The following is a 115,343-nucleotide window of genomic DNA, read 5'->3' on the forward strand; positions in this document are numbered from 1 at the left end:
TGGCGTCGGCGAGGTTGGCACCACGGCCTATTCGGTGCCGGCGGGCACCCTTGGCTATTGGGAAAAGCGCTTTGCCGATGAAGGCGTTTCCGGCCTCTCGCGCGAAGATACGTTCGGCGAGAAGCGGCTGGCCTTTGCCGGTCCCGACGGCGACGGTTTCGCGCTGGTCGAAGACAAGGCTGACAGCCGCGCGCCGTGGTTGAAGGGCGGTATTCCCGCCGACGAAGCGATCCGTGGCTTCCACTCGGTGTCGCTGCGGCTCAAGGATGGCGGCGCCACCGAGGAGCTGTTGAAGTTCATGGGGTATGAGGAAGTCGACAAATCAGGCAATGTCAGCCGGCTCGCCATCAAGAACGGCAATGGCGCCGATGTCGTCGACATCGAATCGCTGCCGACGGCTGGCTTTGCCAATCTCGGCGCCGGCTCGGTCCACCATGTCGCCTTCGCGGTGGAGAACCGCGCCAAGCAGCTCGAAGTGCGCAAGGCGCTGATCGATACGGGCTATGGCGTGACGCCGGTGATCGACCGCGACTACTTCTGGGCGATCTACTTCCGCACGCCGGGCGGCGTATTGTTCGAAGTCGCCACCACCGAACCGGGCTTCGACCGTGACGAGGACACCGCGCATCTCGGCGAGGCGCTGAAACTGCCGACGCAGCATCAGCATCTCAGACCCTATCTCGAACAGCATCTGCAGAAGCTGGAAGGCTGAAGACGATGAGCAAGGACTCTTACATCCACAAGGCGCTGCCGGGTTCGCCCGGCGGCCCGCTGCTTTTCGTCTTCCACGGCACCGGGGCCGACGAGAGCCAGTTGCTGTCGCTGGGGCGCGACCTCGCGCCCCAGGCGACCATCATCTCACCGCGCGGCGATGTTTCCGAATACGGTGCGGCGCGCTTCTTCCGCCGCACCGGCGAGGGTGTCTACGACATGGACGACCTCGGCCGGGCGACCGGCAAGATGGCCGGTTTCATCAAGGCGCAGATTGCGGCGGCAAAGCCGTCTTCGGTGCTGGGCCTCGGCTATTCCAACGGTGCCAACATCCTGGCTTCGGTGGTGTTTGCCGCGCCCGATCTGTTCGATGCGGCGGTGCTGATGCACCCGTTGATCCCGTTCGAACCTGAGGTGAAGGGCAGCCTTGCCGGCCGCCGCATCCTGGTCACCGCGGGCAAGCGCGACCCGATCTGCCCGCCCAATCTGACCTCGCGGCTGGAGGCTTATTTGCGTGCCGATGGCGCCGATGTCACAGTGGAATGGCACGATGGCGGCCACGAGGTGCGGCCAAACGAGATCGAAGCGGCAAGGCGGCTTTTCGCCGCTGCGCCGGTTGAAGGAGCAAGCAATGGCTGACCAATTGCCGGAGATCGAACTCGAGGACCGCGGCTCGAAGGGCCGCTATGTCCTGCGAGGGGCGGGCGGCGCCGAGGCGGAGATGACCTTCACCAAGATCGGCGAGCACCAGATCATCATCGATCACACCGAAGTGCCGGACGCGTTTCGCGGCCAAGGCGCCGGGCTTCGGCTCGTCACCCGCGCTGTCGAGGATGCGCGGGTGTCGGGCAAGAAGATCATCCCGCTCTGCCCGTTCGCCAACGCCCAGTTCCGCCGCCATCCGGAATGGGCCGATGTGCTGAAGCAATAGGCCTCTTTGCCTTCTCCCCTTGTGGGAGAAGGTGGATCGGCGCGCAGCGCCGAGACGGTTGAGGGGTGCGTGAAAGATCACGGTTCTTGCCAAGCTGGAACACCCCTCATCCGACTTCGCTTCGCGAGGCCACCTTCTCCCACAAGGGGAGAAGGGATAAGCCAGCCGCTCAGCCACAAGAGCGAACACGTCTCTGGCATTTGCGCAGTTCGGCCTTCTTGCCTAAGTACACAGTTCGCTGCGGTTCGTCCGCTCCTGCCAACTGACCGAATGGCTTCCTGATGACCGAATCCGATCTCGTCCCCGTCTTCGACGGCCACAACGACACGCTGCTGCGACTTTACCAGTCGAAGGATACGGACGTCGAAAAGCTGTTCATCGAGGGGACGCAGGGCGGCCATATCGATCTGCCGCGGGCCAGGAAGGGCGGCTTTGCCGGCGGCATGTTCGCGATCTTCCCGCCGCCGGTGGAGAAGGCCAAGCGCAGCGCTGTGCCGCCGGCGCCAAGCGACAATGAGCCGCTGCCGCCGGAGCTGCCGCGCGCTGATGCGCTGACGTCCACCATCGCCATGGCTTCGATCCTGTTTCGGCTGGAGCGGGCGGGGGCGCTGACCGTTTGCAGGAGTGCCGCCGACGTGCGCGCGGCGATGGCGAAAGGCTCGATTGCGGCGGTGTTTCACATCGAAGGCGTCGAGGCGATCGACCCCGAGCTCACTTTGCTCGACGTGCTCTATGAGGCCGGCCTGCGCTCGCTCGGCATTGTCTGGAGCCGTCCCAACGCCTTCGGCCATGGCGTGCCGTTCCGCTTCCCGTCGTCGCCCGACACTGGGCCAGGGCTGACCGATGCAGGCAAGGCGCTGGTCAAGGCCTGCAATCAGCTGAAGATCATGATCGACCTGTCGCATCTCAACGAAAAAGGCTTTCGCGATGTCGCCGCGCTCAGCGACGCGCCGCTGGTCGCCACCCATTCGAACGTGCATGCGCTTTGCGGCCATTCTCGCAACTTGACCGACTGGCAGCTCGGCGCCATCCGCGAGACCGGCGGCATGGTCGGACTGAACTTCGCCACCGGCTTCCTGCGCGACGACGGCAGGATGAACTCGGACACCAGCCTCGACATCATGGTGCGCCATGTCGATTCGCTGCTGCAGGCGCTGGGCGAGGACGGCGTCGGCCTCGGCTCCGATTTCGACGGCGCCATGATCCCGGCCGTCATCGGCGACGTCGCCGGCCTGCCGAAGCTGATCGATGCGCTGGCCGCTCGCGGTTTCGGCCGTGCGCTGATCGAGAAGATTGCGTATCGCAACTGGCTCAATGTGCTGGAACGAACGATCGGGTGAGCCTTAGGCGCCCATGCGCTTCAGCCAGTCCTGGCCGCCGCGATCCCGGATGATCGGCAGCGGGTTTTCCGAGTCTAGCCGCGCGCAGATGCGGTAGACCTCGAGTGTCTCGGCGCTCATCTCGCCCCGCTTGTAGAAATACATGGCGGCGGCATAGCGCGTGCGGCCGGACCATTTTTCTCCGAGCGGTGTGTTGACCAGCTGCCACTGTTCGGTGGCTTCCGTCTCATCATCGGCTTCGTCAGTCATGGTCAGAAATCCGCCGGCGGATTGGCGGTGCGGCGGTCGAGCTTGATGAAGGGACGGGCCACCACCTTGGCCCGCTTCATCAGCTTCTGGTACTGCAGCTCGCGCATGGTGTAGATCTCGACCCAGAGGTCTTCCACCATCGTATCACCGTAGGGCCGCGCCAGAGAAGCGATGGCGATGTTGCGCTTGGCCATCGGCGACCACATGGCGGCGCTGACCAGGCCGACCTCCTGATGCTTCTTGTGATAGACGATGGCGTGCTCGGCCGGGATGTTGCCTTCGATCTCCAGCCCGACCAGCACGTAGCGCAGCTTGCGCTTGGCGCGGGCTCCGAGAATGGCGCGGCGGCCGTTGAAATGGCCTTTTTCCAGGTCGACCATGAAGCCGAGACCGATCTCGTCCGGCATGCGCAGGCGATCGGCGCGGATGGCATGTTCGGCGGTGGTGAAGTCGGCATTGGCGACGATCAGGCCGGCTTCCAGCCGGGCCCGATTGAGCGCGGTGTAGCCGATGGCGCGGATGCCGCGCAGTTCGCCTGATGTCATCAATCGGTCCCAGAGGCTGAGCGCCTTTTCGGCTGGGACGAACAGTTCGTAGCCGAGATCGCCGGTGAAGCCGGTGCGCGAGATGGTCACCGTGCCGCCATCATGCGGGAATTCGGCAAGGTCGAACACCTTCAGTTTCTCGACGCCGGCGAAGCCGGCATCGCGCAGCACTGCGAAGGACGTCGGACCTTGCAGAGCAAGGCCAGCGACGGTTTCGGTCTCTTCCTCGATCACCACATTGAAGCCGATGGCGCTGTCGAGAAGCCAAGGCAAATGCCGCTCCTGCGAACACAGGCGGAAGCGGGTCGGCGAGAGACGGAACAATGTGCCGTCGTCGAGGACGAAACCTTCGTCGTCGCACCAGGCGGTGTAGTGGACGCGGCCGGGTTTCAGCTTGGTGACATCGCGCAGCGTGACGCGATCGAGGAAGGCTTCGGCATCTGGCCCTTCGATGCGGTATTTGGTCATCGGCGAGATGTCGAACAAAGCCGCCTGGCTGCGGATGGCGAAATATTCCAGCTCCTCGTCCCACAGCGAATGCGGGGCGCGATAGCCGGCCCAATTGTACCAGTCCTGGGTCTTGGCCAGCGCGTCGATGTGCGGCTGGAACGGGGTGCCGAGACGCAAGGTGCGGAAATGCGATTGCGCGGCGGTGCGGGCCTTCGATGATTTGAGGGTGGGCTGATGGTTCATGATAGCGATCCTTCGCGCCCCCCTCTGTCCTGCCGGACATCTCCCCCACAAGGGGGGAGATTGGCCGTCATCGCGGCTTTCGCCAATCGCCAACATTTCAGGAATAAGCGGCTGCGCCGAAGCTGCTGATCTCCCCCCAAGTGGGGGAGATGTCCGGCAGGACAGAGGGGGGCGCCATAGAGTGCCGCGTTGGCGAATTGCAAAATCATGCTCACCCCTTCATCGCAATGATGCGCCGCGCCGCATTCAGGCCGGGCGCGCCGGAGACGCCGCCGCCGGGATGCGAGCCGGCACCGGCCAGGAACAGCCCGTCGATCGGCGTGTTGTAGCCCGACCAGCCGGAGACCGGCCGTGACATCAGCATCTGGTCGGCCTGCAATTCGCCGTGGTGCCAATGGCCGCCCGGCATGCGGTAATTGGCTTCGATATCGGCCGGCGTCAAAAGCTCGGCGTGCAGTACCGAGTTGCCGATGCCGGGAGCATAGGATTCGAGTTGCGCCATGATCGCCTTGAGGAATTTCGGCTTGCCGGCATCCCAACCTTCTTTCAGCGCATAGGGTGCGTATTGCACGACCGCTGACAGCACGCAGGCGCCGCTTGGCGCCAGCGACGGGTCGGAGAGCGACGGCAAGGTGATTTCCATCACCGGCTCGGGCGAGAACTCGCCATATTTCGACGGGTTGAAAGCGCGCTCGACATGGTCAGGCGAGGGCGCGATGACCAGGCGGCCCTTGTGACCGGCGGCGTCGACGCCGGAAAATTGCGGCGGCCGGTCGAGCGCCAGATGCAGCTTCGCCGCATCGCCCTTCATGCGGATGTTCTTCACTTTGCGTATAAAGCCGGTGTCGATCTCACGCGGCCCGACGAGGTCGAGCATGGTGGCCGCCGGATTGATGGCGGATACGATGGTTCTGGCGCGCAGCACCTCGCCGCTGTCGAGGGCGACGCCGACGGCGCGGCCTTTCTCGACGATGATTTTTGCCACGGGTGCGGCCGTGCGAATGGTGACGCCGGCCTTTTCACCCGCCGCGCGGATGGCGGCGACGACCGCGCCCATGCCGCCTTTCGGCAGCATCTGTGCGCCGGCCGCACCACCGGTTTCGCCGGCCAGCCGGTAGTATAGGCCGAGCAGCGACGTCGGCGATCGCGGGCCGAGATGGCTGCCCAGCGTGGCGTCGAAGGCGAGCAGGCCCTTCAGCCTGATATCGGCAAGCTGCTCGTCGAGCAGGTCGGCGACGTTCATCAGCAGAACGCGCAGGAAGTCACGCATGTCTTCCTTGCCGAGCTTCTTCAGCGCCAGCGCTGTCTGGCCGAGCGCTGCGGTCTCGGCCAGCGACATGCCGGCGAGATCGGGCGGGCGGCGCGACAGGAAGGGTTTCAATATGCCGGCATAGCGCATGAGTTGCGCGCGCAATTCCTTCCAGACGGACTGCTCGGACGGAGTGGAGCCGGTCAGCACTTCGCCGTAGGCGCCATGAAGGACAAGCGGCGGGCCGTCCTTCGACAGTGCAACCGACGGCATGAAGTCGCCGCGCGCGATCTGCAGTCCATGTTTTTCCAGCTCCAGCGTCTTCACCACGTCGGGATGCAGGCGGGTCAGCACATGCGCGATCGAGGAGACGCGAAAGCCGGGCGCGAAATCCTTGGTGCGCGCGGCGCCACCGACTTCGCTGGCGGCTTCCAGCACCAGCACCTTGCGGCCGGCTTTCGCCAGCGTTGCGGCAGCGACAAGGCCGTTGTGGCCGCCGCCAATGACGATTGCATCAAATGACGTCATGGGCCGGGCTCATATGCGAGGTTGACTTGGCGAGGTCGCGCAGGATCTCGGCTGCCGCATTGCGGCCGGGTGCACCCATGACGCCGCCACCGGGATGGGTCGAGGAGCCGCACATATAGAGGCCGCCGACCGGCGAGCGGTATTGCGCGTAGCCCGGCACGGGACGGTTGAACAGCAGCTGGTCGAAGGTCAGTTCGCCCTGAAAAATGTTGCCTTCGGTGAGACCGACCTCGGCCTCGATCTCACGCGGCGTGCGCACCTCCATGTGGACGATGCGGTCGCGGAAGCCCGGCGAGTATTCGGCGATCTGCGCAACCACGCTTTCGGCGAAACCGTCGCGGTCGGCGTCGGTCCAGTCATGGCCGTTCACCTTGGGCGGCGCGTACTGCACGAAGCAACTCATGAAGTGTTTGCCGGGCGGCGCCATGGTCGGGTCGAGCGTCGTCGGGATGACCATCTCGAGGAACGGATCAGCCGACCACCGACCGGCCTTCCAGTCGTCATAGGCGCGTTCCATGCGCTCCATCGAATCGGTGAAATGCATGTCGCCGCGATAGACCGGCGAATCCTTCGGCAGCGCCGGGAATTCCGGCAGCGAATCCAGCGCAATGTTGACCTTTCCGGACGAGCCTCGGATCTTGAAGTTCTTGACCCGGCGCAGGAAAATATCGGGTAGCTCCTTTTCCTCGACCAGTTTCAGGAAGGTGCGTTTGACGTCGGCGTTGGAGACGACGAGCTTGCCGTAAATCTCCTCGCCGCCGGCCAGCACCACGCCTTTCGCCTTGCCTCTGCCGACCAGCACATGGTCGACCTCGGCGCCGGTGCGGATGGTGCCGCCGCTAGCCTTGAACGAGGCGGCCAATGCCTTGGTGACGGCACCCATGCCGCCGCGTGCGTAACCCCAGGCGCCGACCGAGCCGTCGACCTCGCCCATGTAGTGATGCAGCAGCACATAGGCCGTACCGGGCGACATCGGCCCGAGCGCGGTGCCGATGATGCCGGACAGCGCGAAGTTCGCCTTGATGACATCGGTCTCGAAATATTCGTCGAGGAATTCCGAGATCGACATGGTCCAGAAGCGCAGCCTCAGCGCCATTTCTTCGGCCGACAGGCCAGCGAACTTCTTGCCGAGATAGAGCAGTTCGCCGAGGTCGCGCGGCTTGAGGCTGGTCGGGTCGGGCGCGGTGCGCATCAGCAGCGGCTGGATGAAGCGGCACTGCCGCGTCACGTCGCGTGAATAGCGGTCATAGGCTTCGGCGTCGCGCTTGGAAAAGCGGGCGAATTCGCGCCGGTGCGCATCGTGGTCGCGGTAGTTGGCAAGGTAGTCGCCATCGCGGGTGAACACGGCGCCGCCTTCATAGGAGATGACCTGCAGGCCGAAGCGCGGCAGCTCGAGGTCGCGCATGATTTCGGGGCGAAACAGCGAGCAGACATAGGAGCAGTTGGAGTAGAGGAAACCCGGCGTCAATTCGCGGCTGGTGGCGGCGCCGCCGACCCAGTCGTTTTTCTCTACGACGAGCACGTCGAGCCCGGCGCGCTGCAGGTAGCAGGCGTTGACCAGGCCGTTGTGGCCGCCGCCGATGATGATCGCATCCCAAGCCTTCATTCTCGTCCGTTTTCCCTAGGCGATCCGCTGTTCATTTTTGCGTGATCTCGTTCCCGAATGCGCGGAATTTGGCATGGCAGCCGGCATTTTGTCCAGCTATATTGAATGAATGTTCAACAAATAGTCTTGCGTTTTCGCTGGTATGCGCTACGCTTTGCCGGCAATCGAACGTTCGCAATTCGGCTGATGGGACCGAGGTTCGATGATCGAAACGGCAGATGCCGAACCGGAATATGACGACACGGCCATCCGCTTCCTCGAGGCGTTGTGGGGTGAGGGTTATCTGTCGCCGGGTGGACCTGATGAAGTCGACCGGGTCGTCGAAGGCCTGTCGCTCAGGGCCAAGACCATCCTCGATATCGGCTGCGGCTCAGGCGGCATCGCGCTGCATCTGATCGAGCGCCACGGCGCTGCCCATGCCACCGGTTTCGATATCGAACGCCCAGTGATCGAGGCGGCGATGAAGCGCTCCGCCGCGCGCAGGCTTTCAGATCGCGCCGGTTTCATTCAGGCGCCGCCAGGACCGCTGCCTTTTGCCGATGCTTCGTTCGATGTCGTCTTCTCCAAGGATGCGCTGTTGCACGTGCCCGATAAGGACGCGCTGTTTGCCGAGATTTTTCGCGTGCTGAAACCGGGCGGTGTATTTGCCGCTTCCGATTGGTTGATTGGCCATGACGGCGAGCCGTCAGCGGAGATGAAAGCCTATGTCACGGCTGAAGGCCTGTCCTTCGCAATGGCGTCGCCGGCGCGCTATGTGCAGGCGATGCGCCGCGCCGGCTTTGCCGATGTCGCCGTCAAGGACCGCAACCCATGGTATCGCGAGGTCGCGCGCGGCGAGCTGGAAAGGCTGAAAGGCCCGCTCTACCGGACAGCGGCGGCAGCGGTTGGGGCGGCCTATGTCGACAAGAACATACGAACCTGGGAAGCCATGCAGAAGGTGCTTGACAGCGGCGAGCACCGTCCCACTCATCTTCGCGGGTGGAAGCCGGCTATGGTGGGATAGCCGGCAATGTGGAGCATGACGGCACCGATGAAAGCTGCAGCGCGCGAAGAGCGATCCTCTGATCCGTCTGGAAAAAGCGAACCGGAAAAGCGCGGCCGCAAGGCGTCGAAGGAGGTCAGGCAGCAGCAACTGATCGAGGCGACGATCGATTCGCTCGCCAAGCGCGGCTACGCCGAGACGACGATGGCCGATGTCGCCGACGGCGCCGGCCTGTCGCGCGGCATCGTCAACTTTCATTTCGAGAGCAAGGAGAAGCTGCTGATCGCCACGCTGCAGTATATGTATGACGAGTATTCGGCACATTGGCGGGCGGCCCTGCAGAAAGCCGGTGATCATCCGGCCCGTCAATTGCAGGTGCTGGTTTGGGCCGACTTCGACCGCTCGATCTGCAACAAGCGCAAGCTCGCCGCTTGGCTCGCTTTCTGGGGCGAGGCCAAGTCGCGGCCGGTCTATCAGGCGCTGAGCAGTTCCCGCGACGCGTATTACCAGCAAGTCTTCATCGATCTCTGCGAGGCGCTGAAGCAGGGCGGCGGCTATGCCTATGAGCCGCAGGTGATGGCGCTGGCGCTGTCGGCCATGCTGGAAGGGTTGTGGCTGCGGCTGATGATGGGAACCGAAGACACCACGCGCGAAACCGCCCTGCAAGCGGCGAACGCATTCCTCGCCGCGGCCTTTCCCAAACACTACGCATAACCAAAAGCCGGCCAGTCGAGCCGGCAACGCAACGACAAAGAGGATAGAACAGCATGAAAAGCATAGCCAGACGCCTGACACTGACATTAGCGCTGACCGCAACGCTGGCGGCTTCGGCCGCAGCACTTGCGATCGCCGCCGACAAGGACCTGATCGTATTCGACTGGTCCGGCTATGAAGACCCGAGCTTCCACCCGAAATATGTCGAGAAGAACGGCGACTCGCCGACCTTCGCCTTCTTCGGCGACGAGGACGAGGCCTTCGAGAAGGTGCGCTCCGGCTTCAAGGCCGATCTCGGCCATCCCTGTTCGCAGAGCGTGACGAAGTGGCGTGAGGCAGGCCTGCTGCAGCCGCTCGACACCTCGAAGATCACCGGCTGGAAAGACCTCAATCCCGGCATCATGGCGATGAAGGATCTCGCGACCACGTCGGATGGCAAGGCCTGGTTCATGCCGTGGGACTGGGGCAACACCCAGCTCACCTACAACTCCGACAAGATCGACGCGAAGGATGTGCAGTCGCTGAAGGCCTTCGCCGATCCCAAATTCAAGGGCCGCGTCTCGATCGGCGACAATGTCGACGACGCCTATGCGTTGGCCAGCCTCGCTATCGGGCTGAAAGACTGGACCAAGATGACGGACGATCAGTTCAAGCAGGCGTCCGACTTCCTGCGCCAGGTGCACAAGAATGTGCGCTCCTACTGGACCGATACTACCGACGTCGTGCAGTTGCTGAGCGGTGGCGAGGTCGATCTCGCCTGGGCGTGGAACGATGCGACGGTACAGTCCGTCGCCGCCGGTGTGCCGATCAAGGCCAAGAAGGACACTGACGAAGGCATTTCGACCTGGGTCTGCGGCTATGTCCTGTTCAAGGACGCACCCGACAATGTCGACAAGGCCTATGACTACCTGAACGCGATCAACGATCCCGAGACCGCCAAGGTGCTGGTCAAGGACTGGGGCTATGGCCAGGCCAACGCCAAAGGCATGGCCGGTGTCGACCCGGCGATCCTGAAGGAAAAGGGCTATGACGACGTACAGAAATTCGTCGACAAGACACTGTTCCAATCGCCGGTTCCGTCGGCGCTCAAGCTCAAGATGATCGCCGAATTCGAGAAGATCAAAGCGGGCTACTAAGCCCCGTCAGGCTTCATCCGTCTGCCCGTGATTGCGCCGGGCAGACGGTCTCGCCAAGGTCGCTGAAATTCCGTAACGTCGCCCGGCTGCTTTTAGCGATGAGGAGTTTCGCACCATGAATTCCATGCTTCGCCGCCTTGCCCTTGCCGCTGCCTTAACGGTGGGCGCCGGCGCTGTGCTGGCTTATGCCGAGGGTGGTGGCGACCTCGTCGTGTTCGACTGGTCGGGTTATGAGGATCCGCTGCTGCATCCCGACTATACCGCCAAATATGGCGCCGAGCCGACTTTCGCTTTCTTCGGCGACGAGGACGAGGCCTTCGAGAAGATGCGGGCCGGCTTCAAGGCCGACATCGCCCACCCCTGCTCGCAAAGCGTGGCCAAATGGCGTGCGGCCGGCATTCTGCAGCCGCTCGACACATCCAGGATCGCCGGCTGGAAGAACCTCAATCCCGGCATCATGGCAATGAAGGATCTTGCCGTCAGCGCCGACGGCAAGGCCTGGTTCATGCCGTTCGACTGGGGCAACACCTCGCTGCTCTACCGCACCGACAAGGTGACGGCGCAAGAGGCGCAGTCGCTGAGGGTCTTCGCCGATCCGAAATTCAAGGGGCGCGTCACCATCGGCGACAATGTCGACGACGCCTATGCACTGGCAAGCCTGGTCATCGGCCTCAAGGACTGGACCAAGATGACTGACGCGCAGTTCCAGGAGGCGTCCGCCTTCCTGCGCGACGTCCACAAGAACGTCCGCTTCTACTGGACCGACGACACCGACCTCAACCAGGCCTTTACCGGCAATGAGGTCGACCTGGTCTGGGGCTGGAACGAGACCTTCGTGACGCTCAAGGGACAAGGCATGCCGATTGCCATGAACCGCGACACCACGGAAGGTATTTCGACCTGGGTGTGCGGCTATGTGCTGATGAAAGATGCGCCGGGCAAGCTCGACCAGGCCTATGATTTCCTGAGCGCGGTCAACGCGCATGCCGTGTCCGACTATCTGGTCAAGACCTTCGGCTACGGCCACGGCAACAGCGCCGGCATGGCGGCGATCGACCATCAGGTGCTGGCCGATCGCGGCTTCGACAATCTCGACAAGTTCCTCGACAAGACGCTGTTCCAGCAGCCGGTGCCGCCCGAGCTCAAGCAGCGCATGGTCACGGAATTCGAGAAGATCAAGGCCGGCTATTGACCACCGCATTGGAAAGAACCGACGTCGTTATCGTCGGCGCCGGTTTCACCGGCTTGTCGGCTGCGCTTGAACTGAAGCAAGCTGGCATAGATTTCGTGCTGCTCGAAGCGCGCGACCGTGTCGGCGGCAGGGTCGAAGCGGTTCGCAACGGGCTTGGCGAACGGATCGACAGCGGCGGCCAGTTTTTCTGCGAAGACATGCCTGAGGTGACGGCGCTGGCCGCCTCCCGCGGCAAGGCCTTCGTCGAAACCTATGTGAATGGAGACTTCATAACCCATCCGTCACTGTCGGTCGAACATGCCGAACGGACCTATTACGGCGCGATGGCGATCCGCGAGCGCATGAATGCGATCGAGCCGGACGACCCTTCGATCGCCGGCATGAGCGTTGCCGCCTGGCTCGAACGCCAGCCTAATCCAGCCGATGCCAAGACGGCTTTCCGGTCGATGATCGAAGGCCTGTGGTGCCTGGCGATGGACAAGGTGCCGCTGTGGTACCTGATCGACAATGACCGGCGCATCACCAACGAGGTGCCGGAACTGCAATATTCGCTGCTCGAGACCATGCAGTCGCTGGCCGAGGATTTGGCCGGCGATCTCGGTGACAGGGTGCGGCTCAGCGAACCCGTCACGCGCATCGAACATGGGCCGCAAGGGGTTCGTGTCGTCTCGGCAAGCAGCGCCATCGAAGCGCGAAAAGTGCTGGTGGCGCTGCCGCCGGCGACGGCCGCAAAGCTCGATTTCACGCCGGCCTTGCCGGCGGCCCTCGAGAAGGCGCTTGGCGTCTGGGAAAGCGGCGCGGTGATCAAGATCCTGGTGCGCTATGCCACGCCGTTTTGGCGAGAGCGCGACCTGTGCGGCATGGTGATGTGGCGCGATTTGCCCGGCCTGTTCGCCTGCGACGCCAGCAAGGATGCGGAACATGCGGCGCTGGTCGTCTTCGTCGGCGGACCGCTGGCACTGCGCTGGCGCCCACTCGACGATGCTGCGTTTCGCGCGGAAGTAACGGCAAGGCTGGTGGCGGCTCTTGGTCCGGACGCGGCCGACATTATCGATTTCAGCCAGCGCAACTGGATCGAGGACCGCTGGAGCGGCGGCGCCTACAGCGACCTCATTGTCGATGTAACGGCACGCGATGCCGAGCGCACGATCCGTGCCGGCGCGGCTCCTGTCCATTTCGCATCATCGGAGCTGTCGCCGTCATTTCCGGGCTATATCGAAGGAGCGATCGTGATGGGGCGCATCGCCGCGGGCAAGATCGTCACTGATCTCGAAACGCCATGAGGCAGTTTTGGGCATGCAATATCTCGGTTATGGCGCGAGCTCTGCTTTGACGTCACCGAGCAGCGCCATGCTGCCTAGCCGACCCAATTCGTCCGAACATTTCGCGCTCTTGCCGTAGCAGCCGAATGCAACCGTTACGCGCTCCGAAAGCGGTCCTATGCAGGGCAACCCGCTGTCGCCAAAGGTGGTCATGCAAGGCACGACGCGGCGTTCTTCGAATTTGAGGTCGCGAATACGGTCGAGAATCTGCTTCTGAAGTCCTTCGGCAACGTGAGCCGATCCGCCCGATCGGAACCAGTCTTTGATATCCGCCTCGCTTTCGAGTGGAATATCGACCGGATCGCCGCCGAGCTTTAGCCAGGTTTGGCCGTCCGGATAGGGGATCGGCGGCAGAATATAGGGATCCTCGCCCTTTGGCCCGAAACAACGCATCGACGGCATTTCGGCCAGGCGTTGAACCTCGGCCGCACCAAGCCGAAACATAACTGCGGTACGCGCATAGACCGTAAAACCCAATGATTGACCGAGCAGCGATTGGGTATGCCCGCCTGCTGCAACGAGAACCCGTTCGGCCTCGACACTGCCCGATCTCGTCCGGATCGTCACACCGGAGCCGCTTTCCGAAATCCCCAGAGCAGGCTCGTCGATGATCCGAGCCCCGGCGCGCTCCGCCGCGATCGTCTGCGCCCGGACCAGGCGACGCGGGCTGATGTATCCGGCATCCCGCGGCTCGAAATATCCCTGCATGCCCGCCCGTGATCTCAGAAACGGAAATCGCTCCGTGAGCCCCGTATCGTCATAGGCTTCACAAAGGATCCCGGCCTCGGCGGCGATTTCGCCAACCGAAGCGATATCCGTGCTTTCGCCAGGGCCAAGGTGAAGCACGCCGACTTCCCGGTAGAAATCGACACCGCTTTCCGCAAAAATCTCGCCGTAGCGCGCAATCGCAGCACAGTTCGCTTGCCGCCAAAATGGCTGTGAATCGAACCTCCGCGTGATGCGGCCCTCATCGTAGTGGCTTCCGAAGACACCGCCATGGCGCGAAAAATCTGCCGGCTCATCGGGCCCGATGAGCGTCACATCATGGCCCATCTTGGACAGATGCCGCGCAGCCGCTGACCCGATCAGGCCACGTCCGATCACTGCAACTTTGATCGCGTTGTGAACGCTCACGATTAAGTCCTACGCCGTGCTGCTCCAAGCGGGATGAAATCCACCATGTCAGAAGCGCTTGTCGACGTTCAAGCAATTCCTCGGGGTCGCAACCCAGGTCGAAAAGACGGCCAGAAACTATCTCGCCATCGTGACGTCGCTGCTGCAATCCTGTGGATCAGATAAGTGGTGTCCACGCGACCTAGTCGGCCATAGCGACCAAAGCCTCGGGGTCGTAGGCGAGGCGGATCGGGGTGCCGACCGGAATGTCGTCGGCGCCGAAATCATTGGTCTCGGTCACCGACAGCGGCTTTTCCAATCCTGGTATCTCGACAATCAGATGGGTGATCTCGCCGAAATAGTGGCGTTCGACCACCTTGCCGGCGACTTCGAATTTGGCCGTCGCATTGTCCCACAGCACGCGCAGGCGCTCCGGCCGGATGCCCAACGTGGCGCCGCCGCCATTGCGCACGAATGCCTTCGGCTTGTCGGTCCTGACACGGCCGAAGCCCAGCGTGTCGACGACCAGCGAGGCGGCGTTCTCCTCGACGATCTCAGCCTTGACGAAGTTCATGCCGCCGAGGAAGTCGGCAACCTGGCGGTTGACCGGCCGCTGGTAGATTTCCTTGGGCGAGGCGACCTGGGCGATCTTGCCGCCGAACATCACGGCGATGCGGTCGGACATTGCGAGTGCTTCATACTGATCGTGAGTGACCAGCACGAAGGTGATGCCTACCGCCTGCTGCAGCCGGCGCAGTTCGACCTGCATCTGCTCGCGCAGCTTCTTGTCGAGTGCCGACAGCGGCTCGTCGAGCAGCAGCACCTTGGGCCGCATCACCAGGGCGCGGGCGAGCGCCACGCGCTGGCGCTGGCCGCCGGAAAGCTCGGTGGCGAGGCGTTTGCCGAGGCCTATCAGCGACACCTGCGCCAGCGCCTCCTCGACGCGGCGCTTTTCTTCCGTCGCGCCCAGCTTCAGCCGTTTCAGCCCGTAGGCGACATTCTGCTCGACATTGAGGTGCGGGAAGATGGCATAGCTTTGGAACACCATGTTGGTCGGCCGGCGGTTGGCGGGGATGCCTTCCATCGACTGGCCACCGACCGAGATCGAACCGTTGGTCGGGTTGTCGAAACCGGCAATCATGCGCAGCAGCGTTGTCTTGCCGCAACCGGAGGGACCGAGCAGCGAAAAGAACTCGCCTTCCCTGATGGTCAGTGTCGCGTCGTCGAGCGCCTTGAAGGCGCCGTAGCTGCGGGTGACGTCGCGGATTTCGATCATGGGTCGATCAGATTGGGCCCGCTCGGACTTTGTTCGATCCTCCTGAGGCCGTTCGGCCTGGATTGGCTCAGGCATAGAGGCCTCCCTCGTTCTGGGTGCGCCTGGCCGCACGGCGGCGCAGGACTTCGGCAACGGTCATCAAAACGAAAGAGGCAAGCAGCAGCAGCGTGCCCAGCGCCAGCACGCCCGGCAGCTTGGCGGCGAAGCGCAACTGGCCCCAGATATAGATCGGCAGCGTCGTCTCGGTTCCGGTGAGGAAGAAGGCGATGACGAACTCGTCGAGCGAGATGGTGAAGCAGACCAGCAGGCTCGAAATGATCGCCGGCGCCACCATCGGCAGCGTCACTCGCCGGAAGGTGCCGAAGGCACTCTCGCCGAGATCGGCGGAGGCTTCTTCGAGGCTGCGGTCGAACCCCTCGAAGCCTGCGGTCAGCACCGTCATCGAATAGGGAATGCAGATCAGCACATGGCCGAGCACGACGGTGAACAGCGACAGGCTGAGGCCCAGTTGCAGCATGACCAGCAGCATGGAGATGGCGAGGATGATTTCGGGCAGCACCAGCGGCGCCATGATCAGGCCGTTGATGGTGCGGCGGCCGGGATAGCGGTAGCGGGTGATCGAGCGGGCGGCGAGGATGCCGAGCAGCGTCGCCAGCACAGATGCCGAGACACCGACGATCAGGCTGTTCCAGGCGGCTTCAAGCAGCGCCGGCGTCTTGGGCAGGTCTTGGTACCATTTCAGCGTATAGCCGGTGAGGGGAAACTTCGGCGTCGGCGCGGTGTTGATCGAGAAGATCGGCAGGAAGATCACGGGCAGATAGAGAAAGACGATGTAGAGGAAGGCGTAGGCGGTCAGCCAGCCGCCGGCAAAGAAACGCCGCATCGCCGTCATCGCGCCAGCCTCTGCAATGCGCGGATGATCAGCACCGTGGCGCCCGCCATCAGCGAGACGACGAGCATGGTGGTGACGGAAAGTGCCGCGCCCAGCGGCCAGTTCGATGCCTTGCCGAACTGCGCCTGGATGGCGTTGGCGATCATGACGCCGTCCTTGCCGCCGACGAGCTTCGGTGTGACGTAGTCGCCGACCGTCGGGATCATGACGATCAGCGCCGCTGAGATGACGCCTGGCACCGACAGCGGCAGCGTCACGCGCAGGAAGGACCGCAGCGGGCCATCGCCGAGATCCGTCGCCGCCTCGACCAGAGTGCGGTCGACCTTTTCTAGCGAGACGAAGATCGGCAGGATGGCGAAAGCCGCCCAGGCATGGGTCAGCGTGATGATGACGGCGCTGGAATTGTAGAGAAGCGCTGTCGACGGTTCGTCGATAATGCCGAGGCCCATGAGGCCGGAATTGAGCACGCCATTATAGCCGAGGATGACCTTCCACGACATCACGCGCAGCAGATAGCTGGTCCAGAACGGGATGGTGATCAGGAACAGCCACAGGCTTTTGTGGCGGCCGCCGTGGAAGGAAATGAAATAGGCGATAGGATAGGCGAGGATGACGGTGAAAAAGCTCACCGTCAGCGAGATGTAGAGCGAGCGCCACAGCAGATCGCGATAGATCGGCTCGGTCAGCGCGATGCGATAATTCTCCAGCGTAAATGTGTGGTCGATGGTGAGGTAGTCCTGGGTCCAGAAGGAGTGGGCGAAGACCACCAGGATCGGCAGCACCAGAAGAATGAGGGCATAGAGGAAAGTCGGGCTGATCAGGGCAAAGCCCTGAACGGGTTCGGACTGCAGAAGGGCGTTTCGCCTTGCTCGCGTCATGCGCCGCGCGGGCACCCCTTCGGCAGCTGCCGTCATTGCAGCGCCCCGGGCGTGATCTCGGTTGCTGGCTCGAACTGTCCCGCCATGATGCTCCCATTGACCGGGCCGGCTGCCTGTTCCCAATTTTTGCGGCGCGCGATTTTCTGGTCGCGCTCCAAGCTTGCCGGCTTTCTTTTCATCATGAGCGTATCCGTGGATTGAAATCAAGCGCTATTTCTGCAATATTGATTGAACGGACATTCAAAATGAAGTGAAGAACGCCCGCTTTTCAACGCATGGCGCTTCGTTTCGTGTCCGGTAAAAATTACGCTCCAGACCTGCGAGGCAATGATGGCGGCTGCAAGAGACCTAAGAGCGATGGAGATGGCTGGCGACGACGATGCAGTCGAGCTGGCCAAGCGCCATCTTGTCCAGCCCTGGCCCTATGCCGGCTCGGTCGGCAATGAAGCGCGCGCGCTGATCGGCGAGGGCGACGGCATCTACATCACCGACGTCACAGGCAAGCGGCTGATCGACGGGCCGGCCGGCATGTGGTGCATCAATGTCGGCCACCGCCGCGAGGAACTGGCCAGGGTGATGTACGACCAGGCGATGATGCTGTCCTACAACACGCCCTGGTACACGATGAACGCGCCGTCGGCCGAGCTTGCCAAGCGCATCGCCGATCACGCGCCGGGCGATCTCAGCCATACCTTCTTCACCACCGGTGGTTCCTCAGCTGTCGAGACGGCGCTGCGCTTCATGCAATTTTACAACAATGTGCGCGGACGGCCGGAAAAGAAGCTGATCCTCAGCCGCGGCGGCGCCTATCACGGCTCGACCTATCTGTCGGCCTCGCTCAACGGACGGCCGCGCGATCGCGACTGGATGGACGGCGCCGACCATCTGGTGGTCAAACTGTCCTCGCCCGATCCGTTCCGGCGGCCGAAGGGCATGAGCATCGCCGACTTCTGCGATTTCCTGGTCGATCAGTTCCGCGACACGGTCGCCCGCGTTGGGCCTGAGAAGATCGGCGCCTTCGTCGGTGAGCCGGTGCAGGCTTCGGGGGGCGTCGTCGTGCCGCCGGATGGCTATCTCAAGCGCATCCGCGAGATCTGCAGGGACAACGACATCCTCTATGTCTCCGACGAAGTGGTGACCGGCTTCGGCCGGCTCGGCCATGTCTTTGCGTCCGGTGACGTGTTCGGCATCGACCCCGACATGATCACCTTCGCCAAGGGCGTCACATCAGGCTATTTCCCGCTCGGCGGCGTTATCATCTCGGAGCGGCTGCTTCAGGAAATGCGCCGCTCAAACCATCCCGACGCGATGTTCGGCCATGGCCTGACCTATACCAGCCATCCGATCGGCTGCGCGGTGGCGCTGAAGAACCTCGACATCCTCGAAGACAGCGTGCTTGCCCATACGCGCGAGGTCGCGCCCTATTTCCAGGCGCAGCTGAAGACGCTGGAGGACCTGCCGCTGGTCGGCGAAGTCCGCGGCATGGGCCTGATGGGTTGCGTCGAATGCGTCGCCGACCGCGAAAGCAAGGACCCGCTGCAGCTCGACAAGGATGTCGGCAAGCGCATCGACGCGCATTGCCATGAACTCGGCCTTTTGGTGCGGCCGCTGATCAACATGTGCGTGATGTCGCCGCCGCTGATCATTACGCGCGAGCAGATCGACGACATGGTGGCCATCCTGCGCGAAGGCATTTCGCGGACGATGGATGATTTGAGGAAAGAAGGGGTGTGGCAGGGGTGAAGGAGCTAATCTCCCCCCTCGTGGGGGAGATGCCCGGCAGGGCAGAGGGGGGCACTGTCCCGCCGGCCTGTCCGTTCGTAACAACACACTTTAGCTAGTATGGGTGATCGCGAGTAACGAGAGGCTGGCGATCCTTCGCGCCCCCCTTTGTCCTGCCGGACATCTCCCCCACGAGGGGGGAGATTGGCAGCTTCACCATCCGCCTTACACCTGCGACCGCATGGCGTCGTTGAGGTTCCACATGTCCTTTTCCTCAGGCGCCGTCTCCAGGCCCAGAACCGGGATCTGCTTGCGCAGATGGTCATGGTGGGTGCGCACGCCGTATTCGAGGTCGGAGAGGTAAAAACCCTCGAAGGCCTCCGAAATCATGGACTCGTTCGACCACACCGAAAGCTGCACATCCTCGTTCATGGTGTCGCGGTCGATACGGTAGGCGAGGTAGCGCACCGCCGCCTGTTCGCGCGTCTCGTCTGGGTAGCGGTAGATGGCGCCACGCAGCAGCGTCTCACCGGTCGACAGCGGGAACTCCTGGTAGAACTGCACCGATTCCGGCATGATCGACAGCGCGTTGTTGGGGAAGATGCCGTAATAGATCCAGGCCCTGCGCAGGTGCTCCGGCAAATGCGAAGCGTCAGGTGTGAGCTTGATGTATTCGCGCACGCTCCAGCGCCGCCCGGCATGCGGATTGTAGGTGGCGAAGGAACGCGAGACGCCGTTGATGAACGGCTCGTCGAAATAGGTCGCGCCGTAGAGATCCTGCAGCGCCGGATGCGCCATGGCGACGTGGTAGCCTTCATTGTCGACGTCGCGCACCGACTTCCAGTTGACCGGCGACTTCTGCGTCCAGATACCCCAGGATGGCACCATCTCGGCCACATTGTAGTGAGTCATCTCGGCTTCGATCGGCTTCAGCAGTTCGGCCACTGAAGGCTGTGGGCCGCCCTTGCGGAAGCGGATGAAGATTAAGCCCATCCAGATTTCGAGGTCGAGCGGCATCAGGCCGAATTCGGTCTTGTCGAGTTCCGGGAAGGAGCGCGGCCGGGCTGCGCCGCGCAGCGTGCCGTCGAGATTGTAGACCCAGCCATGGAACGGGCAGACCAGCGCATTCTTGCAGGTGCCTTGGCTGTCGGCGACGACGCGGCTGCCGCGATGCCGGCACATATTGTTGAAGGCGCGCACGACGCCGTCCTTGCCGCGCACGATCAGCGCCCGCTCGCCGACCACGTCCATGGTCAGATAGTCGCCGGCATTCGGCACGTCGGAGATATGACCGGCGATCTGCCAATGGTTGCGGAAGACATATTCCTTCTCGAGTTCGAGAAGCGCGTCGGAGTGATAACTCCAACCCGGCAGGCCCCGCCGGTCCCAATCATTGGGGATCGCCACGTCACGGAGGTGCGGGTTCATAAAAAGCTCTTCTTTTGTTGAATACTCATTCAATAAAATCATATTTTGCATTGAAATGCAATGGCTTGTGAAAATCGATCGGTTTCTCGACGATGTAATCGAGCCAGCTCGGAGCCGCTTCGATCGAAGAAAATCCCGGAAAATCCGGGCGTTAACCGGGGTCCTGAAACGGCCGTCCAGCATGCGGATTTGGCCCCGCTGGGCGTGCAAAAGCGACCCTGCTCGGAGACGAAAAAATGCCTGCCGTGCGCAAATTCAATCCGCAGTGTGAGCTTGTTCATAGTTCGACTGGCCAGCAGTAGGCTTTGCTGCGTTCACGGCCCGCCTGTCGTCAACGAATTGATTGCGCGCATGAAACAGCTCCGCAAACGAATCCTGCCGTCGGCACATGCCCGGATATGCCCGGATATGCCCGAGTTTCTTGTTTCAAACCTGTTACGCGGGCAAGCCAAGCGCATCATTCGCCGGTTACCGGGCGCGTTTAAGTTCGTTTAATAAGAAAACGAAGGGGAGCAACAATGTTTACGAAAGCCGAGACTACCAGCAACGAACGGGGCGCCAAACTGGCGCTGCGCCAGCGCGCCAGCGACCATCCGGTCGTGATGTTCTCGATGCTGGGCGCCTGCGCCCTTGCCGTTCTGTTCCTGACGCCGGCTTCCGGTCCGGCCTTTGCTTCGCTCAACCCGCCGGCCAATGTCGTCGAGGGCGCGCCGACCACCATCAAGACCGCCCGGCTGCCAGAGGCGGAAATCGATTTTGCCTGCCAAGGCCAGGCTTGGGGAGCCGAGAGCGCGGACTGCCTGCGCGTCATCGCCGCCCAGTCCGGCGTGCACAAGGCTCGTGCCGTCCGCATGATCGCCAACGCCGCGCCGCTGACCACGACACCCAACGTTTTCTGAACCTCCCGAGCGCTTCCTCCCGCGCTCCTTTTTGGCTCCCGCCGTCCTGCCGGTTGGGAGCCTCTTTTTTTCCGGGTTAGGCGATATTCAGGTGAGGCCGGCCTGCGGATGGCGGCCTCCTGCGCTTCCGGTGCGTACTTAAGTACGCTCCGCTCCGGTTCTCGAAAGCCACCACCCTCGACTCGGCCTGACCTGAATCTCGCCTAACCCTCGGCCCCAGCTTCGGGAAGAGTCAGCCGGCGGCGGCGACCTGGTCGGCTATTGCCGAGAGCACGCCACGGACGTCGAGCGTCGAGAAGGGTTTTTCCAGGATCTGCGGCCGCTGTTGCGCCGGCAACGCCTCGATCTCGGCCTTGGCGCCGATCAGGTCGCCGGTGACCAGCACGAAGCGTTTGGCGAGCGCCGATTTCTCGGCCAGCAATTCGCGGTAGATGGCAATGCCGCTAATGCCGGGCATGCGCAGGTCGGAAAAGACGATGTCGGGTGGCATGTGGCCGGTCAGGGTTGCGGCCGCCGATGTCCAGACCGGCACGATCCGCGACTTGATGCCCATCAATTCCAGGATGTCGGAGAGCGAGCCGGCGACGTCGGGTTCGTCGTCGATAATCAGTGCGTGGCGCAAGCCGCTGGAACGGGCAGGGCTTTCGCCGACCGCGGCTGCGCCGCTGGTGATCGCCGGCAGCTGGATGACGAAGCGCGCGCCGCGCGGCAACACTTCCTCGAACCAGACATTGCCATTGTGCCGCTCGACAATCGATTTCGAGATCGACAGGCCGATGCCGGTGCCGACGCCGACCGGCTTGGTGGTGAAATAGGATTCGAAGATGCGGCCGCGGATCGCCTCCGGAATGCCCGGTCCATTGTCTTCGACTGAAAAGCCGGGATTGCCGCGGTCGCTGCGAAACGTTCGCACCTTGATCAGGCGGTCACCGCCAATACCGGCCAGAGCGTGCTGGGAGTTGATCAGAAAGTTGGCGGCCACTTGCGTCACGTGGTCGGCATCGGCCATCGCCAAGAGCGGGCCGAGCGCAAAATCTGTGTCGATGATAATGCCGCTCGAGCGCGCGCCATAGGCGGTCACTTCGAGTGCGGCGCGGATGACCTGGTTGAGATCGGTTTCGGCCTGGGCAGCGGGGTGCAGGCGCACCATCGACAGGAAGCTCTTGACGATGCGGCCGCAGCGCTCGGCGGCGGCGCGCACTTTTTCGGCGCGCACCTTGGTCTGCGGGTCAGTGGCGAATTCATGCAGCAGCGTCGATTGCGCAACGACCACGGCGAGCGGGTTGTTGAGCTCGTGCGAAACGCCGGCCAGCAGCGAACCCATCGCCGCCATCTTCTCGTTCTGGTGCAGTTTCTCGCGCTGGCGGTTGATCTCTTCCTCGGCGCGCAGTTTGTCGCGCAGGTCGCGGATCGAGCCGAAGATGAGGTGGCGGTCGGCAACCCGCATCTCGGTTGCCGTCAGTTCGATGGGAAACACCTCGCCAGCCGCATTCTGGGTCACCGTCTCCAGTCGCTGGCCAACCATCGGCGCGCCGCGGCCCGACATATATTCGGCCCCCGAGGCGTAGCCTTTGCGGTAATATTCCGGCACCACCGTATCGAGCAGGTCCTTGCCGAGGATGTCGCTGCGCTGGAAGCCGAACATCTTTTCGGCGGCCGGATTGAATTCGATGATCGAGCCGGTCTCGTCGATGACGATGATGGCGTCGAGCGAGGCCTGCAACATGGTGCGGCGGATGACTTCGCTGGCATGGGCGTCCGACGGCGACCGCTCGATGGCGTCGCCGATGGCAAGCGCGATGATGTGCAGCGCAGCCTCCTCCTCGTCGGTCCACTCACGCTCGCTGACGCAGTCATTGACCGCAAGCGTGCCCCACAGATGGCCGTGGGCGAACACCGACACCGACAGGAACGACTTGATGTGCTGCTTTTCGAAATCGGTCCTGAGGAAACCGTCGAGGTTGCGCGTGTGGCCGGCGAAGATCTTGCCTTGCCGCTCGTCCTCCGCAACCCGCTCCAGCAGCGGGTCGTTGTCGACGATCGATTGCATGATCACCGTCGGCGAGGCCAGTTCGCCGCCGAAGCGCGGGTCGATCCAGTAGGCGGCGACCGACTGGGCAAAGCCCTGGCCGGGCAATTCGCGCAGCCTGAACAGAATGCCGCGCTGGCAGTGCATGGCTACGCACAGCGTCTCCAAGATGGTGTCCATCTCGCGCTGCCAGTCGCCGGCCTCGCGCAGCCGGCGAACGACACGCACGGCCGCCATCGCCGCGCCCTGTCGAACGCCCTTCAGGTCCATGCGTGCTGGTTCAGCGGTCATGTCAGCCATCTATATAGGGCCTTGGGTGGTGGGGCTCAGTGCCCGTCGCCGGTCGGAAGCGAGAAGATATAGCCTTCGCCGCGCACGGTGCGCAAAAATTTCGGATTGGCCGGATCGGTTTCGATCTTCTTGCGCAGCCGCATGATGCGGATGTCGACAGCGCGCGACGATTCCGGGTCTTCGACGAAGCCGATCGCCTCGGAGATCGCCGCCCGCGTCAACAGCCGGTTGGCGCGGGTCAGGAAAACCTCCAGCACGTCGAACTCGCTCTTGGCCATGTCGATGACGGCGCCATTGGCGCCGGTAACAAGTCTGCCGTCGAGGTCGGCCTGGAATTGACCGAAGCTCAGCCGGCGCCCGCCATCGGCTTGCGCCTTCGCGGCCTGCGGCGGGCTCGGTTGCGGAACCCGGCGCAGCACGGAGCGGACCCGGGCCAGCACCTCACGCAACTCATAGGGCTTGACGATGTAGTCGTCGGCGCCAAGCTCCAGCCCGACAATGCGGTCGAGCGCGGTGCCGGCGGCCGTGGCATAGATAATGCCGATCGGCATTTTCGAGCGCAGCCAGCGGCCGAGCGACAAGCCATCCTCGCCGGGCATGGCGATGTCGAGAATGGCCAGGTTGAACGCTTCGGTCTCCAGCAAGGTGCGCGCCTCGGCGGCGCTTCCGGCCTGGGTCACATCGTAACCATTGGCGCCGAGATACTCGGCGACTGCGTCCCTGAGATCGGGCTCGTCCTCGACGATGACAATTCGTGCCCGCACTATGGCCTCGCTCCCGCTTTCAGCGGAAAGTAGATTGGGTATAAACATGATGTCCAGCACTCATATGCGGTTGCAGGGGCAGGGGAAGAAAATATGGCTGCACGATCCGTCATCGCGCTGGTTTCCGTCGCCGATGTGGTGGCCGGCGATCTTGCCGACCATCTCGACCGGCGTGGCCATGATGTGCGTGAGGCGCGGCAACCCTGGGAAGCTGAATCCCTGCTCTCGGCCGGAGGCATAGATGTCGTCATCGTCGGCGACAGCGTCAGCCAGGCGGAGGGGCGGGACCTGCTCAGGCGTTATGGCGGCGGCCAGAGCGTGGATGGGAAGGCCGGGCCGGATTTCATCCTGATCTGCCGGCCGGCCGATCTGGTCGACAAGGTGCTGGCGCTCGAGCTCGGTGCCGCTGACGTCGTTGAAAGCCCGCTCAATGTCCGGGAGCTTGCCGCGCGCATTGGCGGCCTGTTGACGCGGCGTGGCAGGTCCGCCCAGGAACTGATCGTGCTGGAAAATGCCACCGTCGATTTGCGGTCGGCCATCGTTATGCACCGCTCGGGTGCGGAAGAGCAGCTGTCGCCTGGTCAGGTGGCGCTGCTGAGGCTGTTTCTGGCCAGCCCGCGCAAGGTGCTGACGCGCGACGACATCATTGCGGCGGCGCCGGCCGAAAACGCGGATGCTTTCGATCGCTCGATCGATTCGCGCATCGTGCGGCTGCGCCGCAAGCTCGACACCGAAACCATCATCACCATACGCGGCGCCGGCTACCGGTTCGACCCGCCGACGCAGCGCGTCGACTAAAGCAATTCCAGGAAAAGTGTGATGCGGTTTTCCGGGGAAAAGCGCGTAGCGCTTTCCCTTGGGAATTGCGTAAAAACCAATAGATAGAGCGGGTCGCCGTTTCCGTGAAACGGTGAACTGCTCTGGGGGCAATAGAAGATTATTTGCCGGTCCACCCAAAACCGCTGCGCAATTTTGGGCGCCATGCATAGGCTTTAGCGCACCACCAGAAGCGATGGTCCCGGCGGCAATTCGCTGGCGACTTCGATTTCGCTGGCGGCATGCGCGCGGTTCTTCAGAAGAACCGTGGCGAGACCGGCAAAGCCGAGCAGGCCTTGTGCGAAGAGCAGCGCCGAAAGCACCGAGGCAGCAGATTTCGTCTTCATTGGTTATCCCCCAAAATCAGAATCGCGGGTACTTCAGGATAAACCCGAAGTGCCCGCGCCGCCCACGGAGCCCCCCGCTGCGGCGCGGGCCTTCGGTCCTCTCGGCAGCAAGTTGCCGGAGGGGCCGCGCATCCACTTCAAACCAAGGCCGACCCGCCAGAAGGCCTTGAGACGGTTGATGCGCAGACTGGAGACAATCCAGACCAAGGCTAGGAACAGCGCGACATGCAGCGTCGAAACCTCACCCGAATTCATGGCCGCCAGTTTCGTCATCGGGGTGCCGGCTACTGTGCCGATGCCGCCGATGACAAGTGCGGCGATGCTTATCCTGAAGAGCCAGGACAGGGTGGTCGATCTGATGCTCATTTTCGTTTGGCGCCGGCTGTTCTCGTTGGGATGACTGTGCCGTTGGCCTGTAACCAGATCATGCCGCCCGCGCCGCGCTTTGTTGCAAGTCGGTTTCGAGCGAGGTCAAACTCCTTTCATATAAGGATATTTGTACTTTCGTTTGGCGGCTGGGATCATGATCGAGATTGAGCCGGGCAGACAGAAAGCACCCCTCGGCTCCTCCCTTGACCGACCTGGCTTGTTAACCAGAGGAAACAGATTCGAAACACAAACGAGCATCAAGCGAAGTCAGCCTGAAACATGACGTTGGGATAAGGCGGTCATCGAATTGACGCCGGCCGGGCCGGCAAAGGGGAGCCATCATGTACAAAGCCATTTCCGCCAAACTCATCAACGTCACCGCCGCCGCAGCCGGCACCGCGCTCCTGCTTGGCGCCGCCAACAGCACGGCGCACGCCGCGGCAAACCAGATCGTGGCGCGTGTTTCGCTGTCGCAACAGACCATGGAAGTGCTGGTCGACGGCCGGCCGACCTTCGCCTGGAAGGTCTCGACCGGTGACAGGGCGCATGTCACGCCGACCGGCTCGTTCAAGCCGACCCGCATGCATGAGATGTGGTATTCGAAGAAATACGACAACGCGCCGATGCCGCATTCGGTGTTCTTCAGCGGTGGCTACGCCGTGCATGCCACCAACGCCATCAAGCGGCTGGGACAGCCGGCGTCGCATGGTTGCGTGCGGCTGCATCCCGACAATGCCGCCGACTTCTACCAGCTGGTCGAAACCTTCGGCCCGACCAACACCAGCATCGTCATCGTCAAGTAGCAGACTGCGGTTGGAGCGGTCGTGAAGTCTGGCCGACGCCGCGCTTCACCGCAGGCTCCCCCGAAGCTCCATCAGGGCTTTGCGGCAATCAATCCAGTCAAAAAAAGAGGCCGGAAGTTTCCGGCGTCTTTTTCTTTGCACTTGGCAGTTCCACGAAGCGCTTAGTCGGCGTGCACCGGCATCAGCTTCGGGTCGGGCTTTTCGGCGTGGTGCGGCAGGTCCTTGCTGGCGATGAAAGTGTAGAACATCGGCACCACGAACAGGGTGAACATGGTTCCGACCAGGATGCCGGTGAAGATCACCAGGCCCATCGAATAGCGCGCCGCGGCACCCGCGCCGCTGGACACGATCAGCGGCACGACGCCGAGCGCCATCGCCGCCGTCGTCATCAGGATCGGCCGCAGGCGCACCTTGGCCGAGGCGACGATCGCATCGCGCCGCCGCATGCCATGCAGCTCGCGCTGCTGGTTGGCGAACTCGACCAGAAGAATGCCGTGCTTGGTGATCAGGCCGATCAGTGTGATCAAGCCAACCTGGGTGTAGATGTTGAGCGTTCCAAGCCCCAGATTGAGCGGCACGATGGCGCCGAAGATCGACAGCGGCACCGCCATCATGATGATCAGCGGGTCGCGGAAGCTTTCGAACTGCGCTGCCAGCACCAGGTAGATGACGATGACGGCGGCCGCGAACGCGATCAGGATCGTGTTGCCCTGCTCCTTTTCCTGCCGGGATTGGCCGGAATAATCGATGAAGAAGGTGTCGGGCAGGCTTTCCTTGGCAAGGTTCTCCAGGGTCTGCAGCCCGTCGCCGGTGGTGACGCCGGGAAGCGGCAGCGCTGATATCGTTGCCGAGTTCAGCTGGTTGAACTGCTCGATCGCGGCCGGCGCGGCGTTGGTCGAAATCTTCACCACCGCCGAAAGCGGCACCATCTCGCCGGTCACGCTGCGCACGAAATATTCGCCGAGCTTCTCGGGATTGTCGCGGAATTCCTGCGGCACCTGCGGGATGATGTCGTAGCTGTTGGAGTCGCGGTCGAACTGCGCCACTTCGGCGCCGCCGACCAGCAGCGTCAGCGTCTGGCCGATGTCGGCGATCGGCAGGTTGAGGGCTGCGGCGCGGTCGCGGTCGATGGTCACCGTCACCTGTGGCGCGTCGAAGGACATCGAGTTCTGCACGACGATGAAGCGACCGGAGGCCTGCGCCTTGTTCTTGATCTGCTCGGCCGCCTCGTAGACCTCGGCGGAACCGCCGGTCGAGCGCACCACCATGGAGATCGGCAGGCCGCCGCCGGAGCCGGGCAGCGTCGGCGGCGCGAAGACGAAGGCCTCGACGCCGGCGACCTTGGCGAGGCGTCCCTGGATGTCGGCCTGAAGCTCCTTTGAATTGCGCTGACGCTCGGCCCAATCCTTGAAGGCGAAGCCGACAAAGGCGCCGTTGGTCGCACCGCCAAAGGCAACGGCTGAGAATTGCGCCCTGGTCTCGGGAATGTCCTTCACCAGGCCGAGGATCTGGTTGACGTAGGTCTCGGTGTAGTCCGAGGTCGCATAGCGCGGTGCCGTTACGATCGACAGCAGGAAGCCCTGATCCTCTTCCGGCGCCAGTTCGCTCGAGGTCTTGGTGAACATGAAGCCGGTGAGCGCCACCAGCGCCACGACCATCAGCAGCGTCACCGGCCGATTTCTCAAGGAGGCGGTGACCGCCCGCTCGTAGACATGCTCGACACGGCTGAAGGTGCCGTCGACGATGCGCTGGAAGCGGCTGTGCGATCCGGCCTTGAGGAGACGTGCGGCCATCATCGGCGTAATGGTGACGGCAATCAGGCCGGACAGCACCACCGAGCCGGCGAGCGTCACTGCAAATTCGCGGAAGAGCGCGCCGGTCAGGCCGCCGGTGAAGGCCAGCGGCGCAAACACGGCAGCGAGCGTGATGGTCATTGCCACGATAGCGGAGAAAATCTCGCGCATGCCGTTGAAGGCCGCCTGCATCGGCGACATGTGGTCTTCCTCCATGTGGCGATGGATGTTTTCCACCACCACGATGGCGTCGTCGACGACAAGGCCGATGGCCAGCACCATGGCCAGCAACGACAGAAGGTTGATCGAATATCCCACAGCAAACAAAAGGAAGCAGACGCCGACCAGCGACAGCGGGATGGTCACGATCGGCATCATCACCGAGCGGAACGAGCCGAGGAATAACAGGATGACCACGACGACGATGGCGACGGCCTCGGCGATGGTCTTGAACACCTCGTCGATCGAGGCGCTGATCTGCTCGGTGGAATCGTAGACGATCTCGATGGTCATGCCTTTCGGCAGCGTGTCCTGGATCAAAGGCACGATCTTGTGGATCGCCTCCGCCGTCGTCAGCGGGTTGGCGGCCGGCGTCGGGAAGATGGCGAGGAAGGTGCCGGGTTTGCCATTGAAGCTCACCCTCGTGTCGGTGCTCTCGGCGGCAAGTTCGACGCGCGCGACGTCGCGCAACCGAACCACCTGGCCGTCGGTCGAACGCAGCGGAAGCTCGGCAAAAGCCTCCGGTGTCTGCAGCGTCGAGCGAACGGTGATCGAGGACACGACATATTCGTTCTGGGTGTTGCCGGGCGCCGACAGGAAGTTGGAGTTGTTGATCGCAGTCAGCACTTCGGCCGCGGTGACGCCGCGCGCAGCGAGCTTGATCGGGTCGATCCAGACGCGCATCGAATATTCCTCGGCGCCGAAGATCTGCACGTCGGCGACACCTTCCACCGTCGAGATGCGCGGCCGAACGACCCGCTCGATATACTCTGTGAGCTGCTCCTTCGTCATGTTCGGATTCTGCATCGAGATGTACATCATCGCGAACTCTTGACCGGTGCCCTTGACGATAACCGGGTCCTTCGAGGCGTCAGGCAAGGTGCCGCGCACGCCCTGCACCTTCGACAGCACCTCGGTCAGCGCGACATCGGGGTTGGAGCCGAGCTTCATCTGGACGACCACGGTGCTCGAAGACGGCCGGCTCGACGAGGTGACGTAGTCGATGTTCTCGGTCGATGCGACGGCACGCGCGATCGGGGCGGAGATGAAGCCCTGGATCAGGTCGGCGCTGGCGCCGGGATAGGCGGTCGTGATGGTGATCGCCGTCTCGTCGACCTTGGGATATTGCCGGATCGACAGGTTGAAGATGCCCTGGAAACCCAGGAGCAGGATCATGCAGGCGAGGACGGTGGAGAGAACCGGCCGGCGAATGAAGATGTCGGAAAAGTTCATTGCTGAGCCTGCTGGTTCGCCGACTTGCTGGGGTCAATGGTGTTGTCGACCGCAACGGACATGCCGTTGAAGAGACGGTTCTGACCGGCGGTGACGACCTCGTCGCCGGCCTTGATGCCTTCCACGATCTCGACCATGCCATCGTTGCGGCGGCCGGGCTTCACGAACACCTGCGACAGCACAAGCGCCGGCTTCTCCTCTTCAGCCGGCTTGCCGGCATCGGCAGCGTCCTTGTCGGCGGGCTTGTCCGTGGACTCCGCCGCGTCGGCGGTGGGCTTGGCGGCCTCGGCCTGCGGCTTTGCAGTATCGTCGGCCGGTTTGTCGGCCGCCGGCTTCTGGTCCTCGGCCTTGGCCGGCGGAGCTGCGCCCGCCTCAGCTGGCTTCGCCGGCAGGACGACAAAGACGAAGTCGCCATAGAGGCTCGACGTCAATGCCGTCTGCGGCAAGGACAGGATATTTTTCTCCCGCGGCAGCTCGACGCGAACCTGGACGAACTGGCCGGGCGTCAGCTTGCCGTCAGGGTTGGCGACCTCGCCGCGGACGGACACCAGGCGGCTCGAAGCGTCGATCTTGGGGTCGATGCCGCGAACGGCGCCGGCAAACGGCATGTCGGCGCCGCCGCCGCTGCCGCCGAGGCCGAGCCGCACCGTCTGGCCGATCTCGAGCAGTGGCAACTGCTGTTCGGGCACCGAGAAATCGACCCGCATGGTGTCCAGATCCTGCAAGGTCACCACCGCGTTTCCGGGCGAGAGATATTGGCCGAGGTCGATCTTGGGTATGCCGACAGTGCCGGCGAACGGCGCCGTCAACTGCTTCTGATCAAGCACGGCCTGCAGCTTGTTGACCTGCGCGGCGGAGGCCGATGCAGCCGCCTGCGCGGTGTCGAGCGTGGCGTCCGTGCCGACGCCGCGCCGCTGCAGTTCCAGCGCGCGTTCCAGCGCCGTCTGGTCGGATACGGATTGCGCCTTGGCCGCCACGAGATCGGCACGTTCGACGGCGTCATCGAGTTGTAGCAGGACAGAATCAACGGGCACCTTCTGGTTGGCATGGAAAAGGATGTCCTTGACGATGCCGCTGGTCTCGACGGTCAGGTCGACGCCGCGCACGGCGCGCACCGTGCCGATCGCCTCGACGCCCGGCGTCCAGTCGGAAGGCTTGACCACAACCGTCGACACGGTGGTCGCCGGCGGCTTCATGGTGGCGAAATACTGTTTGATGGCGCTGTCACGGAACAGGTTGAAACCGACAACGCCGACGCACACCAGAGCGAGCAGGAGCAGAATTGCTATGATGGAGATGATGCGCTTCACGAATTGCCCCCTAGGCCGGTGTCAGGCAAAATAGCCGAATAACGGGACGCGACGGCAGGTCCCGATTACAAATGACGGCGAACTTACTGTACCGTCTGGACGGTCTTGTCAATTCCGCCTAGGCTCCTGTGGGGGAAGGGACCGATGAAGACCCGAAGGGCAAATTCGCGCGACAAGATACTCGCTGCCGCCGCCGATGTAGCACGCGAGGCAGGCCCCGGCAGCCTGTCGCTGGATGCCGTCGCCAGCCGCGCCGGCGTGTCGAAAGGCGGCTTGCTTTACAACTTTCCGACCAAGGCCAAATTGATGCAGGGCCTGGTGGAGAATTACCTGCGCGCCTTCGAGCTGGCGCTGGAATCGGGCCGGGTCGCCGGCGCCAGCGGCGAGAGCCTGCTTGCCACCTATATCCGGCTTTCAGCGGATGATTGCGAGGAGCCGAAACCGACGGCCTCGTGGATGTTCTCGGCGATCGCCGAGGATCCGGATTTCCTGACGCCGATAAAAGCCTTCAAGTCGCAGCTTCTGCAGCGGCTGAAGAGCGAGACGCCGGACCTCAAGGCGCTGCTGGTCTGCTTCCTGGCCATCGAAGGGCTGCGCAGCATGAACCTCTTCGATTCCGACGTGCTGTCCGCCGACGAACGCCGCTTGCTCGTATCGGCCCTGCTGGAGATTGCTGGTTAACTCAGGGCTTCGTGGCTGCCGGTGCGGCGTCGAAAGACAGCTGGCATCGCTGGCCGGCGGGGATCAAGTCGTCCGGATTGGCGAGTTCAAGGCGTACGCCGAAGGTGCCGCTGGCTGCATCGAACACCTTGTCCACCACGGTGACGAAGGCGTCGCGGCGCTTGTGGTCAGGTTGGTCGAGAACGACGCCGCCATGCGAACCGACGATGATCTTTCCCCACAGGGTGACCGGCACATAGGCTTCGACATAGAGTGGATCGATCTGCACGATTGTCATGATCGGGCTGTCCTGGCGCACGAACTCGCCGGCGCGCAGGCTCTGCTCGGCGACGAACCCTTTGATCGGGCTGCGGATGCTTTGCCGGTCGAGCAATGCCTGCTGGCGCCGAAGCTGGATCCCGGCCAGCAGCATCTTGCGCTTCTCGGTGTCGAGGTCGCGCTTGGCGATCTCGACGGTGGCCTGCAACTCCTCGACCTTCGAGGTGGCGACGGAACCGGAGTTCACCAGTTTCTTCGAGCGCGCCAGATCAGCTTCGGCAAGCGTCAGCCGTGTCTGCTGCGCCTGCATCGCTTCGTCGGCTTCAGCCTGCGCCTGCGCCAGCGCGACATTGGCCTCCTCGACCGTCGATTCCAGCCGCGCCACAACATCGCCTGGCTTGACGCGGGCGCCGCGGCCGACATCGACCGAGGCCAGCAACCCGGTGACCGGGCTGCCGACCTGAACGCGCTGCGTCGGCTCAGCCAGGCAGTCGAACGTCATCTCCTCGGCGCTCGCGGCCGAGGCGGCGAGAGAGAGGATGACGGTGGCCATAGCTGCGATCGGCTTCATAGGGTCATGCTTCATGGTTCACGTTGCTCACTCCGGGCGGCCGGAGAAGGCAAGGGTGCGGCTCTGTCTTTCGTCGGAGCGCAAGAGGTCGTTGCGCATACCGGCGTGAACGCGTTCGGCACGGCGTTGCGCATGGCGCAGCAGCCAGCGCGACGGACCCTCGCCAAGGATAGGTGCGGCCGCGCGGCACAATGTCTTCAGCGGCCGGCTGGCGGCGAAATCGACAAGCGCGTCATCGAGCGACAGGATCGCCTGGAAGCAGCCGGGCTGGCCTTGCCGGCCGCTGCGGCCGGCAAGCTGGTCGTCGATGCGCCGCGCCTCGTGCCGCTCCATCATGATGACATGCAAGCCGCCGAGCTCCTCGACGCCGTCGGCGAGATGGATGTCGGTGCCGCGTCCTGCCATGTTGGTGGCGACGGTGATGCGGCCGAGTTCGCCGGCCTGGGCGACGACGGCGGCCTCGGTGCTGTCCTGTGCTGCGCTCAGCACAAGGTGCGGAAGCCCGGCGCGGTCAAGATGCTCGCTGGCCACCATAGAGCAGGCGACCGAGCCGGTGCCGACCAGAACCGGCACGCCCTTGGCATGCAGCTCGGCAATGCGCTTGACCGCAACCCGCCACTTTGCCTCTTCATCCGGCAGCACCCGGTCGACCAGATTTTTGCGCTGCCTGGGCCGGTGCGTCGGGATCGTCACCACCGGCAGCCGGTAGACGTTCCAGAATTCGCGCGCCACCTGGCGTGCCGTTCCGGTCATGCCGGACAGATGGCCGTAGCGGCGGAAGAAGCGCTGATAGGTCATGCGCGCGATGGTGGTGCGCCGCGCCGAAGGCTTGCAGCTTTCCTTGACCTCGATCATCTGGTGCAGGCCGTCGGTCCAGGCGCGGTCAGGCATCAGCCGGCCGGTGTGCTGGTCGATGATCTGCACCTTGCCGTCGCGTACCAGATATTCCTCACCGCGATGAAAAAGATGCAATGCCGACAGCGCCTGGCGGGCAAACTCCTCGCGCACGATGACGCCGCGCCATTCCTTGCCATGTGCTTCAGCGAAGTCGGCGATGCGCTCGCGGCCGGCATCGGTCAGCACAACGCGCTTTTGTTCGCTGAGCATGTGGTAGTCGGTGCCTGCCTCGAGCATGGCTGCAAGCTCGAGCGCCTCTTGCGCGGCTTCGGCCGAAATCTCGCCCTTGGCTTCGCCGGAGATGACCAGCGGCGTGCGCGCTTCGTCGACGAGCACGCTGTCGGCTTCGTCGACGATGGCGAAATGCAGGCCACGCAGGCGCAGTTTCGTCAGCCGCGGCGTCTCGTCCTGCAAGCCTTCGATCTTCAGCCGCAGATTTCCGTCGCGCTGGCCAAGAACGATGCGGTCGCGCAGATAGTCGAAGGCCAGCTCCTTGTTGGTACAGTAGGTGATGTCGGCCCGGTAGGCGGCCTGCCGTTCCTGCATCGATTGCCCACCTATGACGACGCCGACCGACAGCCCCAGCGCATCATAGATCGGCTGGGTGAGTTCGGCGTCGCGCTTGGCTAGGTAGTCGTTGACGGTGACGACATGCACCGGCATGCCGGCAAGGGCGGCGGTGCCGGCGGCAAGGGCTGCCGTCAGCGTCTTGCCTTCGCCGGTCGCCATCTCGGCGAGATAGCCGCGGATCATCGCGTAGGCGCCGATCATCTGTACGGGGTAATGGCGCCGGCCACTGAGGCGCGCCGAAAGTTCGCGGATGACGGCAAAGCATTCGGCGACGATGGCTTCGGGAAAGCCGCGCTTGCGTCTCAGCGACAGCGATATCTGTCTTGCCCGCAGGCGCAGCGCCTCGTTGGACAGCGCCCGCATCTCGGTGTCGAAGGCATCTGCCTTGGGCACGATATCGGCCAGCCGGCGGGCGCGGCGCGAAGCACCCGCCACCACGCCGAAGGCCAGGATGCGCGAAGCATAGTCGTCGAGCGGCGCTTTCTTGATGTATTCCCGCTCGGCGTAGAGAACCGGCAGCGGCGGCCTGACCAAAGCGGCGTCAGACATTGAAGCGGCTCAGGAAAGTCTGGCGCACGCTGCGCACCCAGCGCCAGATCAGCGGCTCGCTGCCATGGCCGAAGCGGACGAAGACGCGGCTGCCGAGCAGCAGGTGCTTTTCGGCGCGCTCCGGCGCGACGTCGAACACGAACAGCCCTTCCAGCGTGCGCGGCTTGTCGCCGGCCTGGCCGCCGGAGCGCATCGCCACGGTGCCGCCGCCCTCGACGGAAAGCGCCAGGCTCGGCAGATCGAACTGTGCGGCCGGAACCTCGCGGCTGATATGGGCCGGCACCGGCGCGCCGGTCTCGCCGGCGTAGCGGACGTCGACGCTGTCGGTGCGGGCGCGCACGAGGTCGACTTCGCTCTGCGGCACGATCACCCTCAACTGCGGCGTTGCGCTGGACACGACATAGCCGACCAGGTCGCCCTGGTTGAGGAAGCGTCCCGGCAGGTTCGCGGCCTTCGGCAGGATGAAGCGGCCGGCATCGTGGGCGCTGACCACCAGCCCGTCGCGACGTTGCTTCACCGAGGCGAGCACGCCGTCCATGTTCTTGATCTGCTCGAGGACGACGTCGGCCTCGACGCGGTCGGAAAACCGCACCGCCTCGTAGCGCAGTTGCAATTCGTGCCGCTGCGCCTCGATCAGCGCGACGCGGCCGCTGATGCCGGGATCTTCCAGCCGCAGCAGCGGCGTTCCCGCCGATACCATCGAATCCGGCGGGCTGAGGATCTCGGCAACGATGCCCGCTGTGTCGGCTCGCACTTCGGCGCGGTCGGGTATCCAGACGACACCCTGTGCCACCGTTCCGTAGGGCATGGGCACGAACAGGATCAGCGTCGCCAGTCCGGCGACAGCGGTGCCGACCAGCGTTATGGCGCGGCCACGCTGGCCCTGTAGGCGCGGCGTCGTGGTCAGGAACTTCAAGCCCTTGAAGACCGGCATCACCACGGTACCGAAGACGGTGAATAGTGCCAGCAAGGTGCCGATGAAGAACAGCTTGGTGGCGACCAGCAGCGCGATGGTGAGGCTGAGCATGATGCGGTAGCAGAAAGACAGCACGGCATAGCCAAACAACCATTTGCGCTCGCCCGGCGCCGAGGCTGGATTGTCGATGTTGGCGATGCCCAGGCAATAGCGCTGCACCAGGTACCAGAAATAGCGGTTGGCGCGGGTGCCGAGATTGGGAACCTCGATCAGGTCGGCGAAGATGTAATAGCCGTCGAAACGCAGCAGCGGATTGCCGTTGAAGAACAGCGTCGAGACGCCGCCGATCACCATGACGTTGAAGGCTGCGGCGCGCGCCAGGCCGGGCTCGGCGTTGACCCAGAAGATCATGGCGGCAGCGGCCAGCGCGAACTCGACCATGATGCCGGCGCTGCTGACGACGATGCGGCGCCATTTCTCGCGAAACGCCGTCGACGAGGTGGCGTCGACATAGGGCGCCGGCACGAAGATGAGCAGCATTATGCCGACTTCGTGCACCGCGCCACCCCAGGCCTTGGTGGCATAGGCGTGGCCGGCCTCGTGGAATGTCTTGACCAGCGGATAGATGGCGATGATCAAAGCGACGTTGCCGGCGCTGAGCAGGCGGTCCGATGCGTCGGAGGTAAGCTCAGCCCAGTGCAGCACCGCCAGCGCGATGCCGGTTCCGACCAGCGCCAGCCAGGCGAGCAGCCCATAGACGGTGAACAGCGGCCGCACCAGCGGCATGGTAAGATCGAGCCAGCGGTCGGGATCGAACAGCGGCAGGCGCAGCGCCATCGGGTTGCGCAACCTGTTCATCACCTCATTGCGCGCCTGCTTGGCCGAGCGGTCGCTCAGTTCCTGGAAATCGGGCGGCAGTTCGCCCTGCAGAAGGTCGGACGCATGCAGTTCGGCCAGCAGATGGATGGCTTCGTCCTGCGTCGGCGGATCGTCGCCGGCGCGGCGTCCGACGAGATCCCAGATTTCGTGCAGCGTGCGCCGGCCGTCCATCAGCGAGATCATCAGATTAGCCGATGCCGACAGGCGGTGGAAACGTCCGGTCTGGTGGTCCTGCAAGACGTACCAGATCTCGCCGCGGAATTTCTGCCGGTGGATTTCAGCGTGCCGGCGCAATCTCAGCTTAAGCTCGGCGACGCGGTACCAGGACGGGCTGAACAGCGACTTAGCCATGTCAGCACCAGGCTACTCGTGACACGGGCTGGCTCATGGTCACGGCATCCAGCGCCAGCTGGCCAGGCGCCACCACTCGATCACCGGCCGCATCCATATCGAGACCAGCCGGCGCTCGTCGATCGCGATTTTGGCGACGCCGATCATACCGGGGCGCAGCCGCGGCGATGCCTTGGTCAGGCTGCCCTCGACCTGGAAGAGGTTCTTGCCGTCCTTGGCCTGCGCAACCGGCGTGATCTTGCCGATGACGACATCGAAATGCTCTTCCGGCAGCGAGGCGAAGATGACTTCTCCCGTCTGGCCTTCGCTGACGTCGGCGATCTGGCGCTCGTCGACTTGCATGACAACACGGTAGTCGGTCAGTGGTGCGATTTCGTAAAGCAACTCGCCGCGGCTGACCGAGCCGCCGATGCGCTGGCTGAGGTCGCCGGAGACGATGAGGCCGTCGAACGGCGCCACGATCCGGGTGCGGGCGATCTGTTCGTCGATCAGCTTGAGCTGCGCGTCGGCCTGGTCGATCTGGCTCTTGACGACATTGATGGTGGCCGGCTGGCGGGTCGCCAGCGCCTTGTCGTATTCAAAGCTGTATTGCTGGCGCTGGGTTGCCCAGCGCAGACGCTCGAGCGCCAGTTCACGGTCCTCGAGCGTCGCCAGTTCGTCGCCGGATTTGACCACATCGCCGGCGCGCGCCTTGGCCTCCTGGATGAAGCCGTCATAGGAAGAGATGACGGCGCGGCGGACCGAACCTTCGATCTGGGCGTCGGCATTGACGCGGTAGGTATCGGTGGCGAAGTAGCCGAAGGCGGCGGCTGCCGCCAGGGCGATCGCAGCGAGCTTGCGCCCGGTATAGCCTGGCCCGAGTAACCGCTTGACCTGTTGCCACAGCGATTCCGCGGCCTTGGTGATCAGCCAGCGATCGTTCAGCCGTTTCTCATTGAGGATCGGACCGATGGCGGTGGCGATCATGTCGAGGATCTGCGCGATCTCGGCCTCGAAAGCGTGGCCGTGCCGGCGTTCGAAGGTGACGGCGCCGATGAAGGCATCGACGACGAACATTGGTACGGTGAGAACCTGTCCGCCATGCTGGAGCCGGGAGACCTCACCATGAGCGTGGGTGGCAATCGGTTCGTCGGCGCGGGTCGGATAGAGGATCGAGCAGCGCTGGTCGATGGCCTCGTCCATGGCCGCGCCAATAGCGCGCACGAGGCCCATCTGGCGGCCAAATTGCGCGGTGTGCGAAATGGCGGCGACGCGGGCCGCACCGCGGCGGACAAAGCCGATACTGACGCGGGCGCAGTCGAAGCGAATGGCCAGCTCGGTAGCGGCCGCCATGCAAGCGGGACCGAAGCGCTGGTGATCGAGAACCGACGCGATCAGGTCGAGCGTGGCGCGCGAACGGTCGAGCTGGCGCACATTGGTGCTGGCGCGCTGGCCGCGCAGATGGTCGCGCAGCCAGGCCGAGCCCCACTGGATCTGGCGGATAGCGGCCCGCATCGCGTCCTTGGCCTGCGACTGCTTGGCGACGTCGATGCCGACCGCGACCACGGCGATGATGGTATCATCAAGCAGGACCGGAAAGGCGACCGACGGCCTGGCGCCGGACTCGGCGGTGGCGCCACGCGCCACGGCGCGGCGTTCGGTGAGCGCCAGTTCGGTCGTGGCCTTAAGGTCGGCGGCTTCGTCACCAACTTCGGGCCACGCCGACAAAAGCCGGAACCCGCCCGGCGCCTCGACGCGCACGATGCCCTTCGTCGCGCCGGGGATCATGCTGCATTGCAAGGCGAGCCAGGCGGTTGCGAGGTCTTCGGACGTGCCTGCTTCGGAAAGCCGCTTCCAGAGCGCCGGCGCCAGCAGCGTCAAGGAGCTGGCGGACGAGGCATCCTCCGCCATGCCTGCATCGTCGCTCTGCGTGACTTTGGCCATTTTCCGGGCAGCTACTCGACGATGAGGGACCCGTAGCGGGATTCATGTTCGCGCAGCACACCGCCGAGCACGGTCCACAGGCGCTTGGCCGCGAGCGGCGTCAGGATGATGCGATTGGACAGTTCCACCGAAACCGAGCCGCCGTCCTCGACGTTCCAGGTGCGGTTGGTACCGAAAAACAGATCGACCTGCTCGCGCGTGCCTTGAACGTTGACGACGTTGGCGAAATGGGTAGCCATCTGGTCTTCCAGCCACTGGACGCCCTTGCGCTCGGTGTTCTTGTCTGGCGCTGCAGATTTTGCCGCCTTTGCCGATGCTGCTGCCTTGGCCATTTGTTCTCCCACACTTTGTCGCCGTTGCCTGAAAACCGCGGCCGAAACCACGATTATCGTATGCACTGCCGGTTCTAATCTTTCTCGCCCCCGAGAAAGGCGCCGGTCCTGTTTCAGGCGGCGCGCCCGGCCAAACAATAGTTCAAATAAGACTGGACCGAAAGCGGTCTTCGCGGCGCACGTCCCGAAACAAGTCGCTACAGTTAGCGGTTACAGTTACCGGGCTTGCGCACCAGCATGACCCCGGAAATGCGGTTCTCGCACTAGAAATGATAGGCGAGACCGACCGTGCCGGTCAGCAGCGACGGCTTCAGTTCGTTCTGGTTCGGCTGGCTGTTGGCGACGGTGAAGCCATCGACCGCCTTGGTGTAAAGGCCTTCCACGCGCAGGCTCAGGTTGTCGGTCAAGGCGGCTTCGACGCCGGTGCCGATCTGGTAGCCCGACAATGTCTTGCTGCCGCCGCCGTCGAGGCCGAAGAACTCTTCATTGGCCTTGACCATCAGGCCGGCAAAGCCGCCCTTGGCATAGACTAGGGTCGAGGGCGTGGCGAAGTACCCGGCGCGCGCCGTCAGTGCGAAGACGCCCTGGACGGTGCCGAACAGTTTTGGCGCGGTCGGATCGGACGAATTCTGCGCCGGATCCTCGAACTTCAAATCGACATAGTCGGCACTGGCTTCAACGCCGAGCAGATAGGACGAGCCAAGCACGAAATTGTAGCCGGCAAAGACACCGCCGCCGAAGCTCTGCGCGCCATACGGGCCGGCGGTCGAGCCGGCCACGGCGACGTCGAGATGCATGACACCGAAATTGTAGGAGCCGTCGAGGCCGGCATAGAAGCCGTTCCAGTTCATGTCGGGGGCGGCCTCGACTGGATAGGCGGAGCCTCTGTCGGCGTTAAAGCGGTAGGACAGGCCGGCCGTCACCAGGAGATAATGCGGATCGAAGGATTCGCCGTCGGTATCAAGGGTGAACTTGTCGGTCGCCTGATAGTAGTTGGCCTCGATGCGGCCGGTCAGGTTGCCGAACAGGAAGGTTTCGGCGCCAACACCGATTTCGGCAGCACCGACGGTCTTGCTGGCGGTGCCGGTAAAGCCCTCTTCGGCTTCGAGCTTGATGCCGGCATAGCCGAGACGGCCATAGATCAATGTCTGGGGCGTTATCAAATAGCCGAGGCGGCCCGACGCCGAATAGATTGAGTCGGCCTTGACCAAGGTTCCGAGACCGCCGGACGAGAATGGCGAGTAATCGGAGTCGATTTGCGTATAGTCCAGTTCGAAACCGGCGACCCAGCGATCGGAGAACTGGTAGTCGAAACCGCCATGCACGCCGTAAGCAAAGTCCTCGGCGCCAAAGTTATAGCTAACCGTGGCGTCGCCAGGGAGCACCGGAAGCTGATCGTAGCCCATATTGCCGAAGGCGCCGCCGGCGTGGGCGCCGATGAAAAACCCGGTCCAGGACGGTCCGCTGACCTCCGCCGCCGGCGCGACGGTGTCGGCAGCCTGTGACAGCGAGGAGGCGCAAAGAAGTGCAGCGACGGCGGCCGATGCTGCAAACAGACTGCGAACCATTCAAGTCTCTCCCCATAAGCGCCATCTTGCGAGTATCACGCGATACTGAAATGTGCCAAAAAAATGGTTCGGGGATCGGGCCGATTATATCAGCTTGATTTACACTGTGCTGTATCTGCAACAATACGATTTGCTATCCTGCCGCGGCAGCCCAGCTGGCAGACGGTGACGGAAGCTGGAAAACGGATGACGGTTGGTCGGCGCGACTCAGGCAAGAATCGGACGTGACACACCCTGATCCCTTACGGCATGTCGACCGCTTCCTCGAAACCGAGATCGAGGCGCGGGCCTTGGCGCTTGCCTTTTCGCACGGCTTGATCGACCGGCTCGCCGGCCAGCAGTCGGCCGATCGAAGCGAGCTTGCCGGGCTGGCCGGGATGCCTGAAACCGCTTTCGTCTTCTTTCTCCAGTTGCTGGCAGGCAATGGCGTGATTCGCGGCGGCGACGCGGTCCGCCTGACCGCGGATTTCCGCGACGCGCTCGCCCATCGCGATTTGCTCGAGGCCAAGCTCTGGTTCGCCAATCTGGTCGCGCCGGACGTGCATGGGCTTTTTGCCGAGCTTTTGTCCGACATCCCTGAGTTCATGGCGCGCGCGGCAGTGTTCGAGCTTTTCCGCTATGACCGCTGCCTCGAGGTGACGCCGGAAAACCTTGATGCCGCGGCGCAATGGGTGGGCTACACGACGACGCTCAGCCGATACGAGGCGCCGGCCTGTCTCGACCGGCTCGATCTCGCGCAGAGCAGCCGCGTCCTGGATGTCGGCGGCAACAGCGGCGAATTCGCCCGGCAGATCTGCGAGCGCAACGCGACCATCGAGGCGACCGTTTTCGACCTGCCCGTCGTCTGCGCGCTCGGGCGCCGCCATGTCGCGGCATCGCCGCAAGCCGCACGGATCGCATTCTGCGAGGGTGACCTCCGGCGCGATCGCCTGCCTGCGGGCCATGATTTCATCAGCTTCAAGTCGGTCTTGCACGACTGGCCGAAGGACGAAGCCGCCGCCTTCATCGGCAAGGCGGCCGAAGCGCTCGAGCCTGGCGGCAAGATGGTGATCTTCGAGCGCATGCCGATCGAACTGAAGGGCGCCAGGCTGCCTTATTCGATGGTCGCCAACCTCGTCTTCCTGCCGTTCTTCCGCAGCCCGGATTTCTACGTGGGCGAACTCGACCGGCGCGGCTTCGCCGACATCGCCGTCCAGTCCGTGGGCATCGAGATGCCGTTCGCCCTCATCACCGCGAGAAAGCCATGAACCGGGCGCCCATCGTCGCGATTTCAGGCCATCCAGGCAGCGGCAAGACCTCGCTGACCAAGGCGCTGCAGAAACGGCTAGGCGTGCCGGCGCTGCACTATGACGATTTCGAGATGGTCACCAGCCTGCCGCCGGAAAAGATCAGGGACTGGATCGAGCGCGGCTCGGACTATGACGAGATCATGCTGGAGCCGCTGGTGCGGGAGTTGAACCGGCTTGCCGAGGCGACGCCGCGTCCGAAATGCGTGCTGCTCGACACACTGCTTGGGCGCGCGCACGCCGCCACCGGCAAGCTCATTGACACGCTGATCTGGGTCGACACGCCGGCCGATATCGCGCTGGCCCGCAAGATCGGCGAGGCCGCCGGCAGGGCGCGCGCGACGCCGGGAGAAGCGCCGGCCTTCATGGGCTGGCTGGACTCCTATCTCCGGCACTACACGGATTTCATCGCCGGCACCTATGCCGTGCAGAGCGAGCGGGTGCGGCCGGCCGCAGACATAATCATGGATGGCCGCGCGCCGGTGGCGCAGCTGGCCGACGAGGCGATGGTAGCGATCCTGCAGCGGATCGAACTGTTCGCCAAAGCGCAGGATCCGAAACAGACGCCGATCGAAGCGCCGGGCAGGCGCATGCTGGCGCTGATCGAGGAGCTGAACTGCCCGTTTGGACTGGAGCGCTCGGCCAAATTCGGCGATGGCGAGATCAACGAGGACCGCTTCCTCGCCATCGTGCACAAGGATTCGCTCGGCCCAGATGCCAAAGCCGGGCTAGCCCGCATCGCCCGCGCGCTGGCGCTGCCGGAAGCAATGCTTGCCATGTTGAGTGAGCACTTGGCCGAGGCCGAGATCGTGCATTTCGGTTATGAGGGCGGCAAGGCCGGCCTCTACAAGATCTATGTCGAGTTTTCCGGACGGGTGCGACGCGGCCTGACGAAAGGCGCCGTGGCCGCCACCGAACTGGTCCACGTCGCCGTGAAATGGCGGCCCGACGATCCGCAATCGGCACGCGTTTCACGCTATTTCTGGCCAGCGGAGGCGCGCGGGGTCGCGGCGATCAGGAGCCGGCTCGGCAAGCTGCACCCCGATGGCGGCGCATTGCCTTCCGTCGATGCGGCTTTCGACATGATCGAGGCGGCGCTTCCCCACTGCCCGGAAGACCGGATTTTCTTCATGGAGGTGCGCGAAGACGGTTCGCCGCGGCAGTCCTTCGACATCAACTTCTATTCGGCCGGCCTCGAGGTCGAGGCGGTTGAGCAGGCGATCAGACGCCTTGGCAACGCCTACGATATTAAGCCGGCTAAGTTAGACGCGTTCCTGTCGCGCATCGCTCGCCAGCCGCTCGGCCATCTGTCCGGGGGTCTGGGTCGAAACGGCCAGGATTTCGCCACGCTCTATTTCGGCGCCGCAGCGAGAAAAGGGGCAGGCCGTGGCTGACCGTCTCGACTGGGCCCTTCCGGACGACCCGCTCTTCGACTACTGCCTGTGGCCTTACAAGCCGGTGGCCGCCACCGCCGGCAAGCTGCGCTCCTCGACGCTGCTCTGGCAGTCGTTCGACGTGCTCGGCGCGCCGCCGCTGCTTGCCGAGATGGTGAATGCGATCAGCGCCGAGATCGGTCCGTTCAAGACTGTCTGGGGCGTCAAGCAGAAGGGCGCCGAATTCAGCTGGGAGCTTTATTTCTACGACTATGAGCGGCTGGAGCGCGAGGTCTCGATCGAGAGGGTGCTGGGCGCCCTGGCGCCCTACGCACCGTCGACGCTCTCTCTCTCACCGAAGCGGCCCTATTTCATGTTCTCGATCGATCTCGATGCAGCCCTTGGAGAGCGCAGGCGGAACATCGAGGAGATCAGCGTCTATCTCGGCAACCCAAGCGGCATGGTGTCGTCCGGCCTCTGCTACCAGCTCAGCGCTGCCGGCTTGCGCTTCGATAATCTCTATTATTTCTTCGATGCGAAGGACGATTGGGATGACATTGTCGGCAAGGTGGCGGCATCGGCGCATCTCGATCTCGACGGCCTCGATGTCTCGTCTGTGCTGTGGCCTGAGCTGACGGATTGCGGGATCATCGTCGTCGCCAACAAGAAGTATAATGACGGCGTCTATTTCTCCCGCATCCGCATCGACCAGTTGATATGGTTTGTCGAAAGACTGGGCTATCCCGAGGCCATCCGCGCCTTCCTCGTCGCGCATCGGGCGCATCTCGACCACATGCTCTATGATGTCGGCATCGATTATCGTATGATCGACGGCAGGGTGGAAATCCTCAAAAGCGCCTATTACGGCGTCGTGTAGATTTCTGATGGGCGCTTGATGTCGATCTACGACCACAGCAAATACGTCTCGCTGACGATGGAGTTCCGCTGCAACCTCAAATGCGTGCACTGCATGATCGAGGGCACGATGGATCGCCTGGCGCCCGAAAGCGACGAAAGCTTTCACGATCTGCTCGCCCACAACAGACGCACACGGCAATGGACCGGCCTCATTCTCACCGGCTCCGAAATCACGCTTCGGCGTGACCTTCCCGACCTTGCTCGCCAGGCACGCACGGCGGGCTTCGAACATGTCCGAATTCAGACCCATGGCATGCATCTGGGGCGGCGGGCCTACAGTCACAGTCTCGTCGAAGCCGGGATCGATGAATTTTTTGTGAGCGTCGCCGGAAGCGACGCTATAAGCCATGACACAATTACGACGGTCAAAGGATCATTCGACAAGACCGTACTTGGACTCGAGATTCTCGACGAGTATCCAGATGTCGCGACCATCACAAACACTGTCGTGACCGAAGCCAGCTATCGACTTTTGCCAGCCGTAGTCGACAGGCTGGCGCATCTGAAGCGGCTGACCCAGATGGAGTTCTGGCTGTACTGGCCGATGGCCGAAACCGACGAAAAAGGCTTGGCTGCCAACTACTTGGATGTACTGCCCTTCCTCAAGGAAGCTGTGCGCCGGGCTCAAGCACTCGGCCGTTCAGTGGAAATAAAGAACTTCCCCGAATGCTTGCTCGGCGAAGATTCTTTACTTCTGGTTAACGATCAACCGCAGCTTTACATCGATCCGGCGTTCTGGGACGAATTCGCCAAGAATGGCTTCTATCAGTGCCCCTACAGGGACAATTGCGCCTCTACTCAATGCCTTGGGCTCAACACCGCCTATGTCAAAAGACATGGTGACCATGCCGATCGGCTGGTGCCGCTGAATGATTGTTCAAAACAAGGTGTTGCCCTCGGGGAAACCATAGTCTAGTTCTAATAAAGAATTTCCTGAATCGCAGGAGAGATGAATCAGGCGGGGGCGCTTGATGGCATTCCTTTTTCAGGGCGATGTGCTTTCGAGGTTGGGTAATGGTTAAGCAACTGCTAATATATGAGCGCGCGGTACCAGTATCGTTCCGTAGCCATGGCGATTTGGCTGTCAGAACCGGCAACAATTTTTCCTTTGCGCGCGAGGTCAATTCGGTGCCGTTGATGGCCGCCGAATTTGCCAATGCCGCCGCCGAATATTCGGTGGTTTTCGCAGGCCAGGGTGAAAACATCATTCCAGTCGTTTTGCTTGGCGTACGCGATGGCGAAAATCTCTTCGTCAACCCGGATGGATCCTGGGCAGGGCGCTACGTGCCGGCGTTCCTGCGCCGCTACCCCTTCGTCTTTTCGAGCACCGATGACGGCGCCAACTTCACGCTGTGCGTCGACGAGGAGTTCGAAGGCTGCAACCGAAAGGGTCGTGGCGAGCGGCTGTTCGATGGCGACGGCGAGCGCACGCTTTATCTGCAGAACGTGCTCGGTTTCCTGCAGGCCTATCAGGTGCAGTTCCAGCGCACGCAGACGCTGACCAAGCGCCTTAACGATCTCAACCTTTTCGAATCCATGCAGGCGCGTTTCACCTTGCGTGATGGCAAGGTGCTGACGCTGTCCGGTTTCTTCGCGGTCAACCGCGAGCGGCTGAAGGCGCTGTCGGGCGACCAGCTGGCGGAGCTTGCCAGGTCCGATGACCTGGAATTGATCTATCTGCATCTGCAGTCGATGCGTCACCTGTCGGCGACAGCCGAACGAATGGGCGCGGGGGCGCTCAAGGGCAAGGATGACGTGCCCGAGCCGGAAACGGCTCCGGAACCTGCGGACGCGTGATGTGTGGAGGGCGCAGCATTGCGCCCTTTTTAGTGCTTGGGCATTGGGACTGGGGCGTTCGACGGCCGCAAGGGCGGCCGACGGACGGGGGGTGAGCCAAGATGGCGTTTCCGTTCAAGTCGGAAGGTATTTCCGGTCGTCCTATCTCGCATAGGCGGGCGAAGCTTTCTGAAATCCTGAAAGCCAAGCTGGCGCGGCTGGCCAAGGGCTCGCGCGTGCAGCGCGAACTCGCCGACCGCGTGCGGCTGATCTTCGACCCGCTCGAACCGCGCCTGCTGCTCAACGCCGATCTCAACGTCAATCTGGCAACCGACGGCCCGAGCGTCGACCATGAAATCCTGGTCCGGCTGCTCGAAGAGGTGCAGACTGTCAACAACGTTGCCACCACCATCCAGCAGGTCCAGATCATCGACCAGACCGATGGCGGCAAGGTGCTGGCCTTCGGCGACCTCAGCACGATGAACAGCATCGCGATTACCGGCGGTGCCGGTAACGACACGCTGAAGATCGACGAGGATTCGTTCGGCACGCATACGCTGGTGCCGGTCATCTCGTTCAATGGCGCCGGCGGCAACGACAAGGTTGTGTTCGACAGCTCCGCCAACGCCGCCTGGATGCTGAGCGGCAACAATGCCGGCAGCATCGATGGCGCGCATGTCGACGTGGCCTTCACCGGCACGGAGAACTTGAAGGGCGCCGACGGCAACAGCGACACGTTCACGATCGCCGCCGCCGGCAAGCTCAGCGGCACGATGGATGGCGGCTTTGGCGGCCACGATACAATCGTCTATTCAGGGGGCTTGACCGCCAGCAATGCGACGCTCGGCGCCAACGGCTCCGGCAAGGTCACCTTCGCCAATCCGAACGGCTCGACGCTCGCCTTCGAGAACATGGAGCCCTTCGCCGTCGGTGGCGGCGTGCTCGTCGTCGACCGTTCGGCGACGGTAGCTGCGGCAACCAACAAGAACGTCACCGTGCAGGCGAATGGCGCGAGCTCGCTGCGCGTGATCATCGACGGTGCCAATTACGATTCGGTGGCAACCAGCAAAGTCTGGCTCTATCTCGGCGACAGCGCCAATGTGACGACGCTGTCTTCCCTGCCCAGCGATGCCGGCTTCTCGCTGATGCTCGATGCCGGCGAGGAGATTGCCGTCAATTCGACCGTGTCGACCACGGGCAGCCTCGGCCTGAGCGCCGAAGACATCAACATCGGCGTGTCTGCAACCATTAGTGCGCAATCGATGGACTTCCGGGCCGTCGACTGGGCGCGCACGTCGCAGGATGCCGCCGGGATCGTGTCGACGCTCAGCGCGACCAGCGCCACCTCAGCGACCATCACCATCACCGGAAAGCTGACGGCCGTCGGCGCCGTCCAGGTGTCCTCGCACGCGTCGAACACCGTCAAGGCGCATGGCAAGGCACAAAGCAGCCTGCGCACAATCGCCGCGTCGCTGACCGACACATCGACGGTGTCGCTGGCAGCGACCGCTTCGCTGACCGGCTCGACTGTGAGCGCCACGGCCGATACCGACGTCGATGTCGATATCATCGTTACCCGCGTGCCGATCCCCAATTTCCTGGGACTGACCGAGGTCGTCATCCCCGACAGCGTCCTCAACCTGACCAGCATCTCGACCGATCTCATCAATGAGATCAAGGCGGTCTCGCCGACCAATCCTACCGGCGCCTTCAGCACCGCTTCGCAGGCCTTCACCGACGCGCTGGCGCGTGGCGAGATCGTGGAGCAGGACCTCGAGACGATGGCGAAAAACGTCGTCGCCGGGTTCAGCAATTCGCAGGTTCATTCCGACGTCAACGTCACCAACACCACCAACGTCACCGTCGATGCGGCGGCCAAGATCGTCCAGAATGGCGGTACTGCGACTGGCACGGCCGAAGTGACGCTGGCGGCGAGCGACAACAGCCTCGTGCGCGTTTCGCTGCAGACCGAAAAAGACGCGCTGCTGCCGACCTTGTCCACCATCGTGGTGTTCTCGGCGCTCGATTCCGACACGCTGGTCCAGCGCACGACAGGCGTCACCGTCGGTCCGGCGACGGGCGTGGTATCGACGCATCCGACAGTGATCGACGCCGACGGCAATGCCTCGATCGCCGCCGCCAACAGCGGCGAGGTGCGCAATGAAGTGGTTTCCGATTCGGTCGGCTCGGTCACCAATGAAGCTTCGGAAGGAACCAAGGCGCTGGTGCGCGGCGTCACAGTGTTGGCAGGCGGCCTCGGCGTCACCGCCGACAGCAACACCACCTATACGTCAAGTAGCCTCGATGCCGAGAACCGGGTGACCGGCGACACATCGGCCGGGATCGACGAGAGCGTGGTCACCGCAGGCGCGGGCGGCGTGAGCGTCGCGGCAGCGGACCGTTCGACCATGGCGGCCTATGCCGAGCCATTCCAACCCAACATAACGCCGGCCGATGCACCGGCCAAGAAGCTGATCGCCAGGGTCAGCGTCATCAATGAAGTGCTCAAGAACACGACAGCTTCGGTCGAGCAGTCGACCATCACCTCGTCCGGAACCGTCAGCGTCTCGGCCATCAACGCCACCAACATCGCCGCCTATGCGCAGTCGATCCCGCTCGAGGACGATGCCGCCGACGACCTGACCGATCCGCTCAGCGCCAAGAAGATCATGGGCGGCGTGCTCGCCGCCAACGTGGTCAACGGCTCGACCACGGCCTCGGTATCGCAAAGCACCGTGACCACCAGCAATGCGGCCGACGTCAAGGTTTCGGCGACCGACGACACGTTCATAGACGCGACGATCTTCGTCAACATCGACAGCCGCGGCAAGCTCGGCAGGCTGTTCAAGGGCGGCACCAAGTCGACGACCGGCCTCGAAGCGATGAATATCATCGGCTTCACGCTCGGCGACGGGCCGACGCTCAACGGCAACACGCTGGCCCTGCAGAAGGCAACGCTCGATGCCTTGATCGGCACGCAATTCTTCCAGCATGAAACGCCGGTGCTGGTCAGCGCCAACGTCACCGACTCTGTCGTCGCGGCGGCCGGCGCACTGCTGGTCAGCGCGATGTCGAAGGGCGTCGCCAACACCACCGTCACCAACATCTCGAAGAACACGACGGATGTCGGCATCGTCAAGGCGGCGGCCAAGAACATGGCGGCCGTGCTTGCCAACAACCAGGTGAACCGGCTGGCGACCGCGACGATCGATGGCGGCGTGACCAAGAAGTCCGTCACCGCCGGCGGGGCGATCAATGTTTCGGCCAACGACGATTCGACGGTGCATTCGAACATCAAGATCACCGGCTCGGCCGAAGCCAGCAGCGACGGCGGCCTGCACAGCCTTGAGCGCTTCGTCGAAGACGGGCTCGGCGTGCAGCTGGTATCCGACCGCAAGCTAACCGACGGACTGACTGTGCCGCTCGCCTACGGCACCACGGTTGGCCTCGACTATGATCTGTCCACCGACGGCAAGAAGACGCCGCTCGACGTCAACACCGGCGACATCGTCCTGTTGTCCTCACCGGGCAGCATCGGCCATCTCTACAAATATGTCGGCCTGGCACCCCATCACGTCGACTTCAAGGTCGCCGATCCGGTCAACGATTTCACCAACGAGACCTACTGGGAGGAAATTCCCGGCGAGCCGGGCGATGTCTATACCTATCTCGGCGCCGACAATCCGTCTCTAGACCTGACCAAGGTCGATTTCACCGACAAGGATCTGTGGAAGCCGGATCTCGATTATTCGGTGATCACCGACAAATACAATCTGCGTCAGGCCAGCGCCGGCTCGACCGGCATCGCGATCGTGCTCAACGACGTGCGCGGCGGCGCCACGGCGCTGCTGACGCAGGCGACAGTGCATGCCGACACGGTTACGGTTTCAGCCGATTCGGCCGGCACGATCGAGGCCAATGCCGACGTCTACAACAGCGCCAAGGGCGGCGGGCCGTTCGACCAGGACAAGCTGATGGAGCAGATCGCGCCGAAGGGCGCGAAGGGCTACATCTTCAAGAAACTTGCTTCCGCAGGCGGAACCAAGTCGCAAAGCGCGGTCGTCACCACCAATCTTATCCAGGGCGAGACCTCGGCCAAGATCGTCGATGCCACGGTCGGCACCGTTGCCGACAAGGTCGGCGCCGTCACCGTGCACGCCGAGAACAGCTCCTTCATCAATTCCGAGAATTCGACGGTCGCGACCGGCGAGGGCGCCAAGAAGGCGGCAGCCCTGCAGATCGCCAACAACACGATCGGCTGGGAGCGCAGCAACCTGCTGTTCAACACGCTCGAAACGCTGCTTGGCGACGTGGTCGACAACATCGCCGAACCGGTCGGCGCCGGCGATACCCAGCTGCGCGAACAGCACCCGTTCGTGGTCGAGGCTTCGATCGCCAGTTCCAGCATTGTTTCGGACGCCGCGCTCGTCGTCGAGGCGATCTCGAGCGCAAAGATCGTCGCCACAGCCGACGCCAATGCCTCGGCGGCGTTCGAGGCGCTGGCGCAAGCGTCGTCGTCGACGCTCGGCATCGTCATCTCCGGCAACAAGGTCAGCAGTGGCGCGACGGCGAAGATCACCGGCGGCACGACGAACGCGGTAAGCGTCGATGTGCGTGCCCAGGACGCCGCTTCGATCGAAGCGACGACCAATCTCGGCGCCGACAACAAGGTGGAAAACACGCTTGGCACGGACGTTCTGAACACCATCGCCGGCAACGTCCTCGACGACATCAAATACACGACCAAATCCGGCACGCCGGCCATGATCCTCGGCGACCGTGTCCGGGTCGAAACGCCGGAAGTCGATCTCGACGAGGAGGGCGCCGTTGCGACCGGCGTCCAGATCACGACGGGTGATCGCGTCCAGAAGGGCGGTGCGATTTATCGCTATGTAGGCGGCGGTACACTCACCGACCTGACGGGCATCAACTTTGCCACCAATGCGAACTGGGTGAAGACGACGGGCGAGCCGGGCGCCGTCTATGAATATATGGGCGCCGACGGCACGGCGGTCACCCTCGGCACAACCAACCTCACCGATTTCGGCCTGTGGAAGAAGATCAACACCGAAGCCCTGCTGCCGGCCGAACTGGTCAAGACCGGGCTGTTGGCGGCCGGCGTCAGCAAGAAGATCGTCGACGGCAAGAGCAAGGCGCTGGGCGGCATCTTTGCCCGCAACCAGATCAACACCACGGTCGACGCCGAGCTCGTCTCCACCAGCGTCACCACCACCGGCGCGGTCTCGGTGACAGCCAAGCAGAGCGCCAAGATCACCGCCGTCGATACCAGCCACTTCGAATCGCTCAACGATTCCGGCAATGCGTCGCTGGCCGCCAGCGGTGTCTCGGTCGCCAACACCATTTTGGGCAGCACCACCGCCGCCGTGACCGACAGCACGATCGCCAAGGGCACGGGTGCTGCTGCCAGCAACGACCTCACCGTTAGTGCGGTCAATGAAGCGACGATCGATGCGACTGCGCTCAGCGCCGCCTATGCCGGCGGCAAGGCCGCCAGCTTCGTGCTGTCCTTCAACGCCATCGGCTGGGAGCCGCAGAACATCTTCTTCGACGCCGCCGACACGCTGATCGGTTCGCCCGAAGTCAGCGAGGCGCTGGGTGGCGAAAATCCGTTCCAGACGAGCGCCTTCATCAAGAATTCGGATGTCGACATTGCCGGCAGCATCGCGCTTTCGGCCGACACCACCGCCGAGATCTCGGCGACTACAGGCAGCGAAGCCAAACAGGAGTGGAACAACGGATTTGGCGTTTCCGCCAAGTATGGCGCTTCGGGCATGGCCGCCGGCGTCATCCTCGCCAGCAACAAGGTCAGCGCCGGCGCTTCGGCCTATATCGACAACAGCGGGACCACCACCCGGCAGGTCGAGGCGGACGGCTCCATCAACGTCGAGTCGTCCAATGCGGCAAAGATTTCGGCCGACATCACCGTGGTGTCGACCGCGCTGCCGGAAAACACGCTCGACGCGCTGAAGGGCGCTGTCGGCAGGGCGGCCGACGAGCTCGGCGCCGGCGACTATGAATTCACCACCAAATCCGGCGTCAGGACGGTCGAGAAAGACGACAAGGTTCGTGTTGCGCTCGACTATCTGACCGCCGAGGTCGACCTCGACACGAAAGCGCCGGGCGATCCGCTCGACATCGTCCATGGCGACCTGGTCGAGAAGGGCGGCACCATCTACCGCTATCTCGGGGCCGATCCCATCACGGCCAACACCGGTATCGTGCTAACCGACACGGCGACATGGAAGGCGCTCGACCTCAATTCGGGTGAGGTCTACAAATACATCGGTGAGACGCCGCTTACCAACGTCAACCTCGGCAGCCACGACCCGCTGGTCGTCGACTATTCCGACACGACGAAATGGCAGCAACTGAAGACCTCGGATTTCGAGGACATCTTCTTCCCCAATATCGGCAATGTCGTCACCACCAATGCCAAGTCGATCGGGCTCAGCATCGCCTACAATGACGTGCGCGGCGATTCCCAGGCTTACATCAAGAAAGCCACGGTCGATGCCGCCGCCGGCGACGTGAAGGTCGCGGCCAAGGGCGTTTCGACAATCACCGCCTACACCACCAACACCGTGTCGGCCTCGGGCGGCAGCGGCATAGACGGTTCGGGCAAGGTGCTCGGCTTCAGCGGCCAGATCGCCACCAATGTCGTGCTCGGCAAGACCACCGCGACTGTCCAGGACAGCACGGTTACCGGCGGCGGCGATCTGGACGTCACCGCCGATAATGAGGCGCGCATCGACGCGCGCATGTATTCGTCCGGCTCTTCGGGCGCGACCGCGGCCGGCGTTACATTGGCCTACAATTCGGTCGGCTGGGACGCGCAGAACCTTTTGTTCAACACCATCGATACGCTGATTGGTGCGCCCTACATCTCCGACCAGGGCTTCGGTGACAATATCGGCGCCGGCGCCACCGCCTCGATCCTGAATAGTTCGGTCGACGTCGACGGCGCGATCGACGTGTCGGCGCTCAACAACGCCCAGATCAATGCCACGGTCAGCAATGCGGCGGTGACGGATTCCGCCGCCATCCACGGCGCTTCCGGTTCTTCCTATGGCGTCATCATTTCCTCCAACAAGGTGTCGGGTGTCGCCAAGGCGACCATCGACAACACCGGGTCCACCGGCAAGACCATCGTCGCCGGCGACGGTGTCCAGGTCACGGCCAACGATTCATCGGGCGTCTACTCCAATTCGAAGCTGGTTTCGGACACGACGGTCAGCAGCGACGGCGGCGCGGCCATCATCCAGGAGACGCTGAACGATCTCTACGATGCCGACTACGACACGAACCCGGATGACGGTCTTGGCACAAAGATCCGCACCATCAAGTTCGGCGACCGGGTGCGGCTGTCCGACGACTTCACCGGCAATGTTGTCATCAATCTCGACCAGATGCTGCCGCCGACGAAGTTCCCGATCAAGACCGACGATGCGGTGCAGTTCGAGGGTGCGGACGGCGAAGACGGCCCGATCTACCGCTATATCGGCGACGACGACATTATCGACCTCGAAGCGCTTGCCGCTGCCGGCGTCAACAATCTCGACCCGGCCGAGTGGATCCCGATCGGCGGCAATGACGGCAGCATCTACATCTATATGGGCGGCACGCCGGCCGAGATGGATCTGGCGGCGACCGACTTCTCCAATCTCGGCTTCTGGAAGGAAGCGCCGGAAGCCACGCTTCTGCTTCAGGATCTGAACCTGTCGGCGGCGCCCGCCAAAGCGGTCGGCGGCCTGATCGTCATGAACGACGTGCGCGGCGGTTCCAACGCCTCGATCAAGAACGCGACCGTGACCAGCACCGCTGGCGACGTCCAGGTGGTGGCGCTGGAAAGCGCCGACATCAGCGCCAAGGTCGATACATCCGTCTCGGCCTCCGGCGGCAGCTCGGTCGACTGGGACGGCGACAGCAAGACCGGTGCGGCCGACACCAACCCGGCAACGACGCCGGGCACCACCACGCCGGATCCGACGACGCCGGAAACGCCGGCCGACCCGAAGCAGGAGACGGTGAAGGACAAGGTGCTGGCCATCAACGGCACCATCGCCACCAACATCGTGCAGTCGAGCGCTACCGCGACCATCGAAAACAGCGATGTGACCAGCGGCGGCGACGTGGATGTCGCGGCCCAGAACGTTTCGTCGATCGTCGCCGACACCAAGAGCTCGGCCTACTCCAGCGGCGGCGACACTGTCGGCGTGACGATGGCCTTCAATTCGATTGGCTGGCAGGCGACCAACATCCTGTTCAACGGTGTCGATGCGCTGCTCGGCGACGATTTGATCGCCGACGCTTTCGGCGGCCGCAACCCGGCGATGACGTCGGCTTCGATCATCGATTCCGAAATCGACGCCGACGGCGCGGTGTCGGTGACGTCAGACAACAAGGCGTCGATCGATGCCTCGGTCAGCAATGAGGCGACGTCCTCGGCAACCTCGATCTCCGGTACCAACGGCAAGGCCGTTGGCCTGATCATCGCCAGCAACAAGGTCGCCAGCGAGGCGACCGCCAAGATCGACAACAGCGGCTCGACGAGCCTCGAGGTCAACGGAGCCAGCGTCGAGGTTTCCGCGACCGACGATGCGTCGATCACCTCGCACGGCAACCTGCTGGCGTTGGCCGAGATCAAGAACGACTACGGCATCAGCGTGCTGGCCAATCTGGCCAAGACGGCGCTGGGCAGCTACCAGTTCACCACGCAGTCCGGGGTGCAGACCGTCAATGACGGCGACCTTGTCTATATCGACGCCGACAAGGGCGATGCGACGGCGGGCGAGACCTGGGTCTATGACGGTCCCGACGGCGCCATCGTCGACTTCTCGACCGAGGATTTCACGGGCAGCGAGTGGTCGAAATACATCGTCAACGACGTCATTGACTGGGTGAACGACAACATTGTGCCGAGCCTGGCCGGCGGTGACGCCGTCGGCGTCGGCGGCATGGCGATCCGCAACGACATCGACAGCGGCGCATCCGCGACAATCAACGCGGCAACAATCATCGCCACCGGCAAAGTGCTTGTCTCGGCACTGCAGACCAGCGCCATTCTGGCCGACATCAAGGCGCGCGTCGAAGTCACCGGCAGCGCCAAGGGCAAGTCGATTGCCGTCAACGGCGTCATCGCCACCAACAATGTGGTGAGCCACGCCAAGGCATACGTCACCGACAGCGATATCTCCGGCGCCGATCTCGGCGTGACGGCCGAGAGCTCGGCTGACATCGACGCAACCATCGATGCCGACACCATCGCCAAGGCGACGGCGGTCGGTATCACGCTGGCCTTCAATACGATCGGCATTGCCGGCCAGAACTTCCTGTTCAACACCGTCGACGCACTGGTCGGCACCGACCTCGTCGATACCATTTACGGCCATGACGAGAACGCGGCCATCGAGGCCAAGATCGACAACTCAAAGGTCGACATGACCGGCGCCGTGACGGTGTCGGCCACCGCCTCGCAGAAAATAAACTCGGAAATCTCCAACTACGTCAAGACGTTGCGCGGCGGCGCGCCGAACGCAGTCAGCGTCGGCGGTGTCTTTGCCCTGAACCGCGTGCAGATGGTGGTGGGTGCCTCGATCGAGGATTCCGCAAACATCGACGCCGACGGCGCGCTGATCGTCTCGGCCAGCAACACCAGTGAAATCACCTCGCATGTCATCGCGCCGGTGATTTCCATCAACTATACTTACGGCGCCAATCCGAACGGCAAATCCGTCTCTATCGGCCTGGTGGTGTCGCGCAATGCAGTCGACGCCACGGTCTCCGCCACCATCGACAACGTCGCCGACCTCAATGCCGGCAGTGTTTCGGTCAGCGCCTCGCAGGCGGGCAAGATCGACGCCACGGCTGCGGCCGCCGCCGTGTCGGTGGCTGCCGGCACCGGCAGCGGACTGGCCGTCGGCGTCGCCGGCACCATCGCCTTCAACACCATACTGGGTGCGGTCGACGCACTGATCCAGGACAGCGACGTCAGCGCGACCGGCGACGTCACCGTCTCGGCAACCAACACCGCCGACATCGACGCCAAGATTGCCGCAGCGGCCGCTTCGCTCGCCGGCGGGTTCTCGGCCAACGGCACCGCGATCGCGGTCGGCATCGTGCTTGCCTTCAACTATGTCGGCTATGCCGGCAGCATCGAAGCGCCTGGCGTTGCGACGCCGCTGAAGACCGAAGCGCGCATCCGTCATTCGACGGTCGGCGGCAACAAGGTCGGGGTTACCGCGACCTCCAACCAGACCATCGACGCACTCACCGTGGCGGCTTCCGTCGCGGTCGGCATTTCGGCATCCGGCAACGGCACTGCGTTCAGCGCCGGCGGCGTCTTTGCGCAGAACAGCATCGCCGCCGACACCACGGCCCTGATTGACGGCGGCACCGTCGTCGACGACACGTCGACCATCACCGGCGGCGCCGGCGGCATCGATGTCGAGGCACTCAACACGAGCCAGATCCATTCGTTTGCCGCGGCGGCAACGGTCGCGGCCGCCTTCGCCTCGACCAATGCGAAAGCATTCTCGATCGGGCTTGCGGTAGCTCTCAACGACATCAAGGGCAGTGTCGCCGCCAAGGCCGATCATGCCGAGCTTTCCGCCGGTGGCGCCATCACGGTCAAGGCGGACAACCACGCGCTGATCGAAGCCAAGGGTGCGGCCGCATCGATGACGGTCGCCTTCTCCGGCACGTCTTCCATCGCCATTAGCGGCGCGGGTGCCGGGCTCTCCAACCTCATCGATGTCGACACGTTGGCGTCGATCACCAACTCCAGCATCCTCGACAGCGCCAGTGTCAGCGTCGAAGCGCTCAGCCAGTCGAAAATCACCGCCACGGTCCTGGCGGCGTCGGCCGCGGTCGGCGGCGGTGGCACCACCGGCATCGGCGCCTCGATCGGCGCCGCGGTCGCCGTCAACCGCATCGGCGACTGGACAGTCACAGAGGCTGTCGACGCCACCAGCGGCCGCAGCTTGCCGACTGGCAATGCAACGCTTGCCGCCGACGGCACGACCGGCGTGCGTGCCTTCATCAGCAACACCGATGTAGCGAGCGACGGCCAGGTGAAGGTCGACGCCCATTCCAAGCAGGATATCGATGCCCTTGTGGCCGCCGGTTCGGTGGCGATCGCCGGTGGCGGCACGACAGGCTTCGGGGTCAGCGTCGGCGGCGTCTACACGCTGAATTTCGTCGCGGTGGCGACGCAGGCCTACATTACCGACACGCCGAACGGCGGCGAGATCAGCGTCGGATCGATCGATGTCGGGGCTCTCGACGAAAGCACCATCGATGTGCTGGCCGGCGCGGCCAGCGTTGCCGCCGGTATGGCCGGCACCAATGGCGTTGCGATGTCGATCGGTTTTGCGATGGCGCAAAACAAGATCCAGAACAATGTCGCCGCCTATCTCAAAAATATCGATGAGGCGGATGCGAGCGGCGCCATAGAAGTCAGCGCCGAGAACGGCGCCAAGATCCATGCGACTGTCGCCACCGCATCGATTTCGGTGGCCATCGGCGGTACCAACGGCATTTCGTTCAGCGGTGGCGGCGCGGTGGCGCTCAACAACATCGCCACCGACACCAACGCCTTCATCGAGGCAAGCACGATCACCGATGCGGGTTCCGTCTCGGTTACCGCGAAGGCCTCCTCGACCATCAAGGCCGATACACTTGCCGAATCGCTGTCGCTTGGCGTCGGCGGGACCGTCGGCGGCGCTGCGTCGTTTGGCGCGGCCGTGGCGATCAATGAGATCGGCCATGGTGAAGCCGATCGCGACCAGGTTCAGGCCTATGTGCGTGGCAGCTCCATCGAAGCCACCGGCGCGCTCACAGTCGACGCGACCTCGACGGAGATCATCGACGCCCTCGTGGCGGCCGGATCGGCGGCGATCGGCGCCGGCAGCACTGGTGTCGGCATCAGTGGCGCCGGCGCCGGTGCCCGCAACACGATTGCGGTGCGCACCGCGGCTTTCCTCGACGACCCGGACGACCAGACCGGATCCATCATCACGGTCGGTTCGGCCGCCATCGGCGCAACCGACACGTCTCACATCACGGCAAATGTCGGGGCAGCCTCGCTGGCCGCCGGCTTCGGCGCCACGGGTGTCGCTGTCACCATTGGCGTTTCGATCGCGCTCAACGACATCCACAACGACACCTATGCCGGCGTGCTGGACGGTCAGACGCTGACCTCCACGTCAGGCGATCTGTCGGTCAAGGCGACACAGGGCGCCACCATCGATGCCCTCTCGGTAGCGGCGTCGATCGGCATCGGCATCGGCGCCAGCGCCGGCATCGCGTTCTCGGGCGCGGGTGCCACGGCCAAGAACACGATCAACGACAACACCATCGCTACGGTCGTCAGCAGCACGCTGGACAGTGACGGCGCTGTCACCGTCGAAGCGATCTCGACCTCCGCCATTACCGCCAAGATCGCAGCGCTGTCGCTCGCGGTCGGCGCCTCGGCGGGTCCAGGCGTCGGCGCCGCCATCGGCGTGTCGGTTGCGCTCAACCAGATCGGCAACTGGACGGTTCCCGTCAATCCCGTCAAAGCGGACGGCACGCCCGATCCGACCCGGGCGCCGACCTTCAACGCCGCCAACAGCGGCGGCGTCAGCGCCACCATCATCGACAGCGGCGTGACGGCGGACGACACACTCACGGTTCACGCCAAGGCCGGCCAGACCATTGATGCGCTGGTGATCGCAGGCGCTGTCGCGCTCGGCGCTGGCACCGTCGGCGTCGGCGTCGCGGGCGCCGGCGTCTACACCGAAAACATGATCGGCGTTCTGACCGAGGCTTCCATCACCGGCGTGTCTTCGAACGACAAGGCGACGATCCGTGCGGCCAATGTGAATGTGAGCGCGGAAGATACTTCGCACATCACCGCCAATGCTGGTGCTGCCGCGATCTCGGCGGCCATCGGTTCGGTCGGCGTCGGCGTCAGCTTCGGCGTCGCGGTCGCCAAGAACACCATCGCCAATGATGTCGACGCCTATCTCGACTTCGCCGATGTGGCGGTCACCGATATACCGGTCCACAACCCAACCTACACCGCCGGCGTCGAGACCAATGTGCCAACACATGCGGCAGCACCGGGCACGATCACTGTCTCGGCCAGCGAAGGCGCCACCATCGACGCGATTACGGCTGCGGCTGCCGTCGCCATTTCCGGCGGCGCGGTGTCGGTGTCGGTCGCGGGCGGCGGCGCTGTTGCGCTGAACACCATCCTCGGTGGCACGCGGGCCTATGCGACGGACAGCGTGCTGGATGCCGGTGGCGCCATCGGTTTTAGCGCGTCGAACACCTCTGCTATCAATGCCCATGTGCTTGCGGCTGCGGTCGGCGTGGCGATCGGTGGCGTGGCAGTCGGCGCCTCTCTCGGCTTTGGCGTCGCGCTCAACAATATAGGTTTCAAGGGCGACGGCACACGTTCGGGCGTCGAGGTTTCGGCCTATCTTCAGGACACCAATGTCGACAGCTACGGCGCGCTCGGCGTGTCGTCGACGTCCAGCCAGACGATCGACGCCAATGTAGCGGCGGCCTCGGTCGCGCTTGCCGCCGGCGGTTTTGCCTTCAGTGCCGCCGGAGCGGCGGCTGTGACGGTCAACAAGGTGGGCGTCGACGCCCACGCCTTCATCGATGGCGGTACCATCAAGGCCAGCGATGTCACCGTCCAGGCGCTGGATACGTCGAAGATCGATGCCTTCGCGGGCGCTGCCGCAGTGGCGATATCGATCGGCTTTGCTACCGGCAGCAGCGCGGTGGCGCTCGGCGTCGCGCTTGCCGACAATCTGATCGACAACGACGTCTCCGCCTATGCCGAGGATGCCAACATCACCGTCACCGGCGACATTCCGGTGCAGGCCAATGGCTATATCTACACGGTGCCGGGTGCGGGACCGACCTTCCTGCCGCGTGTCATGCCAGCCTATGCGGCAAACAGCGGCTCGATGTCGATCACCGCGAACGAGAACGCCTCCCTGACGGCGCGCGCCATCATGGCGTCGCTTGCGGCATCGACGGACCTTGGTGTCACCGTTGCAGGTGGCGGCGCTGTGGTTACCAACACAGTCTCTTCCACCACCGGGGTGCGGCTCGAAGACAGCACGCTCAACATCAACGGCTCGCTGACGCTCAGCGCGCATGACGTGACCACGGTCGTCTCCACGGTCGACGCGATCTCGCTGGCGATCGGCATATTCAGCCTGGCGGCCGGTGGCGCTTCGGCTACATCCAACATCGGCTCGATCGTTTCGGCCGATGTTTCAGGATCGAACGTCAAGGCCGGCGCGGTCGTGATCGAGGCCGTGGCGACACCCAAGGCGCGTTCCGAAGCTAAGGGCGTCAATGCCGGCACCGCGGCGGTCGGCGTCTCGCTCGCCAAGGCCAATGTTGACACTCACGTCAGCGCCGAGACAAGCAGCACGACGTTCAATGTCGACAGCCTGCGCCTGGCGGCCAGCCAGACGCTGCCCTCGGTCGGTGATACGGCGAACGCCAAGGCGCAAGGCCTTGCCGGCGGCCTGATCGGCGTCGATGCGACGGTCACCGAAGCGATCAACACCAGCACGGTGATGGCGCTGATCGGCACCGGCACGCTGATCACCGCGGCACGCGGCGTCAGCGTCGCGGCGCAGAATGACAGCCGCCAGCGCGCCGATTCCAACAGCGCCGCCTATGGACTTGTCGCCGCGGGCGTCACCAAGGCCAAGGCGCAGTCGCTACAGCATGTCGACAATGGCGTTGCGGTCGCCAACACCACCGCCCAGGTGGCGAATGGAATCACCATCAACGCCGGCGCGATGAGCATTTCAGCGCTGGGCAGCGACGACAACCAGGCAACGAGCTCGCCCGGCGCCGGCGGCCTGGTCGGTATTGCGGCCGCCGTGGCCGACACGACCTCCAATGCGGTGACCCAGGCCGTACTGGGCGACAACGCGCAGATAACGCTTACCAAGGCAGCGACGCAGCTTGCCGGCGAAACTGCAGCGGCCTTCACCCTCTATCAGGGGATCGCCGGCCGTTTCGCCATGACATCGGATCACCTGGCGCGCGCCAATACTGTGATCGTCACCAGCGCCTATGGCGTGCTTTCCGGCTCGGGCGCCGAGGCCGACAACAACATCAATTCGACCTCCAATGTGATTGTCGGCGACGGCGCCAAGGTTACCGCCTATGCGATCAACGCCACCTCGCTCAACCGCTTCGACAAGCCGAACATCGGCGACAACGTCAATGGCAGCACGGGCGGCCTGGTCGCCGGTGCCGGCGTTAGCAGCGACACGCATCTGACGCTGAACACCAAAACACTGGTCAAGAACAATGCGCAGCTCAAGGTGATCGGCAGCTCGCTTACAGCCGGCGAGTTCACGATTGCGGCGCGCAACGACATCCACTTCTACGAGAACGTCTCCTACAAGGGCGGCGGCCTCGGTTCCGGCATCGGGGCATCGAGCAAGTTCGATGCCGACAATGTCTTCGCGACCGTCCAGATCGGAACCAATACGGCGGTCGACAGCAATGTCGAGCTGAACACGGTCGGCGAGATCGACCTCAAGGCCGACACCAATGCCGATGCCGAGCTGCATGTCAGCGTCGATAATTATGGCGGCGTCACCGTGTCGGTGGCGGATGCCACGATCGACCTCAGCCCGACCAACAGCGTGCTCGTCGGCAACGGCTCGCACATCAAGGCGCTGAGCGACGTCAATGTGTTGGTCGGCATGGATGCCAATTCCAACCACGACGTCTATCGCGTCGCCGTCTACAGCGACACGTTTGCCGGCAGCGTCATTCCGATCGACCATGTCGTGTCCGATGCGCTGCTCTACCAGGAAAACCTGATCACCATCTTCGCCGGCGCGCTGGTCGAGACCGGCGGCAATGTCAGGCTGTTCGCCGACAAGTCCGCCTTCGCCAACATGACTTCGCAGGGCAAGGCGGTGAACTGGGCCTCGGCGCTGGCGGGCGCCATCGACAAGGCGCTGGGCGGCAACGCCTATGCGCAGTTCGACGGCCTGGCGCATACCGATTCGCATGCGATTGTCACCGTTGACGGCACCGTGCGCACGGGCCTCAACCGCAACATCGACATCACCATCACCGCGATAGGCGGGACGACGGCGAACCCGACCGTCACCTATAGCGGCGCCGGCTCGGATTCCGTCACGCTGGGCATCGACCAGGCACCGCTGGTTTCCAGCTATTTCGACCTGATCGCCGACGCCGAAGCCAAGAAGCTGGAATATTCGACCAATCCCGACCTCGTCGCGTTCTACAATCGCGAGATCAAGCGGATGGTCAGCGAACTGCAGTTCCTCGGCCTGGTCGAGGTGGTGCCGATTCTCGATGCCCAGGGCCACCAGGTGGTCATCAACGGCGTGCCCCAGACCGGGCTGCTGCCGGTCCAGAAGAATGTGCTGACCATCCATGTCAAACCGATCCTGGCCGAAGCCGGCTATATCAACATCAATGGCGACGTGCTGCAGGGCTCGGGCAAGCTCGACGCGCCCGGTAATGTCAGCGTCAAGATCACCAACAACACGACCGCCTTCCTCGACATTCAGGGCATCTACATCCCCGAGAACAATGGCGGCGTCTTTTTCAACGGCTTCCAGAACGAGATCTCGAAGATCGACAGCGCGGAAACCGATCCGGCCATCGTGCGCGGCCTGCTCAACGGCGTGATCGCCGGGCAGAACCAGGCCAATGCCAATGACGACAATTCGGACGACCAGCGCGGCGGCGAGCCGGTGCTGGTTCCGGGCCTGGTCAATCTCGACATTACCCGCACCTTCGGCGTGGCGCCGGTCAATACGGTGCTGATCAAGAACACGCTGATCGTCGACACCAGCCACAATCCGTGGCCCGGCATCACCGTCTCCGGCGATATCGATGCGATCTCGGCCAGCGTCACGCTCGACAACAGCATCGGCTCCGGCGACATCACCATCACCGGCAACATCCACAGCGCCTCGCTGCATGTCATCACCGCCGGCATGGTGGTGATCGACCTGCCGCCCGGCAGCGTGCTCAACACCGGCGGCGACCCCTATCTGGCGTGGAAGCAGATCACCAATCCGGACGGCATGGGCGCTGCGACCGATGCCGACCGCGATGCCGAGCTCGCGAAAGCGCCGACCAGCGGCATCTATGCCAGCCTGATCTCGATCAACGCCGAATATGTGAACCTCAACGGGCTGATCCAGAGCGGCTCCAGCGACTATGTGCTGAACATCGGCGCCGACACGATCGCCGAAATCGACCAGATCAAGAAGGACATTGCCAGCGGCAAGATCCAGCCCGGCAAGATCATGCTGAAGACCGCCCAGTACAACGAGTTCAAGGCGTACTGGGATTCGGACCTCGGCAAGATCGTCATCCAGGAATTTCGCACGCCGGCCGGGTCGATCACCATCACCGGCAAATTGATGAACACCGGCAAGGGCCAGATCAAGGCGCTCGGCGCCTATGTCAACGTCACCGTCAACAATGCCTCCAACTATGACGTTCTGATCAAGCGCATCGATGTCACCGAGCGCGGTCTCGGCACGATCATCCTCAACGACAAGTCGAAGCGCAGCGACGGCGGCTATACGCAGACCTGGTACCAGACGCAGATCGACGGAACAGTCGACGTGCGCGTCGTCGATTTCAAGCCGGTGGTGGGCGCGCTCGGCGCAAACGGCCAGCCGGTGGCGACCAAGCAGATGGTCGAGACCGGGGCGGTGACGCTCAACACCGTTGCCGGCCAGCACAATGGCAGCTGGGATTATGTCACGCAGTACAATCCACAGGCCGGATGGCGCTATGGCTGGTCGGTGGCGACCAAGACGCTGGAAAGCGTCACGACAACCTACGGCACGTCGGCCTGGCTCGGCATCGATTTCCTCGCCGCCGATCCGGCTAATGTCGTCAAGACGGAATACAAGCTGCTCGAACAGCCGACGCTGGTTCCCGGCAGCGATTATTTCTACCAGAGCAACGTCTCCGACCCGTACACCCATAGCTCAGCGACCATTACGCTTAGCCAGACCGATCCGGTGCCGGGCGACAAGTGGACGACCAGCACCTGGTACGGCAAGAAGACCTACTACCAGAAATACACGGTCGAGCGCCGCACGCAGACGACGGCGACCAATTCGATCAAGGCCGACCTGCCGGTGCAGATCAGCTTCATCGGTTACGAGGAAGCCACGGTTAAGATCAACTCGACCGGCTCGGGCAAGGTCATCGTCGACAACGGCATCTACAACGACACCGGCCTGACCCAGATCGTCTCAAACACGGTGATCGAGGCGAGCAACGACAATTCCGTCGTGCAGGGCGTGCGCGTCGCACTCGACGGCAAGCAGGGCATCGGCACCGACGAGCGGCCGCTGCAGATCGACCTCGTCGACCTCTATCCCGAGGGCTACAAGGGCGTCTCCGGCCAGTCGACCGCCTATGCCTACCTGACCGGCCATTCAGCCAATGGCGATATCTACATCAAGGAACGCACCGGCGACATGTCGATCAAGTCGGTCATCGCCGACAAGGGCAATGTAACGCTGATCGGGCAAGCCGGCATCGTCGTCGCAGATACCGGCCCGAGCACCTACCTGCAGGGCCTGGTCAAGGGCGCCAAGATCACGCTGACCGCCGACACCTATGTCGACGGCCAGGGCGCGCTGCCGGCTGGCGCCCAAGGCGGCGTCGGCAATTCGACGACGCATGCGCTGCAGATCGATTCCGGCGACGGCAATGACGACAAGGTCAACATCACCGCGCAGGGCGATATCTTTGTCTCCGAGACCGCTGGCAACATGCATCTCGAGCGGTTGACCACGCTTGGCAATGTCTGGATCGAGGTCCAGAACGGCTCGCTGCTCGATTCCGATGACGTCTCGGTCAAGGACAAGCGCACCTATGACGAGCTGAAGGCAGGTGTCTGGACCGATCTGCAACTGACAGGAACCACCGGCGCGCAGGACAAGATCAACGCGACGCTGCTCGGCTACGAGATGCTGAAGCGCGGCGAGTACGACACCTACTGGCGCCTGAAGGCGAGCTTCGACTCGGTTTCGGGCACGGTGAAGCTGAGCGACGCCGAACGCCAGTATTACGAAGACACCCTCTCGTCTGCGGATGCCGCTGCCGCGATCGCAACGCTGGAAGCCAACCGCACGGCTCAATACACCAACCTCAGCGCTATCTATGCCGGCTACGGTTCCACCTACCGTCCGGACATCGAGGCTGCCTACAAGCAGTACTGGGCTTACCGCGACACCCAGGCCAATCCGACGGCATTTGACCCCAACCACCAGATCGTGCTGACGGCCGGCCAGAGCGCAGCTGTAGAAGATAAGGTAAGTGCCAGCGGCACCGCGGCCCTGCAGGCGCAGGGCGCGATCGACCTGCGCGCCGAGGCGAACGACCTCAACGACGCGGCCACCGATCCGCTTGCGGGCGACGTGCTGGAATCCTACATCAAGTCCTATATCGCCGATCACATCGGCGCCTACGTTGATGCCGGGCTGCAGGCCTATGTCGACGCCCATCTGCAGGATGCGCTCGACTCGGAATCCGACAGGCTGACCGCCGACTATGCCGACCTCGACAAGATGTTCGGCCGCCTCGGTCAGACGCAGCAGGATGCGACGCTGTTCATGGGCGCCGACATCAAGGCCGACTACGACCAGTATTGGAGCTACCGCAACGGCCAGGCCGACCCGACAAAGTTCGATCCCGAATATGTCGTCGCCATCACCGGTTCCGAGCTGACTACCCTCACAGCCAGCCTGACCACTCAAGGGACGCTCAGTGGGCTTTCCGGCAGTGCGCTCAGCGCCTATGTGGCGGACGGCATCCAGACCGAGCGCGATATCCGCACCGCCGAATACCGCAAGCTCAACGAGCAGTTCGGTACGCTGAACGAGACGCAGAACGATGCCGCTCGGACCTTTGGCTACAGGCTCCTGTTTGCCGTCGGCAACAAGGCGACCGACCTCACCAGCACGATCAAGGTCTGGTCCGAGGAAGAGCTGCTCAATGCGTTCGGGTCGGGCCTGACCAAGTCGGTTACCGACACGGAAGTGGTGATCGAAAGCGCCAACATCGTCGGCAAGAATGTCGAGATCCACGCCAAGCAGAACATCGGCAATGTGCAGGCCGAACTCCAGCTCGACCTCGGTGACGGCAACCAGCACATCATCCTGACCGACGACCAGCGGGTGGCGCTTGCCGCCGCCGAGCGGCAGGACATCGTCTATGTCGGCGGCTACGAGACCTCGCCCGGCGTCGTCGCCAGCTCGTACATCGCCTCGACGGTGGTCAACTTCACCGCGCTGGCCGGCGGCACGCAAGGCACCATCACCGGCGCCAGCAACTGGCCGACCGGCATGTTCAAGGCCGGCGACCTGCTTTACATCGCCGGCAACACGCAGAACGCGACCGAGGACAACGCCTATTTCACTGTCGTTTCGGTGGTCGGTAACGTGATCACGGTCAGTCTGGGGCCGGATCAGTCGTTCGTCACGGAACTCGGCCGCACGGTCGCGCTGGCCAAGGTGGTCGACGACCCGACGAGCACGACCGAACGTATCACGCGCATCATCGTCAATCGCCGCGAGGACGTCGACCTGACGGTCGGCGAGCTTTTGACGGCCAAGGCCGGCAGCGCCATCTATCTCGGCTCGGAAAGCACCATCAAGCTTAGCAATGTGATCGCCGGCGAGGGCAATGCGAACGGGGACGACATCCGCATCAAGACCAGCGGCAGCCTGATCAATGCTGCAACAAGCGGCGTCAATCTCGACGGCGCCAACATCTTGCTGGAAGCCAGCAAGGGCCACATCGGCGAGAACGGCACACCCGTCACCGTGACGATGCGCGGCACTGGCGGTCTCATCGCACGGGCGCAGAACGATGTCCGCATCACCGCCCCGACCAGCGATCTCAGGCTGGAATCCGTCTATTCGAAGAGCGGCAACGCGTATCTGACCGCGACCGATGAGTCGATCGTCGACGCGCTGCCCGGTTCGACCGCAACCAAGGTCCAGGCGCAACACATCTGGCTCAACGCCGCCGGCAGCATCGGCACGAGCACCAACGCGCTCGAGATCGATGTCACTGGCACCCTGTCCACCGATCCGACCATCAACGCCACCAACCGCGGCACGATCATTGCGGTCGCGGGCGGCTCGATCTTCCTGACCGAAACCCACGGCGACATGAATCTCCGCGGCATCCATTCGATCAACGAAGACGTCACGCTGGTGGCGAACGAAGGATCGATCATCGACGCCGAATTGCCAGATCCGAACTACAACCTGAGCGTTCCGAACTCCAACAACGGTCAATCGCCTCAGACACGGGCGCTGGTGCTGCCGAAGGCCGACGTGATCGGCCGCAATGTCAACCTCACCGCCCATATCGGCATCGGTTCCGTCGCCAACGAACTCGACATCGACAGCTCCGCTTCCGCAGCGGGCACGGTCAGTGCGCACACCGACCTCGAAAGCATCTATCTGATCGAGACCGCGGGCGATCTGATCCTCAACGAGGCCGGCGCAGGCACCGCCAATGCGGCGGCGTTCGCCGATGCAGTGGCTTTCATCACCGCCGTCAACGGCAGCATCCTCAACGGCCGCACCGACGGTCTGGCCAACGTCGTGTCGCGCAAGACCTATCTGTTTGCGTCCAAGAGCATCGGCACCAGCGCCAAGCGTCTCACCACGGCGGTCGCCAATCTCGAATCCTGGTCGTACGAGAACGACACCTGGGTCGAGAATCTCGGCGCGCTGGAAGTTGGCGGTGTGCGGGCCGAGACCTCCGGCGTCAATGCCGGCGGCGGCGCCTATATCAAGGCATCGAGCCCGATCCTGATCACCGAAAGCAGCATCGCCGAGCAGGCCGAGCTCGAATTCTGGGCCGAGGACGACCTTGAAGGAACACATATCGGCGACGACGACCTTCCCGATGACATCACCGTCGCGGCCGGCGTGACGCTGGAGGCCTCACTGGGCGATGTGCGCCTGCTGGCCGGCGACGACGTGCATACGAACGCAACCTCGGTGATCATCTCGCCGACCAAGATCCTGATTGCGGGCGACTACCAGGCGTCCGGCGTCACCGATCCAGATCCCGGCGTCGGCACCTACATCGAACTGCATGGCGCACTGCAGGCACCGCAGATCGAGATCGTCGGCGGTCTCGACAAGGACAGCGTCCTGATCGACGTCGCCGCGCTGCGCGGCGACACATTTGTCCACGGCGGCGAGAGCGAGGACCTCATCACGGTCAACAAGCTGCCGTCGATGACCACTTATCTCGGCCAAGTCGTGGCGGCGGGGGCCAACGGCCTGCCCGCCTTCGGCCGCAATGCTGCCGGCCGCATCATCCGCGACGAGCTGACAATCGACGGCGAGGGCGGCACCGATGCTGTTGTCGTCAACATCGAGGGCGACGCCGACTATGTCATGAACATCCATGACAGCGGTGCCGGCGACGATGGCGTCGACACGCTGACCATCGAGGGCACAAACATTGCGGACACGTTCCTGTTCCGCAAAAATTTCATCGCCCATATGGTGCCTGCCGGCACCGACGGTTACCTGCCGGCGGTCGAGCGCATCAATTATGACGCCAGCAGCAATGGGCGCGTCATTGTCGAGGGCAATGAAGGCAACGACCGCTTCTATTTCGACGACAATGCGGCGATCCTGACCGTCGACGGCGGCGTCGGCAACGACTTCTTCCAGGTCGGCCAGATCTTCGGCAGTTCACGCGACCAGAAGGTCGATGCCGACGGCAAGATCGATCCGAACGGCGCCTATGCGATCATCTCGGAAGAGGACCGCTTCGCCACGACCGAGACGACGCTCGGCTACCTGTCGCAAGGCATCACCGTGCCGGCCGTACTCTATGGCGGCAGCGGCGAGGACATGTTCGTCGTCTACTCCAACCATGCCGATCTCAGGCTCGAGGGCGAGGACGACAATGACGAGTTCGTCATCCGCGCTTTCGCGCTGGCCGAGGGCGTCAATGTCAAGGTCAATGGCGGCAATGGCGATGACGTCATCCAGTACAATGTCAACGCGCCGGTCAACATCGATGGCGGCGCCGGTTTCGACCGGGTCGTTGTGTTGGGCACGGAACTCGACGACACCTTCGTCATCACCAAGGACGGCGTCTATGGCGCCGGCCTGACGATCAAGATCAGCAACGCCGAGGCGATGGATGTCGACGGCCTCGAAGGCGACGACACGTTCTATGTGCTGTCGACCGCCGACGATATCGTCACCACGCTGATTGGCGGCCTTGGCAGCGACACGTTCAACGTCGCCGGCGACGTGACGCAGACCGTGGTGTCGGACGACGCCAATGGCGACAGCGGCACCATCACCCATACGGTGAGCAGCGCCGACCCGCGGTTCAACGGCCTGTTCACGCCCGGCATCGACCTGACCACCAAGGGCAGCACCGCCGTTGCGGTCGACATCGATGACGGCCTGCAGGTGAGGGAAGACGATGCGACATCGGTGGACAGCTACATGCTGACGCTGCCGATGGCGCCGGTTGCCGGCACCATCGCCTATGTCACGGTCTCTGCCGCGCAAGCCTCGGCCCAGCAGCGCGCCAAGCAGGGCCAGACCATCCTGGTTTCGCTGGACGGCATCAACTTCTCCGAAGCGGTGACGGTGGCGTTCGACGGCGGCAACTGGGCCGCTGGCCAGCGCATCTACGTCAAGGCGATCTCCGACAGCGCTGAGGAAGGCAAGACGGTCGTTGCCATCAGCCATTCTGTCATCAATGTCGACAGCAACGGCGTCGCCCAGCCACTCGACAATTACGCGATTCCGAACGTGCTGGTCACCGTCATCGACGACGACAAGCCGGACGCCATCATCTCTGAAAGCGGCGGCTCCACCAGCGTGTTCGAAGGCGGCGCCAGCGACGATTACACAGTGGTGCTGAGCAAGGCGCCGGCAGCCGGCGAGATCGTCACCGTGACGCTGACCTCCAGCAGCGACCAGGTCAGCCTATCGCGCACGACGATCAAGTTTGGGCTGGTCGCAGACATCCCGAACGGCATCTTCGCCTGGAACGACGCACAGACCGTGCTCGTCTCCTCACCGAGCGATGGCACGCCCGAAAACCGCATCGTCGCCACCATCAGCAACACCGTCACCTCCGACAAGGCGGACGGCATCTATGCCGATGTCGAAAGCCAGAAGGTCAGCGTTGAGGTGGTCGATTCCGACACCGCCGCTGTCCGGATCATCGAGACCAATGACAGCACCACAGTGTCGCAGGCCGGCGAAACCGACAGCTACCAGATCGTGCTGTCGACACAGCCGATCGCGCCGGTAACGGTCCACATCACTATTGACGGCCAAGCCAGCGTCGATCTCGGTACTTCGCCTGGCGTGCAGCAGGACGCCACGGGCTACTTCGTGGTCTTCGACGGCACCAACTGGGATCAGCCGGTCACCGTCAATCTCGTCTTCGACAGCGCCGGCCAGGCGCCGCCCGAAGGCATCCGCGTGTTTTCGCAGCAGCCGCATGATCTGACGCGCATCGGCGGGCCGTTGTTCGTCGAGGGCGGCGTCGGACCGGAAGACCGTTCGCTGACGCCTTCGGTGGCACTGCCGGACGAATTCAACCCGCAAGTTGTCCGGCAAATCGAGGTCGATGACGGCACTGATGTCGACCAGTTGGTTGTGTTCAGCGACACCGCCCAGGCACCGCTGACGGGCGTTTTGACCGACACTCATATTTCGGGCCTCGGCATGCCATCCAACCCGCTGTCGGTCGACTATAATGACGGCAATCCGCCGGTCGATGTTGCGCGCGGCATCACCTACACCAATCTGCAAGTGGTCGAAGTCCTGCTTGGCGTCGCCAACGACAACTTCACCATTGAGAGTACCAAGGACGAGACACTGACGGTCGTGCATGGCGGCGGCGGCAGCGATACGCTGACTGTCCACAACAGCATCGGACCGGTCGTCCTGTTCGGCGACACGTCGGCCAACGGCCTGCGCTACTCTTCAACGCCGGGCACGCCGAACGGCACCGCCTATTCGTTCCTCAACACCGGCAACGACATCATCGATGCCTCGGGCGCCCATGGCGTCGTGGTCATCGATGGCGGCGCCGGCACGGACACCCTGACCGGCGGCCACGGCACCAACTTCATCGCTGGCGGCGCTGACGCCGATCACATCTTCGGTGGCACCACAGGCAAGAACTGGATCATCGGCGACTCGTCCTTCGACGTCGACTATCGCAACCGCACCGTCATCATCGACCATGACGGCGTGAACGCTCAAGGGATCACTGAAACGGCCGGCGCCGACATCATCACCGGCGGCGATACCGGTGACGTCATCATCGGCGATCACGGCATCATCACCCAGGTGGCAACGGTCAACGGCTCCACGCTGGTGCTGGTGCCCGGCACGCTCGACATGATGCTCGACCGTGCGGTCATCAAGGTCGAGACATCGAACCCGTCGGTCGGCGGCGACGACCAGATCGACGCCGGCAAAGGGCCCAACATCGTCTTCGGCGGCTTTGGCGCCGACATCATCAAGAGCACCGGTGGCCAGGACCTGGTCGTCGGCGACAATGGCAGCGCCGAATTCGCAAATGGCCTGCCAACCATCGTCAAGACGACGTCGCCGGAATTCGGCGGCGCCGACCAGATCACCAGCGCCGGCGGCCGCAACATACTGGTCGGCGGCTCGGCCGGCGACTCGATCAAGGTGCTCGGCGGCAGCGTTCTGGACATCGGCGACGTCGTGCTCGGCGACAATGGCATGATCCTGTTCGATGCCTTCGGCAACGTCACCAGCATCGAGAGCACGGACCCGATCCATTACGGCGACGACGTCATCGAGACGGGCGCCGGCGACAACATCGTCATTGCCGGCTCCGGCAACGACCAGGTGACCTCGCAGGGCGGCGACGACGTCATCCTCGGCGACAATGGCAAGGCGACGTTCGAAAACAACATCCTTATCCGGATCGAGAGCGCCTTCGCCGATTTCGCACCGCTGCTAGGTGGCGTGCCGGTGATCATCGGCTACAAGGATACGATCAAGGCCGGCTCGGGCCGTAACGTCGTGTTCGGCGGCAATGGCGACGACGACATCACCGCCGGCGACGGCGACAGCGTCATCCTTGGTGACAATGGCTTGGCGATCTTCGACGCCACCGGCCTGCGCGTCTCGGTCGAGACGACTGATATCGCCTATGGCGGCAACGACACCATCACCATCGCCAGCGGCAACCACGTGCTGATGGGCGGTTCGTTCGCCGACAAGATCACCGCGGGCGGCGGCAACGACGTCATCCTGGGCGACAATGGCATTGCGCTTTATGTCGGCGGCAAGATGAGTTCGGTGCGCAGCGAGTGGACCGAGCATGACGGCATCGACGACATACATGCCGGCAATGGCAGCCATGTCGTGTTCGGCGGTGGCGCCGGCGACAAGGTGATGATCGGTACCGGCAACAGTGTCGTGTTCGGCGACAGCGGCTATGCCGAGTTCGACGACAGCCTGCCGACGCTGGCCTACTCCATCGACACTGCGAAGGGCGGGTCCGACACGATCACCACCGGTGACGGCGACAACATCGTCGCCGGCGGCGCCTTTGGCGATATCATCACCACCGGCAATGGCTCCGACGTCATCTTCGGCGACAATGCGCGGTTCGAGTTCATCATCGCGTCGGCGCCGGGACTGCGCGTGGCCAATTTGCAGCGCGGCTTCACGATCAGCCCGCTCGATGGCGGCAACGACCTCATCAATTCGGGCGGCAGCAACGACGTCGTCGCCGGTGGCACCGGCGGCGACGAGATCCATGCTGGCGCCGGCAACGATCGCCTGTTCGGCGACCACGCTCTGTTCGACCGGGCGCTGCCAAACAACCAGCGCGTCATCTCGATTTACATCACCGACGCCGACGGCGCCGGCAACGACAAGATTTACGGCGATGCCGGCAACGACATCATCGATGGCCAGCAAGGCAATGACCGCCTGTTCGGCGGCGACGGCGATGACGACATCACCGGCGGCCACAATGTGGTCGGCGGCGCCGATGGCGACGACTACATTGAAGGCGGGGCCGGCGAAGACGTCGTGCTCGGCGACAATGGCCTGATCGCGCGCAAGGTCGTGGGTGGCACCGACTGGCGGAGCACGATCTGGCAGCTCAACCCGGCGGTACCGGGCAAAGCACCATCGCTGATGCGCGACGTGATCCGTTTCGATCTCATCGATGGTGTCGGCGGCAAGGACGAGGTCCATGGCGGCGACGACGATGACCGCATCTTCGGCCAGCGCGGCGACGACCGGATGTCTGGCGACAACGGCATCGACGAGATTGTCGGCGGATTGGGCGCCGACCACATCGAAGGCGGCGCAGGGGTGGACTATCTGCTCGGCGACGAGGGCCAGATCCTGCGGGCGTTCAATGCCGACGGTTCGGCTCTGCTCAACAGCGACGGCAGCTGGCATCGCGATGTGGTGCTGGAAGAGGTCGCAACCATCGTCAGCATGGTCGCTCTCAATTCCAATACGGCCGTCTCGCGCACCAACCTGGCATCCCAGTTGCTGGGTCCCGACATGCTGCTGCTCGCAGGCGTGTACGATCCGAACAACGTCCAGGTCGTCAACGGCCCGGCGTGGAATACGAAGGCGCTCGGCATCGATCTTGAAGCCGCCTACAACGACTTTATCGATGGCGGCGACGGCGACGACGTGATGTTCGGCCAGCGTGGCGACGATACGCTGCTCGGCGGCGCCGGCAACGACACCATCTTCGGTGACCGCGCCTCCAATGGCAGCGGCTTCCAGACCGATCTGCCCAAGATCGTTAACGCTTTCCGGATCATCGCGGTGACCGATCCCACCGTTAACGTCGCGGTTCCCATCGACGGACTGGTGGTGGTTCCCGGCGTCAATCTGTTGCCTTCGGAACTAACCAACGCGTTGCCGCAGATCGAGATCATGCCCGGCGCAGCCGGATTCCTCGGTGAGTTCTCGGCGAAGAACACGATGCTGCGCGGCAACGGCAACCACTTCCAGGTATTTGCCTCGGTGCTGGCCGACGTGACGCGGCTGGAGGACCTTGCCTATGGCAATGACGGCATCGACGGCGGTTCCGGCAATGACAGCATCTTCGGCGACGACGGACATATCACCAGCATCCCCGAAACCGGTCTGGCGGTCATCGACAAGGAGGTTGCCGGCCTGTCGGTCTCGATGGGCGACCTGCTGCGCGACCTGTCGTCGCTGGGATTTGCCAAGGACGCGCTGGATACAGCACCGAATGCGCCAGTTGTCAGCGTGACAGTAGGCGCCGATTGGATCGTTGGCGGCGACGGCGACGATACCATCTTCGGCGACACCGGGACCATCGTGGTTCCGGCGACGGCGCTGACCCTGGTCGGCGCCAACCTCACCGAAGGCGCGCTCAGCCTGCACAACTGGCTGATGGACTTCCAGACCGTCGTTGCCGACACGTCGTATACTGCGCATGCGGCGGGCGAACAGGTCATCGCCGACTACGGCGTCAAGACCGGCACGACGAACGCTACCTTCGTAGCCGGCCAGTCGGTGTTGCGGCCTGCCACGCATCGGTTGAACATCGGCAACGATTATATCCGTGGCGGTCTCGGCAACGACTTTGTCGTCGGCGACCACGGCGTTGTCGTGCTGCCTGTGGTGAGCGCAGCGAACTCCGCCACGCTTGCCGGCATCTCCACCGCCGAACTCTCGACCGTCAATGCCGCACTCGCAGCGCAGGACAAGACGCGCACAGCGGCACTGACGGCCCACATAAGCCGTGATCATGCCATCAACGCCAATGCCAACAAGGTTGGCAACTGGCTGTTCGGCAACGGTCTGGGTTACTCGCTCTCTGTCGGCAACGACCAGCTTTACGGCGACGAAGGCAATGACGTGCTGATCGGCGATGTCGGGTTGATCGAGCAGCCGATGCTGACGATCGCCAGCACGACCTCGACCACCAAGTCGATCGCCGACGGCCTGCAGAACTCCTTCTTCAAGACCATAGACCGGCTCTATCTCGGCACCATCAGCGCGGCGCAGGCGCGTGCCGAGGCCTGGGGCGTGCAATCGACGCTCGCCGCATCGAAGGCCGCCGACTGGTCGAAGAACGGTTCGGTCAGCTCGTGGCTGCTCGACACCCTGGACAAGCGCCAGGCACAGCGACCCGCTGCCGACTATATCGTTCTCGACAGCGACTACGTGGATGGCGGCATCGGCAATGACCTGGTGTTCGGCGACATGGCGGCCGTCATCCCGATCATCACCAACACCACCGGCGCCGGCATGATCCAGAGCATGCGGGTGCTGCCCGTCGGCGAGACTGCCGCAACGCTGACCGCGACGCTGCGATACGTTTACAACTACGGAGCGTACGGCCCGCTGCATGGCGTCGTCACGTCGGATGTGAACGTGCGCTCGTCGTTCCTGGTCGATGCTGACTGGCTGATCGGCAATGACGGCGACGATATCCTCTATGGCCTGCTCGGCGCCGACTACATTCTGGGCGGCAACGGCAACGATCAGCTCTCCGGTGGCAACGGCTTCGATATCGTCAATGGCGGCACCGGCACCAACATCTATGCCTTCGACCGTACGCGCGACACGGTCCAGGCCGGCGGCGGCACGGATGTGGTTCGCCAGTCGCTGGATGCAGGGTCTGCCAGCCTGGTGCTGGGCAGCTCCTGGGTCAGCCCGCTGATGACGCGGCTTGGCGCCAATGCCAGGACCGCCGCGGCGACGCTCGACCCGACCGGACTGGCTTCGGTCAGGGTCGGCGCCGCGCCCGCACTGGCCACGGGCATCAGTGCAACGCCCAAGGTGATCAATACAGTCGCGCAGGCGCTGCTCCGGCCCACGACGGATCTGAACTTCATCAAGGGCTTCGACCAAACAACCTTGCTCGGTGGAGATGTTGTGCCGTTCATGCGGATGGCGCTGGCGCCGGACGCAGGCGATGCCGGGCTGTTCATGGCGTTTGCCGCCGCCGCTCCGCAGGCGAAGAAAAGTGCTGCCGGACCTGCCGAATTGATATCGGGCATTCGCAATGGCGACATCGCCATCAAAGGCACGACCCTTGCCTGGACCAACTGGTCCGACCTCATCGGCGGCGTCGACAAGGTCGCGGTCAAGGTTTCGGACAAGACACCTTACGTCGATCTGGACGTGCTGCTCTTCGATGCCGATACAGGCCGGTTCGAAACGCATGCCGACGCCGACGACGACATCGCGTTCCACTAGATCCGAAATCCGGTTCATCAGCCTCTGGGCTGATGAACCGGATCGACGATCTTTCGCTTACTCGTCTCTAGAGAGCGTTTCACCGTTTCACGGAAACGGCGAACCGCTCTATCTCTTTGTTTGACGCAATTCCGAAGGGAAAGCGCGACGCGCTTTTCCCGGGAAAGCGCTCACACTTTTCCTGGAATTGCTCTAGCGCCGGCAAAGAAACGTGATCCGCATCGCGCGCCGAAACAAAGGCTGCAGCGCCCCTTGCGCGATCAAAAAGACCATAGCCGTCACACCAGCTTCATCGACCAGCCATAGCGTCATTCCGAGTTCTTTGCTGCAGTGCAAAACGGAGTCGGACGATGGTGGACGTTGTTTCTAGCGAAGCGGGGATTCCGAGACCGGACCATCCGCTCAATCAATCGGGCGGCGCGAAGTGGTTCCTGCCGGCGTTCGGCGTGCTGGTGCTCGTCGGTGTCATCTATGTCGGCTACGCTCTCAGCCAGGATCTGGCGGTGGCCAAGACGGTGCCGTGGATCCTGCTTGGCATTGCCCTGCTGATTGCGCTGGGCTTCGAGTTCGTCAACGGCTTCCACGACACCGCCAACGCGGTGGCAACCGTCATCTACACGCGCTCCATGCCGGCCGAATTTGCCGTCATGTGGTCGGGTGTCTTCAACTTCCTCGGCGTTTTGACCTCGAGCGGCGCGGTTGCCTTCGGCATCCTGTCTCTGCTGCCTGTCGAACTCATCCTTCAGGTCGGTTCTTCCTCGGGTTTCGCCATGGTGTTCGCGCTGCTCGTCGCGGCGATCCTGTGGAACCTCGGCACCTGGTTCCTCGGTCTGCCGGCTTCCAGCTCGCACACGATGGTCGGCTCGATCATCGGCGTCGGCCTCGCCAATCAGTTCATGGCGCCGGCCGGCAGCGCCACCAGCGGCGTCGACTGGGGCCAGGCGACCAATGTCGGCATCACCTTGCTGGTGTCGCCGATCGTCGGCTTCTTCGCCGCCTTCATCCTGCTCTATGTGATGAAGCTGCTGGTCCGTAATCCTGCTCTCTACGAGGCGCCGAAGGGCAACACGCCGCCGCCATGGTGGATCCGCGGCCTGCTGATCTTCACCTGCACCGGCGTGTCTTTCGCGCACGGTTCCAATGACGGCCAGAAAGGCATGGGCCTGATCATGCTGATCCTGATCGGCGTCGTGCCGACGGCTTATGCGCTCAACCGCACGCCCGACATCAACTATCTCGAGGCCTACAAGGCGGCATCGGTCGGCGTCGAGACGGCGCTCGGCAACTATGTCAAACCGGGCGTCACCGTCACCGACGCCAAGGCAGCGGTGCAGGACGCCGTGCGCACAAGGAGCTGGAGTGACCAGACGACGGTCGCGCTGCAGACCTACATTCACGACACGACCGCTTCGCTGCAGCCCTATGCCTCGGTCGACAATGTGCCGACCGACCTGGTCAGCAACGCCCGCAACGACATCTATCTGATCGGCGAGGCGCTGAAACTGATCGACAAGAAGAAGCTGCTGCCGATGCAAGACGCTGACCTCAAGGCGGTCACCGACTATCACAAGGCCGTCGACAACGCGACAAAGTTCATCCCGCTATGGGTGAAGATCGCCGTCGCTCTGGCGCTGGGCCTCGGCACCATGGTCGGCTGGAAACGCATCGTCGTGACCGTCGGCGAGAAGATCGGCAAGAGCCACCTGACCTATGGCCAGGGCGCGGCCGCCGAACTGGTGGCGATGGTGACCATCGGCATGGCCGACCGCTTCGGCCTGCCGGTGTCGACCACCCATGTGCTGTCGTCTGGCGTTGCCGGCACCATGGCGGCCAACGGGTCGGGCCTGCAATGGTCGACGGTGCGCAACCTGCTGCTTGCCTGGGTGCTGACCCTGCCGTGCTCGATCACGCTCGCCTTCGTGCTGTTCATCATCTTCCGCCAGGTGTTCTGAGCGGGCGACGCAAGGGACTTTCAAGCGAAAGGCAGCGCCGGCGATCGGCGCTGCCTTTTTTGTCTTGGGGATGTTCTACGGAGCTATTCGAAGCGCCGGAGGGACAGCACCCCCCCCTCTGGCCTGCCGGCCATCTCCCCCGCAAGGAGGGAGATCGATGCCGCCTCTGCCTTCGCCAATCTCCAATGTCAAAAAGCCGACGGGACGCATAAACTGCCAATCTCCCCCCTTGCGGGGGAGATGTCCGGCAGGACAGAGGGGGTGTGAAGGAACTCGATCGCGGCGATTTCCTATACCGGAAAGACCCCGTCGAGTTGTCCTTCTACCAGAACCCTTAGGTCGGGTCTTCGCGGTGCAGATCGTGGATGGTAACGCCGTCGGCATTGGTCGGCAGCATCAGCCACTTCTTGTGGCGCAGCGTGCGTTCCGTATCCTCCAGGCCCATCTCCCAGTGCTCGCGCATCGACGTGCCGGAGAACTCGTAATCCTTGGCGTGCCCCTCATAGCCTTTGTGCTGGTAGATGAGGTGGACGATGTTGACTACGCCGGCATCCGAATAATCGGCGATCAATTCCTTCTCGCCGTCCTTCAGCTGCTCTGGCGGCACGCGCTTCAGCGCATCGAGCAACTTCATCTTCAGCGCATGGATACGCTGGAAATTGTCGGTGTTCTGGCGTGTGCGGCTGGAATACATGATGTCCTTGTGGCGTGACAGCACGTCGGCCATGCCGCGCGGCAGCACACCGCGGGCGCTGAACAGGTCGACTTGGAACACCAGTGAGGAGCGGTCCTCTTCCTGGTCGAGCAGATATTGCAGCGGCGTGTTCGAAACGATGCCGCCGTCCCAGTAATACTCGCCCTCGATGCGGATCGACGGGAAGGCCGGCGGCAGCGCGCCGCTGGCCATGATGTGCTCCGGCTCGATACGCACCTTCTCAGTGTCGAAATAGACGAAATTGCCGGTCCGGACATTGACCGCGCCGACGCTCAGCCGCTTTTTGCCGTCGTTCAGCACATCGAAGTCGATCAGGCTCTCCAACGTATCCTTGAGCTCGGCGGTGTCATAGAAGGAGGTAGCGCCTTCCGCGCCCGCCAGTTGGAGCCAGGGATTGGGCGAGCGCGGCTTGAAGAAGCCGGGCTGGCCCATCGCCATCGTCATGAATGACGATGTCTGGTTGCGGATATCGCGGTAGATGTCGCCTTCCGGCGTATAGGGCCAGATCTTGCGGCCCGAAACCGTCTGCCAGAACTGTTCCAGCCGCTGCAGCCGGCGGCTCGGCTCGTTGCCGGCGATGATGGCGGCATTGATGGCGCCGATCGACACGCCCGACAGCCAGGTCGGTTCGCAGCCGGCATCGGCCAGCGCCTGATAGACGCCGGCCTGGTACGCGCCGAGCGCACCGCCGCCCTGGAATACCAGCGCGACGCGGTCGTATTGCGCGGTGATTTCCGCGATCGTGGCGGCAGTCGCCTTGCTGCGGTTACGCTCAAGCACTGACTTTCTCCAGTCTGGTCGCGCCGGCAGCAGACTGGCTATGGTCGGCGAGGTAATCATGCACGACTTCGCCGAGGCCAAGCGTCAGATCGGCTTTGAAGTGCACGGCCGAGACGATGTCGAGCACCGGCAATTTCGCCACATCGGCCATGACGTGCGGGCGAAGATCGAGCGCGGCCGGCGCTGTCCAGGCTTCCTTCAGCGTGATGTCGGTCAGGTAATAGCGCACCAGCTCGCAGATGCGTGGGGTTCCGTCGACATGCGGGATGATCTTGATCAGGAAGTTGGGCGCGGCAAGCGCGGCGAGCACCTGGTCGTGATCGGCTTCCCGATGCTTGTAGCCCATCGTGCCGGTGGCGCAGAGAACGCTGCCATAGTGCAGCGTGCCGACCACCACTTCGCCCTCATGCACAATCTTGGGGTTGGCGAGCTTTTTCGGAAACCCCCAGAGCTCGCGGCCGCCGGCGATCGGCGCATCGTCGTCGAGATACATGGAATGGACGTACCCGCCATGCTGGCCCTTGTACTTCACCGGGATGACCTGGCCGGTCTCGGTGTAGTCGCCGAAGCCGGTTGAGTCAGGCATGCGGATGAATTCGTATTTGACCAGCGGCTCGTCGATCTCCAGCGGCGCCGGCACCACGGCTTCGAGCGCCTCGCGGGTCGTGCGGTAGGTGATGATGACGTATTCGCGGTCGAAGAAGCGATACGGGCCGGGCGGGAAGGACGGGTTGGTGAGCGGCATCGCATAGGCACGCTTCACGACATCGGCGATTTCCAAATTGCTCACCCATTGATTCAGGAATGATCTGTGCGAGACGTGCAGGACGATTATGTTGCACGGCAGCATGACAGTGCCATGTCGGGTCACTTCGGTGCCAGCTTCAAGGCGCTCGTGAGGGATCACAACATTGTAATCGCAATGACATATGGCCATGCCATTGTTATGTTGCGGTGCACAAACTATGTGCGCCATAGCTCCTCCACCATTCGCGAGATCTCCCATGGGTTCCCTGTCTCAAAAGAATGCGCTCGTCACCGGCTCGACCAGCGGCATTGGCCTGGCCATCGCCCGCGCCTTTGCCGCCGAAGGCGCCAACGTCACCATCAACGGGCTCGGCGATGCCGCCGCGATAGAGCAGGAGCGTGCCGGCATCGAGAAGGATTTCGGCGTCAAGTGCCGCTATTCCGGCGCCAACATGATGGATGGCGCGGCAGTGACCGCCATGGTGCACGACGCCGAACAGGCCTTCGGCAGCCTCGACATTCTTGTCAACAATGCCGGGATACAGCATGTCGCGCCGATCGAAGACTTCCCTGACGACAAATGGGAAGCGATCATCCGCATCAATCTGCTTGCCGCCTTCTATGCGATCAAGGCCGTGGTGCCGGGCATGAAGGCGCGCAAATGGGGGCGCATCATCAACACCGCCTCGGCGCATGCGCTGGTCGCTTCGCCGTTCAAGTCGGCCTATGTCTCGGCCAAGCACGGCATTGCCGGCCTGACCAAGACGGTGGCGCTGGAAGTTGCCCAGGATGGCATCACCGTCAATGCCATCGCGCCCGGCTATGTCTGGACGCCGCTGGTCGAAAAGCAAATCCCCGACACGATGAAGGCACGCGGCATGACCGAGGAACAGGTCAAACACGACGTGCTTCTGGCAGCGCAGCCGACCAAGGAGTTCGTCACCGTCGAGGAGCTTGCCGCGCTGACACTGTTCCTGTGCTCGGATTCAGCCAGGCAGATCACCGGCACGACCTTGCCGATGGATGGCGGCTGGACGGCGCAGTAGGCGACTTGACAGTATCCCCCTGGGGAGGATACCGGTCTGGGCATGTCCAGCACGATCCATGCCTCCCACCCCGCCATCGTAAAGCGTCTCAAGCGCGCGCAAGGCCACCTTGCCGCAGTGCTTTCCATGTTCGAGGCACATCGTTCCTGTGTTGACCTCGCACAGCAACTCCATGCCGTGGAAAGCGCCATCAGCAGCGCCAAGCGGGAACTGATCCACGATCATATCGAACATTGCCTGACCGACACCGCAGAGGGCGGAGCGCACGACTCGCTGGCGGAACTCAAGCAGTTGGCCAAGTATCTATGAGCGATCTCGGCAGGCGCAGCCTCGACTGGTTCGGCTTCGGTTCGCACGGTCATGCCGGCCACGATCACGACCACCACGGTCCGCATGGCCATACACATGGCGTCATCGATGCAACCATCGCGACGACCGATCGGGGCATCTGGGCCATAAAATGGTCCTTTGTCATCCTGGCGGTCACGGCAGCAATGCAGATGGCCGTGGTGGGTCTCTCGGGCAGCGTGGCCCTTCTTGCCGACACCATTCACAATATTGGAGACGCAACCACTGCCATCCCCTTGTGGGTCGCCTTCATGCTGGCGAGGCGCAAGCCGTCATCAACCTTCACCTATGGACTGGGTCGGGTCGAAGACCTCGCCGGTATCGTCATCGTCCTGGTCATTCTGTTCAGCGCCATCGTCGCCGGGTACCAGGCTATCGAGCGCCTGATCCATCCGCAGGCAGTGACGCATCTCGGTTGGCTGACGGCGGCGGGCATCGTCGGCTTCCTCGGCAATGAGGCTGTCGCGGTGTTTCGCATTCGCATCGGCAGGGAAATCAACAGTGCGGCGCTCGTCGCCGACGGCTACCATGCCCGCACCGACGGGCTCACCAGCCTTGCCGTGGTCATTGGCGCTATCGGCGTCTGGCTCGGATTTCCGCTTGCCGACCCAATCATCGGGCTCCTCATCACGGTCGCTATTTTCGGTATCGTCTGGCAATCGGCGCGCTCGGTGCTCACCCGTATGCTCGACGGCGTCGAGCCGGGTGTGATGGCCGAAATTCATCATGCTGGCGAGCATGTGCCGGGTGCTCACATCGTCGATGCCAAGGCCCGCTGGATTGGCCACAAGTTGCACGCCGACATCACCATCGCTGCAGACGAAACGTTGCCGCTCGCCGAAGCAAACAAGATCACGGCAGCGCTGGAGAATGAACTGTTCGAACACATGCCTGCGCTCGCGACGGCCAACATCCGGTTTTCGAGCGAACATGGCGCGCACGAGCATCCACATCCTCACGACCACAATCATGGCGAACACCACGACCACCAACACTGACGTGCGCAGAAAACCACCCGCTTCTGCTAGTCTAGGCTGATGCTCCAGACGCTTGTCGAATTCCAACGCACCATCTACCTGGCGCTCGCCGATCAGATAAAGCTGCTCTCAGCTGGCGGCGGCTGGGTCGCGTTCCTTGCCTTTCTGCCGATGGGCGTGCTGTTTGGTGCGGCGCATGCCCTGACGCCGGGACATAGCAAAGCCGTCCTGGCCACGTATCTGGCCGGTTCGGACGCCAAGGTTTCGCGCGGCCTTCTGGTGTCACTGACGCTCTCCTTCACGCATGTGACGATCGCGGTGCTGATTGCGGCGTTCTCGTTACCGCTGGTATCGATTGCCTTGGGAAGCGTTGGCCGAGCGCCTCTGCTGGAAGACGTCAGCCGTGGGTTGCTTGGCCTGATTGGCATCTGGATGCTGTGGCGCGCATTGAGCCACGGCCACCATCACAAGCATGAAGGCGAGGCGGTTGGCATCATGGCCGGCTTGATTCCATGCCCGCTGACGCTTTTCGTGATGACCTTCGCGATATCCAGAGGCGTTCCGCTTGCCGGCATTCTGTTTGCGGTCACCATGATGGCCGGTGTGGCGCTGACCTTGTCCTGCGTGGCGGTGTTGTCGATCCTGTTTCGAGAACGGCTGGTGCATTTTTTCGACAGCCGGCCACGCTTGTTCGACATAATATCCAGAAGCATCGAAGGTATCGCCGGCCTCATTCTCGCTGGCGTCGCTGTTTGGCAAATTTCTGCGCGCTGAGGACGTTGAAACGAACAGCCGAGACAAGGGGTTCTTTCGCGACGACCCCGTGAGGCGCCAGCCCAACGGTCGCGTCCAAACCCCTCGCTCTGGAGGTGGACGCCATGCCGTCAACAACCGCCATCATGGTGAAGGGCGAAATACGAGAATTGCGGCCTCGGATGCAAACCATCCAGCACGCACAGCAACAAAGAGGCGATCGAGTTCCGGCACGAAGAGCGAGGTCCGGGCTCCGCTGGAAGTTGCCACACGTTCGACCAATTCGAGCCCATTCGGGCTACGCTGCACAACGTCGATCGCGCCGTCTCCGCAGCTCGCATAGATTCGATCGCGCTTGCCGTCGAAGAAAACATCATCGGCATCGCCGCAGGTATCGAGGCTCGCTGTCACCGCACCAGTTGCCGCATCCAGCAGGGCAAGCTTTGCCGGACTGCGGAAAACAACTGCAAGCTGTTTCCCCGTGCTGTCGAGCGCCATTGGAAAATTTGCCGCCAGGCCCGGTGTTTTCCAGGTGGCCACTTGCCTTCGCGATTTGAGGTCCACGACGGCGATCTGCCCGGCGTCCGGCACATTCGCGAACACCCGATCCGTTTTCGCGTCGACCTGAAAGCTTTCGGGATGGCCGGCCAGTCTCATGCCTTCGAGCTTTGAATGGGTCACCTGATCGAGGATGGCCAGTCCGCCATCGCCATATCCGACAAGGACATGACCGGAAGACGGATCGATGCGGACATTGTCCGCATCGTTGCCGAGAGCCGCGGTTCCCAGTGACGACAGATCACCGGCGCGCAAGAACCGAACGGACCCGTCACCGCCATTGGCGACGACAATCACGTCCCGATCGGCAAGATACGCGGCGCCCTGCGGCTCCTTCAGCCCGTTGATCCTCTGGGAGACTTTCCCGGTCTGAAGGTCGACTACATCGACACTGTCGTTGCCGAGTTCGGCGACGAACAGCCGTCCCCCAACACGATCGATCGCCATATGGTCGACGCGGCCCCGGACGTTTTCGAGCGGGATCGTTCGCTCCAGGATCAGAGGCGGACCCGCCGCTGCCGTGCCGACTGAACACGGATGCATGGCGGCGATGAGCCCGAGGGTCATGCAGGCGGCGCGCACTGGCCTGACCTAACTGTTCGCGAGGTTCATCTTGTCGAGAGCCGCCTTGAGGCCGCGCGCCAGCTTGGCGGCGTCGTCATTGGCCCAGAAATGCATGAAGAATAGCCGCGGCTGATCGTCCAGCATGTGGTTATGCACAGCCGTCACCTCGATGCCGTTCTCCCGCAAGGCTTTCAGGACGGGATTGACCTCGGATGCGATCAGTACGAAATCGCCGGTGATCGCCGCCTTGCCGCCTCCGGTCGGCTGGAAGTTGATGCCAATGGCGGTGCCCATCGACACCGGCACCGCCATGCCGCTGTCGGTGATCGTCTCGGCTCGCGGGATGGTGAACTGATAGACCCCGCCATTGGCCTTGCCCTTGCGGCCGATGGCCTGGTCGACGGCCGCGGTATCGAAATCGATCTGCTGCGCGGAGGCTTGCGGCTGTGCGGCACCGGATGCGGCGCTCTCCATCGGCGTCTTGCTCAGCGCCAATCCGGCATGGAGCGCCGTGGCGAGCGTGACAGGGTCGCCCTGGCCGAAGAGGTGCATGTAGAGGGTCATTGGCTCAGAGCGCAGCAAATGGTTGTGCAATGCGGTGATCTCGATCCCGCTTTCTTCAAGCTTCTTCATCACCGGGTTCACCTCGTCCTGCGTCAAAACGATGTCACCCATGACCATTGTCTGGCTCCCCATTGGATCGAAGGCGATCCAGCCTCCGAGCGCAAAACCTGGCTTTAGGGATACGCCATCAAGCGACACCTTCAGGTCGGTTCGTGGCAAGCCAACTCTATAGACGCCATCCGGCAGTGCGGTCCCTCCTTTGCCTAAGGCCTTTCCGACTTGGCTCCAATCGGGACTGGTGGCGAACGAAGGGGTGACGATGGTTGCGGCAGCAATAAGAACTGCCCAGCAGATGGGACGTGACATAGCGGTATTCCTCTTTTCTTCACTGCGAATTGATTGGTTGGCTCGTGATCTTCAGGCGCCGAGGCCGCGGCTGGCCCGGCGCAGCTGGATGGTCACGGCGAATGCACCGGCACCTGCGCTGCGGCCGGATGCGCGCCGCCCTTCGGCAGGACTGCCGAGCCGATACTGGTCGGGAGCGGCAGCGGCCGCTCGAAAGCGCCAAGGAGCGGCATCACGACCAGGAAATGGAAGAAGTAATAGAACGTGCCAACGCGGCCGATGAGGACGAAAAGGCCCTCCGGCTTGTTGGCACCGACCCAGCCCAAAGCGATGACGTCGATGACCAGGAGCCAGAAGACCCATTTGTAGATTGGCCGGAAGCGGGCACTGCGCACCTTCGATGTATCCAGCCAGGGCAGAATGAAGAGGACAGCCACGGCCGAGAACATGGCGATGACGCCGGCAAGCTTGTTCGGGATCGAGCGCAAGATTGCGTAGAACGGCAGGAAATACCATTGCGGCACGACCTCGGCGGGCGTCCGCAGCGGATTAGCTGGGATGAAGGCGTCGGCGGAATTCAGATAGTTCGGCAGGTAGAAGACGAAGAAGGCGAATACCAGCAGGAAAGCCGCCAAGCCGAGCAGGTCTTTGACCGTGTAGTAGGGGTGGAACGGGATGCTATCTCCCGACCCGTTGCGGTCGATGCCGAGCGGATTGTTGGAACCGTGCCGATGCAAGGCGACGAGATGCAGCATCACGACGCCGACGATGACGAACGGCAGGAGGTAATGCAGGGCATAGAAGCGTTGCAGCGTCGGATTATCGACGGAGAACCCGCCCCAAAGCCACGTGACGATGCTCTCTCCAACCACCGGAATTGCGGAGAACAGGTTGGTGATCACCGTAGCGCCCCAAAATCCCATCTGGCTCCATGGCAGGACATAGCCAAGGAACGCGGTCGCCATCATCAGCAGCAGGATGACGACTCCCAGCATCCATAACAGCTCGCGCGGCGCCTTGTATGACCCGTAATAGAGGCCGCGAAAAATATGGATGTAGGTCGCGATGAAGAAGAACGATGCGCCATTCAGGTGGATGTAGCGGATCATCCATCCGTAATTTACGTCGCGCATGATGTGCTCGACGGAGCCAAAAGCGAGGTTCGAATCCGCTGTGTAGTGCATTGCGAGCACAACGCCGGTGAAGATCATGACGACCAGCATGAACCCGGCCAGCGAACCGAAATTCCACAAGTAGTTCAGATTTCTTGGCGTCGGATAGTCGTTCAATTCATGATTGACGAAGGTGAAAACAGGCAGTCGGTGGTCGATCCACTGAGCGACGCGGCTGCTTGGCTGACGTCCAGCGACGTCAGCTTTCGATTGGTCTGCCATTCTTCAGCCTCCGCTCAGGCCGCCGCCGGCTTCGTGACGGGTGGCCAGCTATGCGTTTCTGATGTGCGGTGCGAGGCCCAGGCGTAAAGCGCGTCGTAGATGACGAAGCCGTGCTTCAGCACCTCGTGGTCGTCGGGCGTCACGTCCCGCAGCCCCATGGAGATCGCGAGCAGTCCTGCAGACTGCGGCGTGAGATCGTGCCGATCCGTGTCGGCGCCGCGCACGATCGCGGCAATGGTCACGATCGCCGGGTCGCGCTCGAGACCGTATTTCGAGACGAAGGTGTCGAAACTGCAGCCGTCGCCGACATGCGTGAATTCGACGCCGGGCACATCATACGGCGTCGCGCCCGTTTCCTGGGCAACGGGGATGACCTGATCTGGCGCCACAAAGAGAAACTCCGGTTCCTTGTCGATGAAGCGTGCAATCAGCCAGGGGCAGGCGATGCGGTCGATGACCGGACGTTCGCGGGTAATCCATTTCATGACGCAATCCTTTCTTCGCTCATCACCAGAGGGACGGTTGGCGCGCCGATCGCGTGCCAGGCGGCGATGCCGCCGGAAAGCGCGCTCGCATCGACGCCACGGCGGCGCAGTTCGGCGACCGCGTCGCCGCTGACCTGGAAGCCGTAGACGCAATAAACGATGACTGGCCTATCCTTCGGCAGTTCATCGGCCCAATCGGCAATGGTCTCGGGAGCGCGGAGCTTGGCTCCCGGCAGCATATCGCTGCGTTTTGCCAGATCGTCGGCGAGGCAGACGTCGAGCACGACGAGATCTTCGCCCTGGTCGAGCCGGGCCCGCAGTTCCTCTGGCGCAACAGTTGGAACCTTTTCGTCCGATGCAGGTCCTGTTGAAGGATCGCGCTGCGCGACAGCCCGCCGGTGGCGGGCGGCAACCCGCTCCCAATGGATGTTCTTCATGAACGCGTCGACATAGGCGCCGGCCTTCGCGCCAAAATCGAGATGATATGCGTGCTCGTACATGTCGAGCGCGAGGATCGGAATGCCGCCAGCGAGGCAGTTGGTGTGGTCCGCCGCCCATTGGATTGTCAGCCGATCGCGGCGCTCCGACCAGGTCAGCAGGGTCCATCCCGAGCCTCCGGCCTGCGCCTTCGCACAAGCCATGAACTTGGCGCGCCATGCGGCCACGCTGCCGAAGTCGCGCTCCAGTGCTGCCGCAAGATCGCCTCCGGCATCGCCGGAACCACCGAGCCCATCGAAATAGATCTCGTGCAGGATCGCCGAATTTGCCGCGACCAGCTCTTCGCGCTTCAGCCCGTTGATGTCGAAGACGGGTGCTGCGCCCCAGTCGAGTTCATCGAGCCGCTGTTCGATAGCGTTGAGGCGGCGAACGGCACCGCCGTAATTGTTTTCGTAATGGCTGGCCAGCAGGCGTTCGGACAGACCGACAAGCCTCGGCGGCTTGAACGGCAGCGGCATGATCTGGTGGGGCATAGATTCCCTCGCTCGGCGGCACGGCCCATTCCGTGAGGAGGCGAACGCTATGCTTGAATCATAAATGATACAAGTGTTGCATTTCACTTTGTTCGTGATACGGTTCACTTATGAGTGAGGGGGAATCGCAGGATCAGCGCTGGCTGCTCCTGATCCATCAGCTGCCAAGCAAGCCCGCCTATTTCCGGGTGAAGATTTGGCGACGGTTGCAAGGCATCGGCGCGGTCGCAGTCAAAAGCACCGTTTACGCCCTGCCTGCCAATGCCGAGATGCAGGAGGATTTCGAATGGCTTTTGAAGGAGATCGTCGCCGGCGGCGGCGAGGCCATGATGTGCGAGGCACGCCTTGTCGACGGTCTGTCGGACGCGCAGGTGCGGGCGATGTTCGACGCGGCCCGTGATGCCGACTATGCGGAGATCGCTGGGGAAGCGCGCGAGCTGGCTGCGGCGATTGGGGCCGACGCGACATCGGAAAAACACGCAGAAGCGCGACCGCAACTTGGTCGCTTGCGCAAGCGGCTCGCTGAAGTGGTGACGATCGACTTTTTCGGTGCCAGCGGCCGCCTCACCGTCGAGGGACTGATCGCCGAACTCGAAATACAGCTTACAGAGGACAAGGCCATGACCAAGGAACCGAAGAAGGCCGCCGAGCCGAGCGAGCTCAAGGGCCGAATCTGGGTCACGCGCCGGGACGTGCATGTCGACCGCATCGCCTGCAGTTGGCTGATCCGCCGCTTCATCGATGCTGACGCGATCATCCGCTTCGTGGCGGGCAAGGGATACGTGCCAAAGCACGGGGAATTGCGCTTCGACATGTTCGAAGGCGAAATCACGCATGAGGGCGATCGCTGCAGCTTCGAAGTTCTGCTTACCCGCTCCGCCATCAACGACCCGGCTCTGCAGGCCATCGCCGAGATCGTCCATGACATCGACCTCAAGGACAACAAGTTCGGCCGCGAGGAGGCGACGGGGATTGCCAGCCTGATTGCAGGCATCGCCATGGCGAACGAGAGCGACGAGCAGCGGATCGCGCAGGGCGCTCCTGTCTTCGACAACCTCTACCAATATTTCCGCAAGAAACGCGGATGACCGCAAGGACTCGAACAATGGCCAATCCGGAGCAATCCGTCTCGACGCCGCCATCACTGGCCGAAGCCCACGACCATGGCGTTTCGTTCGCGGACGCCATGGGCGTATGGGCCCGCGTTGCAATGCTCAGCTTCGGCGGCCCGGCCGGCCAGATCGCCATGATGCATCGGATCATCGTCGAGGAAAAACGCTGGATCGGCGAGACCAGGTTCCTGCATGCGCTCAACTACTGCACGCTGCTGCCCGGCCCGGAGGCACAGCAATTGGCGATCTATATCGGCTGGCTCATGCACAAGACCAGAGGTGGTCTTGTCGCGGGGATCTTGTTCGTGTTGCCCGGGGCGATCGCCATCATGGCGTTGAGCTGGATCTACGCGATCTTTGGCAATGTCGGCGCCGTTCAGGCGCTTTTCTTCGGCCTGAAGGCGGCGGTTCTGGCCATCGTGCTCGAAGCGGTCCTGCGGATCGGCAGGCGGGCGCTCAGGAACAACGTGATGGTCGGACTCGCTGCGGCCGCCTTCGTCGCTCTCTTCTTCTTCGATGCGCCGTTTCCGCTGGTCATTTTGGTCGCGGGTATAATCGGATTCGTCGGCGGGAGAGCGGGCTGGGCTTCATTCCGCTCCGGCAATGGCCACGGCAAGGTTGGTGCAAAGCAGGTCGCCGACGCTGATACGGCGCTCGGCGAAGGCGTGCCTGCACATGCCAGGCCATCCGTCGGCTGGTCACTGAAGATCGCAGCAGTGTGTTTGCTGCTCTGGTTCGTGCCGGTCCTGGCACTTCTGGTGTTCCTTGGGCAAGGCAATGTATTCACCGACATCGCGATCTTCTTTTCCAAGATGGCAATGGTCACCTTCGGCGGGGCCTATGCGGTCCTCGCCTATGTCGCGCAGCAGGGCGTGGATCACTATGGGTGGCTCAAGCCGGGAGAAATGCTGGACGGCCTCGGTATGGCCGAGACCACGCCTGGCCCGCTGATCATGGTCACCCAGTTCGTCGGCTTCATGGGGGCATACCGGGCGCCGGGTTTGCTCAATCCGCTGGTCGCCGGAACACTCGGTGGTCTGCTCACCACGTGGGTAACCTTCGTCCCCTGCTTCCTGTGGATATTCCTCGGCGCGCCGTTCATGGAAACGATGCGCAGCAACAAGGCCTTGTCCGCCGCGCTCTCGACCATCACGGCAGCGGTGGTCGGCGTGATACTGAATCTCGCGGTGTGGTTCGCGCTTCATGTCCTGTTTCGCGATTTGCATGAGATCAGCTTGCTGGGCATGAGGCTCGACGTGCCAGTCCTCAGGTCCATCAACATTCCGTCTCTCGTGCTGACCCTCGGCGCGATGCTTGCGGTATTCCGTTTCAAGATCGGCGTGATCCCGGTGCTAGCGGCATGTTCGATCCTGGGCGTGCTTTTCGGCGTCGCGATGGGCTCGATCTAGGCCGATCGTTCTGCTCGGATGCGAGCATCGCAGTCTATTTCGTGTTGGGGCCCCTCTGATGGGCAAGTAGGAGGCGAGGTATCATGGGCACGAGGCGAGTGGCTGTGGTCTGGCGCGGTAACCGGGAGGCGCGTCGCACGGCGACACCGCAGAACAACCGGTTTCATCGCGCGTTCGAGGAGCTCGCGACGATCGGTGTTCACGCCGAACCGGCCGTTTATGACGAAGAGTTTGCGGAGGAGGTTCGGACCCAGCTCTTGGCGATGGACGGCGTGCTGGTTTGGGTCGATCCCTTGCACGAGGGAAAAACCCGTGCGGTGCTCGACCCGCTGCTGCGCGACGTGGCGGCACGCGGCCCCTGGGTGAGTGCCCATCCAGACGTGATCCTGAAAATGGGCGTGAAGGAAGTTCTGCACCGTACGAAGCATCTCGGATGGGGAACCGACACGCACCTCTACGGCTCCGCCGAGGCGTTTCGGGAGGCGTTTCCGGAGCGGCTTCGAACGGCCGGTCCGCGGGTGCTGAAGCAGAACCGCGGCAACGGCGGCCAGGGAGTATGGAAGGTCGAGCTGATCGGTTCGCTTCCTGGCGGAGAGCCGGCGGTTCGGGTACTGCATGCGCGACGCGGCAGTATGCCGGAAGAAATCGCACTGCCGGATTTCATAGCGCGCTGCGAGGTGTATTTGACGTCCGATGGCTGCATCGTGGATCAGCCATTCCAACCGCGTTTACCCGACGGGATGATCCGCTGCTACATGGGCGCCGACAAGGTGGTCGGCTTTGGCCACCAGTTCATCAAGGCCCTAATCCCACCACCTCCTGAAGGACCGGATTCCGAGGCGGCGCAACCAGGGGCCGCGGATAATGCATCCCGCCACGGCCGAACCGTTTCAGGCGCTGCGGACCAATGTGGAAACCAAGTGGACGCCGCAAATGATGGCTCTGCTTGGCATCGACGCCAAGTCGCTGCCGATCATTTGGGATGCCGATTTTCTCTACGGACCACGGACTGTGTTAGGTGAAGACACGTATCTGCTTTGTGAGATCAACGTCAGCTCAGTCTTCGCCATCCCCGATCAGGCGCCGGCCGAAATCGCTCGACTCGTTGCCATGCGATTGTGAATTGACGATAATTGGCGGTCCGAGTGTGGCTCTGGCCGTACGCGGCTCGGCGGTCAGTCCGATGCTCGCCGGCTCGCTGCTTGCCGTTTCCAGTTTCGGTTGGCCGCAAGATTCGGCCGCCGGAGGAGCGTCAGTAGCGCGACTGGTCCAATTTGCGCCTTCATCACGAGGGCACCGCCGCGACCAAACCTATTGTGACGGGACAGTGGACGGCAAGAGCTGGGAGGTTTCCCGGAGCGACAACCTCATCGACGAGGCTCTTGACTCGCTGCCTCCGATTGGTATTGATACGTATAAGTGATACGTATAAGGAACCTTATGAAAAGCTCGCGAGCCACACAGAAGGACGTTGCGCGCCTCGCGGGTGTGTCGCAGGCGAGCGTGTCCATGGTGATGAGCGGCGGCGGCTCACCGGCCATATCGTCGGAGACCTGGGAGCGGATCACCAAGGCGGCGGCGGAGCTGGGTTATACGCCGAACCGGTTTGCGCAGGCGCTCAAGACCAATCGCACCATGACCATCGCCTGCGTCGTGCCCGACATCACCAACCCGTTCTATCCGGCGCTGATGCGCGGCATCCAGTCGGTGGCCGAAAACCTCAGCTATGATGTGATCGCGGTCAGCACCGACGGGTCGGCCGAGCGCGAGCGGCATTTTCTCGACTGGTCGCGGCAGGGGCGGGTCGACGGCGTGATCGGCGTGTTCTTCACCTTGCGGGCCAGCGACTTCAAGCCGTTGCTCGATGCCGGCGTGCCGGTGGTGCGCATCGAGTCGAGCAAGAAGCGCGGCGGCGACATCGCCATCGACGACATCTTTGTCGACAGCTACGCCGCCGCCTTTTCGGTGACGCAGTTTCTTATCGGCCGCGGCCACAAGCGCATCGCCATGGTGGCCGGCCGCGGTGGTCCCCAGGGCGTGCGGGTCGAAGGCTACCGCACGGCGCTGACTGAAGCCGGCGGCACGCCCTACATCGTCGTCGATGAGGAGTTCAGCGAAACCGGCGGCGCCCGGGCCGCCGAGGCGGTGCTGGCCAGCGGCTATGCGCCGACGGCGATCTTCGCCGCCAACGATTTGATGGCCATCGGCGTGATGCAGGCGCTGCGCGATCGCGGCATCGCCATTCCCGGCAGCATTGCGGTTGCCGGCTTCGACGACATTTCGGCGGCACGGCTGGTGACGCCATCGCTGACCACCGTGGCCCAGTTCCAGGGCGACATGGGGGTCAAGGCTGCACAGATCCTGATGGAGCGCCTGCGCGGCGCCTCACCGGGCGCGGGAACCGCGCTCGAAATGCCCTACAGCCTGATCGAACGCGGTTCGACCTGACTGCCATAAGAAACGATATCGGAGGAGAACATCATGCAACGCCGTACATTGCTCAAGACCGGCCTCGGGCTTGCCGCCCTGCCGCTGCTGCCGCGCCTTTCCTTTGCCGACGACAAGAAGCCGGTCGGCTTCTGGTATGAATCCGCCTCGCCGGAAAACCAGGACAGCCTCAAGACCATTCTGATCGACCCGTTCAATGCGGCGCATCCAGAGGACGATCTGTCGATCGACTTCCGTGGCACCGATCTCGACAAGCAATTGCGCATCGCCATGCTGTCGGGCAGCGGCCCGGACGTCGTCTTCACCGCCGGCCCGAGCTATGTCGCGTCGATGGCGCAGGCCGGCCAGTTGCTGCCGCTCGACGATTACGCCGCCAAGCTCGGCTGGAACGACCGGCTGCTGCCGCTGTTCACGGAACTGGGCAAATATGAGGGCAAGCTCTACGCGCTGGCCAAGACCTATGAGACGCTCGGCCTGTTCTACAACAAGACGCTGTTCGACAAGAACAGCTGGAAGGCGCCCACCACCATCGCCGAACTCGAGGCGCTGGCCGACGAGATGAAGGCCAAGGGTCTGGTTCCGTTCGGCGCCGGCAACGCCGACTGGCGGCCCGCCAACGAACACCATGTCTCGATCGTGCTCAATTCGGTGGCTGGTCCGGAAAATGTCTACAAGGCGCTGACCGGCGCCATTCCATGGACCGACCCGTCCATCCAGGCAGCCATCGATAAGCTCGATGAGTGGTGGCAGAAGGGTTATTTCGGCCCCAACTATTTCTCGCTGACGCTGGAGCAGGCCTTCGCCCAGGTGGCGACAGGTCAGGCCGGCATGGCGCCAAGCGGCACCTGGAGTTTTACCAACGTCCCGACCTATTTCCCGCCCAACAATGCCGAGCCGGCCTTCGTCGGCTTCCCCAGCACGAGCGGCCCGCCGGTCTATGCGCTCGGTATCGGCTCGACGCTCTCGGTCAATGCGAAATCCGAAAATCCAGACGGAGCGGCAGCGGTGCTCGACTATATCTTCAGCGACACATTCTACGGCGCCATGAACTCGGCCTGGCAGGGCGAGTGGAACCTGCCTTTGAAGGACCTGTCGGGGGCGAAGCTCTCCGACAAGGTGCTGCCGCTCTACACCGAGACGATGAAGAACCTGTCGACGGCCGTCGGCGCCGGCCAGTACGGCTACACGACATGGACTTTCCTGCCGCCTGCCACCGATACCTATCTGGTCAGTGGCATGGAAGAAGTCTGGCTGAAGAAGATCAGCTCGAAGGACTACCTCAAGAAGTTCGACGAGACCTTCCAGCAGGAAAAGGCGGCCGGCAAGGTGCCGGCGGTGCCAAAGCGGGCCTGAGGCGGCCAACCGCGAACCATCTGAACCAGCGACGGAGCGGCGCCTGACCGGCGCTAAATCAAAATAGATAGAGCATGATGTCGTCCGAAAACCGCTTCACACTTTTCGGCATCATGCTCTGAAATCCAGGGCAACTGTCCATGCACCGGCTCTACCTCGTCCCGACGCTGATCATCAATTTTGTCATCGTGCTGGTTCCGGCACTGCTGACGGTCGTCCTGGCGTTCTGCAACTGGGACGGCATTTCGACTCCGACTTTTTCCGGGCTGGACAATTTCCGGGCGCTGCTGGCCGACAGCGTGTTCTGGTCGGCATTGACCAACAACATCATCTGGACCGGCATCTTCCTCGTCGTGCCGATCGCCATGGGGCTGCTGGCGGCGTCGATGCTGCTGATCGTGCGGCGCGGCAGCAATTTCTTCCAGGTCGTCTACTTCCTGCCGGTCGTCATCGCCACGGTCATCACCGCGCGTGTCTGGCAAGGCATGATCTACAGCCCCGTCACCGGCGTGTTCGGCATGCTGGACCGCATGGGTCTGCCGGTGGCCAATCCGCTGGCGCAGCCATCGACCGCGCTGTTCGGCGTGGCGACCGTCGACCTCTGGCACTGGTGGGGCTTTCTCTGCGTCATCTTCTTTGCCGCCCTTCGGCAGGTGCCGCAGGAGCAGATCGAGGCAGCACGCATCGAGGGTGCCAGCTACGGCCAAATGATGCGCTACGTGCTGCTGCCGGCGATCCGGCCGACCATCATGCTGATGATGATCATGACGGTAATCTGGAGCTTTCTCGCCTTCGACTTCGTCTACATCCTGACCCAGGGCGGGCCGGCGTTTTCGAGTGAGGTGCTGTCGACGCTGGCCTATCGCCACGCCTTCTACGACCTCAATGTCGGCCAGGCGGCGGCGGCGGCGCTGGTGATCAGCCTGTTCGGTCTGGTCGGCACGTTCTTCTATGTCCGCCTGCAGACGCAGGAGGGCGAACAATGAGAATGGTCGAGAGCCGGGCGACGCTCACCGTCTCCTATATCGTGCTCGGCATCGGTGCCTTCATCGCGCTGTTTCCGATTGCGCTGCTGGTGCTCAATGCACTGAAGCCCGCGGCGCAGATCGTGCAGAGCCCGCTGTCGCTGCCGAACCCGATCCGCTGGGAGAATTTCACCAACGCCTGGACGCACGCCAAGTTTTCGAAAACCTTCGTCAATTCGCTGCTGCTGTCGGGCACCACGATCGTCCTCGTCTGCACGACATGCTCGCTGTCTGCCTATGTGCTGGCGCGCAAGAAAGTCGCGTCATGGAAGATCTGGACGTTCTACCTCTTGGCGACGACCACGGCGCCGATCCAGCTCTACATTTTCCCGCTCTATTTCGGCTTCGCCAAGCTCGGGCTGATCAACAATGTCTTCGGCGTCGCGCTGATCTATACCGCGCTCTACAGCCCCTTCGCAGTGATGCTGCTCAGGACCTATTTCATCGCCGTGCCGAAGGAGCTCGAGGAAGCCGCGCTGATCGACGGCGCCACGTCCTGGCAGGTGTTTTCCAAGGTGATGCTGCCGATCGTGTCGCCCGGGATTCTCACGGTGGCGCTGATCATCGGTCTCAACTCCTGGAACGAATTCCTGATCGCGACGACCTTCCTGCAGAAGGCCGACAAGGTCACCGCCGTGATCGGCTTCTATTTGCTCAGCGGGCAATACAGTTCCGACTGGGGTGAGATCATGGCCGCCGCGCTGATCATCGTGGTGCCGGTGGTGGTGCTGTTCGTCGCCATGCAGAAGCGGTTCATCGAAGGCATGGCGGGCGGCTCGGTCAAAGGCTGAGACCCGAGCCGAAATTTTTCGAGTATCTGGAGCAGAATATGCAGTTACCCAATGACTATCTGGAACGGGTCTATGCCGGCGTGCTTGGCAAGCTGGTGGGCGTCTATCTCGGCCGGCCGTTCGAGGGCTGGACCTACCGGAAGATCATGAAAGAGCTCGGGCCGATCGACTATTACGTGCATGAGCGGCTGAAGCAGCCGCTGGTGGTGACAGATGACGATGTCGCCGGCACCTTCACCTTCATCCGCGCGCTCGAGGATTACGGCATATCGCCCGACCTGTCGGCCGAAGCCATCGGCAAGGCCTGGCTCAACTACATCGTCGAGGAGCGTTCGATCCTGTGGTGGGGCGGCTCGGGCAACTCGACCGAGCATACCGCCTGGCTCAACCTCAAGAAGGGCATTCCCGGACCGCATTCGGGGTCGATCGCCACCAACGGCGCGACGGTCGCCGAGCAGATCGGCGCGCAGATCTTCATCGACGGCTGGGCGATGGTGGCGCCGGGGCAACCGCAATTGGCGGCCAGGCTTGCCGAGCAGGCCGGCAAGGTCTCGCATGACGGCGAATCCGTCTATGCGGCGATGCTGTGGGCGGCGATGGAGGCCGAGGCCTTCGTGTCCAGCGACATTGACCACCTCATCGATACCGGCCTGTCGGTCATCCCGCGCGACAGCCTGATCGCAAAGCTCATCGCCGACATCAGAGGCTGGGTGAAACAACATCCCGACTGGCACGACACGCGCCAGAAGATTGAGGACAAATACGGCTACGACAAATATCCCGGCAACTGCCATGTCGTGCCCAACCATGCGCTGATGGTGATGGCGGTGCTCTATGCGCCAGACGATTTCCAGAAGGCGCAGATGATCGTCAACACGTCCGGCTGGGACACCGACTGCAATGCTGGTAATGTCGGCTGCCTGCTCGCTCTGATGCTCGGCCTCGACGGCATCGAGGCCGGTCCGGACTGGCGCGGGCCGATCGCCGACCGGCTGCTGATCTCCTCGGCCGATGGCGGCAACTCGATCAACGATGCCGTGCGCACGGCCTATTACATCGCCAATCTCGGCATGACGCTCGCCGGCGGCAACCCGCTCGATGCGCCCAAGGGTGGCGCCCAGTTCCACTTCTCGCTATCGGGCAGCCAGCAGGGCTTTCGGCCGGTCGAAGGTCACGGCTCTGCGATTGGCGTTCGCGTCGGCAACATCGAATTCGAGAACGCGCGTGCGCTGACCATAAATTATGAAGCGCTGGCGCCTGGCCTCAGCGCCACGGTGACGACGCCGACATTTTCGCCGCGCGAGGTGCTGTCGATGCGCACCTACGATCTGATGGCGACGCCGCTGGTTTATCCCGGGCAAGTGGTCAAGGCGCGCGTCGTCGCCGATCGCCACAGCAAGGGCGCCGTGTCGGTGCGGCTGCGCATCCGCGCCTATGATGGCGAGGACCATCTGCGCGACATCGATGGCGATGCGGTCACCTTGAAGGCAGGCGACGAGCGCGTCCTGTCATGGCGCCTGCCGGATCTGGACGGTCAGCCGATCGCCGAGATCGGCATCGTTCTCACCAGCGAGGGCAAGCGTGCCGACGGCCGTGTGCTGCTCGACTATCTCAGATGGGATGGGGCGCCGGAACTCACGCTGCACCGTCCCGCCGGCGAAAGCGATTTCTGGCGCATGGCCTGGGTCAATGGCGTCAGCTTCTTTTCCAAGCGCTATCCGCCGAGCTTCCGCATCTCGCAAAGCCGCGACGAAGGCATCGTCATTCACGGCACGCGGCAATGGACCGACTACAAGGTGTCCGGCGACGTCGTCATTCACCTAGGCAATTATGGCGGCGTCTGCGCGCGCGTTCAGGGCCTGCGGCGCTACTACGCCGTGCGCGCCACCCGCGACGGCAAGCTGCAGATCGTGCGCACACGGGATACCGAGACGGTCGTTCTGGCGGAGACGGCATACGACCTCGTCTTCGAAAAGGCGATCCCGGTGACGCTGACCCTCAAGGGCAGCCGGATCAAGGCGCTGTTCGATGGTGTGGCGCTCGAGGCGGACGATACGACCGCCGAAGCGTTGAAAGATGGTGGCATCGGACTGCTCATCGCTGAAGGCGCCCTGTCGACCGACAGGCTGCATGTGAGCGGGACCTGAACCTCCCGCGACCTCAATCCCAGGAAAAATCCCGATGGCTTCAGTCGAAATCGCCAATGTGCTGAAATCCTACGCCGGGCACGCAGTGCTGCACGGCGTCTCGGTCACGATTCCAGACGGCCAGTTCGTCGTGCTGGTCGGGCCTTCCGGCTGCGGCAAGTCAACGCTGCTGCGCATGATCGCCGGGCTGGAGGACATTTCCGGCGGCACGATCAGCATCGGCGACAAGGTCGTCAACGATTTGCCGCCGAAGAGGCGCGACATCTCCATGGTGTTCCAGAACTATGCGCTCTACCCGCATATGACGGTTGCCGAAAACATGGCGTTCTCGATGACGCTCGCCAAAGCGCCGAAGGCCGAGAAAGCCGAACGTGTCGCCAAGGCGGCGGAAATCCTCGGCTTGACGCCGCTGCTCGATCGCTATCCCAGGCAATTGTCGGGCGGCCAGCGGCAGCGTGTCGCCATGGGTCGTTCAATCGTGCGCAACCCGCAGGTGTTCCTGTTTGACGAACCGCTGTCGAACCTCGACGCCAAATTGCGCGTGGCGATGCGCGCCGAGATCAAGGCGCTGCATCAGCGCCTGCGCACCACCACGGTCTATGTCACGCACGACTAGGTCGAAGCCATGACCATGGCCGACCAGATCGTCGTGCTGAATGACGGACGAGTGGAGCAGATCGGCAGCCCGCTCGAGCTTTATGATCATCCGGCCAATCTGTTCGTCGCGACCTTCATCGGCTCGCCGTCGATGAACATTATTGACGGCGTTGTCGCGCGACATGACGGCGCGCCGGCGGTGCGAACGCGCGACGGCACACTCTTGCCGGTCAGCCCGGGGTTCAGCGCAGCCGAGGGAAAGCAGGTGCGCTACGGGTTCCGGCCTGAACATCTCAGCATATCTGCCTCCGGCAAGGGCATTGCCGCATCGGTCGACGTGGTCGAGCCGACGGGCTCCGAAACGCAGGTCCATCTGACGATTGCCGGCGTGCCGGCGGTCGCCGTGTTCCGCGAAAGGATCAGCGCCGGCCCCGGAGATACGCTTTACGTCGAACCCGATACCGCCAAGCTGAACCTGTTCGACGCCGAGACAGGACGGGCGCTGGAACGGTGATTTTGAGGCTGTCGGCGGATCGGTGACGGCAAAAGCACGGTCGGCCATCGAACACTCGCGCACAAGGTACTGCTCAGAAAGCGCACCAGTTGTTCGGCAAAATGAATGTGGTCTAATATCGCCGCGATGGGGGACGCGGGGGAACGCCTTTGACGACGGTGGTGTTGGTCGTACCGGACGAAGATCCGAAGACGAAGCAGGATTTTCATCGCATCGCGGAGGCAATCACGTCAGAGGGAATTTCTGCTCGCCTTGTCCGTCACAGACTAGCGGAGCAGATTCCGCTTTTGCCCCTTTGGCTTTCTCAATCCATGTCCATCGCCATGGTTCGGCGGACCGACCGCAAGTTGCTCCCAGGTAAGTTCTTTTCCGGTGTCAAAGGCAGCAAAATAGACGAGTACCGGACGCTTTCCGCCGCCGGTGTATCGGTGCCACGGTGGGAAGAATTGCGGCCGGATACCAAGCTCGACCCGGCCGAATGGGGACCTTACGTTGTCGAAAAGCCGTCCATCGGACGGGCCGGCGCCAATGTCAGGGTCAGGAAGATCGGGCGGGTGAAGTTTGCCGATCGCTCTTCATTCCCGCCGAACCATCTCGGCCGGCGCGGACCGATGATTATTCAGAAGTTCGTCTACACCGGCGAATGGCCAGTCAGTTATCGGGTGGTCACGGTCTTCGGCGAAGTCGTCCTTTGCTATCGGCAAACCACGCAACGCGGTGAACCGCTAAGGGCGAGATGGGACTTCGGCAAGGGCGGCACGGCCATAGTCTCCAACACGCGAACTATGGAAGTCGTGTTGGACGCCAATCCAGAGATGATGGAAACTGCGAAGTCAGCCCACCGTTCCGCTTTTCCCGATGTCCCGCTGCTGAACTTCGACATGGCCAAGGACATCGAAACGGGTGAGATTGGCATATTCGAATGTCATCCGTGCTTTCCCTACTGGCCGTTCTCGAGCCAAATCCACGCTTCGATCCAGAAGGCGAACGGGATCAGCTACGAGAGCCAGTTCGACATCATGGCAACCATCGGCCGGGCCATAGCCAAGAAGGCGGTTGAAACGTTTCCGTGACGAGGACGTGGAAGGGACATGACATGGTGGATTCTGAGCGGATCGACAAGTTGATCAAAGGGGTGCCTCCCGCCTTGGCGCTTCGTGCCGGGCTGGACCTTGGCATCTTCACCCGGCTCGGTGGCGACGCGATGACCGCTGACAGCCTCGGTGTCGCGCTCAAAGTCGACCCCGATCGTCTGTCGCGGCTGCTCTACGCGCTGGCCAGCATCGGTCTCCTCGACGTCGAGGATGGTCAATTTCGCAACGGCGCCGAAGCGGCGGCCTTCCTCGATGCGTCCAAGCCGGCCTATCGCGGCGGCGATCATGCGCTGTTGCGCGAGCTCTGGGGAGCCGACCTGTTGACCGCGGAGTCGCTGCGACAGAACCGGCCGGCGGCGCTGCACGACTTTTCCGAAGCGGGGCCTGAGTCCGCGGCGGCCTTCAGCCGTATGCTCGCACCGGGCGGGGTGACTTTCGGCCGAAATCTGGCCCGCGAGCTGGACCTCTCGGCGACCGGTTCGGTGATCGACATCGGCGGCGGCGCCGGGACCATTCTCGTCGGACTTCGCGAGCGGTGGCCGCATATCGCGGCGACGCTGATGGAACTCCCAACGGTCGCAGCGGTCGCGCCAGCCATCCTGTCGGAATACGGTGCCGACGACGTGGTTGTCGAAGAGGGCGACATAACTGTCGCGCCGTCGATCGGTCGGTATGATCTGGCGATCATGAAGGCCGTCGTCCAGGTCCTTCCGCCGGACCAGGCGCGCAGTTCGATCCTGAACGCGGCGCGTTGTCTGACACAAGGAGGCGAGATCGCAATTGCGGGGTGGGGGTCGTCGATGACGACCGCCTCGGCCCGCCTGACGGTGTGTTTCTCAATCTCACCTTCCTGAACCTCTATCGCGCAGGCGAATCGTACACGGAAGGTCAGTATCGGGCGTGGATGGCCGAGGCTGGATTCAGGGATATCTCCAGGTCGCGCCTGACGGACGGCTGCACGCTGTTTCGTGCGCGCCTCGCGGGCTGATCGTGGCGGAATGGCGGGTTTCAGGCGGTGGGTTTGTCTGAGGCCACCTGTTGCCTTGGCTATCAGAGCCAGCCCTGGATGGATTGCACCAGGGTCCTGAGGCGGCGTGAGCCGATTTTTCCCCTTACCGGGCAACGCGGGGTGTCTGCAGTCTTCTTTACTATGAGCTGTTTGGTGCGCGAGATCTCTTGAAACTCTTGCGCGTAGGCGACCAGGAAGCCATCAACGGCGGAAGTGGGACGCTCCCAATTTGCCTTGTCGTCCTTGTAGTCGGTGTAATCGTCCCAAATGAGCATGCCGCCGAAGTTGAGCATCCCCCATGCCAGGACGCTATCCATCAAGACGCTTTCGCGCTCATGGCAGCCATCGATATAAACCAGGTCAAATTCCGCCCCTGCCTGGCGTAGCCTGATCAACGCAGGCAGTGAGAAGTCTCGAATCTTCGTCACCCTATCGGCGTAGGGCCTCAGATTCCTGTCGAACCTTTTCTCCCGTTTGTGGAAGGGATCGACGCAGGTGATGACGGCCTTTCGCAAATAGCTGGCAAGAAGAGCGCGGAGCGGCCTTCCATGGAGCCAATTTCCAGAATCGAAAGGGGTGTGTCGCGCAGCGGTTCAAGAATGGGCATCCATGTCGGGAGCTTGTTCGTCACGTAGTCGCGCTCGGCAAACGAACCTGAGGCGTTGATGCTTTGCCAATCAAAATCCATTCGATCAGACGCCCCTTCAGTGTACCCTTGATTGTCGTTCCGGCTGTGCTTTGATCTTGGATACTGGCGGCGCAACGGTACCATCATTCTCGCCAATCTTGGTCCTGTTTCATGACCAGAGCCGGACATATCTACCGGTCATCGCCACGTGACAAATGACCGAGGAGACAATTCCGATGAAGGCAATCGTAGTAACGGACCAGGCCGCGGGAACGGCCGGGATGAAGCTAGTGGAACGCCCCGAGCCACAGGCGGCTATAAACGACGTCGTGGTTCAGGTTCATGCCTCGGGTTTCGTCCCGACTGAACTGACATGGCCCTCGACCTGGACTGATCGCGTCGATCGTGACCGAACGCCATCGATCCCCGGGCACGAGCTGGCCGGAGTGGTCACCGCTCTCGGCTACGGCACGACGGGACTGTCGGTGGGCCAGCGGGTGTTCGGTCTCACCGATTGGTATCGCGACGGCACCCTGGCGGAGTATGTGGCCGTCGAGGCCCGTAACCTCGCGCCACTGCCGGGCGACGTCGACTTCACTGTAGGCGCCAGTTTGCCGATCTCGGGCCTGACTGCGTGGCAGGGTCTGTTCGACCACGGCCGCCTTCGGGCCGGACGGAGCGTCCTTGCGCACGGTGCGGCCGGCGCAGTCGGATCGATGGTGACACAACTCGCACGCGAGGCCGGCGCCTACGTCATCGGCACCGGACGCTCTGCCGACCGTCAGAAGGCGCTCGACTTCGGCGCGAACGAGTTCGTCGACCTCGAGAACGACGCGCTGGAAGACGTCGGCGGCGTCGATCTGGTGTTCGATGTCATCGGCGGCGACATCCAGAAGCGGTCCGCGAGCCTGATACGAGCAGGAGGAACACTGGTCACCGTCGTCGGGCCGCCCGATGCACTGCCCGCCAATGGCCTGGCGATCGACTTCGTTGTCGAGTCCGATCGTGCTCAACTGGGTGAGATCGTCCGACGGGTACGGGACGGACGGCTGCGGACGAACATCGGCACCATCTCGACCCTCGACGATGCCGTTTCCGCCTTCAACCCGACCGTGCGACGCTCGGGCAAGACGATCATCCGCGTTCGTCCGTGAGCGACACGCGCCTATCGATGCACGCAGCCGGCCGGCGCTATCCGGATCGGCCGGATGCCGCAGGCGATCGACGGGCGCGAAGGACCGTATCTGAATCTATGATCCCTTCACGATTCTCGGTTTGGTCGGTCGTCGGGATTGAGCGGCGCTCTCGAGGGCCAAGGCCAGCCGTTTTTCGTCTTCGATGGCACGATCGACTGCCTCGATTTCCTCTTGGAGCGCCTTCAGCTCGGCTCCGTAACTGGAGCCGTCGCTGTCCCCGATCTGAAAGCCACTTGCCCGCATTGCGTCGCGAGTATGGTGCACGTTGCGGACTCCTTCGCGTCGAGTCGCGACCAGGATCTCTCTGAACTCATCAAGACGTTCAACGTGATTGCGAGTCATTGCGTTCTCCTATTTCGTCGTCATTCGTCGCCGACGGCCACTCAGAATGGCAGAACCTTGCGGCGCAGAAGGTCTAAGTGACTACAGGAGATACTCTCGACAAAGCATGAGTACGGAAGCTCAAATTTGAACGTCTTGCAATAACGTGGAGCGCGGCAGGCGGAAATTGGCTTGGGATGCGACCAATCACTGTCTGGACGCAAGACTCTTCGACCGAGCACGTCTGCTGCTCGGCGTCCGATCCGCTTATCGCTGTTTCGTAAGTGATGTTGGCGCTCACAAATGGCTCGGCTCGAAACATTTCTGAACTCTCGAAAGTTACCGGCATCCATCGCTCTGACCTCAGCAAGGCATTGCCACTAGCCTTCCTGTCTCCGGCGATCGTGGATGACATCTTGGCGGGCAATCAACCTGTGAGCCTAACCGCTCGGCGGCTCGCTCGGCTCGCCGATCTGCCGGTTGATTGGAACCAGCAGCAGTCCCTTCTGGGCTTTTAGTCACCCCAGGTCCGCTCTGCTTTACGTCGCACCGGGACACATAAGCGATCTCTCTGCATCGACTGCAAAAACAATAGGGCACGCAAAGCCGGTCAGAGAGACAGGCGTTCAAAACTCGGCGGGATACAGAGACGGATTCTGCCACTCAGCCCGACTGTCCGGAGGAGGCTGCGGGTAACTCTCGGATAAGTCGTCCGAATTTCGAGCCAGCCGACATAGGCTATGTCTAGGCTGACTGAGTGGTGATCCCGACAGGAATCGAACCTGTGACCTACAGATTAGGAATCTGCCGCTCTATCCTACTGAGCTACGGGACCACGCGGCCCGACACATAGCCGCTTCGAATCGTTTCGCCAAGAGGCTCGCCGAAGGCAATCAAGAGGCCGGCCGAACGCAAATCGGCCGGCCCGTTGGCCTCAGGGGTCAGGCGGCGAGCGCCGTTTCGGCCAGTTTCACCCAATAGCTCATGCCGTGCGGAATGACTTCGTCGTTGAAGTCGTAGGCGGGGTGGTGGAGGCCGGCGGTCTCGCCATTGCCGATGAAGATGAAGGCGCCGGGGCGGGCTTCCAGCATGTAGGAGAAATCCTCGCCGCCCATCACCGGCTGGATGGCGCGGTGGACCTGGGTGTCGCCGGCGACACTGGCCGCGACATCGCTGGCAAACACCGTTTCTTCCGGATTGTTGAAGGTCACGGGGTAGTTGGCGTCATAGTCGACAGTGATCGTCGCGCCGAAAGCGGTGGCAATACCGTCGCAAATGGCGCGGATGCGCTCCTCCGACTTCTTGGCGATTTCCTTCTTCAGCGTGCGCACCGTGCCGGCGATCTCGGCGGTCTCGGGAATGACGTTGTAGGCGTCGCCGGCGTGGAATTTGGTCACCGACACCACCACCGCCTCGACCGGGTCGGTGCTGCGCGAGGCAACGGTCTGCAAAGCGCCGACGAGCTGGCTGGTGATGACGATCGGGTCGATCGTGCCGTGCGGCATCGCCGCATGGCCGCCGCGGCCCTTGACGGTGATGGTGAACTCGGCGGTCGCCGCCATGATCGGACCCGGCCGGATGGCGAACTGGCCGACCGGCAGACCCGGCATATTGTGCATGCCGAAGACCCTGGAGATGTCGAAGCGCTCCATCATGCCGTCCTTGACCATCTCATTGCCGCCGCCGCCGCCTTCTTCCGCCGGCTGGAAAATCACCGCCACCGAGCCGGCGAAATTGCGCGTCTCGGTCAGATATTTGGCGGCGCCGAGCAGCATTGCCGTGTGGCCGTCATGGCCGCAGGCGTGCATTTTGCCGGGAACCGTCGAGGCGTAGGGCTTGCCGGGGATCTCGTTGATCGGCAACGCGTCCATGTCGGCGCGCAAGCCGATGGTCGCGCCTTCGCCCTTGCGGCCATGGATGATACCGACCACGCCGGTCTTGCCGAGGCCGGTCACCACGTCGTCGCAGCCGAATTCCTTCAGCTTCTCGGTGACGAAGGCGGCGGTCTTGAAGACGTCGAAATTCAGTTCTGGCGTCTGGTGCAGATGGCGGCGCCAGCCGGCAACTTCATCCTGCATCTCGGCGGCGCGGTTGAGAATCGGCATAATGGTTCCATCTCGCTGTTGGAGCAGACGGTCTGGCCTGCTGCTTTTGCAATTGTGATTGCCAGGCACTTTGCCATCTTGGCGTCACATAGGGTAAATAGCACCGCAACGATGTGTTCCGGAAATTGAGGGCCGGATCGCACCATGCTGGCCATCGCGTAACGAAATCTTACGGAGCCAGGGGCGACTACGGCAAGAGGCGATTTCGGATTCCATGATGCGGCACAGCCATATCCTCAAATTACTGCTAACGGCAGCCTTGGCACTGCCGATGCTGGCCGGGCCGGCTTCGGCCAATCCGATTGTCCTGTTCGACCTCAACAGCGGCAAGGTTCTGCAGCATCAGGACGCCTTCAGGCGCTGGTATCCGGCTTCGCTGAGCAAGCTGATGACCGCCTATGTCACCTTCCGGGCGATTGCCGCCGGCGAGGTCCAGCTCGATTCGCCGATCAAGGTGACCAAGCATTCCGCCGGCGAACCGCCGAGCAAGATGGGCTTCAAGCCTGGCTCGGTGATGCGGCTCGACAATGCGCTGAAGATGATGCTGGTCAAATCGGCCAACGACATCGCCATGGCCGTCGGCGAGAACATAGGCGGCTCGCAGGACGGTTTCGCCATCCGCATGAACGCTGAAGCCGCGCGGCTCGGCATGACCGGAACGCATTTCGTCAACCCGAACGGGCTGTTTTCACCGGACCAGTATACGACGGCGCGCGACCTCGCCTTGCTGGTGATGGCGATCCGCAAGGAATTCCCGCAATACGCGCCCTGGTTCTCGATCGAAGGCCTTGCTGTCGGCAAGAAGGCGATCCCGAACTATAATCTCTTGATCGGCCGCTATCCCGGCGCCGACGGCATGAAAACCGGCTTCGTCTGTCCCTCCGGCTTCAACATGATCGGCTCGGCGACGCGCAATGGCCGCACGCTGGTCGCCGTCGTGCTTGGCGAAAAATCGGCGGTCAGCCGCGCCGAGACCGCCGCCAGGCTGCTCGACCAGGGCTTTGCCATGTCCGACCCAAACTGGCTCACGGTGGCGGCCATGCCATCCTATGGCGATACCATGTCGCCCAACGACATGCATGACGAGATCTGCAAGAAGAAGGCGCCCGAAGAGCAGTCCGAGGTAGCGCCGCCGGTCGCCGCAAAAGACGCCGCGGCCGCGCCGAAATCACCCTATCAGGAAAAGCTCGACCACGTGCCGACGCTGGTTGCCGTTGGCCTTGGCGGCGCCACCGGGCCGGCGCCGAAGGCGACGCTCGACCAGGGCGGCCAGGACTATGCCGATGTGCCGCTGCCGAGTTGGCGGCCCGACATCCCGGCGCCAAAGGGTTCGGAACCGGCCGTGGTGGGTTCGGCAACCGCGGTGCAGGGCGACCAGCCGGTCAAGGCCGCGAACTAGCGAGATGGCGGGCTTTCCGATACCCGTCACGGTGCTCACCGGCTTCCTCGGCGCCGGCAAGACGACATTGCTCAACCGGCTGCTCAAGGATCCGGCGCTCGTCGATACCGCCGTCATCATCAACGAGTTCGGCGAAGTGGCGATCGACCATCTGCTGGTCGAGCAGGCTTCCGACGGCATCATCCAGCTGTCCGACGGTTGTCTCTGCTGCACGGTGCGCGGCGAACTGGTCGACACGCTGGCCGACCTCGTCGACCGGCTGCAGACCGGCCGTATCGCCAAGCTGGCCCGTGTCGTCGTCGAAACCACCGGGCTCGCCGATCCGGCGCCGGTGCTGCAGTCGATCATGGCGCATCCCGCCCTTGTCCAGGCGTTCCGGCTCGACGGCGTCATCACGCTGGTCGACGCGGTCAACGGCAATACGACGCTCGATGGCCATGTCGAGGCGGTCAAGCAGGTGGCGGTCGCCGACCGCATTGTTTTGACCAAGGTCGATCTGGCCGGCGATCCCGCCGATGTCGAGGCTCTGCGGGCCCGGCTGCATCAGCTCAATCCGGGCGCGAAAGTGCTCGAAGCCGGCGACAGCGGAACCGGCGTCGAGGCGCTGTTCGATTGCGGCCTCTACAATCCGGCGACCAAATCCGCCGATGTCCAGCGCTGGCTCGGCGAAGAAGCCGCGCATGATCATGAGCACCACCATCATGGCGAGCACGACCATGGTCATCATCACCAGCACGAGCATCGCCACGATTCCCGTGTGCGATCCTACTCGCTGGTCCATGACGGGCCGGTGCCGTTTTCGGCGATCGAGATGTTCCTCGACCTGTTGCGCTCGGCGCACGGCGACAAGCTTTTGCGCATGAAGGGCGTCATCGAGCTTGCGGAGGACCCGTCGCGGCCGCTGGTTGTCCACGGCGTGCAGAAGACCCTGCATCCGCCGGCGCGGCTGCCGGCCTGGCCGGACGGCCAGCGCGGCACCAGGCTGGTGCTGATCACGCTCGACATGCCTGAAGACTATGTGCGCCGGCTGTTTGCCGCCTTCACCAACCGGCCGTCGATCGACACGCCGGATCGCGCGGCGCTGGAGAACAATCCACTGGCGATTGCTGGGGGCTGAGGGGCGCTACGCGCCGCGCTCGACCAGGAAGCGATGACCGCCGGTGACGGCCGCAGTTTCAACCAGGTGATGCCCGGCGTCGGCGCAAAAGGCGGGGATATCGATGACCGCCAGCGGGTCCGTGGTCTCCAGCCAGAGTTGGCTGCCCGGCTGCATCGCCGCCAGGCGTTTTTTCGCCTTGAGAACGGGCAGGGGGCAGTTCAACCCCTTGAGATCATAGACAGATGCGCGCTTGGCCAAGGCTCAGCCGCCGAACATGCCGAGCAGCTTGTTCTTGATCTTTGACATCCGGCTTTCGTCGGCCGGCGGCTCGGCGGGCGCTGCCTCGACGCTGGCGGTGGCGACCGGCTGCTGGGCGGCCTGCTTGGCCGCTTCCTTTTCGGCCACGGCCTGGGCCTTGGCCGCTTCCTTTTCAGCCAGTGCCTGGGCCTTGGCGGCTTTCGCTGCCTCGATGGCAGCAATCCGCTGTTCCTCGGCCTTGCGCTTGGCTTCCTTCTCGGCGTCGAGCGCGGCCATCTTGCGGCCGGCCGGCGAATCGATGCGGCCCATGCGCGCCGTCTCGGTCACCGTGCCGTCGGAATTGAGCGACGGCGGATCGATCGGCACGCGCTCGCCGCGGGCGCGGCGCTTCGACCAGTCGGAAACGATGCTGGCTTCCTTGATGCCGGCAATGGTCGGCTTGGGTGCCGGCACGCTGGCCTTGACCGCGCCGGTGAAGGCCGCGTCATAGCTGCTCTGATAGGCGTTGTAGGCGCTCTTCAGCGAATCCGGCTGCGTGGACGGAGGGCAAGCGCCGGTCGGATCGAAGGTGGTGCCCTCAGGCGCCACCTGGTTGAAGACATAGCGCTTCTCGCAGACGTCGACCTTCGGCGGCACCTTGGTGATCTCGAAATTGTCGTAGCCGACCTTCAGCATCTTCCAGAACTCGTAGTTCGGGTCGTTGCGATAGCGCGCCATGTTGGCGGCGGTCATGCGGAACGGAAAGGCCTGGATCTGGAACTCGGTCTGGCCGCCCTGGAAGGCGTCGCGGCCGAAGGCGTAGATCTGCTCGATCTGCGGATCGGTCATCGAATAGCAGCCCGACGACGAGCAGGCGCCGTGCACCATCAGATTGGCGCCGGTGCGGCCATTGGCCCGGTCATAGGCGTTGGGATAGCCGATGTTGAAGGACAGATGATAGTTCGAGCGCGGATTCATCTGCGACGGGCGAACCGTGTAGAAACCTTCCGGCGCCTGACGGTCGCCCTCAGTGTATTTCGGGCCGAGCTTGCCCGACCATTTGCAGATGTCGTAGCTGGCGACCATCTCGTAGCGGCCGGTAGTCTTGGCCTTCCATATCTCGAGCTTGCCTTCTTCCTTGAAGATGCGGGCCATCACCGACGAGGTGCGGACCATGCCCTTGGCCTTCATGTCGGCGAGGATCTTGTCCGGCAGCGGCTTGTTGGCCTCCGGCGCGAAATCCTTCATCGAGGAATCGTTGCAGCCGGCAACGCCGAGGGCGGCGATCAGGATTCCGGTGCGGGCAAGCTTGGCAAACATGGTTACGGCTATGTCTTTTTCCCGGGGCGTGGGGCTTCGCAGCCGCAGGCCAACACACTAAACCTTCACGGACTCTAAGCCCGTTAACCTTGAAAATTCCTTACCGCAAGCTCCGGACGGCTGCCCCCACGGCAATTCGCTCGATGTCACGGACTTTTCATTGAACCGAATGCGGCGGCATTTTTGTGGCGAAATTGCTCGCTGACGCCACATTGCGGCGGCCGGACGCCCTGAAATCAGAGGCTGCGGCCCATCGCCAGGTATTTTTCCCGGCGTTGCTCGCGAAAATCGGTGTTGGCGCCGGCAAAATCCTTCATCGTCTTGGCGATAAGGTCGCCGGTGGCGGCGATCACCGTTTCGGGCGCGCGCTGGGCGCCGCCGAGCGGCTCGGGAATGATGGCGTCGATGATCTTCATTTCCAGAAGATCCTGGGCGGTGATCTTCATGTTGGTCGCCGCATCCTTGGAGCGGGTGGTGTCGCGCCACAGGATCGAGGCGGCGCCCTCCGGCGAGATTACCGAATAGATGGCGTGTTCCAGCATGTAGACGCGGTTGGCGGTGGCAATGGCAATGGCGCCGCCCGAGCCCCCTTCGCCGATGACGACCGAGATCGACGGCACTTTGAGACCGAGGCAGGCCGAGGTCGAACGGGCGATGGCTTCGGCCTGGCCGCGTTCCTCGGCACCGACGCCGGGATAGGCGCCGGCGGTGTCGACCAGCGTCAGAAGGGGGATTTTGAAACGGTCGGCAAGCTCCATCAGCCGCACCGCCTTGCGGTAGCCTTCAGGCCGCACCGAACCGAAATTATGCTTGAGCCGGCTCGCCGTGTCAGAACCCTTTTCCTGGCCGATGACGGCAACCGGTTCGCCGCGGAATCGGGCGAAGCCGCCGATGATGGCCTGGTCCTCGCCGAAATTGCGGTCGCCGGCGAGCGGCGTGAAATCGTTGAACAGGCCCTTGATGTAATCGAGGCAATGCGGCCTGTCGGTGTGGCGCGCCACCTGCACCTTCTGCCACGGCGTCAGTGCCTTGTAGATGTCGCGCAGCGCGTCGCGCACGCGCTTCTCGAGCCGGCTGATTTCGTCGCCGACATCGACTGCCTCGCCATTCTCGGCAAGCTTCTTCAGCTCGAGGATCTTGAGTTCAAGGTCCTGCACCGGCTTTTCGAAATCGAGGTAATTGTACATTCTTGAGCGGACCGATGCGTCGGAAGGCAAAGACTGGCGGGACCCGGGAAATGGCGGCTCCGCGCGGTGGAACGTGCCTTCACATAGCGATATGAGGCCTAGTCGGCAAGCGGATGATGATCGTTGACCAGCCGCACCAGCCGCTCCTCCAGCACATGCGTGTAAATCTGCGTGGTCGAGATATCGGCATGGCCGAGCAGCTGCTGCACCGCCCTGAGATCGGCACCGTTCTGCAAGAGATGGCTGGCGAAAGCATGGCGCAGCACGTGCGGCGATATTTTCGCCGCCGATATGCCTGCCCGCGCGGCAAGTCCTTTCAGGTCGCGGGCAAAGACCTGCCTGGAGAGAAAGCCGCTGTCGCCGGCGGCCGGAAACAGGAACGGGCTGTCGGCGAAAGCCGGCACCGTGGCTCGAGCCGCCAGCCAGGCCCGCATGGCCACGCGCGCCTTGGCCGACAGCGGCACCATGCGCTCCTTGTCACCCTTGCCGCGCACCATGAAGAAGCGGTCGTCGCGCTGGGCGACGGTGACCGGCAGGCCGACCAGTTCGGAGACGCGCAGGCCGGTGGCGTAGAGCACCTCGACCAGCGCGTGCAGGCGCAGTGCCGCCGGCCGGTCGCCATTGACGTCATCGCCTGCCTCGAGGGCCGCGCGGTCGAGCAGCCGGCCGGTATCGGCCTCGCTCATCGTCTTAGGCAGCGGGCGGCCCTTTTTCGGGCTGTCGAGCGTGCCGGTCGGGTCGTCGCCGCGCAGGCCCTCGGCATAGAGAAACTTGAAGAACTGGCGGATCGCCGACAGTTTTCGCGCCTGCGAGGTCGGCGCAAAGCCGCGCGCGGCGATGTCGTCGAGATAGGCGCGGATGTCGGCTGCGGCAGCACCGGCAAGTCCGCCGCCAATCTGCTGCGAGGCGTCTTCGAGATCGCGGCGATAGGAATGCAGCGTGTTTTCGGCGGCACCGCGTTCGGCGCTCATCATTTCGAGAAAGGCTTCGATGCGAGCCGCGCTGTTCATGTCCTTGAGGTCAGTTTTTCTTGGGGTTCAGCTTTTCCGGCGGAATGCGCACGGTAATTTCCGCCTTTTTCGGCTCGACGAACATCGCCAGCGCCACCATCGTACCATAGGCAATGCCGGCAAGAATCATCAGTGTCACGACAAAGCGGAACAGTGTCGGCATCAATTTTCGCCCGTCTTCTTGCTTTGCGATTCCAAACCCTGTGCCCTTATGGGACGCTAATTCCGTCAATTCAAGGACGAAGGGCTCTGTGCGCGAGGGGCGCCATGCTTGACGCAAACGGGCTTTTGATGTCGATACGCCGGCAAAGACGGCTTAGAAACAGCATGGTCTCATGAACGCGTTACCAGCAAATCCTCCCGGCGAGAGCCATGCCGCGCTGCTCGATAGGCTGGGCAACCGCTCGGTTGTCTTTGTCGGCCTGATGGGCGCCGGCAAGACAGCGATCGGCCGCAAGGTGGCGACCATGCTGTCGCTGCCCTTCATCGACAGTGACCAGGAGATCGAAAGCGTGTCGCGCATGACCGTTCCGGAACTGTTCGAGCGTTATGGCGAGACCGAATTCCGTGCGCTCGAGCAGCGCGTCATCCTGCGCCTCTTGGAAAACGGCCCGCAGGTGCTGTCGACCGGCGGCGGCGCCTTCATGAATGCGCAGACGCGCGAGGCGATCGCGGCCCATGGCGTTTCTGTGTGGCTCAAGGCCGAGCTCGATCTGTTGATGGAGCGCGTCTCCAAGAAGCAGAATCGGCCTTTGCTCAAAAGCCCCGATCCACGCGCCGTGCTCGAGCGGCTGATGGTCGAGCGCTACCCGGTCTATGCCACGTCTAACATCACCGTGCCGACACGCGACGACCGCAAGGAGGTCATCGCCACCGAGGTCGTCGACGCGCTGTGCGGGCATTTCGGCATTCCAGCCACCACGGCACTGGGCGAGGTGCGGTCATGAGCGAGCCGGTTATTGTCGAGGTCGGCCTTGGCGAGCGCGCCTATGACATCCTTATCGGCCCCGGCCTGTTGGCGCGCGCCGGCACGGAACTGTCGCGCCGTCTGCCCGGCACGAGGGCAGCCGTAGTCACCGACCAAAATGTCGCCGCGGCGCATCTCGAGACACTGAAGGCTGGCCTCGAAAAAGGCGGTATCCAGCCGGCGATCATCACTTTGCCGGCCGGCGAAAAGACCAAGAGCTTTGCCCATCTCGAAGAGGTGGTCGACGGCGTGCTTGCCGCCAAGCTGGAGCGCGGCGACGTCGTCATCGCGCTCGGCGGCGGTGTCATCGGCGACCTCACCGGCTTTGCTGCCGGCATCGTTCGGCGCGGCATGAATTTCGTGCAGATCCCGACCTCGCTGCTGGCGCAGGTCGATTCCTCCGTTGGCGGCAAAACCGGCATCAACAGCCCGCGCGGCAAGAATTTGGTCGGCGTCTTCCACCAGCCGAAGCTGGTGCTGGCCGACACCGAGGTGCTCGACACGCTGCCGATCCGCGAATTCCGTGCCGGCTATGCCGAACTCGCCAAATATGGGCTGATCGACCGGCCGGATTTCTTCGCCTGGCTGGAAGGGAACTGGACAAAAGTATTTGTTGGCGGTGCGGAACGGGCCGAGGCCATCGCCGAGGCTTGCCGGGCCAAGGCCGATGTCGTCGCCCGCGACGAGTTCGAAACCGGCGACCGCGCGCTGCTCAATCTTGGCCATACATTCGGCCATGCGCTGGAAGGTGCTACGCAGTATGACGGCGCCCGTCTCGTCCATGGCGAAGGCGTCGCCATCGGCATGGCGCTGGCGCACCGTTTTTCCGCACGGCTCAATCTGGCGAGCCCCGATGACGCGGCACGGGTCGAGGCGCATCTGCACGCCGTCGGCCTGCCCTGGCGCATGTCAGACATCCCCGGCGAACTGCCCGACGCCGAGGCGCTGCTGGGCTTCATCACCCAGGACAAGAAAGTGTCGCGCGGTGCGCTGACCTTCATCCTGACGCGCGGCATCGGCCAGGCTTTTATTGCCAAGGACGTGCCGGCATCGGAAGTGCTGTCGTTCCTAAAAGAGAACCATCCGGGTCAACCGAAATGACCGACGAGCCCGGCTGGATCGTCGTCGCCGGTCTTGCCATCCTCATCCTGCTGGTCGTTGCCGTGCGGACGCGCCTGCTTGCGATGTTCGGCTACGAACTCTCGCGCATCGAGCCGCAGCGCTCGACCCAGGATGAATTGCGCGGCGCGGTCGACGATTTCCGCCGTGACGGCCAGATGGTGCGCGAGGACCGCGACCGCGTCGGCGGCCTGTTCGACCTCGCCGAGCTCGAAGTCTCCGACATCATGGTCCACCGCACCAATATGCGCTCGGTCAACGCCGACAATGCGCCGGAAGCGGTGGTGCGCGAGATCCTGCAGAGCCCGCACACCCGCATGCCACTGTGGAAGGGCTCACTCGACAACATTGTCGGTGTGCTGCACGCCAAGGACCTGCTTCGGGCGCTGAACGAGGTCGGCAACGACTTTACCAAGATCGACGTGATGAAGATCGCGTCTAAGCCATGGTTCGTGCCCGACACCACCACCTTGCAGGAACAGCTCAACGCCTTCCTGCGC

The 115,343-nt window shown here is 63.0% G+C and carries 78 protein-coding genes, 1 tRNA gene and 2 pseudogenes (2 of these 81 cut by a window edge); 42 read left to right on the forward strand and 39 right to left on the reverse strand.

From position 1 onward, the window contains the following. The 4 genes from H0241_RS13420 to H0241_RS13435 all read left to right on the forward strand — a co-directional run. Nucleotides 1–712 carry the 3' portion of a VOC family protein gene (locus tag H0241_RS13420; protein WP_181058086.1) on the forward strand. 221 nt of this gene lie to the left of the window's left edge, so the window shows 712 of its 933 coding nt (coding positions 222–933); the start codon falls outside the window, past its left edge; its stop codon occupies nucleotides 710–712. A gap of 5 nt (nucleotides 713–717) precedes the next feature. Next, the gene (locus H0241_RS13425) at nucleotides 718–1,350 is read left to right on the forward strand and encodes an alpha/beta hydrolase (RefSeq protein WP_181058089.1); all 633 of its coding nucleotides are present in this window, start codon (nucleotides 718–720) and stop codon (nucleotides 1,348–1,350) included. Beyond that, entirely contained in the window at nucleotides 1,343–1,642 is a 300-nt protein-coding gene (locus H0241_RS13430; RefSeq protein WP_181058090.1) for a GNAT family N-acetyltransferase, read from the forward strand. The genes H0241_RS13425 and H0241_RS13430 overlap by 8 nt, the downstream gene beginning before the upstream one ends. Before the next feature lie 281 nt (nucleotides 1,643–1,923). Further along, nucleotides 1,924–2,982 carry a dipeptidase gene (locus H0241_RS13435; protein ID WP_181058092.1) on the forward strand — a complete coding sequence of 353 codons (1,059 nt, stop codon included), beginning with the start codon at nucleotides 1,924–1,926 and terminating at the stop codon, nucleotides 2,980–2,982. Between the two features lie 3 nt (nucleotides 2,983–2,985). Here the strand turns inward: H0241_RS13435 and H0241_RS13440 are convergent, their stop codons facing one another. The 4 genes from H0241_RS13440 to H0241_RS13455 all read right to left on the reverse strand — a co-directional run bounded on the left by H0241_RS13440 (nucleotide 2,986) and on the right by H0241_RS13455 (nucleotide 7,852). Beyond that, entirely contained in the window at nucleotides 2,986–3,231 is a 246-nt protein-coding gene (locus H0241_RS13440) for a hypothetical protein (RefSeq protein WP_181058094.1), read from the reverse strand. Nucleotides 3,232–3,233: 2 nt separating this feature from the next. Beyond that, nucleotides 3,234–4,469: an aminomethyltransferase family protein gene (locus H0241_RS13445; RefSeq protein ID WP_181058095.1), complete on the reverse strand. Its 1,236-nt coding sequence runs from the start codon at nucleotides 4,467–4,469 to the stop codon at nucleotides 3,234–3,236. A gap of 211 nt (nucleotides 4,470–4,680) precedes the next feature. Beyond that, nucleotides 4,681–6,246 carry a phytoene desaturase family protein gene (locus H0241_RS13450; protein ID WP_181058097.1) on the reverse strand — a complete coding sequence of 522 codons (1,566 nt, stop codon included), beginning with the start codon at nucleotides 6,244–6,246 and terminating at the stop codon, nucleotides 4,681–4,683. Then, the gene (locus H0241_RS13455; protein WP_181058099.1) at nucleotides 6,233–7,852 is read right to left on the reverse strand and encodes a phytoene desaturase family protein; all 1,620 of its coding nucleotides are present in this window, start codon (nucleotides 7,850–7,852) and stop codon (nucleotides 6,233–6,235) included. Before H0241_RS13455 ends, H0241_RS13450 begins: the two co-directional genes overlap by 14 nt. Nucleotides 7,853–8,054: 202 nt before the next feature. Here H0241_RS13455 and H0241_RS13460 point away from each other — a divergent pair, with 202 nt between their 5' ends. The 5 genes from H0241_RS13460 to H0241_RS13480 all read left to right on the forward strand — a co-directional run bounded on the left by H0241_RS13460 (nucleotide 8,055) and on the right by H0241_RS13480 (nucleotide 13,159). Then, entirely contained in the window at nucleotides 8,055–8,855 is an 801-nt protein-coding gene (locus tag H0241_RS13460) for a class I SAM-dependent methyltransferase (RefSeq protein WP_181058101.1), read from the forward strand. A 27-nt stretch (nucleotides 8,856–8,882) separates the two neighbouring features. After that, a complete protein-coding gene (gene betI, locus H0241_RS13465; protein ID WP_181058103.1) occupies nucleotides 8,883–9,548 on the forward strand; it encodes a transcriptional regulator BetI in 666 nt (221 codons plus the stop codon). A gap of 53 nt (nucleotides 9,549–9,601) precedes the next feature. After that, on the forward strand, nucleotides 9,602–10,684 hold the full coding sequence (locus H0241_RS13470; RefSeq protein ID WP_181058104.1) for an ABC transporter substrate-binding protein: 1,083 nt from the start codon (nucleotides 9,602–9,604) through the stop codon (nucleotides 10,682–10,684). 115 nt (nucleotides 10,685–10,799) lie between these two features. Further along, complete coding sequence (locus H0241_RS13475) at nucleotides 10,800–11,876, forward strand: extracellular solute-binding protein (protein ID WP_181058106.1); 1,077 nt, start codon at nucleotides 10,800–10,802, stop codon at nucleotides 11,874–11,876. Then, on the forward strand, nucleotides 11,873–13,159 hold the full coding sequence (locus tag H0241_RS13480; protein ID WP_181058108.1) for a flavin monoamine oxidase family protein: 1,287 nt from the start codon (nucleotides 11,873–11,875) through the stop codon (nucleotides 13,157–13,159). The genes H0241_RS13475 and H0241_RS13480 overlap by 4 nt, the downstream gene beginning before the upstream one ends. Nucleotides 13,160–13,186: 27 nt before the next feature. Here the strand turns inward: H0241_RS13480 and H0241_RS13485 are convergent, their stop codons facing one another. From H0241_RS13485 to H0241_RS13505, 5 genes are all read right to left on the reverse strand, one after another. Beyond that, nucleotides 13,187–14,332 (reverse strand): NAD(P)/FAD-dependent oxidoreductase, encoded by a 1,146-nt coding sequence (locus tag H0241_RS13485; protein ID WP_210284894.1) that lies wholly within the window; start codon nucleotides 14,330–14,332, stop codon nucleotides 13,187–13,189. A gap of 181 nt (nucleotides 14,333–14,513) precedes the next feature. Continuing rightward, on the reverse strand, nucleotides 14,514–15,587 hold the full coding sequence (locus tag H0241_RS13490; RefSeq protein ID WP_181058110.1) for an ABC transporter ATP-binding protein: 1,074 nt from the start codon (nucleotides 15,585–15,587) through the stop codon (nucleotides 14,514–14,516). A gap of 67 nt (nucleotides 15,588–15,654) precedes the next feature. After that, nucleotides 15,655–16,479: an ABC transporter permease gene (locus H0241_RS13495; RefSeq protein ID WP_181058112.1), complete on the reverse strand. Its 825-nt coding sequence runs from the start codon at nucleotides 16,477–16,479 to the stop codon at nucleotides 15,655–15,657. Then, nucleotides 16,476–17,393, reverse strand: a complete 918-nt coding sequence (locus tag H0241_RS13500; RefSeq protein WP_181058114.1) for an ABC transporter permease — start codon at nucleotides 17,391–17,393, stop codon at nucleotides 16,476–16,478. The genes H0241_RS13495 and H0241_RS13500 overlap by 4 nt, the downstream gene beginning before the upstream one ends. Beyond that, nucleotides 17,390–17,539 (reverse strand): hypothetical protein, encoded by a 150-nt coding sequence (locus H0241_RS13505; RefSeq protein ID WP_181058116.1) that lies wholly within the window; start codon nucleotides 17,537–17,539, stop codon nucleotides 17,390–17,392. The genes H0241_RS13500 and H0241_RS13505 overlap by 4 nt, the downstream gene beginning before the upstream one ends. Before the next feature lie 148 nt (nucleotides 17,540–17,687). Here H0241_RS13505 and H0241_RS13510 point away from each other — a divergent pair, with 148 nt between their 5' ends. Further along, nucleotides 17,688–19,100 carry an aminotransferase gene (locus tag H0241_RS13510; RefSeq protein ID WP_181058118.1) on the forward strand — a complete coding sequence of 471 codons (1,413 nt, stop codon included), beginning with the start codon at nucleotides 17,688–17,690 and terminating at the stop codon, nucleotides 19,098–19,100. A 204-nt stretch (nucleotides 19,101–19,304) separates the two neighbouring features. On the opposite strand, the gene H0241_RS13515 is transcribed toward H0241_RS13510, so the two are convergent. Further along, on the reverse strand, nucleotides 19,305–20,507 hold the full coding sequence (locus H0241_RS13515; RefSeq protein ID WP_181058120.1) for an aromatic ring-hydroxylating oxygenase subunit alpha: 1,203 nt from the start codon (nucleotides 20,505–20,507) through the stop codon (nucleotides 19,305–19,307). A 518-nt stretch (nucleotides 20,508–21,025) separates the two neighbouring features. On the opposite strand from H0241_RS13515, the gene H0241_RS13520 reads away from it, so the two are divergent. Beyond that, nucleotides 21,026–21,406: a hypothetical protein gene (locus H0241_RS13520; protein ID WP_181058122.1), complete on the forward strand. Its 381-nt coding sequence runs from the start codon at nucleotides 21,026–21,028 to the stop codon at nucleotides 21,404–21,406. 232 nt (nucleotides 21,407–21,638) lie between these two features. Here H0241_RS13520 and H0241_RS13525 read toward each other — a convergent pair whose 3' ends face one another. Next, nucleotides 21,639–23,726, reverse strand: coding sequence for a PAS domain S-box protein (locus tag H0241_RS13525; protein WP_181058124.1), 2,088 nt, complete (start codon nucleotides 23,724–23,726; stop codon nucleotides 21,639–21,641). Nucleotides 23,727–23,761: 35 nt separating this feature from the next. Continuing rightward, complete coding sequence (locus H0241_RS13530) at nucleotides 23,762–24,538, reverse strand: response regulator (protein WP_181058126.1); 777 nt, start codon at nucleotides 24,536–24,538, stop codon at nucleotides 23,762–23,764. Nucleotides 24,539–24,583: 45 nt separating this feature from the next. On the opposite strand from H0241_RS13530, the gene H0241_RS13535 reads away from it, so the two are divergent. Then, nucleotides 24,584–25,288 carry a response regulator transcription factor gene (locus H0241_RS13535; RefSeq protein WP_181058128.1) on the forward strand — a complete coding sequence of 235 codons (705 nt, stop codon included), beginning with the start codon at nucleotides 24,584–24,586 and terminating at the stop codon, nucleotides 25,286–25,288. 194 nt (nucleotides 25,289–25,482) lie between these two features. Here the strand turns inward: H0241_RS13535 and H0241_RS13540 are convergent, their stop codons facing one another. Then, nucleotides 25,483–25,653, reverse strand: coding sequence for a hypothetical protein (locus tag H0241_RS13540; RefSeq protein ID WP_181058130.1), 171 nt, complete (start codon nucleotides 25,651–25,653; stop codon nucleotides 25,483–25,485). A 33-nt stretch (nucleotides 25,654–25,686) separates the two neighbouring features. Continuing rightward, nucleotides 25,687–26,019 carry a hypothetical protein gene (locus tag H0241_RS13545; RefSeq protein WP_181058132.1) on the reverse strand — a complete coding sequence of 111 codons (333 nt, stop codon included), beginning with the start codon at nucleotides 26,017–26,019 and terminating at the stop codon, nucleotides 25,687–25,689. Nucleotides 26,020–26,363: 344 nt separating this feature from the next. On the opposite strand from H0241_RS13545, the gene H0241_RS13550 reads away from it, so the two are divergent. Then, a complete protein-coding gene (locus H0241_RS13550; RefSeq protein ID WP_181058134.1) occupies nucleotides 26,364–26,825 on the forward strand; it encodes a L,D-transpeptidase in 462 nt (153 codons plus the stop codon). Between the two features lie 161 nt (nucleotides 26,826–26,986). Here H0241_RS13550 and H0241_RS13555 read toward each other — a convergent pair whose 3' ends face one another. Together H0241_RS13555 and H0241_RS13560 are read right to left on the reverse strand one after the other, a co-directional pair. Continuing rightward, entirely contained in the window at nucleotides 26,987–30,070 is a 3,084-nt protein-coding gene (locus tag H0241_RS13555) for an efflux RND transporter permease subunit (RefSeq protein WP_181058136.1), read from the reverse strand. Then, entirely contained in the window at nucleotides 30,067–31,380 is a 1,314-nt protein-coding gene (locus H0241_RS13560) for an efflux RND transporter periplasmic adaptor subunit (RefSeq protein ID WP_181058138.1), read from the reverse strand. Before H0241_RS13560 ends, H0241_RS13555 begins: the two co-directional genes overlap by 4 nt. A 144-nt stretch (nucleotides 31,381–31,524) precedes the next feature. On the opposite strand from H0241_RS13560, the gene H0241_RS13565 reads away from it, so the two are divergent. Beyond that, a complete protein-coding gene (locus H0241_RS13565; RefSeq protein ID WP_112619196.1) occupies nucleotides 31,525–32,061 on the forward strand; it encodes a TetR/AcrR family transcriptional regulator in 537 nt (178 codons plus the stop codon). A 1-nt stretch (nucleotide 32,062) separates the two neighbouring features. Here the strand turns inward: H0241_RS13565 and H0241_RS13570 are convergent, their stop codons facing one another. From H0241_RS13570 to H0241_RS13595, 6 genes are all read right to left on the reverse strand, one after another. Further along, nucleotides 32,063–32,905, reverse strand: a complete 843-nt coding sequence (locus tag H0241_RS13570) for an efflux RND transporter periplasmic adaptor subunit (RefSeq protein WP_181058140.1) — start codon at nucleotides 32,903–32,905, stop codon at nucleotides 32,063–32,065. 12 nt (nucleotides 32,906–32,917) lie between these two features. Beyond that, complete coding sequence (locus H0241_RS13575) at nucleotides 32,918–34,906, reverse strand: preprotein translocase subunit SecA (RefSeq protein WP_181058142.1); 1,989 nt, start codon at nucleotides 34,904–34,906, stop codon at nucleotides 32,918–32,920. After that, on the reverse strand, nucleotides 34,899–37,052 hold the full coding sequence (locus tag H0241_RS13580; protein WP_181058143.1) for a PqqD family peptide modification chaperone: 2,154 nt from the start codon (nucleotides 37,050–37,052) through the stop codon (nucleotides 34,899–34,901). Before H0241_RS13580 ends, H0241_RS13575 begins: the two co-directional genes overlap by 8 nt. Before the next feature lie 39 nt (nucleotides 37,053–37,091). Next, entirely contained in the window at nucleotides 37,092–38,975 is a 1,884-nt protein-coding gene (locus tag H0241_RS13585) for an efflux RND transporter periplasmic adaptor subunit (RefSeq protein WP_235984262.1), read from the reverse strand. 11 nt (nucleotides 38,976–38,986) lie between these two features. Continuing rightward, nucleotides 38,987–39,307 (reverse strand): DUF3467 domain-containing protein, encoded by a 321-nt coding sequence (locus H0241_RS13590; protein ID WP_181058145.1) that lies wholly within the window; start codon nucleotides 39,305–39,307, stop codon nucleotides 38,987–38,989. Between the two features lie 263 nt (nucleotides 39,308–39,570). After that, entirely contained in the window at nucleotides 39,571–40,875 is a 1,305-nt protein-coding gene (locus H0241_RS13595; protein ID WP_181058147.1) for an outer membrane protein, read from the reverse strand. 224 nt (nucleotides 40,876–41,099) lie between these two features. Here H0241_RS13595 and H0241_RS36220 point away from each other — a divergent pair, with 224 nt between their 5' ends. The 7 genes from H0241_RS36220 to H0241_RS13630 all read left to right on the forward strand — a co-directional run bounded on the left by H0241_RS36220 (nucleotide 41,100) and on the right by H0241_RS13630 (nucleotide 78,509). Beyond that, complete coding sequence (locus tag H0241_RS36220; RefSeq protein WP_181058149.1) at nucleotides 41,100–42,122, forward strand: methyltransferase; 1,023 nt, start codon at nucleotides 41,100–41,102, stop codon at nucleotides 42,120–42,122. Continuing rightward, a complete protein-coding gene (locus tag H0241_RS13605) occupies nucleotides 42,119–43,555 on the forward strand; it encodes a nucleoside/nucleotide kinase family protein (protein ID WP_181058151.1) in 1,437 nt (478 codons plus the stop codon). The genes H0241_RS36220 and H0241_RS13605 overlap by 4 nt, the downstream gene beginning before the upstream one ends. Further along, nucleotides 43,548–44,411 (forward strand): hypothetical protein, encoded by an 864-nt coding sequence (locus tag H0241_RS13610; RefSeq protein WP_181058153.1) that lies wholly within the window; start codon nucleotides 43,548–43,550, stop codon nucleotides 44,409–44,411. Before H0241_RS13605 ends, H0241_RS13610 begins: the two co-directional genes overlap by 8 nt. A gap of 18 nt (nucleotides 44,412–44,429) precedes the next feature. Then, nucleotides 44,430–45,368: a radical SAM protein gene (locus tag H0241_RS13615; protein ID WP_181058155.1), complete on the forward strand. Its 939-nt coding sequence runs from the start codon at nucleotides 44,430–44,432 to the stop codon at nucleotides 45,366–45,368. 98 nt (nucleotides 45,369–45,466) lie between these two features. Then, the gene (locus H0241_RS13620) at nucleotides 45,467–46,249 is read left to right on the forward strand and encodes a SapC family protein (protein ID WP_181058157.1); all 783 of its coding nucleotides are present in this window, start codon (nucleotides 45,467–45,469) and stop codon (nucleotides 46,247–46,249) included. Nucleotides 46,250–46,350: 101 nt separating this feature from the next. Further along, nucleotides 46,351–76,557 carry an LEPR-XLL domain-containing protein gene (locus H0241_RS13625; RefSeq protein WP_181058159.1) on the forward strand — a complete coding sequence of 10,069 codons (30,207 nt, stop codon included), beginning with the start codon at nucleotides 46,351–46,353 and terminating at the stop codon, nucleotides 76,555–76,557. A gap of 350 nt (nucleotides 76,558–76,907) precedes the next feature. Further along, complete coding sequence (locus tag H0241_RS13630; RefSeq protein WP_181058161.1) at nucleotides 76,908–78,509, forward strand: inorganic phosphate transporter; 1,602 nt, start codon at nucleotides 76,908–76,910, stop codon at nucleotides 78,507–78,509. Nucleotides 78,510–78,843: 334 nt separating this feature from the next. Here the strand turns inward: H0241_RS13630 and H0241_RS13635 are convergent, their stop codons facing one another. Together H0241_RS13635 and H0241_RS13640 are read right to left on the reverse strand one after the other, a co-directional pair. Then, nucleotides 78,844–80,004: a patatin-like phospholipase family protein gene (locus tag H0241_RS13635; protein WP_181058163.1), complete on the reverse strand. Its 1,161-nt coding sequence runs from the start codon at nucleotides 80,002–80,004 to the stop codon at nucleotides 78,844–78,846. Continuing rightward, complete coding sequence (locus H0241_RS13640) at nucleotides 79,997–80,785, reverse strand: acetoacetate decarboxylase (protein ID WP_181058235.1); 789 nt, start codon at nucleotides 80,783–80,785, stop codon at nucleotides 79,997–79,999. Before H0241_RS13640 ends, H0241_RS13635 begins: the two co-directional genes overlap by 8 nt. Nucleotides 80,786–81,008: 223 nt before the next feature. Between H0241_RS13640 and H0241_RS13645 the strand changes: the two genes are divergently transcribed. From H0241_RS13645 to H0241_RS13660, 4 genes are read left to right on the forward strand one after another with little or no spacing between them, the layout of a single operon-like run. Beyond that, complete coding sequence (locus H0241_RS13645; protein WP_181058164.1) at nucleotides 81,009–81,797, forward strand: 3-hydroxybutyrate dehydrogenase; 789 nt, start codon at nucleotides 81,009–81,011, stop codon at nucleotides 81,795–81,797. 42 nt (nucleotides 81,798–81,839) lie between these two features. After that, nucleotides 81,840–82,106 (forward strand): metal-sensing transcriptional repressor, encoded by a 267-nt coding sequence (locus tag H0241_RS13650; protein WP_181058166.1) that lies wholly within the window; start codon nucleotides 81,840–81,842, stop codon nucleotides 82,104–82,106. Continuing rightward, entirely contained in the window at nucleotides 82,103–83,143 is a 1,041-nt protein-coding gene (locus H0241_RS13655) for a cation diffusion facilitator family transporter (protein ID WP_407941743.1), read from the forward strand. The genes H0241_RS13650 and H0241_RS13655 overlap by 4 nt, the downstream gene beginning before the upstream one ends. A 39-nt stretch (nucleotides 83,144–83,182) precedes the next feature. Further along, nucleotides 83,183–83,896 carry a HoxN/HupN/NixA family nickel/cobalt transporter gene (locus H0241_RS13660; RefSeq protein ID WP_181058168.1) on the forward strand — a complete coding sequence of 238 codons (714 nt, stop codon included), beginning with the start codon at nucleotides 83,183–83,185 and terminating at the stop codon, nucleotides 83,894–83,896. A 123-nt stretch (nucleotides 83,897–84,019) separates the two neighbouring features. On the opposite strand, the gene H0241_RS13665 is transcribed toward H0241_RS13660, so the two are convergent. From H0241_RS13665 to H0241_RS13685, 5 genes are all read right to left on the reverse strand, one after another. Beyond that, entirely contained in the window at nucleotides 84,020–85,000 is a 981-nt protein-coding gene (locus H0241_RS13665; protein WP_235984264.1) for a YncE family protein, read from the reverse strand. Nucleotides 85,001–85,024: 24 nt separating this feature from the next. Beyond that, nucleotides 85,025–85,927 (reverse strand): DUF1259 domain-containing protein, encoded by a 903-nt coding sequence (locus H0241_RS13670; protein WP_181058169.1) that lies wholly within the window; start codon nucleotides 85,925–85,927, stop codon nucleotides 85,025–85,027. Nucleotides 85,928–86,019: 92 nt separating this feature from the next. After that, the gene (locus H0241_RS13675; protein ID WP_181058171.1) at nucleotides 86,020–87,300 is read right to left on the reverse strand and encodes a cytochrome b; all 1,281 of its coding nucleotides are present in this window, start codon (nucleotides 87,298–87,300) and stop codon (nucleotides 86,020–86,022) included. A 14-nt stretch (nucleotides 87,301–87,314) separates the two neighbouring features. Beyond that, on the reverse strand, nucleotides 87,315–87,785 hold the full coding sequence (locus H0241_RS13680) for a chromate resistance protein ChrB domain-containing protein (protein WP_181058173.1): 471 nt from the start codon (nucleotides 87,783–87,785) through the stop codon (nucleotides 87,315–87,317). Then, nucleotides 87,782–88,756 (reverse strand): Fe-Mn family superoxide dismutase, encoded by a 975-nt coding sequence (locus tag H0241_RS13685; protein ID WP_181058175.1) that lies wholly within the window; start codon nucleotides 88,754–88,756, stop codon nucleotides 87,782–87,784. The genes H0241_RS13680 and H0241_RS13685 overlap by 4 nt, the downstream gene beginning before the upstream one ends. A gap of 110 nt (nucleotides 88,757–88,866) precedes the next feature. Between H0241_RS13685 and H0241_RS13690 the strand changes: the two genes are divergently transcribed. From H0241_RS13690 to H0241_RS13740, 11 genes and pseudogenes are all read left to right on the forward strand, one after another. Continuing rightward, nucleotides 88,867–89,844 carry a chromate resistance protein ChrB domain-containing protein gene (locus H0241_RS13690; protein WP_181058177.1) on the forward strand — a complete coding sequence of 326 codons (978 nt, stop codon included), beginning with the start codon at nucleotides 88,867–88,869 and terminating at the stop codon, nucleotides 89,842–89,844. A gap of 17 nt (nucleotides 89,845–89,861) precedes the next feature. Then, the gene (chrA, locus tag H0241_RS13695; RefSeq protein WP_181058179.1) at nucleotides 89,862–91,277 is read left to right on the forward strand and encodes a chromate efflux transporter; all 1,416 of its coding nucleotides are present in this window, start codon (nucleotides 89,862–89,864) and stop codon (nucleotides 91,275–91,277) included. An 83-nt stretch (nucleotides 91,278–91,360) separates the two neighbouring features. After that, nucleotides 91,361–92,399 (forward strand): annotated as a pseudogene (locus tag H0241_RS13700) (Cj0069 family protein). A 318-nt stretch (nucleotides 92,400–92,717) separates the two neighbouring features. After that, entirely contained in the window at nucleotides 92,718–93,725 is a 1,008-nt protein-coding gene (locus H0241_RS13705; RefSeq protein WP_181058181.1) for a LacI family DNA-binding transcriptional regulator, read from the forward strand. 33 nt (nucleotides 93,726–93,758) lie between these two features. After that, complete coding sequence (locus H0241_RS13710) at nucleotides 93,759–95,078, forward strand: ABC transporter substrate-binding protein (RefSeq protein ID WP_181058182.1); 1,320 nt, start codon at nucleotides 93,759–93,761, stop codon at nucleotides 95,076–95,078. Nucleotides 95,079–95,218: 140 nt separating this feature from the next. After that, the gene (locus tag H0241_RS13715; RefSeq protein WP_181058184.1) at nucleotides 95,219–96,064 is read left to right on the forward strand and encodes a carbohydrate ABC transporter permease; all 846 of its coding nucleotides are present in this window, start codon (nucleotides 95,219–95,221) and stop codon (nucleotides 96,062–96,064) included. Continuing rightward, complete coding sequence (locus H0241_RS13720) at nucleotides 96,061–96,894, forward strand: carbohydrate ABC transporter permease (RefSeq protein WP_181058186.1); 834 nt, start codon at nucleotides 96,061–96,063, stop codon at nucleotides 96,892–96,894. Before H0241_RS13715 ends, H0241_RS13720 begins: the two co-directional genes overlap by 4 nt. A gap of 38 nt (nucleotides 96,895–96,932) precedes the next feature. Continuing rightward, on the forward strand, nucleotides 96,933–99,041 hold the full coding sequence (locus tag H0241_RS13725; RefSeq protein ID WP_181058188.1) for an ADP-ribosylglycohydrolase family protein: 2,109 nt from the start codon (nucleotides 96,933–96,935) through the stop codon (nucleotides 99,039–99,041). Nucleotides 99,042–99,075: 34 nt separating this feature from the next. Continuing rightward, a pseudogene (locus H0241_RS13730) lies at nucleotides 99,076–100,152 on the forward strand (ABC transporter ATP-binding protein). Between the two features lie 149 nt (nucleotides 100,153–100,301). Next, a complete protein-coding gene (locus H0241_RS13735; protein WP_181058190.1) occupies nucleotides 100,302–101,225 on the forward strand; it encodes an ATP-grasp domain-containing protein in 924 nt (307 codons plus the stop codon). A 23-nt stretch (nucleotides 101,226–101,248) separates the two neighbouring features. Next, nucleotides 101,249–102,100 carry an acetylserotonin O-methyltransferase gene (locus H0241_RS13740; protein WP_235984266.1) on the forward strand — a complete coding sequence of 284 codons (852 nt, stop codon included), beginning with the start codon at nucleotides 101,249–101,251 and terminating at the stop codon, nucleotides 102,098–102,100. Nucleotides 102,101–102,296: 196 nt separating this feature from the next. Here H0241_RS13740 and H0241_RS13745 read toward each other — a convergent pair whose 3' ends face one another. Together H0241_RS13745 and H0241_RS13750 are read right to left on the reverse strand one after the other, a co-directional pair. Next, nucleotides 102,297–102,770 carry a class I SAM-dependent methyltransferase gene (locus H0241_RS13745; protein WP_181058192.1) on the reverse strand — a complete coding sequence of 158 codons (474 nt, stop codon included), beginning with the start codon at nucleotides 102,768–102,770 and terminating at the stop codon, nucleotides 102,297–102,299. Further along, nucleotides 102,701–102,943, reverse strand: a complete 243-nt coding sequence (locus H0241_RS13750; RefSeq protein ID WP_210284913.1) for a hypothetical protein — start codon at nucleotides 102,941–102,943, stop codon at nucleotides 102,701–102,703. Before H0241_RS13750 ends, H0241_RS13745 begins: the two co-directional genes overlap by 70 nt. Before the next feature lie 176 nt (nucleotides 102,944–103,119). Here H0241_RS13750 and H0241_RS13755 point away from each other — a divergent pair, with 176 nt between their 5' ends. Continuing rightward, nucleotides 103,120–104,037 (forward strand): NADP-dependent oxidoreductase, encoded by a 918-nt coding sequence (locus H0241_RS13755; RefSeq protein WP_181058194.1) that lies wholly within the window; start codon nucleotides 103,120–103,122, stop codon nucleotides 104,035–104,037. Between the two features lie 96 nt (nucleotides 104,038–104,133). On the opposite strand, the gene H0241_RS13760 is transcribed toward H0241_RS13755, so the two are convergent. The 3 genes from H0241_RS13760 to H0241_RS13770 all read right to left on the reverse strand — a co-directional run bounded on the left by H0241_RS13760 (nucleotide 104,134) and on the right by H0241_RS13770 (nucleotide 106,505). After that, nucleotides 104,134–104,421 carry a hypothetical protein gene (locus H0241_RS13760; RefSeq protein WP_181058196.1) on the reverse strand — a complete coding sequence of 96 codons (288 nt, stop codon included), beginning with the start codon at nucleotides 104,419–104,421 and terminating at the stop codon, nucleotides 104,134–104,136. A 737-nt stretch (nucleotides 104,422–105,158) separates the two neighbouring features. After that, nucleotides 105,159–105,235: transfer RNA gene (locus H0241_RS13765), tRNA-Arg, on the reverse strand. Between the two features lie 106 nt (nucleotides 105,236–105,341). Next, nucleotides 105,342–106,505, reverse strand: coding sequence for a M20 aminoacylase family protein (locus tag H0241_RS13770; RefSeq protein ID WP_181058198.1), 1,164 nt, complete (start codon nucleotides 106,503–106,505; stop codon nucleotides 105,342–105,344). A gap of 217 nt (nucleotides 106,506–106,722) precedes the next feature. Between H0241_RS13770 and H0241_RS13775 the strand changes: the two genes are divergently transcribed. Next, complete coding sequence (locus tag H0241_RS13775) at nucleotides 106,723–107,904, forward strand: D-alanyl-D-alanine carboxypeptidase family protein (protein WP_181058237.1); 1,182 nt, start codon at nucleotides 106,723–106,725, stop codon at nucleotides 107,902–107,904. Nucleotides 107,905–107,908: 4 nt separating this feature from the next. Then, nucleotides 107,909–109,021: a CobW family GTP-binding protein gene (locus H0241_RS13780; RefSeq protein WP_181058199.1), complete on the forward strand. Its 1,113-nt coding sequence runs from the start codon at nucleotides 107,909–107,911 to the stop codon at nucleotides 109,019–109,021. 6 nt (nucleotides 109,022–109,027) lie between these two features. Here H0241_RS13780 and H0241_RS13785 read toward each other — a convergent pair whose 3' ends face one another. From H0241_RS13785 to H0241_RS13805, 5 genes are all read right to left on the reverse strand, one after another. Next, nucleotides 109,028–109,261, reverse strand: coding sequence for a sulfurtransferase TusA family protein (locus H0241_RS13785; RefSeq protein WP_181058200.1), 234 nt, complete (start codon nucleotides 109,259–109,261; stop codon nucleotides 109,028–109,030). Between the two features lie 3 nt (nucleotides 109,262–109,264). Then, nucleotides 109,265–110,560, reverse strand: coding sequence for a L,D-transpeptidase family protein (locus H0241_RS13790; protein WP_181058201.1), 1,296 nt, complete (start codon nucleotides 110,558–110,560; stop codon nucleotides 109,265–109,267). 236 nt (nucleotides 110,561–110,796) lie between these two features. Next, nucleotides 110,797–111,747 (reverse strand): acetyl-CoA carboxylase carboxyltransferase subunit alpha, encoded by a 951-nt coding sequence (locus H0241_RS13795; RefSeq protein WP_181058202.1) that lies wholly within the window; start codon nucleotides 111,745–111,747, stop codon nucleotides 110,797–110,799. A 98-nt stretch (nucleotides 111,748–111,845) separates the two neighbouring features. Further along, nucleotides 111,846–112,757: a site-specific tyrosine recombinase XerD gene (locus H0241_RS13800; RefSeq protein WP_181058203.1), complete on the reverse strand. Its 912-nt coding sequence runs from the start codon at nucleotides 112,755–112,757 to the stop codon at nucleotides 111,846–111,848. Nucleotides 112,758–112,767: 10 nt separating this feature from the next. Next, nucleotides 112,768–112,920 carry a histidine kinase gene (locus tag H0241_RS13805; RefSeq protein WP_142866477.1) on the reverse strand — a complete coding sequence of 51 codons (153 nt, stop codon included), beginning with the start codon at nucleotides 112,918–112,920 and terminating at the stop codon, nucleotides 112,768–112,770. A 172-nt stretch (nucleotides 112,921–113,092) separates the two neighbouring features. On the opposite strand from H0241_RS13805, the gene H0241_RS13810 reads away from it, so the two are divergent. The 3 genes in view from H0241_RS13810 to H0241_RS13820 are tightly spaced (each overlapping or abutting the next) and all read left to right on the forward strand, a layout consistent with a single transcriptional unit that may run on beyond the window. Continuing rightward, nucleotides 113,093–113,704, forward strand: a complete 612-nt coding sequence (locus H0241_RS13810; RefSeq protein WP_181058204.1) for a shikimate kinase — start codon at nucleotides 113,093–113,095, stop codon at nucleotides 113,702–113,704. Further along, complete coding sequence (gene aroB / locus H0241_RS13815) at nucleotides 113,701–114,825, forward strand: 3-dehydroquinate synthase (RefSeq protein WP_181058205.1); 1,125 nt, start codon at nucleotides 113,701–113,703, stop codon at nucleotides 114,823–114,825. The genes H0241_RS13810 and aroB overlap by 4 nt, the downstream gene beginning before the upstream one ends. Further along, on the forward strand, nucleotides 114,822–115,343 hold the 5' portion of the coding sequence (locus tag H0241_RS13820; RefSeq protein ID WP_181058206.1) for an HlyC/CorC family transporter. The gene runs 375 nt beyond the window's last position; only the first 522 of its 897 coding nucleotides appear in the window; its start codon is at nucleotides 114,822–114,824; its stop codon lies beyond the right edge, outside the window. The genes aroB and H0241_RS13820 overlap by 4 nt, the downstream gene beginning before the upstream one ends.

Origin of the sequence: Mesorhizobium neociceri, from assembly GCF_013520985.1 — a bacterium.
In the GTDB taxonomy this organism is placed as follows: Bacteria; Pseudomonadota; Alphaproteobacteria; order Rhizobiales; family Rhizobiaceae; genus Mesorhizobium; species Mesorhizobium neociceri.

Bases quoted from the DNA above. Each gene is read 5' to 3' on its own strand.
- H0241_RS13530 (WP_181058126.1), bottom strand. From the start codon at position 24,538: ATGTTTATACCCAATCTACTTTCCGCTGAAAGCGGGAGCGAGGCCATA.
- H0241_RS13725 (WP_181058188.1), top strand. From the start codon at position 96,933: ATGCAGTTACCCAATGACTATCTGGAACGGGTCTATGCCGGCGTGCTT.
- H0241_RS13720 (WP_181058186.1), top strand. From the start codon at position 96,061: ATGAGAATGGTCGAGAGCCGGGCGACGCTCACCGTCTCCTATATCGTG.
- H0241_RS13620 (WP_181058157.1), top strand. From the start codon at position 45,467: ATGGTTAAGCAACTGCTAATATATGAGCGCGCGGTACCAGTATCGTTC.
- H0241_RS13490 (WP_181058110.1), bottom strand. From the start codon at position 15,587: ATGATCGAAATCCGCGACGTCACCCGCAGCTACGGCGCCTTCAAGGCG.
- H0241_RS13505 (WP_181058116.1), bottom strand. From the start codon at position 17,539: ATGATGAAAAGAAAGCCGGCAAGCTTGGAGCGCGACCAGAAAATCGCG.
- H0241_RS13510 (WP_181058118.1), top strand. From the start codon at position 17,688: ATGGCGGCTGCAAGAGACCTAAGAGCGATGGAGATGGCTGGCGACGAC.
- H0241_RS13525 (WP_181058124.1), bottom strand. From the start codon at position 23,726: ATGACCGCTGAACCAGCACGCATGGACCTGAAGGGCGTTCGACAGGGC.
- H0241_RS13650 (WP_181058166.1), top strand. From the start codon at position 81,840: ATGTCCAGCACGATCCATGCCTCCCACCCCGCCATCGTAAAGCGTCTC.
- H0241_RS13670 (WP_181058169.1), bottom strand. From the start codon at position 85,927: ATGTCACGTCCCATCTGCTGGGCAGTTCTTATTGCTGCCGCAACCATC.
- H0241_RS13450 (WP_181058097.1), bottom strand. From the start codon at position 6,246: ATGACGTCATTTGATGCAATCGTCATTGGCGGCGGCCACAACGGCCTT.
- H0241_RS13625 (WP_181058159.1), top strand. From the start codon at position 46,351: ATGGCGTTTCCGTTCAAGTCGGAAGGTATTTCCGGTCGTCCTATCTCG.
- H0241_RS13595 (WP_181058147.1), bottom strand. From the start codon at position 40,875: ATGGTTCGCAGTCTGTTTGCAGCATCGGCCGCCGTCGCTGCACTTCTT.
- H0241_RS13500 (WP_181058114.1), bottom strand. From the start codon at position 17,393: ATGACGGCAGCTGCCGAAGGGGTGCCCGCGCGGCGCATGACGCGAGCA.
- H0241_RS13750 (WP_210284913.1), bottom strand. From the start codon at position 102,943: ATGGATTTTGATTGGCAAAGCATCAACGCCTCAGGTTCGTTTGCCGAG.
- aroB (WP_181058205.1), top strand. From the start codon at position 113,701: ATGAGCGAGCCGGTTATTGTCGAGGTCGGCCTTGGCGAGCGCGCCTAT.
- H0241_RS13665 (WP_235984264.1), bottom strand. From the start codon at position 85,000: ATGACCCTCGGGCTCATCGCCGCCATGCATCCGTGTTCAGTCGGCACG.
- H0241_RS13555 (WP_181058136.1), bottom strand. From the start codon at position 30,070: ATGAACTTTTCCGACATCTTCATTCGCCGGCCGGTTCTCTCCACCGTC.
- H0241_RS13740 (WP_235984266.1), top strand. From the start codon at position 101,249: ATGGTGGATTCTGAGCGGATCGACAAGTTGATCAAAGGGGTGCCTCCC.
- H0241_RS13565 (WP_112619196.1), top strand. From the start codon at position 31,525: ATGAAGACCCGAAGGGCAAATTCGCGCGACAAGATACTCGCTGCCGCC.
- H0241_RS13605 (WP_181058151.1), top strand. From the start codon at position 42,119: ATGAACCGGGCGCCCATCGTCGCGATTTCAGGCCATCCAGGCAGCGGC.
- H0241_RS13575 (WP_181058142.1), bottom strand. From the start codon at position 34,906: ATGTCTGACGCCGCTTTGGTCAGGCCGCCGCTGCCGGTTCTCTACGCC.
- H0241_RS13645 (WP_181058164.1), top strand. From the start codon at position 81,009: ATGGGTTCCCTGTCTCAAAAGAATGCGCTCGTCACCGGCTCGACCAGC.
- betI (WP_181058103.1), top strand. From the start codon at position 8,883: ATGAAAGCTGCAGCGCGCGAAGAGCGATCCTCTGATCCGTCTGGAAAA.
- H0241_RS13685 (WP_181058175.1), bottom strand. From the start codon at position 88,756: ATGCCCCACCAGATCATGCCGCTGCCGTTCAAGCCGCCGAGGCTTGTC.
- H0241_RS13495 (WP_181058112.1), bottom strand. From the start codon at position 16,479: ATGACGGCGATGCGGCGTTTCTTTGCCGGCGGCTGGCTGACCGCCTAC.
- H0241_RS13655 (WP_407941743.1), top strand. From the start codon at position 82,103: ATGAGCGATCTCGGCAGGCGCAGCCTCGACTGGTTCGGCTTCGGTTCG.
- H0241_RS13430 (WP_181058090.1), top strand. From the start codon at position 1,343: ATGGCTGACCAATTGCCGGAGATCGAACTCGAGGACCGCGGCTCGAAG.
- H0241_RS13760 (WP_181058196.1), bottom strand. From the start codon at position 104,421: ATGACTCGCAATCACGTTGAACGTCTTGATGAGTTCAGAGAGATCCTG.
- H0241_RS13540 (WP_181058130.1), bottom strand. From the start codon at position 25,653: ATGAAGACGAAATCTGCTGCCTCGGTGCTTTCGGCGCTGCTCTTCGCA.
- H0241_RS13755 (WP_181058194.1), top strand. From the start codon at position 103,120: ATGAAGGCAATCGTAGTAACGGACCAGGCCGCGGGAACGGCCGGGATG.
- H0241_RS13545 (WP_181058132.1), bottom strand. From the start codon at position 26,019: ATGAGCATCAGATCGACCACCCTGTCCTGGCTCTTCAGGATAAGCATC.
- H0241_RS13805 (WP_142866477.1), bottom strand. From the start codon at position 112,920: ATGCCGACACTGTTCCGCTTTGTCGTGACACTGATGATTCTTGCCGGC.
- H0241_RS13715 (WP_181058184.1), top strand. From the start codon at position 95,219: ATGCACCGGCTCTACCTCGTCCCGACGCTGATCATCAATTTTGTCATC.
- H0241_RS13580 (WP_181058143.1), bottom strand. From the start codon at position 37,052: ATGGCTAAGTCGCTGTTCAGCCCGTCCTGGTACCGCGTCGCCGAGCTT.
- H0241_RS13585 (WP_235984262.1), bottom strand. From the start codon at position 38,975: ATGGCCAAAGTCACGCAGAGCGACGATGCAGGCATGGCGGAGGATGCC.
- H0241_RS13630 (WP_181058161.1), top strand. From the start codon at position 76,908: ATGGTGGACGTTGTTTCTAGCGAAGCGGGGATTCCGAGACCGGACCAT.
- H0241_RS13425 (WP_181058089.1), top strand. From the start codon at position 718: ATGAGCAAGGACTCTTACATCCACAAGGCGCTGCCGGGTTCGCCCGGC.
- H0241_RS13690 (WP_181058177.1), top strand. From the start codon at position 88,867: ATGAGTGAGGGGGAATCGCAGGATCAGCGCTGGCTGCTCCTGATCCAT.
- H0241_RS13440 (WP_181058094.1), bottom strand. From the start codon at position 3,231: ATGACTGACGAAGCCGATGATGAGACGGAAGCCACCGAACAGTGGCAG.
- chrA (WP_181058179.1), top strand. From the start codon at position 89,862: ATGGCCAATCCGGAGCAATCCGTCTCGACGCCGCCATCACTGGCCGAA.
- H0241_RS13460 (WP_181058101.1), top strand. From the start codon at position 8,055: ATGATCGAAACGGCAGATGCCGAACCGGAATATGACGACACGGCCATC.
- H0241_RS13780 (WP_181058199.1), top strand. From the start codon at position 107,909: ATGGCGGGCTTTCCGATACCCGTCACGGTGCTCACCGGCTTCCTCGGC.
- H0241_RS13790 (WP_181058201.1), bottom strand. From the start codon at position 110,560: ATGTTTGCCAAGCTTGCCCGCACCGGAATCCTGATCGCCGCCCTCGGC.
- H0241_RS13570 (WP_181058140.1), bottom strand. From the start codon at position 32,905: ATGAAGCATGACCCTATGAAGCCGATCGCAGCTATGGCCACCGTCATC.
- H0241_RS13675 (WP_181058171.1), bottom strand. From the start codon at position 87,300: ATGGCAGACCAATCGAAAGCTGACGTCGCTGGACGTCAGCCAAGCAGC.
- H0241_RS13810 (WP_181058204.1), top strand. From the start codon at position 113,093: ATGAACGCGTTACCAGCAAATCCTCCCGGCGAGAGCCATGCCGCGCTG.
- H0241_RS13775 (WP_181058237.1), top strand. From the start codon at position 106,723: ATGCGGCACAGCCATATCCTCAAATTACTGCTAACGGCAGCCTTGGCA.
- H0241_RS13550 (WP_181058134.1), top strand. From the start codon at position 26,364: ATGTACAAAGCCATTTCCGCCAAACTCATCAACGTCACCGCCGCCGCA.
- H0241_RS13455 (WP_181058099.1), bottom strand. From the start codon at position 7,852: ATGAAGGCTTGGGATGCGATCATCATCGGCGGCGGCCACAACGGCCTG.
- H0241_RS13590 (WP_181058145.1), bottom strand. From the start codon at position 39,307: ATGGCCAAGGCAGCAGCATCGGCAAAGGCGGCAAAATCTGCAGCGCCA.
- H0241_RS13435 (WP_181058092.1), top strand. From the start codon at position 1,924: ATGACCGAATCCGATCTCGTCCCCGTCTTCGACGGCCACAACGACACG.
- H0241_RS13795 (WP_181058202.1), bottom strand. From the start codon at position 111,747: ATGTACAATTACCTCGATTTCGAAAAGCCGGTGCAGGACCTTGAACTC.
- H0241_RS13680 (WP_181058173.1), bottom strand. From the start codon at position 87,785: ATGAAATGGATTACCCGCGAACGTCCGGTCATCGACCGCATCGCCTGC.
- H0241_RS13470 (WP_181058104.1), top strand. From the start codon at position 9,602: ATGAAAAGCATAGCCAGACGCCTGACACTGACATTAGCGCTGACCGCA.
- H0241_RS13445 (WP_181058095.1), bottom strand. From the start codon at position 4,469: ATGAACCATCAGCCCACCCTCAAATCATCGAAGGCCCGCACCGCCGCG.
- H0241_RS13800 (WP_181058203.1), bottom strand. From the start codon at position 112,757: ATGAACAGCGCGGCTCGCATCGAAGCCTTTCTCGAAATGATGAGCGCC.
- H0241_RS13520 (WP_181058122.1), top strand. From the start codon at position 21,026: ATGTTTACGAAAGCCGAGACTACCAGCAACGAACGGGGCGCCAAACTG.
- H0241_RS13710 (WP_181058182.1), top strand. From the start codon at position 93,759: ATGCAACGCCGTACATTGCTCAAGACCGGCCTCGGGCTTGCCGCCCTG.
- H0241_RS13535 (WP_181058128.1), top strand. From the start codon at position 24,584: ATGGCTGCACGATCCGTCATCGCGCTGGTTTCCGTCGCCGATGTGGTG.
- H0241_RS13615 (WP_181058155.1), top strand. From the start codon at position 44,430: ATGTCGATCTACGACCACAGCAAATACGTCTCGCTGACGATGGAGTTC.
- H0241_RS13475 (WP_181058106.1), top strand. From the start codon at position 10,800: ATGAATTCCATGCTTCGCCGCCTTGCCCTTGCCGCTGCCTTAACGGTG.
- H0241_RS13515 (WP_181058120.1), bottom strand. From the start codon at position 20,507: ATGAACCCGCACCTCCGTGACGTGGCGATCCCCAATGATTGGGACCGG.
- H0241_RS13770 (WP_181058198.1), bottom strand. From the start codon at position 106,505: ATGCCGATTCTCAACCGCGCCGCCGAGATGCAGGATGAAGTTGCCGGC.
- H0241_RS13705 (WP_181058181.1), top strand. From the start codon at position 92,718: ATGAAAAGCTCGCGAGCCACACAGAAGGACGTTGCGCGCCTCGCGGGT.
- H0241_RS13660 (WP_181058168.1), top strand. From the start codon at position 83,183: ATGCTCCAGACGCTTGTCGAATTCCAACGCACCATCTACCTGGCGCTC.